The 115343-nt window shown below is 59.7% G+C and carries 95 protein-coding genes and 3 tRNA genes (1 of these 98 running past the window's edge); 47 read left to right on the forward strand and 51 right to left on the reverse strand.

Annotated elements, in window-relative coordinates:
- The 6 genes from BR41_RS05260 to xylA all read right to left on the reverse strand — a co-directional run.
- On the reverse strand, window positions 1-246 hold a 246-nt coding region (locus tag BR41_RS05260; protein WP_156970569.1), incomplete at its 3' end, for a helix-turn-helix domain-containing protein.
- A gap of 131 nt (window positions 247-377) precedes the next feature.
- Window positions 378-1586: a sugar ABC transporter permease gene (locus tag BR41_RS05265; protein ID WP_084186850.1), complete on the reverse strand. Its 1209-nt coding sequence runs from the start codon at window positions 1584-1586 to the stop codon at window positions 378-380.
- Between the two features lie 16 nt (window positions 1587-1602).
- On the reverse strand, window positions 1603-3171 hold the full coding sequence (xylG, locus tag BR41_RS05270; RefSeq protein ID WP_035053841.1) for a D-xylose ABC transporter ATP-binding protein: 1569 nt from the start codon (window positions 3169-3171) through the stop codon (window positions 1603-1605).
- A 236-nt stretch (window positions 3172-3407) separates the two neighbouring features.
- Window positions 3408-4439: a D-xylose ABC transporter substrate-binding protein gene (gene xylF, locus BR41_RS05275; RefSeq protein ID WP_051710232.1), complete on the reverse strand. Its 1032-nt coding sequence runs from the start codon at window positions 4437-4439 to the stop codon at window positions 3408-3410.
- Between the two features lie 97 nt (window positions 4440-4536).
- Window positions 4537-6012 carry a xylulokinase gene (xylB, locus tag BR41_RS05280; RefSeq protein WP_035053843.1) on the reverse strand — a complete coding sequence of 492 codons (1476 nt, stop codon included), beginning with the start codon at window positions 6010-6012 and terminating at the stop codon, window positions 4537-4539.
- 318 nt (window positions 6013-6330) lie between these two features.
- Window positions 6331-7647, reverse strand: coding sequence for a xylose isomerase (xylA, locus tag BR41_RS05285; RefSeq protein WP_035053845.1), 1317 nt, complete (start codon window positions 7645-7647; stop codon window positions 6331-6333).
- A gap of 286 nt (window positions 7648-7933) precedes the next feature.
- Between xylA and BR41_RS05290 the strand changes: the two genes are divergently transcribed.
- Window positions 7934-9157, forward strand: coding sequence for a XylR family transcriptional regulator (locus BR41_RS05290; RefSeq protein ID WP_035053849.1), 1224 nt, complete (start codon window positions 7934-7936; stop codon window positions 9155-9157).
- A 37-nt stretch (window positions 9158-9194) separates the two neighbouring features.
- On the forward strand, window positions 9195-10229 hold the full coding sequence (locus BR41_RS05295; protein ID WP_211251672.1) for an aldose epimerase family protein: 1035 nt from the start codon (window positions 9195-9197) through the stop codon (window positions 10227-10229).
- Window positions 10230-10743: 514 nt separating this feature from the next.
- Here the strand turns inward: BR41_RS05295 and dapE are convergent.
- The 4 genes from dapE to BR41_RS05315 all read right to left on the reverse strand — a co-directional run bounded on the left by dapE (window position 10744) and on the right by BR41_RS05315 (window position 15213).
- On the reverse strand, window positions 10744-11901 hold the full coding sequence (gene dapE, locus BR41_RS05300; RefSeq protein ID WP_051710235.1) for a succinyl-diaminopimelate desuccinylase: 1158 nt from the start codon (window positions 11899-11901) through the stop codon (window positions 10744-10746).
- A complete protein-coding gene (locus BR41_RS05305) occupies window positions 11901-12245 on the reverse strand; it encodes an ArsC family reductase (protein ID WP_035053855.1) in 345 nt (114 codons plus the stop codon). Before BR41_RS05305 ends, dapE begins: the two co-directional genes overlap by 1 nt.
- Before the next feature lie 104 nt (window positions 12246-12349).
- Entirely contained in the window at window positions 12350-13513 is a 1164-nt protein-coding gene (locus tag BR41_RS05310) for a PilT/PilU family type 4a pilus ATPase (RefSeq protein ID WP_035053858.1), read from the reverse strand.
- A gap of 32 nt (window positions 13514-13545) precedes the next feature.
- Window positions 13546-15213, reverse strand: coding sequence for an AMP-binding protein (locus BR41_RS05315; RefSeq protein ID WP_035053860.1), 1668 nt, complete (start codon window positions 15211-15213; stop codon window positions 13546-13548).
- 207 nt (window positions 15214-15420) lie between these two features.
- On the opposite strand from BR41_RS05315, the gene rimP reads away from it, so the two are divergent.
- The 7 genes from rimP to pnp all read left to right on the forward strand — a co-directional run bounded on the left by rimP (window position 15421) and on the right by pnp (window position 24417).
- Window positions 15421-15852: a ribosome maturation factor RimP gene (gene rimP, locus BR41_RS05320; protein WP_035053862.1), complete on the forward strand. Its 432-nt coding sequence runs from the start codon at window positions 15421-15423 to the stop codon at window positions 15850-15852.
- A 51-nt stretch (window positions 15853-15903) separates the two neighbouring features.
- Window positions 15904-17376, forward strand: coding sequence for a transcription termination factor NusA (nusA, locus tag BR41_RS05325; RefSeq protein ID WP_035053864.1), 1473 nt, complete (start codon window positions 15904-15906; stop codon window positions 17374-17376).
- A 27-nt stretch (window positions 17377-17403) separates the two neighbouring features.
- A complete protein-coding gene (gene infB, locus BR41_RS05330; protein WP_035053867.1) occupies window positions 17404-20118 on the forward strand; it encodes a translation initiation factor IF-2 in 2715 nt (904 codons plus the stop codon).
- 189 nt (window positions 20119-20307) lie between these two features.
- Window positions 20308-20703 (forward strand): 30S ribosome-binding factor RbfA, encoded by a 396-nt coding sequence (gene rbfA, locus BR41_RS05335; RefSeq protein ID WP_035053869.1) that lies wholly within the window; start codon window positions 20308-20310, stop codon window positions 20701-20703.
- The gene (truB, locus tag BR41_RS05340; protein ID WP_035053871.1) at window positions 20703-21647 is read left to right on the forward strand and encodes a tRNA pseudouridine(55) synthase TruB; all 945 of its coding nucleotides are present in this window, start codon (window positions 20703-20705) and stop codon (window positions 21645-21647) included. Before rbfA ends, truB begins: the two co-directional genes overlap by 1 nt.
- Window positions 21648-21766: 119 nt before the next feature.
- Window positions 21767-22036, forward strand: coding sequence for a 30S ribosomal protein S15 (gene rpsO / locus BR41_RS05345; protein WP_035053873.1), 270 nt, complete (start codon window positions 21767-21769; stop codon window positions 22034-22036).
- 230 nt (window positions 22037-22266) lie between these two features.
- Window positions 22267-24417, forward strand: coding sequence for a polyribonucleotide nucleotidyltransferase (gene pnp / locus BR41_RS05350; RefSeq protein ID WP_035053875.1), 2151 nt, complete (start codon window positions 22267-22269; stop codon window positions 24415-24417).
- 112 nt (window positions 24418-24529) lie between these two features.
- Here the strand turns inward: pnp and BR41_RS05355 are convergent, their stop codons facing one another.
- Window positions 24530-25099, reverse strand: coding sequence for a phasin family protein (locus tag BR41_RS05355; RefSeq protein WP_035053878.1), 570 nt, complete (start codon window positions 25097-25099; stop codon window positions 24530-24532).
- A gap of 194 nt (window positions 25100-25293) precedes the next feature.
- Between BR41_RS05355 and phaR the strand changes: the two genes are divergently transcribed.
- The 14 genes from phaR (at window position 25294) to BR41_RS05425 (ending at window position 40603) form a co-directional block, all read left to right on the forward strand.
- Window positions 25294-25959: a polyhydroxyalkanoate synthesis repressor PhaR gene (phaR, locus tag BR41_RS05360; protein ID WP_035054290.1), complete on the forward strand. Its 666-nt coding sequence runs from the start codon at window positions 25294-25296 to the stop codon at window positions 25957-25959.
- A 95-nt stretch (window positions 25960-26054) separates the two neighbouring features.
- The gene (gene rimO / locus BR41_RS05365; protein WP_035053881.1) at window positions 26055-27386 is read left to right on the forward strand and encodes a 30S ribosomal protein S12 methylthiotransferase RimO; all 1332 of its coding nucleotides are present in this window, start codon (window positions 26055-26057) and stop codon (window positions 27384-27386) included.
- On the forward strand, window positions 27386-28177 hold the full coding sequence (gene tcdA / locus BR41_RS05370; RefSeq protein WP_035053883.1) for a tRNA cyclic N6-threonylcarbamoyladenosine(37) synthase TcdA: 792 nt from the start codon (window positions 27386-27388) through the stop codon (window positions 28175-28177). Before rimO ends, tcdA begins: the two co-directional genes overlap by 1 nt.
- A 102-nt stretch (window positions 28178-28279) precedes the next feature.
- Complete coding sequence (locus BR41_RS05375) at window positions 28280-29953, forward strand: ArnT family glycosyltransferase (protein WP_156970570.1); 1674 nt, start codon at window positions 28280-28282, stop codon at window positions 29951-29953.
- A gap of 127 nt (window positions 29954-30080) precedes the next feature.
- A tRNA-Leu gene (locus BR41_RS05380) sits at window positions 30081-30165 on the forward strand.
- A gap of 465 nt (window positions 30166-30630) precedes the next feature.
- Entirely contained in the window at window positions 30631-31941 is a 1311-nt protein-coding gene (tig, locus tag BR41_RS05385) for a trigger factor (RefSeq protein WP_035053885.1), read from the forward strand.
- A gap of 139 nt (window positions 31942-32080) precedes the next feature.
- Complete coding sequence (gene clpP / locus BR41_RS05390) at window positions 32081-32701, forward strand: ATP-dependent Clp endopeptidase proteolytic subunit ClpP (RefSeq protein ID WP_035053894.1); 621 nt, start codon at window positions 32081-32083, stop codon at window positions 32699-32701.
- 61 nt (window positions 32702-32762) lie between these two features.
- Window positions 32763-34037 carry an ATP-dependent Clp protease ATP-binding subunit ClpX gene (gene clpX / locus BR41_RS05395; protein ID WP_035053896.1) on the forward strand — a complete coding sequence of 425 codons (1275 nt, stop codon included), beginning with the start codon at window positions 32763-32765 and terminating at the stop codon, window positions 34035-34037.
- 120 nt (window positions 34038-34157) lie between these two features.
- Window positions 34158-36587 (forward strand): endopeptidase La, encoded by a 2430-nt coding sequence (lon, locus tag BR41_RS05400; protein ID WP_035053898.1) that lies wholly within the window; start codon window positions 34158-34160, stop codon window positions 36585-36587.
- 83 nt (window positions 36588-36670) lie between these two features.
- Window positions 36671-36943 (forward strand): HU family DNA-binding protein, encoded by a 273-nt coding sequence (locus BR41_RS05405; protein WP_035053900.1) that lies wholly within the window; start codon window positions 36671-36673, stop codon window positions 36941-36943.
- A gap of 43 nt (window positions 36944-36986) precedes the next feature.
- Window positions 36987-37063 (forward strand) — tRNA-Val (locus BR41_RS05410).
- An 86-nt stretch (window positions 37064-37149) separates the two neighbouring features.
- Window positions 37150-37226, forward strand: a tRNA-Asp gene (locus tag BR41_RS05415).
- A gap of 280 nt (window positions 37227-37506) precedes the next feature.
- Window positions 37507-39345 (forward strand): peptidylprolyl isomerase, encoded by a 1839-nt coding sequence (locus BR41_RS05420; protein ID WP_035053902.1) that lies wholly within the window; start codon window positions 37507-37509, stop codon window positions 39343-39345.
- A gap of 226 nt (window positions 39346-39571) precedes the next feature.
- Complete coding sequence (locus BR41_RS05425; RefSeq protein ID WP_035054293.1) at window positions 39572-40603, forward strand: purine-nucleoside phosphorylase; 1032 nt, start codon at window positions 39572-39574, stop codon at window positions 40601-40603.
- Window positions 40604-40657: 54 nt separating this feature from the next.
- On the opposite strand, the gene curA is transcribed toward BR41_RS05425, so the two are convergent.
- The 3 genes from curA to BR41_RS05440 all read right to left on the reverse strand — a co-directional run bounded on the left by curA (window position 40658) and on the right by BR41_RS05440 (window position 43590).
- On the reverse strand, window positions 40658-41677 hold the full coding sequence (gene curA / locus BR41_RS05430; RefSeq protein WP_035053904.1) for an NADPH-dependent curcumin/dihydrocurcumin reductase: 1020 nt from the start codon (window positions 41675-41677) through the stop codon (window positions 40658-40660).
- Between the two features lie 64 nt (window positions 41678-41741).
- A complete protein-coding gene (locus BR41_RS05435; protein ID WP_035053907.1) occupies window positions 41742-42902 on the reverse strand; it encodes an iron-containing alcohol dehydrogenase in 1161 nt (386 codons plus the stop codon).
- A gap of 100 nt (window positions 42903-43002) precedes the next feature.
- On the reverse strand, window positions 43003-43590 hold the full coding sequence (locus BR41_RS05440) for a TetR/AcrR family transcriptional regulator (protein WP_035053917.1): 588 nt from the start codon (window positions 43588-43590) through the stop codon (window positions 43003-43005).
- Window positions 43591-43707: 117 nt separating this feature from the next.
- On the opposite strand from BR41_RS05440, the gene BR41_RS05445 reads away from it, so the two are divergent.
- The 4 genes from BR41_RS05445 to BR41_RS05460 all read left to right on the forward strand — a co-directional run bounded on the left by BR41_RS05445 (window position 43708) and on the right by BR41_RS05460 (window position 46934).
- On the forward strand, window positions 43708-44343 hold the full coding sequence (locus tag BR41_RS05445; protein ID WP_035053921.1) for a DsbA family protein: 636 nt from the start codon (window positions 43708-43710) through the stop codon (window positions 44341-44343).
- Between the two features lie 108 nt (window positions 44344-44451).
- A complete protein-coding gene (locus BR41_RS05450) occupies window positions 44452-44862 on the forward strand; it encodes a DoxX family protein (RefSeq protein ID WP_035053922.1) in 411 nt (136 codons plus the stop codon).
- A 107-nt stretch (window positions 44863-44969) separates the two neighbouring features.
- Entirely contained in the window at window positions 44970-45758 is a 789-nt protein-coding gene (locus tag BR41_RS05455) for a dioxygenase family protein (RefSeq protein WP_035053930.1), read from the forward strand.
- A 171-nt stretch (window positions 45759-45929) separates the two neighbouring features.
- The gene (locus tag BR41_RS05460) at window positions 45930-46934 is read left to right on the forward strand and encodes a metallophosphoesterase family protein (protein ID WP_035053932.1); all 1005 of its coding nucleotides are present in this window, start codon (window positions 45930-45932) and stop codon (window positions 46932-46934) included.
- 127 nt (window positions 46935-47061) lie between these two features.
- Here the strand turns inward: BR41_RS05460 and BR41_RS05465 are convergent, their stop codons facing one another.
- Window positions 47062-48654 carry an ABC transporter substrate-binding protein gene (locus tag BR41_RS05465; protein WP_084186854.1) on the reverse strand — a complete coding sequence of 531 codons (1593 nt, stop codon included), beginning with the start codon at window positions 48652-48654 and terminating at the stop codon, window positions 47062-47064.
- 348 nt (window positions 48655-49002) lie between these two features.
- Here BR41_RS05465 and BR41_RS05470 point away from each other — a divergent pair, with 348 nt between their 5' ends.
- Window positions 49003-50466, forward strand: a complete 1464-nt coding sequence (locus BR41_RS05470) for a catalase (RefSeq protein ID WP_035053934.1) — start codon at window positions 49003-49005, stop codon at window positions 50464-50466.
- 82 nt (window positions 50467-50548) lie between these two features.
- On the opposite strand, the gene BR41_RS05475 is transcribed toward BR41_RS05470, so the two are convergent.
- Window positions 50549-50857, reverse strand: a complete 309-nt coding sequence (locus BR41_RS05475) for a low molecular weight protein tyrosine phosphatase family protein (protein ID WP_245615811.1) — start codon at window positions 50855-50857, stop codon at window positions 50549-50551.
- An 8-nt stretch (window positions 50858-50865) separates the two neighbouring features.
- Complete coding sequence (pepN, locus tag BR41_RS05480) at window positions 50866-53514, reverse strand: aminopeptidase N (protein ID WP_035053938.1); 2649 nt, start codon at window positions 53512-53514, stop codon at window positions 50866-50868.
- A 281-nt stretch (window positions 53515-53795) separates the two neighbouring features.
- On the opposite strand from pepN, the gene BR41_RS24020 reads away from it, so the two are divergent.
- From BR41_RS24020 to BR41_RS05495, 4 genes are all read left to right on the forward strand, one after another.
- Complete coding sequence (locus BR41_RS24020) at window positions 53796-53966, forward strand: hypothetical protein (protein WP_156970571.1); 171 nt, start codon at window positions 53796-53798, stop codon at window positions 53964-53966.
- Window positions 53967-54103: 137 nt separating this feature from the next.
- Window positions 54104-55780 (forward strand): nitrite/sulfite reductase, encoded by a 1677-nt coding sequence (locus BR41_RS05485; protein WP_035053940.1) that lies wholly within the window; start codon window positions 54104-54106, stop codon window positions 55778-55780.
- Window positions 55780-56286, forward strand: a complete 507-nt coding sequence (locus tag BR41_RS05490; protein ID WP_035053942.1) for a DUF934 domain-containing protein — start codon at window positions 55780-55782, stop codon at window positions 56284-56286. The genes BR41_RS05485 and BR41_RS05490 overlap by 1 nt, the downstream gene beginning before the upstream one ends.
- A gap of 139 nt (window positions 56287-56425) precedes the next feature.
- Window positions 56426-56653: a bacterioferritin-associated ferredoxin gene (locus BR41_RS05495; protein WP_051710244.1), complete on the forward strand. Its 228-nt coding sequence runs from the start codon at window positions 56426-56428 to the stop codon at window positions 56651-56653.
- Window positions 56654-56750: 97 nt separating this feature from the next.
- Here the strand turns inward: BR41_RS05495 and bfr (BR41_RS05500) are convergent, their stop codons facing one another.
- Together bfr (BR41_RS05500) and bfr (BR41_RS05505) are read right to left on the reverse strand one after the other, a co-directional pair.
- Window positions 56751-57218, reverse strand: coding sequence for a bacterioferritin (gene bfr, locus BR41_RS05500; protein ID WP_035053944.1), 468 nt, complete (start codon window positions 57216-57218; stop codon window positions 56751-56753).
- 26 nt (window positions 57219-57244) lie between these two features.
- Window positions 57245-57715, reverse strand: a complete 471-nt coding sequence (gene bfr / locus BR41_RS05505; RefSeq protein ID WP_035053947.1) for a bacterioferritin — start codon at window positions 57713-57715, stop codon at window positions 57245-57247.
- A 243-nt stretch (window positions 57716-57958) separates the two neighbouring features.
- Between bfr (BR41_RS05505) and BR41_RS05510 the strand changes: the two genes are divergently transcribed.
- Together BR41_RS05510 and BR41_RS05515 are read left to right on the forward strand one after the other, a co-directional pair.
- The gene (locus BR41_RS05510; protein ID WP_035053949.1) at window positions 57959-58738 is read left to right on the forward strand and encodes an inositol monophosphatase family protein; all 780 of its coding nucleotides are present in this window, start codon (window positions 57959-57961) and stop codon (window positions 58736-58738) included.
- Window positions 58739-58771: 33 nt separating this feature from the next.
- A complete protein-coding gene (locus tag BR41_RS05515) occupies window positions 58772-58972 on the forward strand; it encodes a DUF3460 family protein (RefSeq protein WP_035054298.1) in 201 nt (66 codons plus the stop codon).
- An 84-nt stretch (window positions 58973-59056) separates the two neighbouring features.
- Here BR41_RS05515 and cydX read toward each other — a convergent pair whose 3' ends face one another.
- Genes cydX through BR41_RS05540 form a run of 5 tightly spaced genes read right to left on the reverse strand, consistent with a single transcriptional unit; the run spans window position 59057 to window position 62735 of the window.
- The gene (cydX, locus tag BR41_RS23480) at window positions 59057-59218 is read right to left on the reverse strand and encodes a cytochrome bd-I oxidase subunit CydX (protein ID WP_035053951.1); all 162 of its coding nucleotides are present in this window, start codon (window positions 59216-59218) and stop codon (window positions 59057-59059) included.
- 14 nt (window positions 59219-59232) lie between these two features.
- On the reverse strand, window positions 59233-60366 hold the full coding sequence (gene cydB, locus BR41_RS05525; RefSeq protein WP_035053953.1) for a cytochrome d ubiquinol oxidase subunit II: 1134 nt from the start codon (window positions 60364-60366) through the stop codon (window positions 59233-59235).
- Window positions 60367-60376: 10 nt separating this feature from the next.
- Window positions 60377-61954 carry a cytochrome ubiquinol oxidase subunit I gene (locus BR41_RS05530; RefSeq protein WP_035053955.1) on the reverse strand — a complete coding sequence of 526 codons (1578 nt, stop codon included), beginning with the start codon at window positions 61952-61954 and terminating at the stop codon, window positions 60377-60379.
- Complete coding sequence (gene cydP, locus BR41_RS05535) at window positions 61951-62184, reverse strand: cytochrome oxidase putative small subunit CydP (RefSeq protein WP_035053957.1); 234 nt, start codon at window positions 62182-62184, stop codon at window positions 61951-61953. The genes BR41_RS05530 and cydP overlap by 4 nt, the downstream gene beginning before the upstream one ends.
- Window positions 62181-62735, reverse strand: coding sequence for a GbsR/MarR family transcriptional regulator (locus BR41_RS05540; RefSeq protein WP_035053958.1), 555 nt, complete (start codon window positions 62733-62735; stop codon window positions 62181-62183). Before BR41_RS05540 ends, cydP begins: the two co-directional genes overlap by 4 nt.
- Before the next feature lie 225 nt (window positions 62736-62960).
- Here BR41_RS05540 and BR41_RS05545 point away from each other — a divergent pair, with 225 nt between their 5' ends.
- The 4 genes from BR41_RS05545 to BR41_RS05560 all read left to right on the forward strand — a co-directional run bounded on the left by BR41_RS05545 (window position 62961) and on the right by BR41_RS05560 (window position 66392).
- Window positions 62961-63218 carry an FmdB family zinc ribbon protein gene (locus BR41_RS05545; protein ID WP_035053961.1) on the forward strand — a complete coding sequence of 86 codons (258 nt, stop codon included), beginning with the start codon at window positions 62961-62963 and terminating at the stop codon, window positions 63216-63218.
- Between the two features lie 53 nt (window positions 63219-63271).
- Entirely contained in the window at window positions 63272-63979 is a 708-nt protein-coding gene (locus tag BR41_RS05550) for a DUF502 domain-containing protein (RefSeq protein WP_035053963.1), read from the forward strand.
- Between the two features lie 18 nt (window positions 63980-63997).
- Window positions 63998-65788: an aspartate--tRNA ligase gene (gene aspS / locus BR41_RS05555; protein ID WP_035053965.1), complete on the forward strand. Its 1791-nt coding sequence runs from the start codon at window positions 63998-64000 to the stop codon at window positions 65786-65788.
- A 121-nt stretch (window positions 65789-65909) separates the two neighbouring features.
- Window positions 65910-66392: a hypothetical protein gene (locus BR41_RS05560; RefSeq protein WP_035053967.1), complete on the forward strand. Its 483-nt coding sequence runs from the start codon at window positions 65910-65912 to the stop codon at window positions 66390-66392.
- 109 nt (window positions 66393-66501) lie between these two features.
- Here BR41_RS05560 and BR41_RS05565 read toward each other — a convergent pair whose 3' ends face one another.
- The 17 genes from BR41_RS05565 to BR41_RS05645 all read right to left on the reverse strand — a co-directional run bounded on the left by BR41_RS05565 (window position 66502) and on the right by BR41_RS05645 (window position 87051).
- Window positions 66502-67623 carry a porin gene (locus tag BR41_RS05565; protein ID WP_035053968.1) on the reverse strand — a complete coding sequence of 374 codons (1122 nt, stop codon included), beginning with the start codon at window positions 67621-67623 and terminating at the stop codon, window positions 66502-66504.
- Window positions 67624-67875: 252 nt separating this feature from the next.
- Complete coding sequence (serB, locus tag BR41_RS05570) at window positions 67876-68715, reverse strand: phosphoserine phosphatase SerB (protein WP_035053970.1); 840 nt, start codon at window positions 68713-68715, stop codon at window positions 67876-67878.
- A 276-nt stretch (window positions 68716-68991) separates the two neighbouring features.
- The gene (locus tag BR41_RS05575; protein ID WP_035053972.1) at window positions 68992-69936 is read right to left on the reverse strand and encodes an ABC transporter substrate-binding protein; all 945 of its coding nucleotides are present in this window, start codon (window positions 69934-69936) and stop codon (window positions 68992-68994) included.
- A complete protein-coding gene (locus tag BR41_RS05580) occupies window positions 69909-70778 on the reverse strand; it encodes an ABC transporter ATP-binding protein (protein WP_051710246.1) in 870 nt (289 codons plus the stop codon). The genes BR41_RS05575 and BR41_RS05580 overlap by 28 nt, the downstream gene beginning before the upstream one ends.
- Window positions 70772-71785, reverse strand: a complete 1014-nt coding sequence (locus BR41_RS05585; protein ID WP_035053973.1) for a FecCD family ABC transporter permease — start codon at window positions 71783-71785, stop codon at window positions 70772-70774. The genes BR41_RS05580 and BR41_RS05585 overlap by 7 nt, the downstream gene beginning before the upstream one ends.
- Window positions 71786-72170: 385 nt before the next feature.
- Window positions 72171-73166, reverse strand: coding sequence for a FecCD family ABC transporter permease (locus BR41_RS05590; protein WP_051710249.1), 996 nt, complete (start codon window positions 73164-73166; stop codon window positions 72171-72173).
- Window positions 73163-74605, reverse strand: coding sequence for an MATE family efflux transporter (locus tag BR41_RS05595; protein ID WP_035054303.1), 1443 nt, complete (start codon window positions 74603-74605; stop codon window positions 73163-73165). The genes BR41_RS05590 and BR41_RS05595 overlap by 4 nt, the downstream gene beginning before the upstream one ends.
- A 5-nt stretch (window positions 74606-74610) precedes the next feature.
- A complete protein-coding gene (locus BR41_RS05600) occupies window positions 74611-75681 on the reverse strand; it encodes a cysteine synthase family protein (RefSeq protein WP_051710252.1) in 1071 nt (356 codons plus the stop codon).
- Between the two features lie 190 nt (window positions 75682-75871).
- On the reverse strand, window positions 75872-77266 hold the full coding sequence (locus BR41_RS05605; RefSeq protein WP_211251674.1) for an alanine racemase: 1395 nt from the start codon (window positions 77264-77266) through the stop codon (window positions 75872-75874).
- Entirely contained in the window at window positions 77260-78243 is a 984-nt protein-coding gene (locus BR41_RS05610; protein WP_035053975.1) for an ornithine cyclodeaminase, read from the reverse strand. Before BR41_RS05610 ends, BR41_RS05605 begins: the two co-directional genes overlap by 7 nt.
- An 11-nt stretch (window positions 78244-78254) precedes the next feature.
- A complete protein-coding gene (locus BR41_RS05615; protein WP_035053978.1) occupies window positions 78255-79325 on the reverse strand; it encodes a TauD/TfdA family dioxygenase in 1071 nt (356 codons plus the stop codon).
- Window positions 79326-79598: 273 nt separating this feature from the next.
- Window positions 79599-81683 (reverse strand): TonB-dependent siderophore receptor, encoded by a 2085-nt coding sequence (locus BR41_RS05620; RefSeq protein WP_051710254.1) that lies wholly within the window; start codon window positions 81681-81683, stop codon window positions 79599-79601.
- Between the two features lie 373 nt (window positions 81684-82056).
- Window positions 82057-82857 (reverse strand): sulfite exporter TauE/SafE family protein, encoded by an 801-nt coding sequence (locus tag BR41_RS05625; RefSeq protein ID WP_035053980.1) that lies wholly within the window; start codon window positions 82855-82857, stop codon window positions 82057-82059.
- A 242-nt stretch (window positions 82858-83099) separates the two neighbouring features.
- Window positions 83100-84224 (reverse strand): sulfotransferase family protein, encoded by a 1125-nt coding sequence (locus BR41_RS05630; protein ID WP_051710257.1) that lies wholly within the window; start codon window positions 84222-84224, stop codon window positions 83100-83102.
- 61 nt (window positions 84225-84285) lie between these two features.
- Complete coding sequence (locus tag BR41_RS05635) at window positions 84286-85290, reverse strand: DHH family phosphoesterase (RefSeq protein ID WP_035053983.1); 1005 nt, start codon at window positions 85288-85290, stop codon at window positions 84286-84288.
- Window positions 85291-85311: 21 nt separating this feature from the next.
- Window positions 85312-85989, reverse strand: coding sequence for an adenylyl-sulfate kinase (gene cysC, locus BR41_RS05640; protein ID WP_084186855.1), 678 nt, complete (start codon window positions 85987-85989; stop codon window positions 85312-85314).
- Window positions 85990-86418: 429 nt separating this feature from the next.
- Window positions 86419-87051, reverse strand: a complete 633-nt coding sequence (locus BR41_RS05645) for a TetR/AcrR family transcriptional regulator (protein ID WP_035053987.1) — start codon at window positions 87049-87051, stop codon at window positions 86419-86421.
- Window positions 87052-87267: 216 nt separating this feature from the next.
- On the opposite strand from BR41_RS05645, the gene BR41_RS05650 reads away from it, so the two are divergent.
- Window positions 87268-88812, forward strand: a complete 1545-nt coding sequence (locus tag BR41_RS05650; protein WP_035053990.1) for an MFS transporter — start codon at window positions 87268-87270, stop codon at window positions 88810-88812.
- A 185-nt stretch (window positions 88813-88997) separates the two neighbouring features.
- On the opposite strand, the gene BR41_RS05655 is transcribed toward BR41_RS05650, so the two are convergent.
- Window positions 88998-89699 (reverse strand): UPF0149 family protein, encoded by a 702-nt coding sequence (locus BR41_RS05655; RefSeq protein WP_035053992.1) that lies wholly within the window; start codon window positions 89697-89699, stop codon window positions 88998-89000.
- 295 nt (window positions 89700-89994) lie between these two features.
- Here BR41_RS05655 and BR41_RS05660 point away from each other — a divergent pair, with 295 nt between their 5' ends.
- Complete coding sequence (locus tag BR41_RS05660) at window positions 89995-90345, forward strand: endonuclease domain-containing protein (RefSeq protein ID WP_035053995.1); 351 nt, start codon at window positions 89995-89997, stop codon at window positions 90343-90345.
- Between the two features lie 574 nt (window positions 90346-90919).
- On the opposite strand, the gene mfd is transcribed toward BR41_RS05660, so the two are convergent.
- Window positions 90920-94342: a transcription-repair coupling factor gene (gene mfd, locus BR41_RS05665; RefSeq protein WP_035053997.1), complete on the reverse strand. Its 3423-nt coding sequence runs from the start codon at window positions 94340-94342 to the stop codon at window positions 90920-90922.
- Window positions 94343-94826: 484 nt separating this feature from the next.
- On the opposite strand from mfd, the gene BR41_RS05670 reads away from it, so the two are divergent.
- Together BR41_RS05670 and BR41_RS05675 are read left to right on the forward strand one after the other, a co-directional pair.
- Entirely contained in the window at window positions 94827-95120 is a 294-nt protein-coding gene (locus tag BR41_RS05670; RefSeq protein ID WP_035053999.1) for a hypothetical protein, read from the forward strand.
- Window positions 95121-95248: 128 nt separating this feature from the next.
- On the forward strand, window positions 95249-95734 hold the full coding sequence (locus BR41_RS05675; RefSeq protein WP_211251675.1) for a M14 family metallopeptidase: 486 nt from the start codon (window positions 95249-95251) through the stop codon (window positions 95732-95734).
- 149 nt (window positions 95735-95883) lie between these two features.
- Here BR41_RS05675 and BR41_RS05680 read toward each other — a convergent pair whose 3' ends face one another.
- Window positions 95884-97191 carry a polysaccharide deacetylase family protein gene (locus BR41_RS05680; protein WP_035054001.1) on the reverse strand — a complete coding sequence of 436 codons (1308 nt, stop codon included), beginning with the start codon at window positions 97189-97191 and terminating at the stop codon, window positions 95884-95886.
- A 644-nt stretch (window positions 97192-97835) separates the two neighbouring features.
- Between BR41_RS05680 and BR41_RS05685 the strand changes: the two genes are divergently transcribed.
- The 3 genes from BR41_RS05685 (at window position 97836) to rlmB (ending at window position 101918) form a co-directional block, all read left to right on the forward strand.
- The gene (locus BR41_RS05685; protein ID WP_084186856.1) at window positions 97836-98705 is read left to right on the forward strand and encodes a substrate-binding periplasmic protein; all 870 of its coding nucleotides are present in this window, start codon (window positions 97836-97838) and stop codon (window positions 98703-98705) included.
- A gap of 341 nt (window positions 98706-99046) precedes the next feature.
- Window positions 99047-100861, forward strand: a complete 1815-nt coding sequence (locus tag BR41_RS22715; RefSeq protein WP_051710262.1) for a diguanylate cyclase domain-containing protein — start codon at window positions 99047-99049, stop codon at window positions 100859-100861.
- 307 nt (window positions 100862-101168) lie between these two features.
- A complete protein-coding gene (gene rlmB, locus BR41_RS05695; protein ID WP_035054003.1) occupies window positions 101169-101918 on the forward strand; it encodes a 23S rRNA (guanosine(2251)-2'-O)-methyltransferase RlmB in 750 nt (249 codons plus the stop codon).
- A 116-nt stretch (window positions 101919-102034) separates the two neighbouring features.
- Here the strand turns inward: rlmB and BR41_RS05700 are convergent, their stop codons facing one another.
- The 3 genes from BR41_RS05700 to hrcA form a co-directional block, all read right to left on the reverse strand.
- Window positions 102035-102781, reverse strand: coding sequence for a substrate-binding periplasmic protein (locus tag BR41_RS05700; protein ID WP_035054005.1), 747 nt, complete (start codon window positions 102779-102781; stop codon window positions 102035-102037).
- A 25-nt stretch (window positions 102782-102806) separates the two neighbouring features.
- Window positions 102807-103847, reverse strand: a complete 1041-nt coding sequence (mltB, locus tag BR41_RS05705) for a lytic murein transglycosylase B (RefSeq protein WP_051710265.1) — start codon at window positions 103845-103847, stop codon at window positions 102807-102809.
- A gap of 134 nt (window positions 103848-103981) precedes the next feature.
- On the reverse strand, window positions 103982-105001 hold the full coding sequence (hrcA, locus tag BR41_RS05710; protein ID WP_035054007.1) for a heat-inducible transcriptional repressor HrcA: 1020 nt from the start codon (window positions 104999-105001) through the stop codon (window positions 103982-103984).
- Between the two features lie 319 nt (window positions 105002-105320).
- Here hrcA and putA point away from each other — a divergent pair, with 319 nt between their 5' ends.
- Both putA and BR41_RS05720 read left to right on the forward strand, forming a co-directional pair.
- On the forward strand, window positions 105321-108476 hold the full coding sequence (gene putA, locus BR41_RS05715) for a bifunctional proline dehydrogenase/L-glutamate gamma-semialdehyde dehydrogenase PutA (protein ID WP_035054315.1): 3156 nt from the start codon (window positions 105321-105323) through the stop codon (window positions 108474-108476).
- A 347-nt stretch (window positions 108477-108823) separates the two neighbouring features.
- A complete protein-coding gene (locus BR41_RS05720; RefSeq protein WP_051710268.1) occupies window positions 108824-110440 on the forward strand; it encodes a methyl-accepting chemotaxis protein in 1617 nt (538 codons plus the stop codon).
- A 238-nt stretch (window positions 110441-110678) separates the two neighbouring features.
- Here BR41_RS05720 and BR41_RS05725 read toward each other — a convergent pair whose 3' ends face one another.
- From BR41_RS05725 to BR41_RS05740, 4 genes are all read right to left on the reverse strand, one after another.
- Window positions 110679-111635, reverse strand: coding sequence for a DUF1177 domain-containing protein (locus BR41_RS05725; RefSeq protein WP_035054010.1), 957 nt, complete (start codon window positions 111633-111635; stop codon window positions 110679-110681).
- A gap of 48 nt (window positions 111636-111683) precedes the next feature.
- On the reverse strand, window positions 111684-112421 hold the full coding sequence (gene pepE, locus BR41_RS05730) for a dipeptidase PepE (RefSeq protein WP_211251676.1): 738 nt from the start codon (window positions 112419-112421) through the stop codon (window positions 111684-111686).
- 259 nt (window positions 112422-112680) lie between these two features.
- Window positions 112681-113865, reverse strand: coding sequence for an aminotransferase class V-fold PLP-dependent enzyme (locus BR41_RS05735; protein ID WP_035054015.1), 1185 nt, complete (start codon window positions 113863-113865; stop codon window positions 112681-112683).
- A 191-nt stretch (window positions 113866-114056) separates the two neighbouring features.
- A protein-coding gene (locus tag BR41_RS05740; RefSeq protein ID WP_035054016.1) for an OPT/YSL family transporter crosses the window boundary here: on the reverse strand, window positions 114057-115343 show its 3' portion. It continues 285 nt past the right edge of the window; 1287 of the gene's 1572 nt are visible here — the last part of the coding sequence; its start codon lies off the right edge, out of view — the gene reads right to left on this strand; it ends in the stop codon at window positions 114057-114059.

Consider the following 115343-nt stretch of genomic DNA (forward strand, 5'->3'; position numbering starts at 1 on the left):
GTCATGCAGCGCCAACAGCAGGGCTTCCAGCGCGCTGCTGCTGCGTGCCGGAGAGTGCAGGGGTCGGCGGGAGCGATCCTGCAACCCGGCGGCGCCGTGTTCAGCGAAGCGGGCCAGCCATTTGTAGCCGGTCTTGGGGCTGATGTTGAAGGCGTGGCACAGCGCACGGACATTGGCGCCGGGGGCTTGGGCCAGCAAGACGAATTCGTGGCGTGAGGACATGGTGGAATACTCCTTCCAAGGCATCGCCTGCTCCTGTGAATGGTAAGGCGATGATCATAAAAGGTGTTACCCATGTCTCCCGACAAGTGTTACCTATGTCTCCCGGCTGAACAGCGCGCTCAACCCAACCTACAGGGCTACATGACGAAGGCCGCTCACCGCCGCCCGCTGCGCGACACCACATCCACCCAAACGGCCAGCACCAGAATGCTGCCCTTCACGATCATCTGCCAGTAGGTATCCACGTCCAGCATCGACATGCCGTTGTCGAGGCTGGCCATCACCAGCGCCCCGATCAGCGCGCCCAGCACGGTGCCGGAGCCGCCGCGCATCGAAGTGCCGCCGATGAAGCAGGCCGCGATCGCATCCAGCTCGCCCATATTGCCGGCCGACGGCGAACCGGCCGCCATCCGCGCCGTGTTCACTAAACCCGCCAGCGCACACATCAAACCCATCAGGCCGAAGATGGCGAGCTTCACGCCTTGCACGTTCACGCCAGACAAACGCGTGGCCTCCATATTACTGCCCACCGCGTAGATGCGGCGGCCGAACACGGTCTGATTGGCGATGTAGGTAAACACCCCGAGCAGCACCAGCAGGATCAGCACCGGCACCGGGATGCCGTCATAGGCGTTCAGCACTTTGACGAAGGCGACGATGCCCACGCCATAGGCAATGACCTTGGCCGCATCGCGCCAGAGCGGGGCGAGTGGCAGGCCGTATTTGGTGCGGTTCTGCCGCTGCCGCCAAGTGATGAAGACCAGCAGCGCGAACATGGCCAAGGCCAGACCGTCGCCCACCAGCGTGGAGAGATAACCCTGCCCGAACCACACCAGTCCTTCGGATACCGGCGCGATGGTCAGGCCGCCCGTCACGCCCAGCAAGATGCCGCGAAACGCCAGCATGCCGCCGAGGCCGACGATGAAGGAGGGCACGCGCAGGTAGGCGGTCCAGTAGCCGTTAAACAGACCGATCAGCACGCCCAACCCGAGCACGATGGCGATGTTGAGCGGCAGTGGCACTTTGTAGATCACGTCCAGCACCGCCGCCACGCCACCCAGCAGCCCAAGCAGCGAGCCGACCGAGAGATCGATTTCGCCGGAGATGATCACGAACACCATGCCGCAGGCGAGCATGCCGGTGATCGACATCTGCCGCAGCAGGTTGGAGAAGTTGCGTGGCGAGAGGAAACCGCCTTGTGTCTTCCAGGCAAAGAAGGCCCAGATCAGCGCAATGGCGATCAGCAGCGCCAGCATCTTGTACTGGCTGAACAGCTGCTTGAGCCGGGCTGTGTTCGGGCCGCTGGCGGGCGGATTGGTGGACTTGGGCGCGTCGAGCGCGACGGTATGGGTTGAGCTGTTCATGGTTGTATGGGCGCGGTCACGCCACGGCCTCCTCGGGAGCGGCAGGTTGATTGGACGGAATAGCGTTCACATTGATGGCCGCGGCCAGCACGGTTTCCTGCGTCAGTCCCTGATTGATGAAATCCCCGCGCAACCGGCCTTCGCCGACTACCAGCACGCGGTCGCTGATGCCGAGCACTTCCGGCAATTCGGACGACACCATGATCACGGCGACGCCTTCGGCCGCCAGATCGATGATCAGTTTGTAGATTTCGTACTTCGCGCCGACATCCACGCCACGGGTGGGCTCATCCAGGATCAGCACGCGGGGTTTGGGTTGCAGCATCTTGGCCAGCACGGCTTTTTGCTGGTTGCCGCCGGATAGCCCGGTGATGGGCAGGAAGGGGCTGGCGGTCTTGAGGCGCAGCCGGGCGATTTCGCCGTGGACGGTCTGCAGCTCTGCCTCTTGATCGACTTTGCCCCGGCGCGAGAATTGATCCAGCACCGACAGCGTGATGTTCTGGCCCACGCCCAGATCCGGCACGATGCCATGTTGCTTGCGGTCTTCCGGCACCATGCACAGGCCGGCGCGGATCGCTTTCAACGGGGTGGAAACATCGATCTGCTGGCCGTTCAGCCAGACTTCGCCGCTGTGCTTGCCCGGATACGCGCCGAACAGCGCGGAGACCAGCTCGGTGCGGCCAGCGCCGACCAGGCCGGCAATGCCGACGATCTCGCCCCGGCGCACGCTGAACGAGATGTCGTCCACCTTCTTGCGCTCCGGCCGATTCACGTCGAAACAGGTGATGTTGCGTGCCTCGAAGACGACCTCGCCGACATCATGTTCACGCGGTGGGTAGAGCGCATCGATCTCGCGGCCGACCATCAGCGACACGATGTGATCGACATCCAGCGTGGTCATCGGCTGGGTGGCGATGTGGCGGCCATCACGGATCACGCTGATGGTGTCGCAGACGGCGGCGACTTCATCGAGCTTGTGCGAGATATATACGCAGGCGACGCCTTTCTGTTTCAGGTCGCGAATGATGTCGAGCAGCACGGCGATTTCGGAGGCGCTGAGCGAGGACGAGGGTTCGTCCAGAATCAGCAGCTTGGCGCGTTTGTTGATCGCCTTGGCGATCTCGATCAGCTGCTGGTGGCCGCCGCCGTAATTCAGTACCGGCAGCGCCACGTTCATTTCCGGCATCTTCAGCTCGCGCACCAGTTCGTCGGCACGCTGATACATCGCGGCATAGTTCATCCGCCCGCCGGGCAAGGTGATCTCGTGACCGAGGAAGATGTTCTCCGCCACCGACAGCTGCGGCACCAGCATCAGCTCCTGATGAATGATGACGATGCCGGCCGCTTCGGTTTCGCGGATCGAACGCGCCTGCAGCGGCTGACCTTCCCAACGGATTTCGCCCTCCCACGTGCCATGCGGATACACGGCGGAGAGCACTTTCATCAGCGTCGATTTGCCGGCACCGTTCTCGCCGCACAGCCCGACACACTCGCCGGGCCGCACCTTGAGATCGATGCCATTCAGTGCGCGCACGCCGGAGAATTCCTTGACGATGCCGCGCATTTCCAACAGGTATTCGGACATGGGTTTGCTCGAAATTCAAAAACTAGGTCTTGAACCACAGAGGGCACAGCGATCCACAAAGAAAGGCCAGTGCGAGGTTTTTGTAGGAGCGAGCTTGCTCGCGATGGCGGCGTTGAATTCGTCACCATTGCTATCGCGAGCAAGCTCGCTCCTACAGGTGTCCCTCTCAATCGGTTTTGGTTTTCTCTGTGTGCTCTGTGGTCCTCAGTGGTTCAAGATTTTCGGTTTAGCCGGCCTTACTGCCCGCTAATCTGCGCCTGCGTATAGAACCCGTCCTTCACCAGCACATCGACATTCGCCTTGGTGAGTTCGGTCGGCTTGAGCAGGATGGTGTCGACCTTCTTGGCCCCGTTGTCGTACTGGCCGTTGAAGGTCGGCTTCTCGCTGCGGGCCAGTTGCACCGACAGCTTGGCGGCTTCGGTGGCGATCAGCTTCAGCGGCTTGTAGACCGTCATCGTCTGCGTGCCGGCCACTACGCGCTTGATGGCGGCGAGGTCGGCGTCCTGACCGGAGACGGGCACCTTGCCGGCCAGCTTCTGCGCCGCCAGCGCCTGGATCGCGCCGCCGGCAGTGCCGTCGTTGGAGGCGACGATGGCGTCGATCTTGTTGTTGTTGGCGGTCAATGCGTCTTCAACAATGCGCAGCGCTTCGGACGGATTCCATTCCTTCACCCACTGCTGGCCGACCACCTTGATGTCGCCCTTGTCGATATACGGCTTGAGCACCTTCATCTGGCCTTCGCGCAGCATCTTGGCGTTGTTGTCGGTGGGCGAGCCGCCGAGCAGGTAGTAGTTGCCCTTTGGCTTGGCCTTGAGCACGCCCTCGGCCTGCATCTCGCCGACCTTGGCGTTATCGAACGAGATGTAGGCATCCACATCCGCATTCAGGATCAGCCGGTCGTACGACACGACCTTGATGCCGGCCTTCTTGGCTTCCTTGATGGTGTTGGTGAGCACGGTGGCATTGAACGGCACGATCACGATTACATCTACACCGCGTGAAATCAGGTTTTCGATCTGCGAAATCTGCCGTTGTTCGCTGGCATCGGCCGATTGCACGAACACCTTGGCACCGAGCTTTTCTGCCGCGGCGGTGAAGAAATCGCGATCGCGCGCCCAGCGCTCAACGCGCAGATCGTCGATCGAAAAGCCGATCTTCGGGTTGGCCGCATCCGCCCAGGCGGCGGTAGGGGCGGCGAACATCGCTACGGTGGCGCTGGCGGCGACCAAGGATGACAACAGCGACGACGACAACAGTGTTTTTTTCATGATGCTCGACTCCTGGAATGGGGAATTGCTTGGGGGCTGCTCTGGCACCCGTGACACGGGTGGGCGGTGAACAGCCGGTTCCGCCGGGAAACTCGGTTCAGGTTTGCAGCAGCGGCAGCAACTGGCGATACAGCTGGCGGAATACCGGCCGGCGCACGTCGCGGAAGAAGTCATGGCGTTCGGTGTTGGGCGTGTAGACCGCCTGCAATGCCGGTGTCGGGCAGACATCGCTCAGCGTGGCGCCGGGCTCGACGGCCAACCACGCCAACCGGGCCGCACCCAAGGCTGGGCCGACTTCGCCACCGGCGCGGCGGGTGAGGGGGCGGCCGGCAATGTCGGCCAGCATCTGCGCCCAATAGCTGCTGCGCGAGCCGCCGCCGATCAGGGTGATTTCATCTGGCTGCACGCCTGTGGCTTCGAGTGCCTGGATGCCATCGAGCAACCCCAAGCCGACGCCTTCGAGCGTGGCGTTGGCAAGATCGGCCGGGGTGGTCGCGGCGGTCAGGCCAAAGAACACGCCTTTGGCGGCCGGGTTGTTGTGCGGAGTGCGCTCGCCGCTCAGATAAGGCAGGAAGGTCGGCGTGGCCGCATGCAAACCACGCGCTTCAGCTGCGGCCAACAAAGCAGGGACATCGGCAAAGCCGGCGATACTGGCGGTGAAATCAAGGCAGGCGGCGGCACTAAGCATCACCGACATCAAATGCCAGGTATTGGGCAGCGCATGACAGAAGCTGTGCACCGCGCAGTCGGGATTGGCGCGAAAGCCGTCGCTGGCGGCGAAGTACACGCCGGACGTGCCGAGCGACAACATGGCCTGACCGGGCCGGACGATGCCCGCGCCAATGGCCCCGGCGGCGTTATCGCTCGCGCCGGCCACCACCGGGATTTGACCCAGGCCGAAACGGGCGGCGATGGCGGGTTTGAGGCGGCCGGTGATCTGGTTGCCCTCATACAGCTTGGGCATGTGGCCACGGCTTAGGCCGGTGGCGGCGAGCAGTTCGTCAGACCAGTCACGCCGGGCGACATCCAGCCAGAGCGTGCCGGCTGCATCGGATAGATCGGTCGCGTAGTCACCAGTGAGTTGATAACGCAGGTAGTCTTTCGGCAGCAGCACCGTGGCGGTGCGAGCGAAGACGTCCGGTTCGTGCTTGGCGACCCACAACAATTTGGGGGCAGTGAAGCCGGGCATCATCAGGTTGCCGCCGATGGTGCGCGCGGCCGGTACGCGGTGCTCGATTTCCTCGCATTCGGCAAAGGCACGGCCGTCGTTCCACAAGATGGCCGGGCGCAAGACCGCCCCTTGCTGATCCAGCAGCGTGGCACCGTGCATCTGGCCGGTGAGGCCAATGGCTTCGATGCAGCTGGTGGCAATGCCTTGTGCCGCCGCCAAAGCAAGGAGTTGGCCCAGTGCGGTTTCACACGCGGCCCACCAATCGGCCGGGTCTTGCTCGCTCCACAAGGGCTGCGGGCGGGATACAGCGAGGGGGGCGGTGGCGCTGGCGGCAACGGTGCCATCGCGTTGCAGCAGGATGGCTTTCAGGCCGGAAGTGCCAAGGTCGATACCGATAAACATGATGGGCGAATGCTCTGGTTTGGTGCGTTCAAGAGGGGCTTGCACCGTTGCAGACAGGTTCGCTTGTAGTCAGATGTGCAGCAATTACAAAATCCGCCGAGCGAGGTCATGTTTTTTTGCAAATGGGGGATGGCGCGGCGTTCGAACTGTGCGGCATTTGTTCCCTCTCCCACGTATGGGAGAGGGCTAGGGAGAGGGAAGTGCGCTGCTTGGCACAGATCCCGCCGCATAAAAAAACGCGCCCATGGGAGCGCGTTGTGAAGGAGACACCGGTACCTTGCGTGAGACCGGTATCCCAAGGAAGAAGGTGAGCGGCACTCAGCCGTAGATGTAGCGGTTGACGACGTTCTCCAGCCGCTCCTGTTCGCCACTGACCGCATGCGGGTTCAGATTGCTGGCCGTGGCATGTTCCGCCAAGGCGGCCAGCGAATATTCACCGCCCAGAATCCCGCGCCCAAGGCCGCCATCCCAGCCGGCGTAGCGTTGCGTCTTGTACTGCGCCAGCAGATCGTTTTCGATCATCTTGGCAGCGTTTTTCAGCCCCAATGCCAGTACATCCATGCCGCCAACGTGGCCGTGGAACAGGTCGGCTGGGGCGAGGCTTTGCCGGCGGACTTTGGAGTCGAAGTTGTAGCCGCCGGTGGTAAAGCCGCCGCCCTTGAGGATTTCGTAGGTCGCCAGCGTGATTTCTTCGACGCTGTTGGGAAACTGGTCGGTATCCCAGCCGTTTTGCGGGTCGCCGCGGTTGGCGTCGATGCTGCCGAAGATGCCGAGCGATACAGCGGTGGCGATTTCGTGCTGGAAGCTGTGACCGGCCAGCGTGGCGTGGTTGGCTTCGATGTTGACCTTGATCTCCCGCTCCAGCCCGAAGTCCTTGAGGAAGCCGTACACGGTGGCGCTGTCGTAGTCGTACTGGTGCTTGGTGGGTTCCTGCGGCTTGGGTTCGATCAGGATCGCGCCGCTGAAACCGAGCTTGTACTTGTGCTCGACCACCATCTGCATGAAGCGGCCCAGTTGATCGCGTTCGCGTTTCAAGTCGGTGTTGAGCAGTGTTTCGTAGCCTTCGCGACCGCCCCACAGCACGTAGTTCGCCCCGCCCAAACGCTGGGTGGCGTCTATGGCGCTGCGCACTTGCGCGGCGGCGTAGGCGAAGACTTCCGGATTCGGATTGCTGGCCGCACCGGCGGCGTAGCGCGGGTTGGAGAAGCAGTTGGCGGTGCCCCACAGTGGCTTGATGCCGGTTTCTTCCTGCTTCTGCGCCAGCACGTCGACCATGGCGGCGAAGTTGTTGCGGTAGTCCTTGAGGCTGCTGCCCTCGGGGGCGACGTCGGTGTCGTGGAAGGTGTAGTAGGGCACGCCGAGCTTGGCGAAGAATTCGAAGGCGGCATCGGCTTTCTTGCGGGCCAGCTCCAGCGCATCGCCGCCCTGATGCCAGGCACGGTTGAAGGTGCCGACGCCGAACACGTCCGAACCCGGCCAGACAAAGGTGTGCCAGTAACAGGCGGCGATGCGCAGGTGCTCATCCATGCGCTTGCCGAGGATCAACTGGTCCGCGTTGTAGTGGCGGAAAGCGAGCGGGTTGGTGGTCTCGGTGCCCTCAAAGCGGATGGGGGCGATGGATTCGAAGTAGGACATGGGAGATGGCTCCGGCGAATTGGGGGAGGGCTCAGAGCTGTTAACAAAACCCAGCGTAGCGGTGCTGGCTAGGCGTGCGAAGCGCAGGCAGTACAAGTCGTACGACAAGCGAGCACAACAACGCCAGCAGGGTTTTGTTAACAGCTCGAAACATGGACGCATGCTGCCAGCCGTAGTCGCCGCCCAACAATTACGAAATCCGCCAGCCGGGTGAGTGATTCTGCTTAGTGTGCCCATGCACGGGGCATGCGAGCCTAGAATGCGTCGAACGCCCTGGAGTTCTTTCATGCCATCACCGACCACGCACCGCATCGCGCTCCTGTTCAACGCCAACAAGATCTATGACCGCGAAATCATTACCGGCATCGGCGCGTATCTTTCGAGCACCCGCGTGGCGTGGGATCTGTTTCTGGAAGAGGACTTCCGCTGCCGGCTTTCCGGTATCGAGCAGTGGGCGGGCGACGGCATCATTGCGGATTTCGACGACCCGGCCGTACGCGAGGTCTTGAGCCACAGCCGTTTGCCGGTGGTCGCCATTGGCAGCTCATATGAAAACGAACGTGATTACCCGGTGGGCGTGCCCTATATCGCCACCGACAATTTCAAGCTGATCCGCCTTGCCTACGACCATCTGATCGAGGCCGGCCTGACCCGCTTCGCGCTCTACAGCCTGCCCGAATCGCCGCAGAACCATTGGGCGCAGGAACGGGAAAAGGCATTCAGCAAGCTATTGGAGTCTGATGGACTAGTGGGCGATGGTGTCGAACCCAGCATCTATCGCGGCTCGGCCACCAGTGCGCAAGGATGGAATACGGCGGTGGAGGCGTTGACCGAATGGGTGCGGGCGTTGCCCAAGCCGGTCGGCATCATCGCCGTCACCGATGCGCGGGCGCGGCAGTTGCTGCAGGCTTGTTTGATGGCGGGTATTCCGGTGCCGGAAGAAGTGGCGCTGATCGGCATCGACAACGATCCACTGGCGCGCACGCTTACGCGTATTCCGCTGTCGTCGGTGGCGCAGGGCACCGAGGAAATGGGCCGTACCGCCGCGCACTTGTTGCACCAGATGCTGCACGGCGCGCGTTTATCCGCGACGCGCATTCTGGTGCCGCCGGTGGGTATTAACGTATTGGCCTCCAGCAAGCACGAGCCATTGAACAGCCCTTATGTAATGCGTGCCCGCCATTACATCCGCCAATACGCCTGCCAGGGCATCAAGACCGAACAGGTGGCCGATTATGTGGGCGTGTCGCGTTCATCGCTGGAAAGCTATTTCCGCCGCGAACTCGGCTGTACCGTGCATCAGGAAATCCTGCGGTTCAAACTCGATATCGCCAAGACCATGCTGGAACAGGACAATGCCAGCAGCGCCGACATCGCCGTGCGCTGCGGCTTTACCTCGCTGCAATACATGTACGCGGTGTTCAAGCGCGAACTCGGCTGCACGCCCAAGGAATATCTGGATCGCCAGCTTGCCCGCAAGCTGGTGGCATCCGCCGGCTCGCTCTCCTGAGCCGATGACCTTTCTCTAAACTCCCACCAAAAACAACATGCTAACCATGACTGCCTTCCCCATTACCTCCGCCCCATGGGGCGACGCTACCCTGTACACCCTGCGCAATGCCCAAGGCATGCGAGTGACCATCAGCGACCTCGGCGCGACGATGGTCAACTGGTTCGCCCCCGATCGCTCCGGGCGCATGGCTGATGTGCTGCTGGGCTGGAACGAGCAAGCGCAATATCGCGACAACAGCTGCTACTTCGGCAGCGTGGTCGGGCGCTGGGCCAACCGGATTCGCGATGGCCGCTTTACGCTGGATGGCGTGGATTATCAGGTGGATCAGAATCAGGGCCAAACGCATCTGCATGGCGGGCACACGGGCTTCCATCACCGTCGCTGGCATGCCAAGACCGAAGGCGATACCTTGCATTTGTCGCTGGTGTCGCCCGAAGGCGATGCCGGTTTCCCCGGCACCTTGCACACCGAAGTGAGCTACCGGCTCGATGACGAGGGCACGCTGCTGCTGGATTACTGCGCGGTGAGCGATGCGGCGACGCCGGTCAATCTGACGTCACACGCCTATTTCAACCTCAACGGCGGCGAAGCGGGCATTGGCGATCATCTGATCCAGATCGACGCCGACGAATATCTCAAGATCGACAGTGTTTCCATTCCGGTCGAACAGGTTGATGTGGCGGGTAGTGCATTCGATTTCCGCCAGCCCGCACCCATCGGTACGCGGCTGGATTGGCCGGATGGGCAGTTGGCGCTCGCCAGTGGCTTCGATCATTGCTATTGCCTGAATGGCGAGGCCAATCGACTGCGGCCCGTCGCGACTGTTTACGACCCGACCTCCGGCCGTGAACTGACCGTGGCGACCAGCGAGCGCGGTTTGCAGTTCTATACCGGCAACTTTCTGGACGGCGTTGCTGGCCGGCGCGATTACCGCTCGCACGATGGCTTTTGCCTGGAGGCGCAGGCGTATCCGGATCAGGTGAATGGGGCGGATGCCGAGCGGGCGATCTTGCGGCCGGGGGAGATGTATCGGCAGCAGACGAGTTATCGGCTTGGGGTGCGGCGGTAAGGGTTGAGTTAGGCGATAAAGTTATGCGCCTATGGCGCGGTTAAAGGCGTTACAGCGGGAGTTCGTCCCGCGGGCCGACTCACTTTCTTTGTCTCGCCAAAGAAAGTAAGCCAAGAAAGGCGACCCTGCAAAAGCGTCTGTCGCAAGCGCCAGATTCCCCCGCCAGCCAGCCCGTCACGGGCGGGAATCGAAAACTCGGGCTAAAGCCCTCAAACACTCGATCCCCGACCCCCCCGTGCCGGACTGTCTGGCGGGGCGCTTTTGAAAGGGGGGCAGACCATCTACTCCCCGGCCCTCTTCTTGAAGAAGAGGGTGACTTGGGTTGATGCAGCAATGGTGTTTCGTGTTGCGATGCTAGTGTTTTCCTCCCCTCGCCCGTTTACGGGAGAGGGGCTGGGGGTGAGGGTGCTTGCAAAGGGCCAAGTTCGTTACGGCGCAATGCCCTGCGGGGATTGCGCCCCAGGCTCAGGTGCTTTGCTCGATCGCAAACAGGCTCTGAGAGCCAAACGTTCGATCAGGCGATCAACCGTTCCAGCACACCCAGATAAACCTGCGACAGCTTCGGCACATCCTCGACCGCCACGCACTCGTTGAGCTTGTGGATGGTCTTGTTGATCGGGCCGAATTCGACCACTTCCGGGCAATGCTTGGCGATGAAACGACCATCCGATGTGCCACCGGTGGTGTTGAGCTGTGGCTCGAAGCCGACCACGTCTTTCACCGCGCCCTTGATCGCATGGATCAGCTGGCCGTGATCGGTGAGGAAGGGTTCGCCAGACAATGACCAAGCCAATTCATAGTCAAAATCGAACGCATCGAGAATCGCATGCACCTTGGCCTTCAGGCTGTCAGCAGTGTTCTCGGTGCTGAAGCGGAAGTTGAACAAGGCTTCGGCCGTGCCGGGAATGACGTTGGTCGCGCCGGTGCCGCTGTGCAGGTTCGAGACTTGCCAGGTGGTCGGCGGGAAGTAGGCATTGCCTTTATCCCACTCGGTCTCGGCCAATTTGGCCAAGGCCGGGGCGATCAGGTGGATCGGGTTGTTGGCGAGGTGCGGGTAGGCGATATGCCCTTGCACGCCATGCACGGTCAGGTGGCCGGAGAGCGAGCCGCGGCGGCCGTTCTTGATGGTGTCGCCGAACACTTCCGCGCTGGTCGGTTCGCCGACGATGCAGTAATCGATGGCTTCACCACGGGCCTTGAGCGCTTCGACCACTTTGACGGTGCCATCGTGCGCCGGGCCTTCTTCGTCCGAGGTGATCAGGAAGGCGATCGAGCCCTTCGGCTTGGGATTCTTGGCGAGGAAGGCTTCGGTCGCAGTCACGAAGGCGGCGAGCGAGGCTTTCATGTCGGCCGAGCCGCGCCCGAACAGGTGACCGTCGCGGATATCCGGCGAGAACGGGTCGGAGTGCCAGCGGTCGAGCGGGCCGGTGGGGACGACGTCGGTATGGCCGGCGAACATTAGCACCGGGCCGGCATCGCCCAAGCGTGCCCACAGGTTGTCGACATCGCCGAAGCGCATCGGCTCGATCTTGAAACCGAGGGCTTCCAGTCGCCTTGCCATGATCTGCTGGCAGTTGGCGTCGTCCGGCGTGACGGATGCTTGTTTCAGTAGCTGGACCGTAAGTGCCAGCGTGGGGTCCGGTTGCGCCGGAGCGTTTGATTCAACAGCCATTATTTCTGCAATGCCTCGTAGCGTTCGGGTGTGAATCCGACAAAAACCCCGCCATTGTAGTCAAGTACCGGCCGTTTGATGACAGATGGATTAGCGAGCATCACGGCAATGGCGGAATCGGCATCGACGACACTCGCCTTGGTGGCGTCGTCGAGCTTGCGCCAGGTGGTGCCGGCCTTGTTCACCAGCGGCTCCCAGCCGATCTTGCCGATCCAGCTGGTCAAGAGTTCGGGCGTGACGCCGTCTTTCTTGAAATCGTGCCAGTCGTAGGCGACTTCTTTGTTAGCCAGCCAGGTGCGGGCTTTCTTGACGGTGTCGCAATTGGGAATGCCGTAGAGCTTCATCTGTGTTCCTGTGTGTCGCGCGCCATTGCCGGGCAGAAACGGCGCGAGGCCGCAGGGTGCGGCCTCGGTGCGGGTGGCGATGTATGAGACGAGCGAATTGTGCCTCAGTGCAATTCGATATTGAAGTCGGCGTCGATCGCTTGCGGAGGCGGGGCGGAGGCCAGCGCGGATTCATTGGGCGCCGGGCGCGGCGGCGGGGTGAGGTCTTCCGGCTTGGCGTTGTTCACCATCCACGAGAGATTGGTGGCCGAATCGGCGTTGCGTAGCGCTTCGTCCAGTTCGATCTCGCCGCTGATGTAGAGCCGGAACAGCGCTTGCTCGAATGTCACCGAGCCTTCGGTCAGCGATTGCTCCATGGCTTCCTTGATCTCGGACAGCTGGCCGTTGCGGATCAATTCGGCGATGCGCGGGGTGTTGAGCATGACTTCGACCGCCGGTACGAGTTTGCCTTCCTTGTTGCGTATCAGTCGTTGCGAAACGATGGCCCGCAACGAGGTCGATAGATCGTACAGCAGCGATTCGCGCGCATCCTGCGGGAAGAAGTTCACGATGCGGCTCATCGAGTGGTAGCTGTTGTTGGCGTGCAGGGTCGACAGGCACAAGTGACCGGCCTGGGCGTACTGCATGGCATGCATCATGGTTTCGCGGTCGCGGATTTCACCGATCATCAGCACGTTTGGCGCTTCGCGCATGGCGTTTTTCAACGCATCGCCGTAGCTCTTGGTGTCGATGCCGACCTCGCGCTGGTTGAACAGCGACTTCTTGTGCGGGTGCATGAACTCGACCGGGTCTTCCAGCGTGAGGATATGGCCGGCGTGGTTGGTGTTGCGGTAGTTGAGCATCGACGCCATGGTCGACGACTTGCCCGACCCGGTCGCGCCAACCACGAGGATGATGCCGTGCTTTTGCATCACCAGGTCTTGCAGCACCTCGGGCATGCGCAGCTCGGCAATCGATGGCGGCTCGACCCGGATATACCGCGCCACCATCGCCACTGCGCCGCGCGCCCGGAACACGTTGATCCGGAAGCGCCCGACGCCCGGCACCGGCACCGCGAAGTTCATTTCCCAGTCTCTTTCGAACTCGGCGATCTGCTCCGGAGTCATCAACTGGTACACCAGCTGCTTGACGTGATCGGCGTTCAATACCTGGTTGTTGGCCGGTCTACAGTTGCCGTTGATCTTGATGACGACTGGCGAGTGCGATGCCAGAAACAGATCGGATGCCTGATGTTCGGCCATCAGCTTGAAAAACGGCAACAGGTTCATGGCAGCGGTCCTGGGTAGGTTCGCGTGGGCGATTAATTCGGCCTGAGTTCCCGGCGCAGAATCTTGCCCACGTTGGATTTTGGCAATTGGTCACGGAATTCGACCTGACGCGGCACCTTGTAGCTGGTCAGCCGCTCGCGGGCGAATTCGATCACGCTTTTTTCAGTCAAAGCCGGGTCTTTCTTGACGATGAAGACTTTCACCGCCTCGCCGGATTTGTCATCCGGCACGCCGATACAAGCAACTTCGACGATACCGGGGTGTTCGGCAATCGCATCTTCGACTTCGTTGGGATAAACGTTGAAGCCGGAGACCAGAATCATGTCCTTCTTGCGGTCGGCAATCCGGAAAAAGCCGGTCGGCGACATGATCGCCACATCGCCAGTGGCGAGATAACCGTCCTCGCCGAGTACCTTGGCGGTTTCATCCGGTCGCTGCCAGTAGCCTTTCATGACTTGCGGGCCCTTGATGAAGAGCTCGCCTGCTTCGCCGGCTGGCAACACCGCGCCCGTGTCGTTGCGGATCTGCGCATCGGTCGACGGGATCGGGAGGCCGATCATGCCATTGTATTCCTTGAGCGTCATCGGATTGATCATCGCTGCCGGCGAGGTTTCAGTCAGGCCATACGCCTCGACCAGCGGCGTTTTGGTGATTTGCTTCCATTTGTCCGCGACTGCGTGCTGCACCGCCATGCCGCCGCCGAGTGCGAGCTTCCAAGTGGAGAAATCAAGCTTGGCAAAGTCGGCGTTGTTGAGGAGCGCATTGAAGAGCGTGTTCACGCCGGTGATGCAGGTGACGCGATACTTGCCCATTTCCTTGACGAAACCGGGGATGTCGCGCGGATTGGTGATCAACAGGTTGGTCGCGCCAACCTTGGAGAACACCATGCAATTCGCTGTCAAACAGAAGATGTGATAAAGCGGCAGGGCGGTGACGATGAGTTCTTTGCCTTCGTCCACCGCATCCTTGATCCAGGCATGTGCCTGCTGCATGTTGGAGACGATATTGCCGTGGGTGAGCATCGCACCCTTGGCGACGCCGGTGGTGCCACCGGTGTATTGCAGGAAGGCGATGTCTTCATGCGTCAACGTCACCGGGGTGAGCTTGGCGTTGCGGCCACGCGCCAGCGCGGTGTTGAAATCGATGGAGCCTGGCAGCGAGAAGGCCGGCACCATTTTCTTCACATATTTGACGGCAGCGTTGATGAGCCAGCGTTTCGGGATGGGCAGGAGATCACCGATCTCGGTCACGATCACTTGCTTGAGCGAGGCTTTGTCGTGTGCTTCGGTCTTTTCGAGCGTGTGGGCGAAATTGGCGAGGATGAGGATGGCCTCGGCGCCCGAATCCTTGAGTTGATGGCCCAGCTCGCGTGGCGTGTAGAGGGGATTCACGTTCACGACGATCAGACCGGCTTTGAGAATGCCGAAAATCGCCGCCGGGTATTGCAGCAGATTGGGCATCATCACCGCCACGCGTGCGCCGCGCGGCAGTTTGAGATCGTTCTGGAGATAAGAGGCGAAGGCCGTGGCCAGGCGATCGAGCTCTGAATAGGTGATCGCGTGTCCCATGTTGATGAAGGCGTCGCGGTCAGGAAAACGGGCTACGGTGCGGTCCATCACGGCCGGAATCGAGCCGAATTCATGAATGTCTACTTCTTGGGGAATTCCTTGCGGGTAGCTCGCGAGCCAAGGCCTATCCATTCAATTATCTCCTCTGGGTAATTCGTAACTGTAGTGACGTCGGCTGCCAGGCAGCAAGCGACAAGAGCGACTAGTTTCGCCAAGTGGTTGTTTCTGTTAGAATCGGGGCTATTCCCTATTAGGCGGTATGAACAGGGGAGTCCTTTGGAAATGGGCGCAGTTTTGCAGCCCATTTTTTGTTTGTGGCGTTTGTGAACGAAGGAAAGTATGGCCAATTTGCAAGACGTGCTGGATTCGACGCTGCCGGGCCTCGGTTACGAGCTGGTCGATCTGGAACTGGCGCACAACGGCCTGGTGCGCCTTTTTATCGACAAGCCGGGCGGCATCACGGTAGACGACTGCGTGACAGTGAGCAATCACCTGTCGCGCTTGCTCATGGTTGAAAACATTCCCTATGAGCGCTTGGAGGTGTCGTCACCCGGCCTGGATCGGGCGCTGAAAAAACCGGAGGACTTCGTCCGTTACGCCGGTCAGAAAGTAAAAGTGAGATTGCGGATGCCACTGCCGGACAAGCGCAAGCGTTTTGTCGGCACGCTCGTTGGCTTTGAAGACGACGCGGTGGTGGTGGAAGTGGATGGCGAGCAGCTGAAGCTGCCGCAAGCACAAATCGACAAAGTGCGGCTTGAGCCGCAGTTTTGAGTTTGCAAGCATATTGGACGCTTGTGCGGGCTTTGGAAGGGTAAATGAACAATGAGCCGTGAAATCCTGTTGCTGGTCGATGCACTGGCACGTGAAAAGAATGTAGAGAAAGACGTAGTGTTTACCGCGCTGGAAATGGCGCTGGCATCTGCCACCAAGAAACGTTACGAAGATGAAGTGGATATTCGCGTCGAAATCGATCGCGATACGGGCGATTACCGCTCGTTCCGCGTCTGGACCGTGGTGGAAGACAACGACCACGAGGAGCCAAGCCGCCAGATCGCCATTACCGATGCACCGGATTACGACAAGGATCTGCAGTTGGGCGAAACCTGGGAAGAAGAGCTGGAGCCCATCGAGTTCGGCCGCATCGGCGCGCAAACCGCCAAGCAGGTCATTTTGCAAAAGATCCGCGATGCGGAGCGTGAGCAGAATCTGAACGATTTCCTGCAACGTCGCGAACATATCGTTTCGGGCAACATCAAGCGCATCGAGCGTGGCAACGCCATCATCGAACTCGGCAAGCTGGAAGCCATCCTGCCGCGCGATCAGATGATCCCGAAGGAAAACCTGCGTGTTGGCGACCGTGTACGCGCCTTCCTGCTGCGTATCGATCGTCTGGGCCGTGGCCCGATGCTGGTGCTGTCGCGTACCGTGCCGGATTTCATGGCCAAGCTGTTCGAGATGGAAGTGCCGGAAATCGAAAACGGCCTGATCGAACTCAAGGGCGTGGCGCGTGATGCCGGCGCCCGCGCCAAGATCGCCGTCAAGTCGAACGACCAGCGCGTTGATCCGCAAGGTACTTGTATCGGCGTGCGTGGTACTCGCGTCAACGCGGTGACCAATGAACTTGCCGGCGAGCGCGTCGACATCATCCTGTGGTCGCCAGACCCGGCCCAGTTCGTCATCGGCGCGCTGAGCCCGGCCGAAGTGAATTCGATCATCGTCGACGAAGACAACCACAGCATGGACGTGGTGGTCGACGAAGACAATCTCGCGATGGCAATCGGCCGTGGCGGTCAGAACGTGAAGCTTGCTTCCGAGCTGACCGGCTGGAAGCTCAACATCATGACCGTCGAGCAAGCCGAAGAGAAACACGAAGAAGAGTTCACCAAGGTGCGCGAACTCTTCATGCAGGCGCTCGACGTCGATGAAGACGTGGCCGACGTGCTGGTGCAAGAAGGCTTCAACACACTGGAAGAAGTCGCCTACGTACCGCTGGCCGAAATGCTGGAGATCGAAGGCTTTGACGAAGACACCGTCAACGAGCTGCGTTCCCGCGCTCGCGATGCCTTGCTCACGCAAGCCATCGTTCGCGAAGAAAAGCTCGAGCATCAGGCTGAAGATTTGAAGACCCTGGACGGCATGACGGCAGAACTCGCCGCTGCGCTGGCCGAACACGATATCCACACGCGCGACGACCTGGCCGAACTTGCCGTGGACGAGCTGACCGAAATCACCGACATCGATGAAGAAGCAGCGAAGCAACTGATTCTGAAGGCCCGCGAGCACTGGTTCGCGTAATTGCTCGTTGAGGGCTGGGAGAAATGCATGAGTGAACTGAATGTCAGTCGATTCGCGGCCGAGCTGAAAATGCCGCCGCAAGAGCTGCTGGAGCAGCTACACGCCGCTGGCGTGGCAAAACATACTGAAACCGATCTGGTCACCGCTGACGATAAGGCACGGTTGCTGGATCACTTGAAACAAAAGCACGGCGCGGCTGGCGACAAGCCAAAGATCACGCTGACCCGCAAGCAGACGACCGAAATCAAGAAGACCGATTCGACTGGCAAGGCCAAGACGATTCACGTGGAAACACGCAAGAAGCGTGTTCTGCCGTCGGAAGCGCCGGCCGTTGCTGCGCCGCGCATTGACGTAGCGCCAGTTCCGGCGCCTGCATTGAGCGAAGCCGAACGTGTTGCGCGTGAAGCGGAAGCGCAACGCCAGGCGGCATTGCGTGAGCGTCAAGCTGCTGAGATGCGTGCCAAGCAAGAACGTGGTCACAAGGAAGACGCGGCTGAAGCTGAGCAGGAAACGATCGCCGCGCCAGTGGCCGAAGCGATCGTTGTCGCTGAGCCAGTCGTTGCGCCGACGCCGGCCGTAGCGGCCCCGGCCCCGGTTGCCGCACCGGTCGCGGCTCCGGCCCCGACGCCGGTTCGCACCCCGGCTCCGACCGCGTCGCCAGTGCCCTCCGTGGCGGGTGATCGTCCGCGTATCGGTATGCGTGTTGAATTGCGCAAGCCGAAAGACACGCCGTTGCGCGCACCGGAACCTGCCAAAGCAGAGCCGGCTGCGGTTGCTGCACCTGCTGCTGCGCCGAAGGCTGGCGACAAGAAGAAAGAGCCGGAAAAACGCAGCTGGGATGATGGTCGCGGCAAGAAGGGCGGCGCGGGCATCAAGACCCGTGGTGGCGATTCGACTGGCGGCTGGAAATCCAAGAAGGGCGGCGGCAAGCACAACAAGAGCCAGGATAGCGACAACGTCCACGGCTTCCAGGCCCCGACCGAGCCAATCGTCCATACCGTGGATGTGCCGGAAACCATCAGCGTGGCCGATCTCGCCCACAAGATGGCGGTGAAGGGCGTTGAGGTCGTCAAGGCGTTGATGAAGATGGGCATGATGGTGACCATCAACCAGGTGCTGGATCAGGAAACCGCGATGATCGTCGTGGAAGAAATGGGCCACACCCCGGTTGCTGCCAAGCTCGATGATCCGGATACCTATCTGGTTGACGAAGCCAAGGGCGAGCACGAGCAAATCTCGCGTGCGCCGGTCGTGACCGTCATGGGTCACGTTGACCACGGTAAGACGTCGCTGCTGGATTACATCCGTCGCGCCAAGGTTGCAGCGGGCGAAGCTGGCGGCATTACCCAGCACATCGGTGCGTACCACGTCGAAACGGACAAGGGCATCATCACCTTCCTCGATACCCCGGGCCACGAGGCGTTTACCGCCATGCGTGCTCGCGGTGCCAGCGCGACCGATATCGTCGTACTGGTGGTGGCGGCCGACGATGGCGTGATGCCGCAAACGATCGAAGCGATCCACCACGCGAAAGCGGCTGGTGTGCCGATCGTCGTTGCGGTCAACAAGATCGATAAGCAAGGTGCAAACCCCGAGCGTATCCGCCAGGAACTGGTGGCCCAGGAAGTCGTGCCGGAAGATTGGGGTGGCGATACCCAGTTCGTCGAAGTGTCTGCCAAGCAAGGCACCAACATCGACGGCCTGCTCGACGCGATCCTGTTGCAAGCCGAAGTGCTGGAACTGACCGCAGCGGTGGATACCCCCGCCAAGGGCATCATCATCGAAGCCCGTCTGGACAAGGGCCGTGGTGCTGTCGCATCGATGCTGGTGCAGTCCGGCACGTTGCGTAAGGGCGATGTTGTACTCGCCGGCAGCGTGTACGGTCGTGTTCGCGCCATGCTGGATGAGAACGGCAAGCAGATCAACGAAGCGGGTCCGTCGATTCCGGTCGAGATTCTCGGCCTGTCAGAAGTGCCGGCCGCCGGTGCCGATGCGATGGTGCTGGGCGACGAGAAGAAGGCGCGTGAAATCGCCTTGTTCCGTCAGGGCAAGTTCCGTGACGTGAAGTTCGCCAAGCAACAAGCTGCCAAGCTCGAAAACATGTTCGCGCAGATGGCCGAAGGCGAAGTGCAAAACTTGCCGATCGTCATCAAGAGCGATGTGCAAGGTTCGCTCGAAGCCTTGTCCGGCAGTTTGCAGAAGCTGTCGACCGACGAAGTTCGCGTGCAGATCCTGCACTCGGGCGTGGGCGGCATCAGCGAATCGGATATCAACCTCGCGCTGGCTTCCAAGGCGGTCGTGGTCGGCTTCAACGTGCGTGCCGATGCGGCTGCGCGCAAGCTGGCTGAAGGCGAAGGCGTCGACATCCGTTACTACAACATCATTTATGACGTTGTAGATGACGTGAAGGCCGCCCTGACCGGCATGCTGGCCCCGGAGAAGAAAGAACAGATCATCGGTCTGGTTGAAATTCGTCAGGTGTTCGTGGTGTCCAAGGTTGGCTCGATTGCTGGGTGCTACGTGCTCGACGGTACGGTCAAGCGTGGTGCTGGCGTCCGCCTGCTGCGCAACAACGTCGTTGTGCACCAGGGCGAACTGGAAACGCTCAAGCGCTTCAAGGATGACGTCAAGGAAGTCAAGGCAGGCTACGAATGCGGCCTGCAGATCAAGAACTACAACGACATCCAGGAAGGCGACCAACTCGAGATCTTCGAGATCATCGAAGTGGCGCGTACGCTGTGATGCGGTGAGGAGAGAGGTGTGAGGGGTTAGGGATAAAACCCACACCTCTGCACCGGCGCAAGGGGTGGATACTCCTTGCGCTTTTTGCTTTTAACGGGGCTCATCTGGCTCCGCACCGATTGATTAAAAACTGGCCGTGAGCGGGTTTTATACCTTGCCCCTCACGCCTCACCCCTAACGGCGACCGCCATGGCTAAAAATTTCACTCGTTCCGACCGTATCGCGCAGCAATTGCAGCGCGACGTGGCTGAACTGATCCGCGCCGAGCTGGATCATCCCAAGGCATCGCTGATTACGATCACCGATGTCGAGGTCACACGCGATTACTCGCACGCGAAGATTTTCTACACCTTCCTTGGCACCGCCGAGGATGCCCAGGCGATTGCCGCCAAGCTCGAGAACGCCAAAGGCTTCCTGCGCAGCGAGCTGTCGCGCGGTTTCAAGCTGTTCAAGATGCCGGAACTGCACTTCGTCTACGATCATTCGATCGAGAACGGCATGCATCTGGATAGCCTGATCCAACAGGCAGTCAGCACCAAGGCCCTTGATGATGAAGAGGGTGATGTCAAAGAGGGCGACGCCTGATGGCGAAGCGCAAGATCGACGGCGTCATGCTGCTCGACAAGCCGTTCGGTATTTCCAGCAACAATGCATTGCAAAAGGCGCGCTGGCTGTTAAGCGCTGAAAAGGCTGGCCATACCGGCGTGCTCGATCCCTTTGCGACCGGTTTGCTGCCGTTGTGCTTTGGCGAGGCGACCAAGTTCTCGCAACGCATGCTCGATGCCGACAAAGGCTATCGGGCAACGATCCGCTTCGGCGAGGTATCGACGACACTCGATGGTGAAGGTGAAATCACCAAGAGCGGCGAGATCGATTTCGACGAAGCCAAGCTGCGCACCGTGCTTGCATCCTTTCTCGGCGAATACGAGCAGATGCCGCCCATGCATTCGGCGCTCAAGTTCCAGGGTAAGGCGCTGTATGAATATGCGCGCAAAGGCGTCGAGATCGAGCGCCAAGCGCGGCAGATCACCTTTTACGAGCTTGAGCTGATCAGCTTTGATGGCATCACCTTGGTGCTGGATGTGTTGTGTTCCAAGGGGACGTATATCCGCGTGCTGGCCGAAGACCTGGGCAAGGCTTTGGGCTGTGGTGCTTATCTTGCCGGCCTGATTCGCACCCGCACCGCAGGCTTCCGGCTTGAGGATGCGGTGCCGCTGGATCAGCTCAACGAGATGGCGCTTGAAGATCGCGAGGCAGCGCTGTTGCCGGTGGATAGTCTGGTGAGCGATATGCCGGAATTGGCGCTCGATGCAGGGCAGACCGATCTTATTCTGCACGGCATGCCCATTGCATCCGTTGCTCACGCTAACGCCGACGGGCTGAATGTGCCGACGGCCGGCAGCTTCCGCCTTTACGGCATGCTGGGAAATGAGGATAATGCGCGGTTCATCGGTTTGGGCGAAGTGGCATCCGATGGTGTGCTGCGGCCCAAACGACTGCTGGCTCACTTTGCCGGTTTTGCTGGATAAGCAAACAGGTAAGTGGGGCGGTGAAGGGAGCAGATGCCGGTTCAGGCTGGCATGTGCTTGACGAGCTCCTGTATGCAATACAGGTCAGGCTCATAAATCATCAATTTGGAGTATTACAAATGGCTGTTACCGTTGACCAGAAAGCTGGCATCGTCAAAACCTACCAACGCGCTGAAGGCGATACCGGTTCCCCGGAAGTGCAAGTTGCACTGCTGACCGCTCGCATCAACGATCTGACCCCGCACTTCAAGGCAAATCAGAAAGACCACCACTCCCGTCGTGGCCTGCTGAAGATGGTTTCCCGCCGTCGCCGCCTGCTGGATTACCTCAAGCGCACCAACGCTGACAGCTACCGCGATCTGATCGCCAAGCTGGGCCTGCGCAAGTAAGGCAGCAACAAAAAGTCGCAGTCACCGTACTGCGACTTTTTTGTTTTTGGCTGCCGTAACGCAGCTACCGCTCCAGAAGTGACCGATTTGCAATCCCCGGCCGATGCCCAAACAGGCTTCGGCGGCATGGCCGGGTTGTTGTGCCGAAGCCGGCGACGTGGCCGCGTCGTACTGAATAGCTCCTATCCATTCGCGTTCCTGGCACAGGACGCACGCAAAGGAAAATCCCAGTGTTCAACAAAATCTCGAAATCGTTCCAGTTCGGCAAACATACCGTCACGCTGGAAACGGGCGAAATCGCCCGTCAGGCCTCCGGTGCCGTTCTGGTGTCGATGGACGACACCGTCGTGCTCGTCACCGTCGTTGCCGCCAAGGGCGTCAAGCCGGGCCAGGATTTCTTCCCGCTCACCGTTGATTACCAAGAGCGGACCTACGCTGCCGGCAAGATCCCCGGTGGTTTCTTCAAGCGCGAAGGCCGTCCGTCCGAGAAGGAAATTCTCACCAGCCGCCTGATCGATCGTCCGATCCGCCCGCTGTTCCCGGAAGGCTTCTTCAACGAAATCCAGATCATCGCGACTGTCGTCAGCCTTGATCCGCAAATCGATTCCGATATTCCGGCCATGATCGGCGCCTCTGCCGCATTGTCGATTGCTGGCGTGCCGTTCTCCGGCCCGATCGGCGCTGCCCGCGTTGGTTACGCCAACGGCCAATACCTGCTGAACCCGACCAAGGATGAGCTGAAGACCAGCCAACTGGATCTGGTCGTTGCCGGTACCGAACAAGCCGTGCTGATGGTTGAATCCGAAGCGCAAGAACTGTCGGAAGAAGTGATGCTGGGCGCCGTGGTGTTTGGTCACGACGAAATGCAGAAGGTCATCAAGGCGATCAACGAACTTGCCGACGAAGTGAATCCGGAACTGTTCGACTGGTCCGAGCCGACCCGTGACGAAGCGCTCGAAGCGCAAATCGCTGCCGTTGCCGGTGAAGACATCGCCCAAGCATTCCGTATCGCGCAAAAGCAGGCTCGTACCGTCAAGCTCAATGACGCTTGGAGCAAGGTCAAGACCGCGCTGATTACCGAAGAAACCGATACGCTGACCGCCAACAAGATCCGCGGCATCTTCCATGACATGGAAGCCAAGATCGTCCGTAACCAGATTCTGGACGGTTTCCCGCGTATCGATGGTCGTGACACCCGCACCGTGCGTCCGATTACGGTTCGCACCGGCGTGCTGCCGCGCACCCACGGCTCGGCGCTGTTCACCCGTGGTGAAACGCAAGGTCTGGTGGTTGCCACCCTCGGCACCAAGCTCGACGAGCAAAAGATCGATGCGCTGGCCGGCGAATACACCGACCGCTTCATGCTGCACTACAACTTCCCGCCGTATTCCACCGGTGAAACCGGTCGCGTTGGTACGCCGAAGCGCCGCGAAATCGGTCACGGTCGACTGGCCAAGCGTGCACTGATTGCCGTGCTGCCGACACCGGAAGACTTCGCATATTCGATGCGTGTCGTGTCTGAAATCACTGAATCGAATGGCTCCAGCTCGATGGCTTCCGTCTGCGGCGGCTGCCTGGCGCTGATGGATGCTGGCGTGCCGCTGAAAAAGCACGTGGCTGGTATCGCCATGGGCCTGATCAAGGAAGGCAACCGTTTCGCGGTGCTGACCGACATCCTGGGCGACGAAGATCACCTCGGCGACATGGACTTCAAGGTTGCAGGCACCGACTCCGGCGTGACTGCGCTGCAGATGGATATCAAGATCAACGGCATCACCAAGGAAATCATGAAGGTGGCGCTGGATCAGGCCAAGTCTGGCCGTCTGCATATCCTTGACATCATGAAGGGCGCTGTTGGTGGCGCACGTGAAGAAGTCAGCGCCCACGCGCCGCGCCTCTACACGATGAAGATCAACCCGGAAAAGATTCGTGACGTGATCGGCAAGGGCGGTTCGGTGATTCGCGCACTGACCGAAGAAACCGGTACGCAGATCGATATCCAGGAAGATGGCACCATCACCATCGCTTCGGTGTCCTCCGAAGGTGCCGATGAAGCCAAGCGTCGTATCTCCGAGATCACTGCCGAAGTCGAAATCGGCAAGATCTACGAAGGTCCGGTTGTGAAGATTCTCGACAACAACGTTGGCGCGATCGTCTCGATCATGCCGGGCCGTGATGGCTTGGTGCACATCAGCCAGATCGCCAACGAGCGCATCAAGAACGTGAGCGACTACCTGAAAGAAGGTCAGGTCGTGCGCGTGAAGGCGTTGGAGCAAGACGAGAAGGGCCGTGTGCGATTGTCGATCAAGGCTGTGCTGAACGACGAAGCAGCGGTTGCGGCTCCGGTTGCTGAAGCTGCGCCGGTGACCGACGCACAGTAAAAGTAGTCGTGGCCGGGGTATCAGCCTCGGCCAGTTCTGGTGTTTTGTGGAATCAGAACAACAAAAAGGGAGCCAATTGGCTCCCTTTTTGTTTGCGGCAGACTACTGAAGCTTAGGCGGCAGCAGCGCTTTTCTTGGCGGCGGCTTTCACGGCATCGGTCGTTGCAGTCGTAGCAGCCTTCACCGAAGCATCGGCGAAGTCGGCAACTTGCTTGGCAGCCTTGGTCAGGCTGTCAACGGCAGCAGCGGTAGCTTGTACGGTGGACTTGACTGCAGCGACGGCAACATCAGTGCCAGCCGGAGCGGATTTCACAAAGCGGTCGAGGCCTGCAACCACGCTTTTGTTGAAGGAGGTGATGCCTTCTTCGAACAATTGCGACAGTTCGGCTTGAGCTTGCGAAGTGATTTCGTACACGTGGCGGGAGTAGATGCTGCCTTGGTCGACGGCGGCTTCAGCCAGTTTTTGGCGCAGGGCCAGTGCTTCTTGAACGTCCTTCACGCCAGCCAGGGCCTTGGTGGTCTTGGCGTTTTCTTCGAGCACGGTCTTGGCGGTTTCGAGTTGCAGTTTCACCAGGCGCTCGGTGGAATCGAGGCCGATGCGGGCGAAACGCAGAGCAGTTTCGACGTTTTCGGTGGCGAAATCGGCGAATTGTTGTTGGGCTTGTTGCTGGATTTGCGACATGACGGTTCTCCTGATCGATGGGTGGGCTCGGCGGTGGAACTACCGATGTTGCTTTGCACAATTACCAGCCCATTGTGGAAACCCCCGATCCTTTCGTCAAGCTTTTTTTGTTGCGTCGCAGCATGTGCTGTTGCGTCGCCGACGAACGGCGGTTATCGTGCACAGGTTACCAATGCACCATGAAGGTCGAGGGCATGAGCGCCGAGAAACGCGTTATCAAGAAATATCCGAATCGTCGGCTCTATGACACTGCCACGTCCTGTTACATCACGCTGGCCGATGTGAAGCAGCTGGTGCTCGATAATGTTGACCTGCAGGTGGCCGACGCCAAGACCGGCGATGACATTACCCGCAGCGTGCTCTTGCAAATCATCCTGGAAGAAGAAGCGGCCGGCATGCCGTTGTTTTCCTACGATGTGCTCACGCAGATCATCCGTTTCTACGGCAATGCGATGCAGGGGCTGATGGGCAATTATCTGGAAAAGAACCTGCAGCTGTTCGGCGAAATGCAGCACCGCCTGCAGGATCAAGCCAATTCCGCCATGAATAGCGACAACCCGATGCTGGGCAACAGCAATCTGTGGGGCGAATTCATGAAGTTTCAGGGCCCGGCGCTGCAGAGCATGATGGGCAATTACCTGGAAAGCAGCACCAACCTGTTTGTCGATATGCAGCAACAGCTGCAAGATCGTGCCAAGCACCTGTTTACCGGTTTCGGCATGCCGGGCTATGTGAAACCGACTGATCCGCAGCCAGGTGACCCGCAGCCCTCCACACCGCCAAAGAGCACGGCAGCGCCAGAGAAAGCCGCTGAACCGGCCCCGACAAAACCGACCTCGCGTCGCAAGTCTGCCGGTTAACCCTATTCAGCGCTAAGCCATTGAATTAAAATTGCAAGCAGTCCCCGCGGGCATGTCATTGAGACATGCCCGCGTCGTTTTTGGAGAACGTTTGCATGTCTGTTTCAAAAGTTGCCGCCCCAAAGGTGGGGTTCGTTTCGCTTGGTTGTCCAAAAGCTTTGGTGGATAGCGAACAAATCATCACCCAGCTGCGCGCCGAGGGGTACGACATTTCGCCGTCCTACGACGATGCCGATCTGGTCGTCGTCAACACCTGTGGCTTTATCGACTCCGCCGTGCAGGAGTCGCTGGATGCCATTGGCGAGGCATTGGCCGAGAATGGCAAGGTCATCGTCACAGGCTGTCTGGGCGCCAAGGAAGACGGCAACCTGATCCGCCAAGCGCATCCCAAGGTGCTGGCGGTGACTGGCGCGCATGCCAAGGACGAGGTGATGGTCCACGTTCATGCCGCACTGCCCAAGCCGCATGACCCCTTCATCGATCTGGTGCCGCCAGCCGGTGTCAAGCTCACCCCCAAGCACTACGCCTATCTGAAGATTTCCGAAGGCTGTAATCACCGCTGTACCTTCTGCATCATCCCGAGCATGCGTGGCGATCTGGTCAGCCGGCCGATCCACGATGTGCTGCGCGAAGCCGAGAACCTGGCGAAGTCTGGTGTGAAAGAGCTGTTGATCATTTCGCAAGACACCTCTGCCTATGGTGTTGACGTGAAATACAAGACCGGTTTCCATAATGGCCGTCCGGTCAAGACACGCATGACCGAGCTTTGCGAAGAGCTCGGCAAGCTCGGTATCTGGGCGCGACTGCATTACGTCTACCCATATCCGCACGTCGACGAAGTCATCCCGTTGATGGCCGAAGGCAAGATCGTGCCGTACCTGGATATCCCGTTCCAGCACGCCAGCCAGCGCATTCTCAAGCTGATGAAACGGCCGGCCAACAGTGCCAACGTGCTGGAGCGGATCAAGAAATGGCGTGAGATCTGTCCGGATCTGGTGATCCGCTCCACCTTCATCGTCGGGTTCCCGGGTGAGACCGAGGCCGAGTTCGAAGAGCTACTGGCCTTCCTCGATGAAGCGCAGCTGGACCGCGTCGGCTGTTTCACCTATTCGCCAGTCGATGGTGCAACGGCCAACGATTTGCCGGATCACGTGCCGGTAGACGTGGCCGAAGTGCGCAAGCAACGCTTCATGGAAAAGCAGGCTGAAATCAGCGCCCAGCGCTTGCTGGCCCGCATCGGCCGCGAATACACCGTGCTGGTCGATGAAATCGACGAAGAGGGCGCCGTGGCGCGTACCTACGCTGATGCGCCGGAAATCGACGGTCTGGTCTACTTCGATCCCAAGCCGGGCGTGCAGCCGGGTGATTTCGTGACCGTGCGCATCACCGATGCCGACGAGCACGACCTTTGGGCCGAGCAGGTTTGATGGAACAGTCGTACGAGCGCCGCTTCGGCGGCATTGCCCGGCTGTATGGTCGCGATGCGCTGGAGCGTTTTCGTACTGCGCACGTCTGCATCATTGGCGTCGGCGGTGTTGGTTCGTGGTCGGCCGAGGCGCTGGCGCGCTCCGGAGTCGGCAAGATCACGCTGATCGATCTCGACGATGTGTGTGTTTCCAACACCAACCGTCAGTTGCCGGCCATGGTCGGCAACTACGGTCGGACGAAAGTGGTGGTGCTCAGGCACCGCATTCTGGGGATCAATCCAGACTGCGAAGTACATGCGATCGAAGACTTTGTCGTGGTCGAAAACCTCGATGATTATCTCGGCCGTGGGTTCGACTACGTGATCGATGCCATCGATAGCGTCAAGACCAAGGCAGCAATCATTGCCTGGTGCAGGCGGCACAAGGTCAAGCTGATCACCACTGGCGGTGCGGGCGGCCAGACTGATCCGACACAAATCAAGGTCGACGACCTCACGCGCACGATTCAAGATCCGTTGGCTTCCAAGGTTCGCGCCTTGCTGCGGCGTGAGTACGGTTTCCCCAAGGGTGACAAGAAGTTCGGTATCGAATGTGTGTATTCGACCGAGCCGCTGGTTTATCCGCAGCCGGATGGTTCGGTTTGCGCACAAAAGCCGCCGCACATGGGGGAGGGGGGCGAAGGTGCCGTTCGGCTGGATTGCGAGGGCGGCTTTGGCGCCAGTGTTGCAGTGACCGGCAGCTTCGGTTTTGCTGCCGTGGCGCGAGTATTACGCAAGCTCGCAAGTGGCTGATCCTTGCTGATCAAAATGGCTGTAAGCCGCTGTCGTAAGAAAGTCGTTTTCTTACAACGGTTCTGATAGAGTGCGAAGGTTTTGGCTTCCAGCATCCGCACAATGCGCTTCCACCCATTCCAGGACCGACTGTCTTCACCGCCGATGTGGGCGGTGTGGCTGCTCGCGCTGGTGTGGTTGCTGCCGGGGTTGTTTGGTAGCGAACCGTGGAAGCCGGACGGTGCTTATACCTTCGGCCTGATCAGCCATATCTCCGCTACTGGTGATTGGGTCGTGCCGACACTGGCTGGCGAGCCTTTCATGGAAAAGCCGCCGCTGTTCTTCATCACGGCGGCGCTATTCAACAATCTCTTTTCCGGGTGGTTATCGCCACCCGATGCTATGCGCTTGGCCACCGGCTTCTACATCGGCCTAGCGCTGATTGCGCTCTCCTTCGCATCGCGAGAAATATTCGGCCGTGGCTACGGGCGCTGGGCTGTCATCCTGCTGCTTGGCTGCATTGGCTTCCCGGTACGCGCGCACCAACTGATCACTGATACTGCCTTGTTCGCCGGCATGAGCTGGGGTTTGTACGGCTTGGCACTTGCACCACGTAGACCGTGGCTGGCAGGCATTGCTCTCGGTGCAGGTGTAACGATCACAACGCTTGCCAAAGGATTGATCGGCCCAGGATTACTGGGCGTTGCGGCATTAAGCCTGCCCATGTTTTTCTCGCGTTATCGCCATGTCTCCTACCTGAAAACTTTGCTTGGCGCGCTTTTGGTTGGTTCGCCGTTGCCGCTGTTGTGGATGATCCACTTGTATCACCGCGATCCGGTGTTGTTCCGCATTTGGTGGTGGGATAACAACTTCGGGCGATTCTTTGGTGCCAATCACCTTGGGCCACGGGCTGAGAGGGGGTTTTACTTCAAGCTCATCCCTTGGTATGGCCTGCCGGCGTGGCCGCTGGCGATCTTTGGCGCATGGCGGGCAGCTCGCCGCGGGCATCTTGCTCGCTTGGCCGCGCCATTCACGCTGTTCGTGATGGGCTTTCTGGTGCTCAGCGTGTCGGCCGATGCGCGGGAGCTCTATGCCATGCCGTTACTGGCCCCGCTGGTCGTGCTGGCCGTAGCGGGCGTATTGCCTTGTGCCGAATTACGTCGCATGGGTCGCGGATTCTGGTTCTTGCTCGCCCTGTTGGTGCTTGGCGCATTGCTGTTGGGTGGATTTGCGCTGGCGACGGGGCTACCCAAACCGGTCTATGGCTGGATGGGGCAGAGCTTCGTCGGCTGGACGCCGCATTGGGTGGTCGGCGCATGGATCGCTGCATTGATTGCGTTGATCTGTTTAGGGCTGTTGTGGCGCGTTGCGCCGATGCAACGTTTGTCGGGCAGTTTGTGGCGGTGGAGTGTGCTGTTCACTGGCATTTGGGCCATGTTGGGGACGCTTTTCCTGCCGGCGCTCGATTTGCAAATGGGCTATCGCCATCCGTTCAGTCAGCTTCGCCCCTGGTTGCTACAAGCTCAGCAAACCGATTGTGTGGCGAGCATGCGTTTGGGTGAGCCACAACGTGCGCTCTTGGCCTACTACGCGGCAACGGTGACACGCCGCATCGAAAGCCGGCCGGATGCAGGTCAATGCCGTTGGCTGTTGATCCAGAGCGAAAATGCCTGGCGACCAGCTGGACTTGAAGGGGTAGCACCCCAGGTGGTGGTGAGTCGGCCGGGCGATTCGCGTGAACGCTATCCCTTGTATTACCTGCCGGGCACGGTTGGGCAATTGCTGCGCGGCAAATAGCCGTGGACAACCTGATTTCATGCGGGATGCCAGGCGGGTTTGTGATTCACCCCCACTTTCCCCTATAATCGCCGCCTCACCTCGGATGGCGAACGTTTCAGCGCTGCCAAATCAGGTGAAACAAAGTGCGAGCGTGGCGGAATTGGTAGACGCACTGGATTTAGGTTCCAGCGCCGTAAGGCGTGAGAGTTCGAGTCTCTCCGCTCGCACCACCCAGTATTTCAAGCAGTCAACGTAGAACCCCGCAAAGCCCCGTAGGTACTGGCTCGAGCGGGGTTTTTTGTTGGCTGTTCAAACTGCTCAAGCGGGCAGTGCTGATCATTTTCCCGACAGGCCCCTGCGCTACCAAGGAATTAAAGGCCAAGTGTGTCCGCTCGGTGCTCTGCAAGTGACAGCGCCGGCCCGCTGCGCTATCCTTTTGCCCTTTACCGTCAAGTTGGTCATCGGTTGTGGCCGATCGGGCAGTGCGGCCGACCTTTGGGTGTAATCCCGAAATTGTCCCGAACTGGCGTTCATGCTGCGAGCCACAAGGATCAAGCATCCTCTTCCGCTCAGCGTTAGCTGCTTGTTTGATGCAGCGCCCCGCCCGGACCCCGTTGTCACGCCGACCTGATTTGATTCACCCGTTTTCATCGTTTCCCGTCGCCGCGACGGCACGAATTAGTCAAGGAATGAACATGCAAGCACAACTGGAAACCCTGGGCCAGCTCGAGCGTCGCCTCAGCTTCTCCGTACCGCGCGAAGAGATCAGCAAGCAGGTGGATGCCCGCCTGAAGCGCGTTGCTAAAACCGCCAAAGTCGACGGCTTCCGTCCGGGCAAGGCACCACTCAACATCATCGCCCAACAATACGGCTTTCGCGTTCAGGAAGAAGTGCTGGGTGAAACCGTCGAGCGCTCGTTCGGCGAGGCTGTTGCCAAGGAACAAATCCAGGTTGCCGGCTACCCGCGTTTCGAACCGAAGGAAGGCAGCGAAGCGGAAGGTGACTTCCAGTTCGTTGCAACGTTCGAGGTGTACCCGGAAGTGAAGCTGGGCGAACTGGCTGGCAAGGAAGTCGAAAACCCGACGCTCACCGTCGGCGAAAGCGAAATCGACAAGACGCTGGAAATTCTGCAAAAGCAACGCACCCGTTTCGACCGCGTTGAACGTGCTGCTGCTGATGGCGACCGCGTGATCATCGACTTCAAGGGCACCATCGACGGCGTCGCCTTCGACGGCGGTAGCGCTGAAAACTACGCGTTCCTGATCGGCAAGAAGCAAATGCTGCCGGAATTCGAAGCTGGCGTGATCGGCCTGAAGGAAGGCGAGACGAAGGACGTTACCGTCAACTTCCCGGCTGATTACCACGGCAAGGACGTGGCCGGTAAGACTGCCGTGTTCGTGATTACGGTCAAGAATGTTGCAGCTGCACAACTGCCGGAAGTAAATGCTGAATTCGCCAAGAGCCTCGGTATTGAAGACGGCGATGTGGCCAAGATGCGCGAAGAAGTGAAGGGCAACCTTGAGCGTGAAGTGCGTTTCCGTCTGAAGGCGCGCGCCAAGGAAAACGTCATGACCGCGCTGATCGAGACCACGCCGGTTGATTTGCCGAAGTCGCTGGTTATCATGGAAATCAGCCGTCTGGCTGAACAAGCTCAAGCCGATCTGAAGCAACGCGGCATCGATCCGAAGCTGGTGCCGTTGTCACCGGCCATGTTCGAACAACAAGCGCAGCGCCGTGTTCATCTCGGCCTCGTGCTGGCTGAGCTGGTAAAGGCCAACGGCCTCGAAGCCAAGCCGGAACAAGTCAAGACCATCATCGAAGATCTGGCGCAGAACTACGAAGATCCGGCCGACGTGATCTCCTGGTACTACGAGAAGCGCGAGCGTCTTGCCGGCCCGGAATCGATGGCACTGGAAGACAATGTGGTTGATTTCGTGTTGTCGAAGGCCAAGGCGGTTGAAAAGGCCGTCGCATTCGACGAGCTGATGGGCCAGCAAGGCCAATAAAACGGCTGCAAAGCCGGGATGCAGCATTGAAATTGTGGCGTGGAATCCTCATGTGCATGCGTACAACGGTTCCTCGCCACTTTTTCTCCAACGCTGCGAGCTGCCGGCTTTCTTTGGCTAACAATCAATAGGAACGAACATGCAACGATCGGAATTTGATCCGCAAAACCTCGGGTATATCCCGATGGTGATCGAGCAGAGCGGCCGGGGCGAGCGCTCCTACGATATCTACTCGCGTCTTCTGAAAGAGCGGGTTGTTTTTCTGGTTGGCCCGGTCAATGACCAGACCGCCAACTTGGTCGTCGCCCAGCTCTTGTTCCTTGAAAGCGAAAATCCGGACAAGGATATTCACCTCTACATCAATTCGCCGGGCGGTTCGGTGACGGCGGGCATGTCAATTTACGACACGATGCAGTTCGTCAAACCGGATGTATCGACCTTGTGCGTCGGTATGGCGGCCAGTATGGGTGCTTTCCTGCTTTCAGGTGGCGCCAAGGGCAAGCGCTTCGCTTTGCCGAATTCGCGCATCATGATTCACCAGCCATTGATCGGCGGCTTGGCGGGTCAGGCGTCGGATATCGAAATCCACGCCAAGGAACTGCTCAAGACCAAGCGCCAATTGAACGAGCTGCTGGCCAAACATACCGGCCAGAGCATCGAAACGATCGAGCACGATACCGATCGCGACAATTTCCTGAGTTCCGATGAAGCTCAGAAGTATGGTTTGATCGACGAAGTACTGGTTTCGCGCGCAAAATAATCCGCGTATCTGCTGCAACCACCGCCAGCCTCGCTCTGGCGGTTTTTCATTGGCCGACACGATGACCGATAAAACTCACGAAAAACTGTTGTACTGCTCGTTTTGCGGCAAAAGCCAGCACGAGGTGAAGAAGCTCATTGCCGGTCCGGATGTGTTTATCTGCAATGAATGCATCGAGCTGTGCAATGACGTGCTCAAGGATGAAGCGGCTCAGTTGCTGATCGGCGAGCCGACGACGCCATCTGGCAAGAAGCTGCCGCTGCCGACTGAAATCAGCGCCGCACTTGATCAGTATGCGATTGGCCAGCGCCGTGCCAAGAAGATTCTGGCCGTGGCGGTGTACAACCACTTCAAGCGCTTATCGACCAAGACCTCGACAGCGCCTGACGGCGTTGAGCTGTCCAAATCCAACATCCTGCTGATCGGGCCGACCGGCTCTGGCAAGACGCTGTTGGCGCAAACGCTGGCACGGCTCTTGGATGTGCCGTTCGTGATCGCCGATGCGACCACGCTGACCGAAGCGGGCTATGTGGGCGAAGATGTCGAACACATCATCGCCAAGCTGTTGGCGCAATGCGATTACGACATCGAGAAGGCGCAGCGCGGCATTGTCTATATCGATGAAATCGACAAGATTGCCCGCAAGTCCGAGAACCCGTCGATCACCCGCGATGTATCGGGCGAAGGCGTGCAGCAAGCACTGCTGAAGCTGGTCGAGGGTACGGTGGCCTCGGTGCCACCGCATGGTGGCCGCAAGCACCCGAATCAAGACATGCCACAGGTCGATACGACCAATATCCTTTTCATTTGCGGTGGCGCGTTCGAGGGGCTCGACAAGATTATCCGTAACCGCTCGGTGAAGGGCGGTATCGGGTTTGGCGCGCAGGTCGTCAATAAGGATGACAACACTGGCATCGGCAAGCTGTTGCATGAAGTTGAGCCGGATGATCTGATCCGTTTTGGCTTGATCCCGGAATTTGTCGGTCGTTTGCCGGTGATCGCTACGCTGGATGAGCTTGATGAAGCTGCGCTGGTATCGATTCTGACCGAACCGAAGAATGCGCTGGTGAAGCAATATCAGCGTCTATTCGAGATGGAAGGCGTCGAGTTGGATGTAACCGAAGCCGGCCTTGCTGCGATCGCCAAGAAGGCGATGGAACGCAAGACGGGTGCGCGTGGGTTACGCTCGATTCTGGAAGGCTCGTTGCTCGATACGATGTATGAGCTCCCGGCACTGGAAGGGATCGCCAAGGTCGTTGTCGATGCGCCAGTCATTCTGGAGGCAGCCAAACCCGAGCTGGTGGCTGTAGAAAACGATCAACCTGCTGCTGCGTAAGTTGCTGTTCTAGCAATACTTTTGACGCCGCCTTGCACACACGTGCTCGGCGGCGTTGAATTTGTGGCCGTGAGGCCACATTATCAGAACCACTCCCATGTTTTCCCGCAGGCGAATCTCATGTCCGAAAATCACAAACTACTGACCGAGTCCGCCGTTTACCCGATGTTGCCGTTGCGCGACGTCGTCGTGTTCCCGCACATGGTCATCCCCTTGTTCGTAGGCCGGCCGAAGTCGATTCGCGCGCTTGAGGCGGCGATGGATGGTGGCAAGCATATCCTTCTGGCTGCGCAGAAAAACGCCCAGAAGGACGAGCCATCGCTGGGCGATATCTATCCCGTTGGTACCATTGCAACGGTGCTGCAGCTGCTGAAGCTGCCCGATGGCACGGTCAAGGTGCTCGTCGAAGGCCTGCAGCGCGCTGACGTGACCGGTCTGTTTGACGAAGACGGCTATTTCCGCGCCGAAGCGATGCCGTTCACGATCGACGAAGACGAAGGTCACGAAGTCGAAGCGATGCGCCGTACCTTGTTGGCGCAGTTCGACCAGTTCGTGAAGCTGAACAAAAAGATTCCGCCGGAGATCCTGACCTCCCTGGCCGGGATTGAATCTGCCGGCCGTCTCGCTGATACCGTCGCGGCGCATCTGCCGCTCAAGCTTGAGCAGAAACAAGCCATTCTCGAGATGCCCGATGTCAAGAAGCGCATTGAGCACCTGCTTAAGCAGCTGGAAACCGAACTCGACATCCTGCAGGTGGAAAAGCGCATCCGCGGCCGCGTGAAGCGGCAGATGGAGAAGAGCCAGCGCGAGTACTACCTGAACGAGCAGGTCAAGGCGATCCAGAAGGAACTCGGCGAACTTGACGAGAACGCTGATCTGGACGATCTGGAAAAGAAGATCAAGCTTGCTGGCATGAGCAAGGAAGGCCGCGACAAGGCCGATGCTGAGCTGAAAAAGCTGCGCATGATGAGCCCGATGAGTGCGGAAGCGACGGTGGTTCGCAACTACATCGATACGCTGATCGGCGTGCCCTGGAAGAAAAAGAGCAAGATCAGCAAGGATTTGCATGCTGCCGAAGGCGTGCTGGATACCGATCACTATGGGCTGGATAAGGTCAAGGAACGCATTGTCGAGTATCTCGCGGTGCAAAGCCGGGTCGATAAGCTGAAAGCGCCGATTCTGTGCCTGGTAGGCCCTCCGGGCGTCGGCAAGACCTCCTTGGGTGAGAGCATTGCTCGTGCCACCGGCCGCAAGTTCGTGCGCATGGCACTTGGCGGCGTGCGTGACGAAGCCGAAATTCGTGGTCACCGCCGTACCTACATCGGTTCGATGCCTGGCAAGATCGTGCAGAGCATGACCAAAGTCGGCGTGAAGAACCCGCTGTTCCTGTTAGATGAAGTGGACAAGCTCGGCCAGGATTTCCGTGGCGATCCTTCCTCGGCGCTGTTGGAGGTGCTCGATCCGGAGCAGAACCACGCGTTCAACGACCACTACCTTGAGGTGGATTACGACCTTTCGGACGTGATGTTCGTTGCAACGGCCAACTCACTGAACATCCCGCCGGCTTTGCTGGACCGGATGGAAGTGATCCGTCTGTCGGGTTACACCGAAGACGAAAAGGTCAACATCGCGCTCAAATACCTTGTACCCAAGCAGATGAAGAACAACGGCGTGAAGGATGGCGAATTGGCCATTTCCGACGCGGCCGTGCGCGATATCGTGCGCTTCTATACGCGGGAAGCTGGAGTGCGTGCACTTGATCGCGAGATCGCCAAGATTTGCCGCAAAGTCATCAAGGCGCTGTTGCTGAAGCCGTCGGATAAGAAGATCGCTGTCACGCCCAAGAATCTCGACAAGTACCTTGGTGTACATCGTTACGACTATGGCGTCGCGGAGCAGCAGAACCAGATTGGTCAAGTCACCGGCCTTGCCTGGACCGAGGTGGGTGGCGAATTGCTGACCATCGAGGCGGTCAAGCTGCCGGGTAAGGGCAAGATGATCCAGACCGGTAAGCTTGGCGATGTGATGCAAGAGTCGATCCAAGCCGCCCTATCGGTTGTAAGAAGCCGCGCCAAGGCGCTTGGCATCGATCCGGACTTCTATCAGAAGTTCGACATGCACATCCACCTGCCGGAAGGCGCTACGCCCAAGGACGGGCCGTCTGCGGGCATTGCAATCGCCTCGGCGCTGACGTCGGTGTTGACTGGCATTCCGGTGCGCTGCGATGTGGCGATGACCGGTGAAATCACCTTGCGTGGCGAGGTGTTGCCGATCGGTGGCTTGAAGGAAAAATTGCTCGCTGCGCATCGCGGCGGGATCAAGCAAGTATTGATTCCGGAGGGGAACGTCAAGGATTTGGCGGAAATTCCGGACAATGTGAAGCGTGGCCTTGCCATCCACGCGGTAAAGTGGTTCGATCAGGTCCTCGAGCATGCGCTTGAGCGCCATCCGCAACCGCTGGAAGAAGGCACGGAAAATCCTGAGGCGATTTTGCCGCAAAGCAGCGTGAATCCAAGCGTTGAAGCGGGCCAACAGCTCACCAAACACTAGTTGACACGTGATTTTGCCGCTTGCTATAAAGCTCAGGCAATCGGCCGACCGGAACCATTTAACCAGAATGAAAGGGGACGTAAGTGAATAAATCCGAATTGATTGATGCCATCGCTGAAGCTGCAGGCCTGTCCAAGGCTGCTGCCGGTAAAGCGCTTGATGCAACCGTTGATGCAGTTTCGGCTGCACTGAACAAGGGTGAGGAAGTGACGCTCGTCGGTTTTGGCACGTTCTACGTTGCTGAACGCGAAGCGCGTAACGGCCGCAATCCGCGTACTGGCGAGACCATCAAGATCAAGGCTGCCAAGCAACCGAAATTCAGAGCTGGCAAATCCCTGAAAGATGCAGTACAATGATTGTCTTTCGTCACTGCAGTAATGCGGTGACGAACTAGACGATGGGTGGTTAGCTCAGTTGGTTAGAGCACCTGCTTCACACGCAGGGGGTCGGTGGTTCGAATCCACTACTACCCACCACAGTGATTCGAGCAGTTCAGTTTCAAGCAATTCCGGTGAAAACCTCTTGCAAAGTTTCTGAGGCCTGCTACAATCGCTGTCTCTCTGGAGCGGTAGTTCAGTTGGTTAGAATACCGGCCTGTCACGCCGGGGGTCGCGGGTTCGAGTCCCGTCCGCTCCGCCAGAATGAAGAAAAAAGCCAAGCTGAAAAGCTTGGCTTTTTTCTTGCCTGTTATTTCTTGAAGCTATCCCTGTTATTGCCAATTCATATCTCTGCACTATTGAAGTGCAAGTCCAGATCACGCACGTACATACAGGGTGTTGGCACAGCCGTACAGCTACAGGAAAACGGTGCGGGCAAGGGACTGAAAGCAGGTGCTTGGGGCCAATGATTATTACGGCGAGACAGCGTCTATCGCTTCTGGCATCATACGGCGCGAAACCTCGCGGAGTTGCTTTTCACCATGTTCGAGTTCGTAGAAAAAAATAAAACAGCAGTGCAGGTCGTACTGGGATTGGTTTCCCTCGGCCTCGTGGTCGGTTTCGGCCTCACGGGCTATAGCGCCATGCAAGGTGGCGGTGACTATCTCGCCAAGGTTGCCGGCCAGCAAATCACGGATCGTGACTTGGCTGAAGCGGCTGGTGGGCAAGCAATCAGCGATGAAATGCGCCCGATGCTGCTGGAACAAGTCGTTCGTCAGCGGATGATGCTGGCGCAGGCGAAGAAGCTCAATTTCGTGCCGAGCAAGCAACAGTTGCAGGACACCATTGCGGCAGTTCCGGCGTTCCAGGAAAACGGCCAGTTCAGCCCGAAGCGCTATCAGGATTTGCTGGCTTCGCAGCAAATGACGGTTGATCAGTTTGAAAAGCGCGTGAGCGATGACCTGGCAACTCGCCAGCTGTTGTCGTCGTTCATGCTCAGCGGTATCCAGGCCAACCCGACACTCGATCGTCTGGCCAAGTTGATGGGCGAAAAGCGTGCAGTTGCCGCAGCCATCATCAAGCCGGAAGACTTCCTCGCGCAGGCCAGCGTCAGCGATGCCGAGGTCAAGCAATACTACGATCAGCATCAAGCCGAGCTGAAAGCACCAGAGATGGCCAAGCTGGAATACGTGGTGCTGTCGCAAGCTGCATTGGCTGCCGAGCAGACAATCAGCGACGACGATGTACAAAAGTACTTCGATGCCCACAAAGCCGATTTGACCAAGGAAGAGCGCAAGGCTGCACATATCCTCATTGCTGCGCCGAAGACGGCGTCGGCCGATGAGAAGAAAGCGGCGCGTGCCAAGGCTGAAGAGCTGCTCAAGCAAGTGAAGGCCAATCCGGCCAAGTTTGCAGAGCTCGCAAAAGCTAACTCCCAAGATCCTGGTTCAGCGCCGAATGGCGGTGACTTGGGTTGGTTCGGTCAGGACGTGAGCTTTGTTGCGCCATTCAAGGAAGCCGTCTTCAAGCTCGCCAAGGGCCAGGTTTCCGACGTTGTCGAAACCGATTTCGGCTATCACATCATCAAGCTCGACGATGTGAAGACCAAGACGCTCGCCGATGTGAAGCCGCAGATTCTCGAAAAGCTCAAGCAACAGAAAGCGCAAGCCGCCTTCGCCGCGCAAAAGGGCAAGTTCAACGATATGGTTTACCAGCAGGCAGATAGCCTCAAGCCGGTGGCTGATGCTTTCAAGCTGCAAGTGCAAACCAGCGGCTGGGTGACCCGCACTGGCGCGCAAGATCCGATGTTGAACAACCCGAAGCTGGCTGAAGCTGTGTTTGGTGATGATGTGCTGAAGAAAAAGCACAACACCGATGGTGTTGAAGTCGCGCCGGGCACTGTGGTTTCTGCTCGCGTCGTTGATTACAAGGCTGCGCAAATCCCGCCGTTGGCGACGGTTATGCCGGATATCCAGAACAAGCTCAAGCTGGAGAAAGCGATCAAGCTGGCAGCTGCAGACGGTGCGAAGAAGCTGGCAGCGTTGCAGAAGGGCGACAATGTTGCGCTCACCTGGAGCGAGCCGAAAGAAGTGGCCCGTGTTGGTGAGCGTGCGATTGATCCCAAGCAGTTGAGCACGATTTTCGCTGCGCCGGCGGACAAGTTGCCAGCTTATGCGGGTGGTGATGTCGGGCGCGGTTTCGTGATCTACAAGGTTGTGAAGGCTGTTCCGGCTCCTGCTTTGACGCCTGATATGCGGCAGAAGCTGGTGCAACAACTGAGCCAGATGTATGGCCAAGTGGAGATCGGCAATTATCTGGCCGGGCTCAAGGGCGGCATCAAGGTCGAATACGGTCGTGCACTGACTCCGCCGAAGGAATAAGCCGCGCAGTTAGTTCTGCAGTCGGTTCCAACAACAAAGCCACGCAATGCGTGGCTTTGTTGTTTTTGGCTTGCGTGAGTTACACGACCAAACCATATAGTGGTTATGCGACTTTCCCGGGCTGTCAGGTTGAGCGGGATTGATTATGCTGTGCCAAATGATATTGCGCGCCGCGCACACGGCGCTGCTTGCCGAGATCCTGACCACTATCCATGGAGCTATCCCGATGTTAAGGAACAAGCGAAATGCCGCTACTGCGGCATTGATGAGCCTGCTGACCATTACCGGTGTTTATGCAGATACCGCAGCACCGCGCCCGGTCAAGGTCATGATCGTTTCCATGTTTGGCCCGGAAGGCCAGACCTGGCTGAATCATATCCATGCCAACGACGCCATTGCCGTTCCCGGCCTGTCGCCCGACTACCCGGTGATTCATTGCAACGCCGACGATGTGTGCGTGCTGACCACTGGCATGGGCCATGCCAACGCGGCGGCTTCGGTGGCGGCTTTGGTCTGGTCACGCCAGTTCGATTTGACCAAGACGTATTTCCTGGTCGCCGGGATTGCCGGGATCGATCCCAAGCAGGGCACCTTGGGTACGGCGGCTTGGGCGCGCTATCTGGTGGATTTCGGCATTCAGTGGGAGCTGGATGCGCGTGAGATTCCCAAGGGCTGGGAAACGGGTTACCTCGGTATCAATACCAGGAGCCCGGACGATAAACCCCCATTGGATTACCGCACCGAAGTGTTCCAGTTGAACGAGCCGCTGTTGCAAAAGGCCCTGGCGCTCTCCAAGGACGCCAAACTCAGCGACAGCAAGGAAGCGCAGGCTTTTCGTGCCAAGTATGCCTACGCGCCAGCCAATAAGCCGCCTGTGGTCACGCAATGTGACACCCTGGCGGGCGATACCTGGTTTTCCGGCGCCAAGCTTGGTGAACGTGCCCGTGACTGGACGAAATTGTTGACCGACGGCAAGGGCGTGTATTGCACTACGCAGCAGGAAGACAATGCCACGTATGAGGTGCTCAAGCGCGGTGCGGCTGCCGGGTTGACCGACGTCAGTCGCGTAGCGGTGCTACGCACGGGGTCGGATTTTGATCGGCCCCCCAAGGGAATGTCTGCTATGGACAATCTGCTTGGTTATCAGCAGCAAGGCGGCTTTGTGCCGGCAGTGCAGAATCTGTATCTGGCCGGCTGGCCGCTGGTGGACAACATCGTGAAGCATTGGGCGCAGTGGCAGGAAGGCGTGCCGCAGTAACGTCGGCAATGGCGGACAGCAGGGCATTTCTGCCCTTACTGTCCCGCCGATGGCTTAGTCCGCCACGCGTATGACCAACTTGCCGAAGTTGCGTCCTTCCAACAGCCCGATGAATGCCTGCGGCGCATTCTCAAGACCGGCAACGATGTCTTCGCGGAACTTGATCTGGCCGGCTTTCAGCCAAGGGCCCATGGCCGCAGCAAACTCGCCATAACGATGCCAGTGATCGAGGATGATGAAGCCCTGCATGCGGATACGCTTCTTCAACAACAAGCTGGTCAGTAGTGGCAGACGATCCGGGCCGGCAGGCAGCGATTCGGCGTTGTACTGCGAAATCACGCCGCAAATGGGTACACGCGCATTGTCGTTCAGCAATGGCATGACGGCATCAAACACCTTGCCGCCGACATTTTCGTAATACACATCGATGCCATTCGGGCTGGCAGCTGCAAGCTGAGCCGCCAAGTTATCAGCGCGGTGATCAAGGCACGCATCGAAACCGAGTTCTTCGACTGCATAGCGACATTTCTCCGCACCGCCAGCAATGCCGATCACACGGCAACCTTTGAGCTTGGCGATCTGGCCCACCACCGAGCCGACAGCACCGGTGGCTGCTGCGACCACGACCGTTTCACCCGCTTGCGGGTTGCCGATATCGAGCAGGCCCAGATAGGCAGTGAAGCCCGGCATGCCAAGCACGCCCAGCGCGAGCGACGGTTGGGTGAGGGATCGATCAAGCTTGGTCAGCCCTTCACCGTTGGAAATCTCGTATTCCTGCCAGCCGGAGAAGCCCAAGACCACATCACCAACCTGATAGCCCGGATGATTGGAGGCTTCAACGCGGCTGACCGTGCCGCCGACCATCACATCATTCAATTCGAGTGGCGGTGCGTAGGAAGGCGCATCGCTCATGCGGCCGCGCATGTATGGGTCGAGCGAGAGGGACAGCGTTTTCAGTAGCACCTCGCCAGCGGCTGGGGCTGGAACGGTGGTGGTTTCGAGACGGAAATTGTCTGGCGTCGGTGCACCCTTAGGGCGCGATGCCATGACGATGCGACGATTTTGCAGTGACATGAGATGACCTGTGCGAGGGAAGGGCGGCACCACTTGGTGCCGCCAGAAGGAAGGTAGAGAGGGCTTAGAAGCAGCTTTCCAGCACTTGCCGGCTGGTAGCGAGCGTCACATTGCGGTGCTCGCCCAGCTGCGTCATGCCATGCTTTTCGAGCTGGCCGAGCACGCGATCAATGGCTTCGCGGCCGACGCTGTAGTCCGGCAGGCGCGTTTTTACGCCGACGCTCTCGAAGAACTCGCGCGTATTGGCGATGGCGGCATTGATGCGCGCCTCTTCGTCGCCTTCACGAATGCCCCAGACACGTTCCGCGTATTGCAGCAGCTTGGCGCGCTTGTCGGCGCGGCGCACTTGCAGCATCGACGGCAGCACGACAGCCAGCGTTTGCGCGTGATCCAGACCATACAGCGCAGTCAGTTCGTGGCCGAGCATGTGTGTCGCCCAATCCTGCGGCACGCCAGCGCCGATCAAGCCGTTGAGCGCCATGGTGGCGGCCCACATCAGGTTGGCGCGTACTTGGTAATCGTGCGGGGTGGCGATCACCTTGGGGCCGAGTTCGATCAGTGTCTGCAGCAGGCCTTCGGCGAAGCGGTCCTGCACCGGGGCATCCGCCGGATAGGTGAGGTATTGCTCCATCACGTGGGTGAAGGCATCGACCACCCCGTTGGCGACTTGGCGCGGGGGCAGGGTGTAGGTCTTGACCGGGTCGAGGATGGAGAACTTGGGGAAGGTCTTGTTGCTGCCGAAAAACAGTTTGTCGTGTGTCGCGTAGCGGGTAATCACGCCACCGTTGTTCATTTCCGAGCCGGTTGCGGGCAACGTGAGCACTGCACCCAAGGGCAGGGCGGCGGTGATCTTGGCGCCGAAGCTGGTCAGGATGTCCCACGGATCGTCGCCTTCATAGACCGAAGCCGCGGCGACGAACTTGGTGCCGTCGAGCACCGAGCCGCCACCCACCGCGAGCAGGAAGTCGATCTTTTCCGCCTTCACCAGTTCGACGGCACGCATCAGCGTCTCGAAACCCGGGTTGGCTTCAATGCCGCCGAATTCAAAAGTGGTGAAGCCAGCCAGCGCACTGTTCACTTCATCGAGCGTGCCGTTTTTCTTCACGCTGCCACCGCCGTACAACACCAGTACGCGACTGCCGGCCGGCACCAGCGTGGCCAGATTCTTGATCCGGCCTTCGCCGAAAACGATGTGAACAGGATTGTAGAAGTCGAAGGACTGCATGGTTTGCTCCTCGCAAGTCTGAGATAACTAGACCGGTCGTCTAGAATTTGCTGCAAAAAAACGGCCTGAAACGTTCAGACCGTCGGATTCGGATTGTTCGCTACGGTTGCTTGAGCATGGATCTGGTGGCGCTCAGTGCGGCTTCAAGAGCGCTGTTATCAAGCCGCACCTTGGTGAGCAGGCTCGCGCCCAGCCACAGTTGGTAGAGCACTTGCGCGGTGTGGGCTGGATCGAGCGCTGGTAAGGAGCCATCAGCGATGCCGCTTTCCATCACTCGCGTCAGCTGGGAGATCACGCGGTCGGTGCCGAGCTTGAGTTCCGCGCGCATCGCTTCGGAAAGGTCGGATACTTCGGCGCTCAGTTTCACGACCAGGCATTGTTCCTCGCAACGGCAAAGGCTGTAGGTGGTCAGCCAGCCGGTCCAGTACCGCATCAGCTTTTCCGCGCCGGTGCCGGGTTCGTTGAACAAGGCATTGACGTGGCCGAGATACTCCGTGAAGTAGCGCTCCAGCAGGGCGGCACCGAACGCTTCTTTCGAGGCGAAGTAGTGGTAGAACGAGCCCTTGGGCACGTCGGCGGCAGACAGCACTTCGGCGATGCCGACGGCGGAAAAGCCTTTGCCGAGGATGATCGATTCACCGGTCGCGAGCAGATGTTCGCGGGTGTCTTCGTGACGTCTTTTTACCATGATGGCCGGATACTAATTTATGATTAGACCGGTCGTCTACAAATTTTTGCTGTCGTCCCCATCTCCATCCGACGCTTCCAATCCCTCTTCAATCCAGAACCATCAGGTATCTCAATCATGGCTACACAACCTCATTCGTTTGAATTGCTGTTCGATCCCCTCTGTGGCTGGTGCTACGGCGCCCACCCGATTGTCCGTGCGGTGATCAAGCAACAGGCCAAGCCATTCAAACTCACCCCGACCGGCCTGTTCGCTCGTGATGGTGGCCGTGAGATGGATGCCGGTTTTGCCGCCTACGCGTGGCAGAACGACCAACGCATCATGAAAATGACCGGGCAGGTTTTTTCGGATGCCTACAAGCAAGATGTGCTCGACGCCGGCGGTCGCTTCGATTCGTGGCTGATGACGGTGGCGTTCCACCTGATCGAAACCCATACGCCGGCGCAGGGGCTGGAAGTGCTGGAGGCGCTGCAGCAATTGCGCTATGTGCAAGGGCAAGACGTGAGTGATCCGCAAGTGCTGGCTAGCGTGGCGGTGAAGTTTGGCCTGGAACGCGATGCCTTTATTGCCCAGCTGACCGCGCCGGACGTGGTGCAAGCCGTCAAAGCGCGTATCGAAGCCGGTCAGCAAGCCATGCGTCGCCATGGTGTGCGCGGTGTGCCGGCCTTGGTGGTGGAAACGGCCAATGGCTCAAGCGTGTTGCCATCGCTCTATGACCCGAACAGCTTGGCGTCGATCGGCGTCGATATTTGATTGTCCCGGTATTTGCGATGAGTAATTGCTGATTCGCATGTTTATCCCGAATTTGTCCGCGATTAGACTTGCTCCATCACTTGAACAGGATTGAACAGGAGCAAGACCATGAACGCTGAGTCCCGTACCGCCCCCTGGGGCATTTTTCTACTGCGTGCCGCGCTGGGCGTGATGTTTCTCGCCCACGGCTTTACCAAGCTGTTCGTGTTTACCCTGCCGGGCACGGCGCAGTTTTTCGCTTCGGTCGGCTTCCCCGGCTGGATCGCCTATCCGGCGACGTTCGCTGAAATTGGCGGTGGCCTCTTCCTGATTCTGGGTATCCTGCCGCGTTGGGTGGCTGCTGCACTGGCCATCCAGCTGTTCTTCGCGTCGACGGTGCATTTTGGCAACGGCTGGTCGTTCACCAATCCGCACGGTGGCTGGGAATATCCGATTTTCCTCACCGTGACTGCGCTGGCTGTGGCCTTGCTGGGTGACGGTGCCTTGACGCTGGTGAAGAGCCGCCTGCCCAAGCGCTAAGCGGTAAAAGACGCCAAGGAGGCCGGTGTTGTACCGGTCTCGTTAAATTGATTTGAATGGATTGATCCGACGCTTGATATGCGTCGGCTACCGATTGGAGTACTGCCATGTCCCGCCTGCCTACCGTTTTCGTATCCCACGGCTCGCCGATGCTGGCGCTGGGTGCCGGCGAAACCGGCTACGCCTGGCGCAAGCTGGCTGAGTCACTGCCCAAGCCACGCGCGGTGGTGGTGTTTTCTGCGCATTGGTCATCGCCGCTGCCGGCCGTCGGTGCTGCTGCACAACACGGCACCATCCATGATTTCTATGGTTTCCCTGCGCCGCTGTATGACGTCCGCTACGACACGCAAGGCGAACCGGCATTGGCACAACGCTTGGCCCAAGGCCTGCAGGATGCCGGTTGGCCGGCGCGAATCGATGTGGAACGCGGGCTCGACCACGGCGCGTGGGTGCCGCTGAAAGACATGTATCCGCAGGCCGATGTGCCCGTGGTGCCGGTGTCGATCAATAACCGGCAAAGCCCGGCATGGCATTACCAGCTTGGCCACGCGCTGGCGCCACTGTTGGATGACGACGTGTTGCTGCTGGCATCCGGCAGCCTCACGCACAATCTGTATGAGATCGAGCCGGGTCGCGATGGCGAAACGCCGCCACCCTATGTGACGGCGTTTCAGGACTGGTTCCATGCCAAGCTCACCGCGGGCGATCTGCCGGCCTTGCTCGACTATCGCCGCCAAGCCCCGGACGCGGAACGTGCGCATCCGACGCAGGAACACTTGTTGCCGCTCTTCGTTGCACTGGGTGCCGCCGGGGCCAATCCAGATGTAACGCGCCATTTCGACAAAGTGACCGAGCGGATACTGGCAATGGATGTCTACGGGTTTTCAGCACGCTGAAAGTGGATTGTCGTCACTACGAAATAAGGTTAGGGCATACTGCTGACACTTTATTTCGTGGAGACGACAGTGCGTGTCCGTCTATTTGCATTATTTGTAATAAGTACACTTACAGCATGTTTGAGCGCTCAACGTGTTGTCGCGACTGAGGTCGAGGAGAGCGATCCGGTCGTGTTCTCTTTTGCCACCGTCGGTGATTCCCGCGAAGAACCCAGCCCGGACCTGAATGCGCAGAACCGGATCTGGCTGCAAAACACCAAGGCCTGGTCCCGCATCCTGCGTGAAATTCAGGCCAAAAAGCCGCATGCGCTGTTCTTCAACGGCGACATGATCATGGGCTACACCACCGACAAGAACGTGCTCAACCGGCAATACGCCTTCTGGCGCGGCATGGTGGCCAATCTGATGGAAACCGGTACTTACGTACTGCCGGTGCCGGGCAATCATGAAGTGCAGGAGAAGTTCAAGGACGATGCCGGCAAGGTCCATAAGGTGGCCCGCCAAAGCAACGAAGACAGCTGGCGCGACAATATGGGCGACCTGATCGTCGATGCCGCGCGCTGGAAGGCGGTCGTTGGCAGCCATTTCTCCGCGTTCGATGCACACAATGCCCCGGCAATCGGCGGCCCGGACAAGATCAGCACGGATCAATCGCAGCTGTCTTATTCATTCGACTATGCTGGCAGTCACTTCGTCGTGATCAACACCGACCCGGTTGGCAATGACAGCCACGCGCCGGTCAATTGGTTGCTCGATGACTTGACCCGTGCCAAGCAACGCGGCGCCAATCGCATCTACGTCTTCGGCCACAAGCCGGCGTTTACCTATTACTACAAGCCCAAGCTGGACCCGGTCGGCCTCGATAACTTCCCCGACAATCAGAAAGCGTTCTGGCAGCTGATCGAGGATTTCCACGCCACGTATTTCTGCGGGCATGAGCATATTTTCCACGTGATGCAACCGACTGCGGACAAGGGCGGCCATGCGTGGCAGGTGATGGTTGGCTCGGGCGGTTCACCGTTTGAAGCAGCCAAGGAAGACGCCGTATTGGTGGAAGATCGCTTGTACGCGTGGGCGCTGGTCAAGGTGCATGCCAGCGGCAAGACCGACATTGAAGCGTATGGTTTTGACGAGGCCGATGGCCCGACTCGGCTCTTGCTCAAACACGCCTTGTAACCTGTAGCCCGGACGGTTTCACCGGCCGGGGTGACTGCAGTAGATAACGAAGCGTCCCGGCCAGCAAAGCTGTTCCGGCGACAAAAAAGCCCACGCATTGCGTGGGCTTTTTGCTGGTCAACCCATTTCAGTTCACGTTTACCCCGGCAAAATCCTGCCGGCCAAACGGGCTGACCTTATAGCCACTCACGTTCGACGTCGTGATCGCTGCATTCAAGGGATGCGCCAGCGGAATCCACAGCGCCTGATCGTGGATGATCTTCTGCGCGGTTTCATACTGCTTGCTGCGCGCGGCTTGATCAGCAGTCCGCTTGCCGGTGGCGATGGCCTTGTCGAGCGTAGCGTCGCAGAAGCGGGCGAAGTTCAGGCCGGATTCAACCGCCGCGCACGAGAATTGCGGCGTGAGGAAGTTATCCGGGTCGCCGTTGTCGCCGCTCCAGCCCATGAACAGCAGGTCGTGCTCGCCGGCTTTGGCACGTTTGATCAGCTCGCCCCATTCGATCACCTTGATCTCCGCCTTTACGCCGATCTTGGCCAAGTCAGCTTGCAGCAGCTCACCACCGGCACGTGGATTGGGGTTGAGCGTACTGCCGGCCGGGCGCACCCAGATGGTGGTGCTGAAGCCATTCGGAAAGCCGGCATCGGCCAGCAGTTGCTTGGCCTTGACCGGGTCGTAGCTGTAATCCGGCAGATTGACGTAGCTCCAGGTGTTGGGCGGGTAGGGGCCGTCCGCCTCAACGGCGGTGCCTTCGAACACCCGCTTGAGATAGGTCTTCTTGTCGAAGGCGATATTGAGCGCCTGCCGCACCTTGGCGTTGTCGAACGGTTTGTGCTGGCTGTTGAAGGCGATGAAGGCGGTGGCGAAGCCATGCGTATCCACCACCCGCATATTCTTGTCGGCGCGCGCAGCCAGCACGTCTTGCGGTTTGGGCGAGAGGGCGATCTGGCATTCGCCGGCTTTTACTTTCTGCACGCGCACGACCGGGTCGGGCGTGATGGCGAAGATCAGCCGATCCGCTTTCGGTTTTGCACCAAAGTAGCTCGGGTTCACGTCGTAACGGATCACCGCGTCCTTCTGATAGCTCTTGAGCACGAACGGGCCAGTGCCGATCGGTTTGCTGTTCAGTTCGATCGCTTTGGCGGGGGTGAGCTTGTCGGCGTATTCGGCCGAGTAGATCGAGGCGAAGCCCATCGTCAGCAGTGGCACGAAAGTGGCTTCGGGCGTCGTTAGCTCGAAGCGCACCGTGTTGTCATCGATCTTCTTCACCGCCTTGACGATCTTGCCGAGCTGAAACGAAGTGGCGTGCGGGTAGCCGTTGGCTGCCGTTTTATGCCACGGGTGATTGGCATCGAGCATGCGGTTGAAGGTGAACAGCACGTCGTCCGCATTCAGCGGGCGGCTCGGTTTGAAATAGTCAGTGCTCTGGAACGCCACGCCTTTGCGCAAGGTGAAGGTGTAGGTGAGCCCATCTGCGCTCACGTCCCATTTCTCCGCCAGACTGGGCACCACCTTGCCGCTGGTGGCGTCGTAATCGACCAGGCGATTGAACAGCACATCGGCCGAGGCATTGGTGGTGGTCAGCGAGTTGTACTGCACAACATCGAAACCATCCGGGCTGGCTTCGGTGCAGACGGTGAGCGGTTTGGCCTGCACGGCGGCGGCGAAGCCGAACGCAAGAATGGGGAGGAGGGTGGGTAGCAGCGTGTGGTTGGGGCGCATGACATGGCTCCGGAATATTGGTGGGTGAGGATGACGGGTTGACGTCAGGATACCGCCAGCGAGCATGGGGTTGAACGATTGTTTCTGCATATCGTTATGGCGTGGCTTGTGGCAGTTGGCAGGGCGAAGTGATGCGGGCACGATTGGAGGTTAATTGGTTTTTTGCATTGAATTGAAAGAAACAATTCATTTCAACAATGATTTGGACCGTCACATAATTCCGCCATGCCCTGACCCATGCATTCCCGGCCTGCCTTTGATCGGTCGAACTACGCTGCGCTAGCCAAAACCGGGCGAAACGCCTTTAATCCTGAATGGATTGTATGTTTCTAATGAAAGGAACCTGTCATGTCTGATCACCCGATCCTCACCACCAATTTTGGCCAGCCGGTGGCCGATAACCAGAACAGCGTTACCGCCGGCCCGCGTGGCCCCGTGCTGTTGCAGGACATCCACCTGGTTGAAAAACTCGCTCACTTCAACCGCGAACGTGTGCCAGAGCGCGTGGTGCACGCCAAGGGTTCCGGTGCCTATGGCACGTTCCGCGTCACGCAGGACATCACCCGTTACACCAGCGCCAAGCTGTTCGAGAAAGTGGGCAAGGAAACGCCGGTATTCCTGCGCTTCTCCACGGTTGGCGGCGAACAAGGTTCGGCTGATACCGAGCGTGATCCGCGTGGCTTCGCGGTCAAGTTCTACACCGAGGAAGGCAACTGGGACATGGTCGGCAACAACACCCCCGTGTTCTTCATCAAGGACCCGCTCAAGTTCCCGGACTTCATCCACACCCAGAAGCGCAATCCGCAAACCAACCTGAAAGACCCGAACATGGTGTGGGATTTCTGGTCGCTGTCGCCCGAGGCGTTGCACCAGATCGTCATCCTGTTCTCTGATCGCGGCACGCCGGATGGCTATCGCTTCCTACATGGTTTCTCCAGCCACACCTTCAGCCTGTACAACAAGGCCGGCGAGCGCGTGTGGGTGAAGTGGCACTTCAAGAACAAGGCCGGCATCAAGAACCTGCATCCGGCCGAGGCGCAACGTTTGGCCGGCACCGACCCGGATTACGCCCAGCGCGATCTGTTCAACGCCATCGACCAAGGCGACTTCCCGAAATGGCGTGTTTGCATTCAGGTGATGACGGATGCCCAAGCCAAGGCCTTCCGCTGGAATCCGTTCGATCTCACCAAGATCTGGCCGCATACCGAATCCCCGTTGATCGAAGTGGGCGAGCTGGAATTGAACCGCAATCCGCAAAACTACTTCGCCGAAGTCGAACAAGCCGCGCTATCACCGGCCAATATCGTGCCGGGGATGGGCTTCAGCCCGGACAAGATGCTGCAGGGTCGTTTGTTCTCGTACAACGATGCACATCGCTACCGCATTGGCACCAACTACGCCCAATTGCCGGTGAACGCACCGCAATGCCCGTTCCACAATAACCAGCGCTCCGGCAGCATGCGTTTCGATGGCAATGGTGGCTCGGTCCCGAATTACGAACCGAACTCCGTAGCTGGCTCCCCCGCCCAAGCCCCGCAATATCGCGAGCCGGCCTTGCCGCTGGGCGACGTGAGCGCCGATCAATACAGCCACGCCGAAACCGAGCACGACCACTACACCCAGCCGGGCGATCTGTTCCGCTTGATGACCACCGAGCAGCAGCAATTGTTGATCGACAATCTGGTCGGCTCGATGAAGGGCGTCACCCGCGACGGCATCGTGCTGCGCATGCTGGCGCATTTCAAGAAGGTGGATCCCAAGCTGGAAGCGGGGATTGCTGCAGGTTTGGGGATTGTGCTTGAGGGGTATTGAGCTGCGTTGAATCCTGCTTGGATTCGGTGTGCAGAGAAACAAAAAACCGCCATCTTTGGATGGCGGTTTTTTATGGTGCCACTCAAAGCAATGGCGGCACTTTTCGGCGTAACAGTTCGACGAGTTCCGGCGCCATGAACGCATAGTTATCCGGAATATCGAGGCAGATCACGCGCTTGCTGCCGAGCTGGCTGCGGTATTGCTGTTGCAGTTTGCGGCGATGGGTTTTCTCCATCACGAAGATCACATCCGCCCACTGCACCAGCTCGACGCTCAGCGGCACTTCCGCATCATGGTTGGTGCCGGCCGACGCCGTTTCGACGTCGGGCCAGTTGGCAAATACCTGTTCGGCGGTCGGGCTGCGCAGCCGGTTCTGGCTGCAGACGAACAAGACGTGCCTCAATCCGCCAATGCCTTGCTCACGATCTCAAAAGTATCGCCCGACAAGCCGGCCTCGCCGGCGATCCGCTCCAGCTCGCCCTTCATCAGCGTGCGGCGCACCGGTTCGAGCTTGGTCCAGCGATTGAACGAGCTGGCCATGCGGGCGGCGATCTGCGGGTTGAGTTTGTCGAGTTCGATGATGCGGTCGGCGGCGAATGCGTAGCCGTAGCCATCCAGTGCATGAAAGTGCACCGGATTGCGCATGCAGAAGGCATTGATCAGCGCGCGTACCTTGTTCGGGTTCTTGATCGAGAAGGCCGGGTGCTGCATCAGCGCCTGAACGCGAGAGAGCGCACCGACGCGGCTGCTGGTGGCTTGCAGGGAGAACCATTTGTCCATCACCAACGCATCGTCCTGCCAGACATTGCCGAAGTCGGCGAGGTAGGTTTCGCCGTCGTTGCGCTGCGCCAGTGCCTGCAGCGCGGCGAGGCGATCGGTCATGTTGTCCGCGCGGCGGTACTGGTTGCCGAGCAGCTCGGCGATCATCGGGTCGTCGAGTTCGGACAGGTAATCGAGGCAGACATTCTTCAGGCTGCGCTTGGCGACGGATTCGCCGTCGTAACGGTAGGTGGCACCATCGTTCAGTTGCTGGTAGACCGCGAGGAAGGTGGCACGCAGTTCGCGGGCGAGCGCTTGTTTGACGAGTTGCCGGGCGTTATGGATGCGCGTGGGATCGACGTCGTTCAGCGCTTCGAACAAGGCGGTTTCGGACGGCAGTTCCAGCATCAAGGCGACCAGCGCCGGGTCGATGTGGTCGTTGGTCAGCAGTTTGCCGAATGCCTCGACAAACTGTGGCGGCACGACCACCGCTTCGCCGTGGCCGAGTGCGTGATATGCGGATTTGAGCAGGTTGCTGGCGTAGGTGTTGGCGGCTTCCCAGCGGGCAAAGGCGTCATTGTCGTGCGCGATCAGGAATACCAGTTCGTCGTCGCTATAGCCGTAAACCAGTTTTACCGGGGCGGAGAAATCGCGCAGCAGCGAGGGTACTGGTTGGCAGGGCACGTCGACGAAGGTGAATGTTTCAACTTCCTTGCGCAGCTCGAGCACGCGGCTGGTGCTGTCGGCGACCAGTTGCGCAATCGGCTCGTGAGCTAAGCGCAGCGGCAGTTCCTGGCCGCGGCGGTCCAGCAGGCCGATGGCGAACGGAATATGCAGCGGCAGTTTCTCGGGTTGGCCCGGCGTAGCGGGGGTGTGTTGCCGCACGGTAAGCGTGTAGGTGTGAGCGGCATCGTCGTAGACGCCTTCGACCTCCAACACCGGTGTGCCGGCTTGTTGATACCAGCGGCCGAATTGATCGAGGTCGGCCTCATTGGCATCCGCCATCGCGGCGCGGAAATCATCGCAAGTGACGGCGTGGCCGTCGTGGCGCTTGAAATACAGATCCATGCCGCGCCGGAAGCCATCGCGGCCGAGCAAGGTGGCGTACATACGCACGACCTCGGCCCCTTTTTCGTAGACGGTCCAGGTGTAGAAGTTGTTGATTTCCTGGTATTCGTCCGGCCGGACCGGGTGGGCTTGCGGGCCGGCGTCTTCGGCGAATTGCGCTTCGCGCAGATTGCGCACGTTCTGGATGCGTTGCACGGCGCGGCTGCCCAGATCACTGGAGAATTCCTGATCGCGGTAGACGGTGAGGCCTTCCTTGAGCGAGAGCTGGAACCAGTCGCGGCAGGTCACGCGGTTGCCGGTCCAGTTATGGAAGTATTCGTGGGCAACCACGGAATCGATGCCGTCGAAATCCGCATCGGTGGCGGTGTCCGGCCGGGCCAGCACGTACTTGGTGTTGAAGACGTTGAGGCCCTTGTTCTCCATCGCGCCCATGTTGAAGTCGGCGGTGGCGACGATCATGTAGGCATCCAGATCGTATTCGAGGCCGAAACGGTCTTCGTCCCACTTCATCGATTTCTTGGCAGCGGCCATCGCGTGGTGGCATTTATCGATGTTGCCCGGCTCGACATAGATTTCCAGCGCCACATTGCGACCGGATGCGGTAACGAAACTATCGGTGAGCGAGACCAGTTTGCCGGCGACCAGCGCGAACAGGTAGGACGGCTTCTTGAACGGATCGACCCATTTCACCCAGTGGCGGTTCTTGTCCATGCTGCCGCTGCCGACGCGGTTGCCGTTGGAGAGCAGCACCGGGTACTTGTTCTTGTCCGCGATGATGGTGGTGGTGAACTTGGCCATCACGTCTGGCCGGTCGAGATAGAAAGTAATGCGGCGGAAGCCTTCGGCTTCGCACTGGGTAATGAAATTGCCGGCCGACACATACAGGCCAGAGAGGGCGGTATTGGCGGCCGGATTGATGCGGGTGACGATTTCCAGGATTGCGGTATCGGCAATGGCCGGCAGCGTGAGCTGGCTATCGGTCTGGGTATAGGTGCCGGGCCCGAGTGGCGCGCCGTCGACCTTCACGTACTCCAGCACCAACTCCTCGCCATGCAGCACCAGCGGCACGTTGTCCGGCGTCTGCGGGTTGCGCTTCACCACCAGCCGCGACAGCACGCGGGTGTTGGTTTCTTCCAGTTCAAAGGTGAGATCGACGCGGTCGATCAGGTAGGCAGGGGCGGAGTAGTCGAGACGGCGGATGGCGGTACGGGTAGCGGTCATGTCTTGGCGTCGGGTTGGGGTATTGTTTGCTGACGGGTATTTAGCAGACTGGGTTTTGACAGGCTGAGTAAGCCGGCATTGTGCCGGAAAGCGCTCGCCGATACATGTCGGCATTTTCCCGATCGCATATGCGTCCAGTATGGTGCGGCTGCAAGTGCCACCCATCCAGAACCTTATCTCTTTATATACATAAACCATTTGTCCGAAGGGACCGGCGAGCGGCCGAACAATGGGCAATCCTGAACGTCTGAGCTTTCAGAACTTCATGCAAGGAGCTCGCCATGGACAAGATTCGGACCAAACGGAATCTGCTGGAGCAAGCCAGCCTGCTCGCCCGGGCAAGGCGTGTGAGTTTGCGCCGGGTGCATCGGGTGGATGTCACGCTGCAAAAGCCGTTCGACCATGAAACCGGTCAGTTGTATGACCCGGACAATCACAGGAAAGCAGATTAGTGCCCGGTGGGAGGGCGGCCTCGTCAGGGCCGCTCATCTGTTCTGGTGATATAAATATGAAAAACGATTTGTTTTGCAGATAAGGCACGGCTGGTATCATTCTGCGCATTGTTGATCAGTGTGAACCGGTATCGCAGATGTACATTTACGACGACTATGACCAGAAGATCGTGGATGCGCGCGTAGCGCAGTTTCGCGATCAAACGCGCCGCTATCTTGCTGGCGAATTGACCGACGACGAATTCCGTCCGCTCCGCCTGCAAAACGGCCTCTATATCCAGCGCCATGCGCCCATGTTGCGCGTGGCGATTCCCTACGGCGAGCTGAATACCAAACAAGTGCGCGTGCTGGGCGAGATCGCCCGCAAGTACGACCGCAACTATGGTCACTTCACCACCCGTCAGAACATTCAATACAACTGGCCCAAGCTGGAAGACGTGCCGCAGATTCTGGCCGACCTCGCTGCGGTGCAAATGCACGCGGTGCAGACCTCTGGCAATTGCATCCGCAACACCACCAGCGACCAGTTTGCCGGCGTGGCGCACGACGAGTTGATCGACCCGCGCCCGTGGTGCGAGATCATTCGCCAGTGGTCCACCTTCCACCCTGAATTCGCCCATCTGCCGCGCAAATTCAAGATTGCCGTCAACGGCGCGAAGGAAGACCGCGCTGCGATTCTGGTGCACGACATCGGTATCAACGTGGTGAAGAACGAAGCCGGTGAGATTGGCTTTCAGGTTTATGTCGGCGGTGGCTTGGGTCGCACGCCGATCATTGGTGCGTTGATCAAACCGTTCCTCGAGCAAGAACATCTGCTGTCTTATCTCGATGCCGTCCTGCGTGTGTACAACCGCTACGGCCGTCGCGATAACAAATACAAAGCGCGCATCAAGATTCTCGTCAAAGCAATGACGCCGGAAGCCTTCGGTGCCAAGGTCGAAGCGGAATGGGCTTATCTGAAAGATGGCCCGCAGACGCTGACGCAAGCTGAAGTCGACCGCGTGACCGCTTTCTTCGTCGATCCGGCGTATGAAACGCTGGCTGGCGATGATGCCGGTTTCCTCGCTGCCAAGGCATCCAATCCGGCATTTGCACGTTGGGTCGAGCGCAACGTGTTCGGCCACAAGAAAGCCGGTTACGCCTGTGTGACCTTGTCGCTGAAAGCGCGCGGCATTGCACCAGGCGATGCCAGCGACAAGCAACTCGACGATGTCGCCGCGTTGTCTGATCGTTTCTCGCTTGGCGAAGTCCGTGTTTCGCACGAGCAGAACCTGATCCTGCCGTGGGTGAAGCAATCCGACCTGTTCGCCGTGTGGGAAGAAGCCAAGCGCATCGGCTTCGCCACGCCGAACATCGGCTTGTTGACCGACGTGATCTGCTGCCCGGGTGGTGATTTCTGCTCACTGGCCAACGCCAAGTCGATCCCGATCGCACTGGCGCTGCAAGAAAGCTTCGACGATCTCGATTATCTGTTCGACCTGGGCGAGATCGAGCTCAATATGTCTGGTTGCATGAATGCCTGTGGTCACCACCACGTGGGCAATATCGGCATCCTCGGCGTGGATAAGAACGGTTCCGAGTGGTATCAGGTGTCGTTGGGCGGCCGCCAGGGCAGTGCTGCCAGCTTGGGCAAGGTCATCGGCCCGAGCTTCGCGCAGGATGAAATGTCGGAAGTGATCGAGAAGATCATCAAGGTCTACGTCGACAATCGCCACCCTGATGAGCGTTTTATCGACGTGGTGGATCGTCTTGGCATCGACCCGTTCAAGACGTATGTCTATGCCGGCCGTGCCGCTCGTAAGGAGGCCGCGTAATGAGCAAGATCATTCGTGACCGCCAGATCGTCGAAGACAACGCCACCATCCTGCGTTTGAACGAGGACGGCAGCTTTGCCGCTGTGCCGGCCGAAGGCGTGGTGCTGGTGTCGCTCAAGCAGTTTATTGCACAGAAAGAAGCGCTGTTGGCGCGTGGCAATATTGGCGTGTGGTTTGCGCCGGACGATGAGCCGGAAGAGCTGGGCGATGAGGCCAAGACGCTGGCGGTGATCGCGGTCGAGTTCCCCGCGTTTACCGATGGCCGTGGTTTCTCGATTGGCCGCCTGCTACGCGAACGCTATGGTTTTACCGGCGAGCTGCGTGCGTTTGGCGATGTGTTCAAGGACACGCTCAATTATCTGTACCGTTGCGGCTTCAACGCCTTTGCCGTGCGTGCGGACAAGAATATCGAGGATGCGCTCAAGGGTATCGACGACTTCACCGAGTATTACCAGGCGAGCGTGCAACAGCCGCAGCCCTTGTTCCGGCGGCGTGAAACGGTTTGATGTCGTTGCTGTGTCCAACAAAAAACCCGCCCGGATGTGGCGGGGTTTTTGTTGCCCGCCGTTTGTCAGCTTGTTGATTCCGGTCAATCTGCACGCTTGGCAAGAGAAAAGGTTTTGGAGATAATGAGAACGCTTATCAATGTTCGAGGCTTCCATGTACGTTTGCGTGTGCAACAGCGTGACCGACAAGACCATCCGCAAGGCGGTGGCTAACGGCGTGCGTACGTTCAAGCAACTGCAACAGGAAACGGAAGTCGCCACATGCTGCGGCAAGTGCGCCAGCTGTGCCCGTGGCGTGATGGATGAAGCGCTCGAAGCGCAACAGCCGCGTCAGCCGATGTGGAATCTGGCTTTGGTGCCGGGCTAAGGCAATCAGCACGGTTTAATAAACCAAAGAACAATTGAAAAACGGGACGCAGATGCGTCCCGTTTTTTGTGGCCCCGAGTTTGATGCGTGAGCCTGATCAGACTTGGGATTGCAGATAGTTCTGCAAGCCGATCGCTTCGATCAGCCCTAGTTGCTGCTCCAGCCAATGCGCGTGGTCTTGTTCGGTATCGTCGAGCAGGGCAAGCAAGATGCTGCGCGTGACGTAATCCTGCACCGACTCCGCCAAGGCAATCGCTTTTTTCAGCGCAGTTGCAACTTCGTATTCGGTTTCCAGATCGTTCTTCAGCATCTTTGGTACGTCGGCGCCAATGCGCAGCGCGGTGCGGGCTGCTACGTTCGGGATGCCACCGAGGAACAGGATGCGTTCGATCAGGCGGGTGGCATGGCCGATTTCATCGCCGCGCTCGTGGTCGATGCGCTCAAACAATTTGCTATAGCCCCAGTTGTGATACATCTGGCTATGCACAAAATATTGGTCAATCGATGTCAGTTCGGCCGCCAATAGGCCATTCAGTGCATCGATTACTTTCTTGTTGCCGTCCATGGCAAATACTCCTTGATTAATTCCGCTTATTCGTCAATTTGCGATTGCAGGTAATTTTGCAGGCCAAGCGAAACTTGTTGTTCCGCTTGTGTTTCCAGCCAATCGAGGTATTCCTCGCCTTCTTCAAGCAGATGTTCCAGCAAATCGCGGGAGACGAAATCGTGGGCGGTTTCGCACAGATGGATGGCATCGCGCAGCACCGGCAAGTGGCTGCTGACCAGCTTGTGGTCGCAGGAGAGCATTTCCGGCACGTTTTCGCCGATCAAGAGCTTGCCGAGCTGTTGCAGGTTGGGCAGGCCTTCCAGGAAGAGGATGCGTTCGATGAGTTTGTCGGCGCGCTTCATGGCGTCGATCGATTCGTGGTACACGCGGTCGTTCAGCTGCTTGAAGCCCCAGTTCTTGTACATGCGTGCATGCAGGAAGTACTGGTTGATCGCGGTCAGCTCGTTGCCGAGCACGCCATTCAGCGCCTTGAGCACTTTCTTGTCGCCTTGCATGATTTGGCTCCGATTACTTTTTGATCCCGCTATTTTAGCCAATATCCGAATTGATTTGCCAATTTATATTTGAATTGGCTGAATTGAATTTGAATTCGATAGCTATTCTCATGTGTCGTTTTGCATATGAATTGGAGAATTGTTCTCGTTCATTAATGTAAGAAAAATGCAATTCCCCAAGGTAGAGGCAATCCGGGCGACGTGTTAGCCTCCCGCCCGTCTAGACATTCAGGAGAGTTCCTCATGGCCCCCAGCGCAGAACTGATCGCGCTTGCGCATCGCTTGGCCGATGCCAGCGCCGACGTGATTCGCGGCTATTACCGCAGCCCGCTTGCCATCGATGACAAGAGCGATGCCAGCCCGGTCACCCAGGCCGATCGCGAAGCAGAGCGTGTGATGCGCGAGCTGATCAATATGGCGCGGCCCGGCGATGGCATCATTGGCGAGGAATGGGGCGATGAGAATACGGATGCAGATTGGGTCTGGGTGCTCGATCCGGTCGATGGCACTAAATCATTCACCGTTGGCCGGCCGTTGTTTGTAACGCTGATTGGCCTCTTGTATCGCGGCGTGCCGGTGTTTGGCGTGATCAACCAGCCCATTGTCGGCGACCGCTGGATCGGCGGCGAAGGCGTGCCAGCCACGTTGAATGGTCAGCCGATCAAGTCCAGCGACATTACCAGCATCAAGCAGTCCCGCATCGGCACCACCGGGCCGGAGTATCTGGCTGCCGGCAAACCAGTGTTTGATGCGTTGGCGCAAGAATGCCGCTACCCCATCTATGGCGGCGACGGTTTCCTGTATGCACAGGTTGCCAGTGGCTGGCTGGATCTGGTGGTGGAAGAGGGGCTCAAATTGCATGACTACGCCGCGTTGGCGCCGGTGGTGCAGGCCGCAGGGGGCGTGATGAGCGATTGGCAGGGCAAACCATTGGTGCTCGGCAGCGAAGGGCGGGTGATTGCTGCAGCCAATCCGGCGATTCATGCATTGGTACTGCCGCAACTGGCGGCGCTGCCGGTATAATTGCGGGATATCACTGAATCGACGCAGGTCATCATGTTCAAAAAGAACACCCATTACGTTTCCGAGTACACCGAGTTCATGCAGCAGCTCCTCAAGGACCAGCCGGAAATGGCGCAAGGTCAGATCGAGGGCCGTGCGCTGCTGTGGGACAAAGCACCGATCAATCTGGATGAGCGCCAGCGCAACGATGCGTCGCGTATCGAACAGAAGCCGTATCCGTATCAGGCCGATTGATCTGGTTCGGGGCTGCGCTGGTCGCGGCAACAAAAAAGCCATCCTTGAACGGATGGCTTTTTTGTTGCCGACAGCTGAAGAGCGTCAGCTTTTCTCATTGCCTTGATTTCTGAACTGCTCGAACCGCTCCTGCGTCCCTTCCGCGCTGCGATGGCCGAAGGCGTAGTTCGCCTCTAGCCACATGACGTTGATGATGCCGAAGGCCAGTGCCAAGCCCAAACCGAGCACCCAAGCGAAATACCACATGTCTGTCTCCTGATTTAATAGCTGTGCGTGCTGTTATGGATGCTGTCGGCGTTGACCGTGCCGCGCATCACGCGATAGACCCAGCTGGTGTAGATCGTGATCAGTGGCACGAAAATCACCACCATCGCCAACATGATCGCGAGGGTCTTCTTGCTCGATACCGCATCCCAGGCCGTCAGGCTCGATGCCGCATCCAGGCTGGAAGGCAGCACGAAGGGGAAGAGCGCGATGGTTGCGGTGACGATGATGCCGATGACCGTGCCGCTACTCGCCAGCAGGCCGATCCAGCGCCAGCGCAAACCCGCGAACAATGCCGCCAACAGGGCAAAACCGACACCCGCAGCCGGGACCAACCAGAGCGTGCCGTGGAAGTTATTTAGCCAGCCGCCATCCACGCGAACCACGGTTTTCTGCAACGGTGTGAGGATGGCATTCAGATCGCCAATTTGCGTGAGCGAATAGCCGGACAGCGCGTGGATCAATAAGCCGCCCAGCGCAAATAACACTGCCGTGATCAGGCCAAACACGATGACCGATTTGCGTGCTCGTTCCGCTACTACGCCATCAGTACGCAGATAGAGAAAGGTGGCGCCGTGCAGCGTCGTCATGGCGACGGCCAGGATGCCGCAGAACACGCTAAAGCCGTTAAAGAGGCCAAGGAAGGTGCTGCCGCTGCCATAGCTGACCCGCATGGTGTCGTCGAACTGGAAGGGCAGGCCGACAAACAGGTTGCCAATCGCCACGCCGAACACCAGTGTTGGCAAGATGCCACCGACGAATAGCCCCCAATCCCAACTGCTACGCCAGCGCGGGTTTTCCAGCTTGCTGCGGTAGTCGAAGCCGACTGGCCGCAGGAATAGCGCAAACAAGGTGAAGATCAGTGCCACATACAGCACGGAGAACGCCGCCGCGTAGACCAAGGGCCAAGCCGCAAACAGCGCACCACCAAAGGTGATCAGCCAAGTCTGGTTGCCTTCCCAGGTCGGGCCGACCGTGTTGATGACCACCCGGCGCTCGTCGTCGGTCTTGCCGATCCACGGCAACAGCGTCGCTACACCCAAGTCCCAGCCGCCGGTGAGGGCAAAGCCGAGCATCAGGACGGCGATGATTCCCCACCACAACAGTTTCAGTGTTTCGTAATCGAGCATCGTCGTCTCCTTAAGCCGCGTGCGGGGCGGGGGCAGTGACCGCTTCGCCGTGGTAACGGCCGGTATGCAAGCTGGCTGGGCCAAGGCGGATGTATTTGAGCATCAGATACATCTCGATGATGAACAGCAGCGAATAGATGCCGATGAGGCCGATCAGGCTGAAGTGCAACTGGCTGGCGTCGAGGGAGGATGCCGATAGTCGCGTCGGCAGGATGTTGGAGATGGTCCACGGCTGGCGACCATATTCCGCCACGATCCAGCCGGCTTCGATCGCTACCCAAGGCAAGGGAATCGACACCACCGCTAGCCGAAGCAGCCAGCGTTGCGGGGCGAGGTTCTTGCGGACCAGGAACCAGAACGAGGCGACGAAGATGAACAGGAACAGAATGCCTAGCCCGACCATCACGCGGAAGCCCCAGAAGATTGGCGCGACGTTTGGAATCGTATCGTGCGCAGCCTGCTTGATTTGCGCCGGCGTGGCATCGACGACGTTCGGCGTGTATTTCTTGAGCAGCAGGCCGTAGCCAAGATCGCCCTTGTATGTGTCGAACTGCTGCATCACCGCATCGGATTTGTCGCCACCGCGCAGCTTCACCAGCGCGTCGTACGCCAGCATGCCGTTGCGAATTTGCTCCTCGTGCTGCTTTTTCAGATCCTTGATGCCGGTGACTTGGGTATCGACCGAGCGTGTCGCAATCAAGCCCATCAAATAAGGGATCTTGATGGCGTAGTCGGTGGTCTCGGTCTTGTTGTTCGGCCAGCCAAACACGGTGATCGAAGCGGGGGCAGGTTCGGTGTTCCATTCGGCTTCGATGGCGGCGAGCTTCACTTTCTGTACTTCGCCAGCGGTATAGCCCGATTCGTCGCCCAGGATGATGACCGAGCAAACCGAAGCCAAGCCAAAGCCGGCTGCGACGGCGAACGAGCGGATGGCAAAGCCGGTATCGCGGGCTTTCAGCAGATACCAAGCCGAAATCCCGAGCACGAATAGCGCTGCTGCTACATAGCCCGCGGCCAGCGTATGCACGAATTTCACCTGCGCCACCGGGTTGAAAATCACGTCGGTGATGCTGACGAGTTCCATGCGCATGGTCTGGTAATTGAATTCCGCGCCGACCGGGTTTTGCATCCAGCCATTGGCAATCAGAATCCACAAGGCAGAGAGGTTGGAGCCCAGTGCGACCAGAAACGTGACACCCAAATGCTGGATTTTGGAGAGTCGATCCCAGCCGAAGAACATCAGCCCGACAAAGGTGGATTCGAGGAAGAACGCCATCAAGCCTTCGATGGCGAGTGGCACGCCGAAAATATCGCCGACGTAATGCGAGTAGTAGGCCCAGTTGGTGCCGAACTGGAATTCCAGCGTGATGCCGGTGGTAACGCCCATGGCGAAGTTGATGCCGAACAGCTTGCCCCAGAAGCGGGCCATGTCCTTGTAGACCTGCTGGCCGGTCATCACGTAGACCGATTCGCAGATCACCAGAATCCACGACAGCCCGAGCGTGAGCGGCACAAACAGGAAGTGGAACATCGCCGTCAGCCCGAATTGCAGCCGTGAGAGTTCCACCACTTCAGCGGCGGGAATCATTGTTTATCTCCAGAGGGTTGATGGCTTGAAACGGGGGCTGATGCCGCTACGCCCAGCAATTGTTGGCTGATGGCGGATTGCGGCACTTGCATGTGGTGGGCGAGCGGGGCGGAGAACCAGAGCTTCCAGGCCCCCCACAGCAGGAACACTTTGATGACGAGGATCAGGGTGATTTCCAGCCACAGAGGCAGGCTGGTGCGCAGCGGGCCGCGGCGGGTCGCGGTGGTCATGCGTCATCCTTGTTGCCGCGTAGCTTGTCGGCAAAACCGAGGACTTTCTGCACTTTGGCGCCTAGTTTCATCAGGTTTTCCAGCGTCTCAGGCGAAAGTCGGTGTACTTCGTCAAACCAGCCACTCGCGAGTTCAACGAGGTCGTACATTTCACGCATTCGCACTTGGGCGTGGCGCTCTGCCTCATTGGCCGGCGTATCCAGTAGCGCATCGCGCAGCAGGGTGAGGGTTGGCTCGATCTCGCGGCGGCGTTTTTCTTCCGCGAGAGTGCGGAAAATTTCCCAGACGTCCTTGGGGGCTTCGAAGTAGTCCCGCCGATCGCCCGGTAGATGGACGAGCTTCACCAGCCGCCATGCCTGCAGCTCCTTCATGCCCATGCTGACGTTGGAGCGCGACATGCCGAGTTGCTCGACGATTTCATCGGCATTCAATGGCTTGGGTGAGATGAACAGCAGGGCATAGATTTGCCCGACGGTGCGGTTGACGCCCCAACGGCTGCCCATTTCCCCGAAGTGCAGGACAAATCGTTCGTTCAGTGGTGATAGGTTCATGGCTTGTTTTGTGAATTGTTGAATTTTCAGTAATTATTGAAAATTCTAAATTTCGCCGTGAGTTTGTGCAAGATCAATGTGTGGGAACGAAATTTGTGGGGATAGCCTCAGATGCAAAGCGCTTGATTTGGTCGTTGTTTGCCTAAGCCCATGTCTCGACAGGGGCGCGCAGCACGGAAGGCATCGGCTTCCGGTATAATCGTCCGCTTTTGGAGGACTGCGCCCATGCCGATCTATGCTTACCGCTGCTCGTCCTGCGGGCATGAAAACGACCACATGCAAAAGTTGGCCGATGCACCGCTGACTGAATGCCCGTCGTGTCACGCCGACACGTACCAGAAAAAAATTACCGCCGCCGGTTTCCAGCTCAAGGGCACCGGTTGGTATGCGACTGATTTCAAGGGCGGCACCAGCGGATCATCCGCAGCCAGCTCAAGCGAAAGCGCGCCGGCTTGCCCGGGTGGCAGCTGCGCATGTCACTGATGCTCGCCCGCTGATTGGGCAATGATTCAACGCACGTCTCACCAAGGACATCCGTGCTTAAAAAATACCTGTTAACCGGTTTGCTGATCTGGATTCCGCTGGGCATCACCATTTGGGTGCTGCAGCTCATCATCGGCACCATGGATCAGATCGGCAGCATCTTGCCGTCGGCCGCGCGACCGGATTACTGGTTGCTGCAGCATCTGGCCGAATACCTGCCAATTCTGAAAGACAAACAGCACATCCCGGGCTTTGGTCTCGTGTTTGCCGTGGCGGTAGTCTTCGTGACCGGCGTGATTGCCCGCAATGTGCTCGGCCGCCGGCTCTTGATCGTTGGCGAGCAACTGCTGAACCGCATTCCGATCGTGCGTTCGATCTATTCGAGCGTGAAGCAGGTCTCGGACACCTTGTTCTCCGATTCCGGTCAGGCTTTCCGCAAAGCCGTGCTGGTGCAGTTTCCGCACCAGGGTACGTGGGCCGTGGGTTTTCTTACCGGCCAGCCCGGTGGCGAAATTGCCGAACTACTTACCGACGACCTCGTTTCCGTCTTCGTGCCCACCACGCCAAACCCCACTTCCGGTTTCCTCTTCATGGCGAAGAAAACCGAAGTGCGTGAGCTCGCGATGAGTGTGGATGAAGCGCTCAAATACGTGATCTCGATGGGGGTCGTGATGCCCGGCAGTAAAGTTGCAGCTGCCCCGAAAACTGTTTCTGTATCCACCACTGAATCCGGCGAGCTTGTGCGCGCCGACCAAGCTTAAGCAAGGACTTTGAACTCAATGCGTACCGACTACTGTGGCCTGATCGACAAACGTTTCCTCGGCCAGACCGTCACCATCCAGGGCTGGGCCCATCGTCGCCGTGACCACGGTGGCGTGATCTTCATTGACCTGCGTGACCGTGAAGGCATGGTGCAGGTGGTGATCGATCCGGATACCCCGGAAGCCTTCAAGACTGCCGATAGCAGCCGTTCCGAATATGTGTTGCAAATCACCGGTGTCGTGCGTGATCGCCCGGCTGGCACCACCAACAAGAACCTGATCTCCGGCGAGATCGAAATCCTTGCCAAAGACATCACGGTGCTCAATACCGCTGTCACGCCGCCGTTCCAGATCGACGACGAAAACCTGTCGGAGACAGTGCGCCTGCAAAACCGCGTGATCGACCTGCGCCGCGCACCGATGCAAAAGAACTTGCGCCTGCGCTACAAGGTATCGCTGCTGGTGCGTAACTTCCTGGATACGCAGGGCTTTATCGATATCGAAACGCCGATGCTGACCCGCTCCACCCCGGAAGGCGCGCGCGACTATCTGGTGCCGAGCCGCGTGCATGACGGCCTGTTCTTCGCGCTGCCGCAATCGCCACAGCTCTTCAAGCAGTTGCTGATGGTGGCCGGCTTTGACCGTTACTACCAGATCACCAAGTGCTTCCGCGATGAAGACTTGCGTGCTGATCGCCAGCCTGAATTCACCCAGATCGATATCGAAACCTCGTTCCTGAACGAGGAAGAGATCATGGATATCACCGAATCGATGGCCAAGCACGTGTTCAAGGAAGCCATCGGCGTCGATCTCGGCGACTTCCCGCGCATGCAGTACGACGATGCCATGTTCCTCTACGGTTCGGACAAGCCTGATCTGCGCGTTACGCTCAAGTTCACTGAACTGACTGACGTGATGAAGGATGTGCCGTTCAAGGTGTTCAGCGGTGCTGCCAATATGGAAGGCGGCCGCGTGGTGGCCTTGCGCGTGCCGGGCGGTGCTTCGTTCAGCCGTTCCGAGATCGATGCCTACACCCAGTTCGTCAGCATCTATGGCGCACGTGGTCTGGCATACATCAAGATCAACGACGTCACCCAACTCAACGAAACCGGCCTGCAGTCGCCGATCGTCAAGAACCTCACGCCGGAATCGCTGGCAGCCATCGTCGAACGCACTGGTGCGCAAGACGGCGACATCGTGTTCTTCGGTGCGGACAAGCTGAAGATCGTCAACGAAGCCATTGGCGCGTTGCGTTTGAAGATTGGTCACGAGAAGGGCGAAGCTGGCGGTTACTTCACCAAGGGCTGGAAGCCGCTGTGGGTCATCGACTTCCCGATGTTCGAATACGACGAAGAAGACAAGCGCTGGAACGCGTGTCACCACCCGTTCACCAGCCCCAAGGTTGAGCACGTTGAGTTGCTCAAGACCGATCCGGGCAAGTGCAAGGCTCGCGCCTACGACATGGTGCTCAACGGCTGGGAAGTAGGCGGCGGTTCGGTGCGTATCCACCGTGCCGACACGCAATCGACCGTGTTCGATGCGCTGGGTATTGGCGAAGAAGAAGCCCGCAACAAGTTCGGCTTCCTGCTCGACAACCTGCAGTACGGCGCACCGCCGCACGGTGGCCTCGCCTTCGGTCTGGATCGTCTCGTGACGTTGATGACCGGCGCTGAGTCGATCCGCGATGTGATCGCCTTCCCGAAAACCCAGCGTGCGCAGTGCTTGTTGACCAATGCGCCGAACTCGGTGGACGAGAAGCAATTGCGTGAACTGCACATTCGCCTGCGGAATCCGACACCGTTGGCGTAAGAAAATACACCGTCCGTCAGGAATGTGTTGTCTATGTGGAAAGGCACCGAGAGGTGCCTTTTCTTATTTATCGTTATTCCTTAAAATAGAACCAGTTTTTTACTTTTAAGGCTTGTAAGTAATGGATCGCTTCACCGGTAGCCCCGTGCATCGTTGTGGCCACGCACTGGCCGATGTGCCGGCAGACTTTGATACCCACGAAGCATATGTGCTCCGCGCTGCTTTTCCGTGCCCGCATTGCACGGCTGAAACAGCTCGCCGGGCAGGGTTGAAAACGCGGGTCTTCGTCAATCTGCAGCAGCTCTCGCCGGGTATGGCAGCGTTCGTGGCAGAGATCAGCGAGGCGGGCTCCGAACTGGAAGATTTGCTGGCTGCGATTGGCTACGGTTGCCGGGCCAAATCGACCGATGAATTACACCCCGGCACTGAAGTGATCGAGGCGGCGCAAGGCGGTGTGTGGCGTAAGGAATTCTGGTTTGCGACCAATGCCGACCCCCGTTTGGTGGTGGCATTGATTCAGCACATCAAACTGGAAGTGAGCTGGTTGACCGGCTATCTTCCTGACGGGGAACAGGCAGTGGAGTTCTGCGCTTTCCCGAAATAAAGCGGTGGGTGTTACCCAAACGTTGACGAATAAAAACATGAAGCCCACAACTCAATTGAGCTGTGGGCTTCATTGCATTGCAACCGCTGAAACAGAATCCTGCGCGAAATCAGAAGTCGCTGTGAATGCCCATCGAGAGCTGGGCGACTGTCTGGCCCGGCGTGGCAATCATGGAGCCGTTGCCGTTGATGAATGATGCGCCACCTTGCGCCGCATCGTTGTTCAGACGAGTTGCATAGGTATAGAGATAGGTGCGCTTGCTCACGGCGTAGGTCAGGCCAACGGTGGCGTGCTGACCGTTCTGGCCGCTGACGCCAAGGTAGTTTCTGGTCCAGGCGTAGAAGCCTTGTGCTTGCAACTTCGGATTCAGGTTGTAGCGGCCAATCACCACGAAGTTGTTCCAGTTGTTTTTCTGGTTGCTGAGCGCGTCCCCGGCATTTTCTTCGATACGTTCCCAGCCAGCACCGAGCTGGGCGCTGCTATCGAATTTGTATCCGCCCGCCAGTTGGATCGCCGTGACGGATGCACCGGGTGTCGTGTCGCCACCCTTGATGGAGGTCGACTGTTTGAAGTTGCGATTGGCGGCATATTCGCCAGCCAGACCGACGACAAAACCACCGTTGGTATAGAGGCCCGTGGCTGCTGCGATTGGCGCTCCTTTGCCAAAACCGGCGTTGGCATCGGCACCGTATGTTGCGCGTGCCTGAAAGCCCGACCAGACCGGTGAATCGTAATTGATGCTGTTGTTCAGGCGTTTGCCGGCTTGCGAGAACATCCCTCTGCCACCGGCCTTGTAGTCCATATCGAACGAATCGAAGAGCGACGACAAGTTGCTCGCGCCCAGCATGCTCTTGTAGGCGCTGTCGTAATGGCCCAGTCGTAGCGTGCCCAAGCTGTTGCTCTGCAGGCCGATGAAGGTATTGCGGGTGCCGAAAGGGGTATCGGTGCCGAAGCGCCGGTTACCGCTGGCATCCGAGCCTCTGGCCAGTGCGCTTTCGACTTGCCAGATGGTGGAGATATCGCCGTCGTCCCACTTGTCGCTGCCGCGAATACCGATGCGGGAATGGCCGTCCGAAGTGGTGAATCTGTTGTTGCTGCCCGCGCCGGCGGCGTTGGCGGAATAGTGGCTGTAGTCCATCTCGTAACGGATGGAGCCGTAGAGGGATACATCGGCAAACGCTGCCGGCGCGAGCACTGCGGCGGCACCAGCGGAAGCGATCAGTTTTTTCATGCAGATTCTCCGGATGCAGAACGTATGTTCTGTTTGCTTGTGAAGGCCGGGTAGAATCTGATGCTTTTGCCGGATGCGTTAAATCAGGCAAGGTTTAAAGGTTTTTGGCGGCAGCCGTGCAGGTCAATGACCAGCCAGCCCGTTATGAGGGCTGGCCGACCAAGTCAGGCGAGCGCGACGGGGCGTATTGAGTAAGACGTTGAATGTCTTGGGATGGGTTGTGACAGGGCGGGGCATTTTGCCCACCCTGGATCACAGGAAGTAATTCAACACCCCATCCAGCCCGACCTGATTGATGCAGTACGGCGCTTCCGCTTGCACCTTGGGCTTGGCATGACAGGCGACGCCGAAGCCGGCTTCATGCAGCATCGGCAGGTCGTTCGCGCCATCGCCGATGGCAACGACTTGCTCCGGCTTCAGGCCGAGGGCTTCGCGCATGGCGATCAGCTCGACCTTCTTGCGCTCGCCATCGATGATGTCGCCATTCACGCGGCCGGTGAGTTTGCCGTTTTCGATTTCCAGCACGTTGGCGACGGTGCGGGTGAGTTGCAAGCGCGTTTGCAGCCGCTCGGTGAAGTAGGTAAAGCCGCCGGACACCAGCAGTGTCTTCGCGCCGGCCCCCTGAAAGCCTTTCAGCATTTTCTCGGCCCCTGCCATCAGCTTGAGGCGTTCTTCATAAACGGGCCCAAGTGCGGTCTCATCCAAACCAGCCAGCAACGCCACGCGGCGGGTGAGGCTTTCCTTGAAATCCAGCTCGCCGCGCATGGCTGCCGCCGTGATGTCGGCCACTTGCGGCTTGATGCCGACCATATCGGCGATCTCGTCGATGCACTCGATGGTGATCAGCGTCGAATCCATATCCATCACCACCAGGCCGATATCGCGCACGGTGAGGTCTTCCGGGATGAAGGCGAAATCGAGCTGGTTGGATTCACAGAAATCCGTCACCGCTTCTTCGTTATCGATATGCGCGCCCAACAGCTTGAATGCCTGCTGGTTGATCGCCTCGATCTGATAGGCATCGGACAACCGCGCGAGCTGTTTGAGGTCTTGCGTGGCGATATTGGGAGCTTGGATGACGAGACGGTGCATGGCGGCGCTTGGAGAGCAAAAACCGCCATTATATCGGACAGCCGCCATCACCCGCCGCCGCAGTGCCGGGTGGTTCGCGATGTTAGATGGGCCGCTGTATATGTAGGGGCGAGCTTGCTCGCGATGGCGGCGGTGAATGCATCGGTTCCGTAGCCCGGACGGCTTTGCCGGCCGGGGTCAATGCTGCGATGCACCTGGGTCAGGAGTGATTCACGCGGTGGCCCCCGGCCGGCAAGCCGTCCGGGCTACGGTAGTGGTGCGCTATCGAAGTCGCCGCTATTTGGGCAACAACCCACCCAACACTTTCGGCAAATCCGGCTTGGCAAAGCGATCTGGATAAAGATAATGCACCGCCTCGAACAGGGTCGCCTGCCGGCCGAGTGGCCCGAAGGCTTCGATCCAGTGATCCTGCACGTAGATCACCCGCCCGTTTTTCACCGCCTTCAGCGTCTTCCACAGCGGGTTCTGCTCGAATGGCCGCGCCGCGCCGTAGTCGTAGATAAAGATCACGTCCGGATTCGCAATCAGGATCGCCTCCATATTCATCTCGAACGCCGTGTTGTCCGGCACTTGCGGCGTCGGGTTGCCGCCGGCGACGTTTATGCCGCCCAGCCGGTTCAGCAGCGTGGACGTGATGTTCTCGTTGTAAAACGCCCACGGCGCTTCACCGCCGCCCCACAGGAACAGGTAACGCGGTTTGCGCTCTTGCGGCGCTTTGGCGGCGAAATCTGCCAGCGTGGTGCGGAAGCGGGCATTGAGCGCTTCCGCCTCGGTGCGGCGGCCGACCGCATCGCCAAACAGTCGTATCGAACGCTCGCTATCTGCGAAGGTTTCCAGCCGTAGCGCGAGGTAAGGGGCGACTTTCTCCAACCGCGCCGCGTTGGCCTCGGTATAGCGGCGCATGGCGACGATCAGGTCGGGCTTGGCCTGGCTCAGCCGCTCCAGATTTGGTGCCGCACGCTGGCCCAGATCGGTGGCCTGATTGAGTCGGCCGAGCAGGAACGCGGGGCTGCGGCCTTGCACCATGTGCGTGGTCGCGACCGGCGTCAGGCCCAACGCCAAAGCAGTATCCGCGCCGAAATACGATACTGCCGCGATGCGTTGCGCCGGCGCGGGCAAGTTGAGCGTCTTGCCCCGGTCATCCTTGACCGATAACGCATTGGCGGTGCCGGCGAGGCACAGCAGAAAAACGATCAGATGACAGAAGCGGGAACGGCGCATGGCGAACTCGTGGAGATGGATGGGGAAGTTACAGCGGCCGGGGCCGGTTGCAGGGAAAGCGGGCGTTCCGGATGGCATACCGGCAGGCCATCGGCCGCGCCGCTCAGCAGGCTGGCCTCGACCTGATACACCGCGGCCAGCAAGCCCGGCTCGATAATTTGGGCTGGGTTGCCTTGGGCGATCAGGCGGCCGGCTTGCATCACGACGGCGTGATCGGTGTAGCGGATCGCCTGATTCAGATCGTGCAGCGACATCACCAGCGTGATGCCGTGGCTGCGGTTCAGCTCACGCAGCAGCGTCATCACTTCCAGCTGGTGGCCAAGATCGAGATAGGTGGTTGGCTCATCCAGCAGCAGGATGTCCGCTTGCTGGGCCAGCGCCATCGCGATCCATACCCGTTGTCGTTCACCACCGGAGAGCGCATCCAGCCCGCGCTTGGCGTAATTTGTCAGCCCGGTGGCGGCCAAGGCCCAGCTGATGGCCTCGCGGTCGGCGCTCCCCAAGCCACCCCACGGCGGCCGATGCGGAAAACGGCCGTGGGCGACCAGCTCGGCCACGGTCAGCCCTTCCGGGTATTGCTGCTGTTGCGGCAAGAAGGCGAGCCGCCGCGCCAGTCTTTTTTTCGGCCAGCGGTGCAGCGGTTCGTCATCCAGGCTGACGCTGCCAGCGCTGGGCGGCAACAAGCCCGCCAGCCCGCGCAGCAGCGTGCTTTTGCCACAACCATTCGGGCCGAGCAGGGCAGTGATGCTGCCGTCGGGAATGGCCAGATCAAGGCCATCGATCACCGGGCGCTCGGCATAGCCCAAGCGCAGGCCGGTGCAGGCGAGGGAAGATTTCAGCATCGGGATTTGCTCAATAGATAGAGAAACAGCGGCGCGCCCAATAGCGGGGTCACTGCGCCAACGGGAATTTCGGTCGGGGCCAGCACCAGCCGGCCGAAGAGATCGGCCGCGATCGTCACGACCGCACCCAGCAAGAGCGTCAGCGGCAAGCGTTGCGCCAATCCACCGGGGCGCAGCAGCCGCGCCAGATGCGGCGCGATCAGACCGACAAAGCCGAGCGGCCCGCAAATGCCGACTGCCGCCGCAGCGGCAATGCCGGCATAGGCCAGCGCTGCCAGTCGCCACAGTTCGACCCGCAAGCCAAGGCTACCGGCGCGGGCATCGCCCAGTGCCATCACGCTCAGCGCCGGCAGCAACAGCGGCAACACCAACAGCAGCGCCACGCTCCACGGCCACAGCAGTGCCAGATGCGCCCAACTGCGGCCGTAGAGATTGCCGGCCAGCCACGTCAGCACCACCTCGACCCGGCTCGATCCCCAACCCGCGAGGATGCTCATCGCCAGTGCATACAAGGTCGCGCCGACGGCAATGCCCATCAGGATCAGGCGCGATGGTGCCGTGCCGCGCTGCCAGCTCAGGCCGTAGACCAGCGCCAAGCCGCCAAGCCCGCCCAATTGCGCCACTGCGGGCAGCCATTCGATACGGTAGGCGGCGAGCTGGCTGTTGTCGGTGGTGCCGGCGAAGGCATCGAACAGCAGGAACAGCATCACCGCCAAGGTCGCCCCGGACGAAATGCCGAGGATGCCGGGATCGGCCAGCAGGTTGCGCAACACGGCTTGCAGCACCAGTCCACTCAAGGCGAAATGCGCGCCGACCAACGCGGCGAGTAGCAGGCGGGGCAGGCGCAAATCCCAGAGAACGAGATGCGCGCCGGGATCGCTGCTGCTGTCGCGTAATGCTTGCCAGAGCGTGGTGGGGGAGTAGTCGGCTGCGCCGAGGAGGAGGCTGGCTAGGCCGAGTAGGAGGCCGATGGTGACAAGGGCCAATTCCAGATGATAGGAGCGCATCACCGTCCCCCCCTTCCTATGCCTGAGCGAATCAGAAGATTCGTACGGCAAAGGGGGGCTAGGGGGGATTTCGACATCGGTTCAATATCCGCCGTTGTTCTTAAGTCTCCCCTTCGTGTCTGTTCACAAGCTTGTGTGCTCGTTTGTTCTAAGCCCTTTGAGTTTTCATTTCTCCCTGTGCTTAGCCATGAGTTGAGCGAGGGGGAGGTCAACGTCTGCTGAGATTGAAACGCAGCAGAAATCCCCCCTAGCCCCCCTTTGCCGTACGAATCTTCTGATTCGCTCAGGCATAGGAAGGGGGGGATGGTCGCGTGGTGTGCAGCTGGCATCTTTCTTGGTCTCAATCCTGAAGCGTTTGCATGAATAACTTCAAATACTTCAACCCTCATCCCACCTCCCCCCGCACCCGCCGCGCCAGCGCAATAAAAAACGGCGCAGCAAACAACGCCGTCAAAAAACCCAGCGGCAACTCTCTCGGCGCGGCCAGCGTTCGCGCCAGCAAATCCGCCCCACAGACCAGCGCTGCACCAAGCAAGGCAGCGGCAGGCAGTAAACGTACATGAGCAGACCCCACCAGCAAGCGCGCCAGATGCGGCACCGCCAGCCCGACGAAACCGACCGGCCCCGCCACCGCCACCACGCCAGCCGCCAACGCGACGGCAGCAAGGCCATGCCAGAGGCGCCAGCGGCCCAGTTGCACGCCAAGCGATTCGGCGGTGTCGTCGCCCAATTGCATGATGTCCAGCACGCGACAGGTGGCGAGCGTGGCGGCGATGCCGGCCAGCGCCCACGGCCAGATCACGGAGAATTGCGGCCAGCCGCGCCCGGCCAGCCCGCCCGACAGCCAGTAGAACAGGGGGCCGGCTTGCGGGCCGGCACGCATCAACAAGGCGGTGATGACGGCGCTGGCGAGCGCGGCGACGGTCATGCCGGCGAGCGCCAGCCGCGTGGGCGAGAGCCGATCCCGCCACGCCAAGGCCAGCGACAAGGCAGCGCTGGCAAACCCGCCGGCCAGCGCACACCACGGATACCAAGTCGTCGGCAGCTCCGGGAACAGGAGCGTGGCGGTTACGACCGCCAACGCTGCGCCGGAGACGACCCCGGTTAGCGTCGGGTCGGCGAGCGGATTGCGTGTCAGCGCCTGCATGCTGCAACCCGCTACCGCCAAGGCTGCGCCGACCAGTGCGCCGACCAGAAAGCGCGGCAGACGCAATTCGCGCACGACCAAGGCCAGCGGTTCCTGGCTGCTACCGGTGAGCGCATCGGCAATCTGCGGCCAACCGGCCTGCAACATGCCGTGCTTGAGGCCCAAGCCACCGACGACGAGCAACGTTACGAGCGCAACGCTGCAAGTCAGCGCAAAACGCAGCCAGGCGCTCATGCCGCCAGCTCCAGTCGTCGCAGCTGCTGCGAGAACCCACGTAGCAACAAAGCAGCGGTACTCGCCAAGCCAATCAGCAAGCCCAGCCAGATGCCGTTCAGCCCGTAGCCCAGCAGCACGCCGAAGCCATACGCGCACGGCAGGCCGATCAGCCAGTAGCCGATCAGCGATAGGCCGAACGGCCGCTTGGTATCGCCCAGTCCGCGTAGCAGACCGACGCCGATGTTCTGGCTGCAATCGAAGAACTGCAGCAGCGCGGCAATCGCCAGCAGGCTGGTCGCCAGCCGCACCGCTTCGGCGTTGGTAGCGGCGCGGGCATCGAGGAAGGGGGCGATCACCCAGCCCGGCGCTACCAGATACAGCAAGGCCACCACCGCCATCGCCGCCAGCCCGAGTGCCAACCCGCTATGACCCAGCCGGCGTGCTTCGGCGTAATCGCCTTGCGCCGTGGCCTGGCTGATGCTGATCGACGATGCATGCGACAGCCCGACCGAGATCATGAACACGATGTAGATCACCTGATTGGCGATGGCCTGCGCTGCCAGCGCATTCGCGCCCAGCGTGCCGATGATCAGCGTCAGCACGGTGAAGAAGGCCGCTTCCGAACCATAGGTGGCGGCAATCGGCAGGCCGAGTTTCCAGGTACGGACCAAGGCAACGCTGCTGCTGCGCCATGCGGCTAATGACAGATGCTCGCGCAAGATCGGATCGCGCCGCACCACCACCAGAAAGCACAGGAAGGAGGCCAGATACACCACGCTGGACGACAGCGCGATGCCGGTCAGCCCCAGTGCCGGCAGGCCGAAATGGCCGAACATCAGCGCGTAGTTGCCAAGCAGATTCAGCCCGACCGACAGGATGGTGATCGCCAGCAGCGGACCGGGTCGCTTCAAGCCGACGGTGTAGTTGCGCAGGCTCTGGAACCACAGGCACGGCAACATGCCGGGTGCGGCGGCTTGCAGATAACCGGCCGCCAAGGTGACGACGCTTTCGTCTTGCCCGGCATAGCGCAACAAACCGCCACCGGCCGCCATCAACAGCGCGAACGCCAATCCGATCAGCGTGGCGCTGGCGAAACTGGCGCGCACGAGGTCGCGGATTTCGGTCGGGTTGCCCGATCCATTCGCCTTGGCTTGTAATGCGCCATTTGTTTGGCGTGAACCATTCGGATTCGTTTGTAACGCGCCATTGGCGCTCGCCACCAGATTCCCGGTCGCCGTCACCACTCCGACCCCCATCGTGCGCAGCTGGTTGAACAAGATGGCGGCGAGCCCGCCGGCCGCCACCTCCTTGGCGCCCAGCAAGCCCATCATCACGATGTTGGTGGTGCTCACCGCCACCTGGGCGAGCTGGGTCAGGATCAGCGGCCCGGCCAGCGCCGCAACGGCCCGCGCTGACCGCCAACTGAAGGCAAGGGGGAAGGCGGTGGGGAGAGACATCCCCTTCATGCCGCCTCCACCTGGGTTGCTGCCGTCGATTCAAAGCGCGCAAAGATCGGGGCCAGCTCGGTCGCCACCGAGTCATCGATCAGATTGCGGGCGGCCATCCAGTCGTCGTTGAACACGGTGTCGAGATACTTCTCGCCACCGTCGCACACCAGCACCACCATCGTGCCGCCCGGCGGCAGGCGGTCGATCAGCGACAGCGCGTGATAGATCACGCCACCGGCCGAGCCGCCGACCAGCAGCGCTTTCTTGCGGCCGAGATAGCGGGCGGTGTTGAAGGCGGCGGCGTCCGAGACTTTCACGCCTTCGTCCAGCAGCGAGTAATCCACCAACGCGCCAATCTCCGCGCCGGCTGGCGTGCCGGTGCCGGATTGATAGTAGTCCGCGCCTTCGCCGCCAAAGGCGATCGAGCCGACCGGTTCGACGCCGATCACCGTCATGGTGGGCAACCACGGTTTCAGTTCGCGGGCGGTGCCAAACAGCGATCCGCCCGTGCCGACCGCACCGACCAACAGATCGATGTGGCCATCGAGCGCGGCCAGCAATTCATGCGCGACGCGGGTATAGCCGCGACCGTTGGCCGGGTTGTTGTGCTGCTCGGTCCAGATCGCGTCCGGGTCGGCGTCGGCGATACGTTCCGCCAATGCTTCGCGATCTGCCGTGGCGAGCGCATCGCCATCGCTCACGTAGATCAGCTCCGCGCCGTAGGCCCGCATGGTGCGCAGCTTGTCCGCCGCCGCGTGGTGATCGACCACGGCGGTAAAGCGGTAGCCACGCTCGGCCGCCAGCAGCGCGAGGCCCATGCCGGTGTTGCCGGAAGTCGATTCGACCACCCGGCCACCGGGGCGCAAGGAGCCGTCCTGCTCGGCTTCATCCAGCATCTGCTGCGCCATGCGGATCTTGGCACTGCCGGTGGGGTTGGATTGCTCCAGCTTAAGCACGATGCGCCGGCCGTCTGCGGTGCGCAGCAGCTCGAATAGGGGGGTGTGGCCGATCAGGTCGGAGACACGGTTGACGATGGCTGGGCGTGCGGCGAGCACGGGCCGCGGGTTTTTCAGGGATGCGTTCATGGGGTGTATTCCTTTGGGCTTGTTCGGTGTTTATCCCCTCTCACTCGCGTGCAAGGCTTTAGCCTTGCTCAGCTATTAGTGGGAGAGGGTTAGGGAGAGGGTGGTGAGAAGGACGTTGCTCACGGAATGACCCTCACCCCCGGCCCCTCTCCCACAAGTGGGCGAGGGGAGAAAAGCTTGCTCATCAGCCCTAACCCGGCCGATCCACCTGCCACCTCGGCCCCGCACCCTCCGTGCGGATCACCAGCTTGGTTGGCAGCGGCAGTTCATGGAACGGCGATTCGTTGGAATCCATCTGGTAGCCGGCGGTGTTCGGATACACCAGCAAATCACCGGGAGCGGGGCGTTGCGGGAAGGCGATCTTGCGCCAGCTGAGCATGTCGCTATCCAGGCAGCTCGCGCCGCCAATGCAAGCGCGGAAGGGGGCGGCTGGGGTGGTGTGGCGCGGCAGCAGCAGGGGATCGGGCAGGAATTCGCTGTCGAACCACTGCTCGGACAAGCTCAGGCTGGTGCCATCGACAGTGACGATGCCGTAGTCATCGCGCTCCCCGGTGCGATCCTTGACGCCCAACACGCTGAATACGCTGCAACCGGCCTGATCGAGCAGCGCCCGGCCCGGTTCCAGGATCAATCCCAGCTCATGCCGGTTCAGCAGCGTTGCCAGCGATGCGGCGGCGCCGACCGGAATGGCTGCCAGCAATTGCGTCAGCATGGCCGCGCCGGGGGCGGCGCTGTGGTAGGGGTAGAAACCGCCGAAGCGTTTGCCGGCGTGGTAGTCATCCGGCCCGTGGCTGGTGATGAAATCGCGCCAGCTGCTGGCATCGGCATACGAAACGGAAAACCCGCCGCCGATATCGAGCCAGTGCACCGGCAGACCGAGCGAGCGAGCGGTGAGCGCGTGGCTGATCAGCCGGCCGGCTTCGTTGCAGCGGGCTTGCGGGTCGTAACCGGAGAGATGGAACGACAAACCCTCCAGCCGCAGCCATTCTTCCTGATTGCGGCAGTAGTCGAACAGCTGCGGCAGCGCGGTTTCTTCCACGCCAAAACGGCTCTTGGGTTGGCTATTCGGTCGCAGGCGCAGCAGGATGCGGGCGGGTTTACCGAGCGTGCGGCTCAAGTTGGCGAGGCGCTCCAGTTCGTCCGCCGCATCGATGGCGATCAGGCTGCCGTGGTGCAGCGCCAGCCGGAGCAGCGCATCGCCCTTGGCCGGGCCGGAGACGCCGATGTGCGCACCGGGAATGCCCGCTCCGACGGCCTCGCGCAATTCGCCAGCGCTGGCGACATCGATGCCGATGCCCAAGTCCGCTGCAGCAGCGGCAAAGCAACGTGCCTTGTTGGCCTTCTTGGCGAACAGGATCTGGCCATTGACGCCGGCTGCGCTCAACGCGGACTGGAAGGCGCGCACGTTGTCGGCAAACCGGGTCGGGAAGACCAGATGCAGTGGCCCGGCAAAGCCTTCGACCAGTTCGCGCAGCAGTGGCTGCTTGATGAAACCGAGCAAATCGGGGTGCCAATAAGCGGGCAGGGACAGCGTGGTTTTGTCGCGAACCGGCGCGGCGTTATCCATCACGGCGGCGCTTACCATAGCGTGACCTCCCGTCCCAAGCCTTGCGCCCGCGCCCGTTCGGCCAGCAGTCGGCCCAGTGCCAGATCGGTGATGACCATGCCGCTGTTGTAGGCGAACACGCGTTCTTCGGGATTGCGGCGGGCTGGTTTGCGGCCGAGCAGGATGTCCGGCAATTCGGCATCGACCGGCGGCAGCTGGCCGTTGGCATCGACCAGATCGACGCCGGTGGTGCGCATCTGCTCTTCATTGGTGGCAATGCGGTAATCGGCTTTGTGCAGCAAGCCGGCATCCAGCCCGTAGCCAACCAGAATGGTGGTCGAGCCCGGAGCGGTATCGCCGATCTGCACCGAATCCTTGCAGCCGGGGCCGGCCACGCCGAGGATCAGATCGGCTTCGCGGGCGGCAGCGTGCACGTCGCGAGAGAGTTCGATGCTGCGGCCGGGGCAGTGGGTTTGCAGCATTTCGCGCACGGCGGCGATGCCATCCGGGTGATGGCCGTGCACGATCAACCGTTCCAGTTTGGGCAGGGCGGCGAGCAGGAAAGGCAATGCGTAGCGACCCTGCGTGCCGGTGCCGACGATGAGGGCGGTGCGGGCATGCGGCGCGGTGGCGCGGGCCAGCAGCGCGGATACGGCCGGAGTGCGCAATGCGCCGACCAGGCTGCAATCCATCAGTGCCAGCGGCAGGCCGGTCTGGTCGTCGTACAGCGTGAGCGTGGTGTAGTAGTGCTGGTTAGCGCGGTCGTGCGCGGGGTCATATTTGTACGAAGTCTTGAAGCCGACCGTGCCGTTGCCGCCATCGCGGCCGAGCATGGCATAGGCGACGGAATGACCGTCGGCGGCCTTGCTCATCAGCTTGCCGGGGTTGTCCGAACGACCTTCGCCGAGCGCCTTGTAGGCGGATTCGATCACGCCGATCACTTCGGCCGGGCTCCAGCTCGCTTGCGCCAATGCGGCGCGGTCGAGCACCAGCAGATTCTTGGGGGTGGTGGTCATGGTGGAGGGCCTCAGAGGATTTCGCGGTGGCGTGGGCCTTGCCGGAACGGCAGGGTGTCGCGCAGGTTGGCGTGGACGTTGACGCGGCGCAGCCAGCGTTGGCGCGGGCCGTAATTGGGCTGGTAGATGGCACGGCCGTGCACGGTGCGTTTGTTGTCCACCCAGATCAGATCGCCCGGTTGCATGACGACGCTGCTGCGCTGCTGATAGAAGGCATCGATCAGCCACGCCAGCGCATCGGCGGCTTCGGTATCGCCAGCGCGGGCACGCATATAAGCCTCGTCGACCTGAATGAACGGCCGGTTGCGAGCCCCGGTCAGCACCGGCACCGGTTGCGGGTCGAGGTGCATCTGGCGGATGCGGGCGAACGCGCCGTCATCTAGCCGCCAATGCGAGCTGACGTTTTGCTCCGGCAGGTGCGAGGTATCCGGCAGGATCTGGAAGCGCGGGGCGGAGAGCACTTGCCATTGCGCATCGGGGATATCGATATCGTCGATGCAGCACAGCAGCGTCTCGGCCGCTTCCTCGTTGCGGTAACACATGATGGAGAGGAAATCGCAGCGGTACTGGTGGAAGGCTTCTTCGTTGTGCCACACCAGCGTCACCTTGCTGCTGCCACCCAGTTGTTCGCCGGCATCTTTCTTGACCGGCACGATATGGCGCAGAAAGCGGCCGTTTTCCTGCGTGCGCCAGCCGAACAGATCGCCCAGCAAGGCGGTGAGCAGGCATTGGCGAATCTCTTCCAGCAACGACGGCGGGTTGACCCAGGCGGCATCCCAATGCGCCGGGCTGGGGCCGATGTTGGTGTCGTCGACCGGGATACCGCGCAAGCGCACTACGCCGCACGGCAGTTCCAGTTGTTTGAAACGGTAAGCCAGCTCGCGCAGGCTGTACGGCAGATCGTGCGCGGCCAGGGCGCACGCTGCGGCGAATTCGGGTGTTTCCACGCTATCGAAACGGGCGCGCAACAGCGCCGCGGTGGTATCCAGCCCGTCGATCTCGTGCGCGGTCAGGTGGTGGTCGTACAGCGTGCGCTGCTTGACCAGACCTGCCGCAGCGGGGTGCTCGGCGATCAGTTCCATGACGAATCCCTCTTCAGTCAGCGGCCGGGATGGCCGCACGGCAAACAGGGGGGCGGGACGTGGCGTGGGGGCATGGGTGGGTTAGGGCTGCTTCAAATGTGACTTAAGGGTTTTAGTCCCCTCTCCCACTTGTGGGAGAGGGTTAGGGTGAGGGTGCTTATAAGGACTCTGCACTTGGCATGCACCCTCACCCCCAGCCCCTCTCCCACTAATAGCTGGGCAAGGCTGAAGCCTTGCACGCGAGGGCGAGGGGAGCGCAGTAGTGGTCGGGGCCTACAAATCCACCTGCGCCGACACCGTATAAGTCCGCGATTTGCCGATCCACACGCTGTTGTAGCTGGCGGCGGCCCAGTAGCGTTTGTCGGTCAGGTTCTCGATGTTGAAGCGCCAGGTCGTCACGGTCTTGCCGATGCCGGTCACATAGCGCGCACCCACGTCGAAGCGGGTGTAGGCGGGCAGGCTGACGGTGTTTTGCGCATCCAGCTCGCGTTCGCCGACGTAGTACACGCCACCGTTGACGCTCAGGCCGCGTACGGCCGGGATGCGGTAATCGAGGAAGGTATTGGCCTGGAAGCGCGGTACGTTGGCGGCGCGTTTGCCGGTGGTGGCGGCATTGCCGGTATCGAGTTGCTTGGCATCGATGAAGGCCACGCTGCTGACCGCATACAGGTTGTCGCTCAGCTGACCGCGTGCGTTCAGCTCCAGCCCGCGATGGCGCTGTTCACCGTCTTGCACGTAGCGCTTGGCGCTGTTGACGTATTCCAGCGATTTCTGGATCTGGAACAGCGCGGCAGACACGGACAGGCGTTGGTCCAGCTCGGCCTTCGCACCCAGCTCCCACTGCTGGCTCTTGATCGGCTTTTGCCATTCGCCTTCGTTGGTGGTGCCGAACGGCGCGACGCCGCCTTGCTCGAAGCCTTCGCTGTAGCTCACATAGGTCGAGATGTTTTGCGTCGGTTTGTAGATCAGTCCGGCCGACGGCACGGTGACGTTCTGCTCGTAGGTCTGCGTCACGCCGGTGCTGGCACGGGTGAAGTCGTTGCGATAGCGGATGTGGCGCAGACCGAGCATGGCTTCCCAATTGGCGGACAGCTGCACCATGTCACTCACGAACACGCTGGGCTGGCGGTTTTCGGTCGTGTTCTTGGCCGGGTAGGCGATGTTGGCCGGCTGGGCGGTATACACCGGGTTGAAGATGTTGCCGACCGTGATCGGCAGCACGGCAAAGCCGCCGTCGTGCGCTTCGTAATTACGCATCGACACGCCGGTGACGAGCTGGTGTTTCAACGCGCCGGTGGTGAAGTCGCCGGAGACGAAGGCATTGCCGGAGAGCGTCTTGAACGTTTGATCCGGCGAGAGGTAGATATCGCCGGAAGTGATGTTGCCGTTGGCCGTCACGGTGTAGATATCCGGGAAGGCGGCGGTGCGGGTGTTGGATGAATAACCGAGCTGCGCGGTGAAGCGCCAGTTCGGGTTGATGCGGTATTCGAAGCGGCTGCCGATGTTGTAGGTATCGGTTTCGTAGCGCAGCCACGGCTGGCCCAGCAAGGTGCGCGGGTCGACCACCGGCGGTAGGCTGCCGTCGCTTTGCGTGCCCAGCAGCGGTTGGGCGGCGAGGTTCTTGTGCTGGTAATCGGCATCGAAGCGCAGCAGGGCATCTTCGGTCAGTTGCCAGTCGATCGCGCCGGAGACGAACTTGCGGGTGAAGTCGCCGTTGTTGTTGAAGTCGCCGAGCTTCTGGCCGGCCACGTTGAGGCGATAGCCCACGCGACCATCCCCGATCGGGCCGCCAAGATCGGCGCTGGCGTAGTAACCGTCATGATCGGACAGCTCGATCTTGCCGCTGGCAAAGCGCTCGGCCGTCGGGCGCTTGAGGATGTAATTGATGGTGCCGCCCGGCGCATTCACGCCATACAGGAAGCCGGACGGGCCTTTCAAAACGTCGATGCGTTCGATGTTTTCCAGCGGCACATCCATATACGGGCTGAGCGACAGGCCATCGCGGCGCAGCGTATTGGCCCAATCCACTCCGAAGCCACGAATGTTGACGTTATCGAATGCACCACCGACCGAGGCGTTCTGCACCGAGGCATCGTTCTTGGTCACGTCCGTCAGCGTGTGCGCGGCCTGGTTGGCGATGAGCTCAGCCGGGTAGGACTGGATCGACAGCGGTACATCCAGCGGGTCTTTCGCGCCCAGTGCGCCGACGTTCACATCAGGCACTTTGTAGAGTGTCGGGCGGCTGGTCTGGATGGTGACGGTTTCAAGTTCGGTGTCCGCTGCGTGGGCGAATTGGGTCGCCAAAGCAGTGGCGATCAGCAGGGCGAGCGGGCGCAAAGGGGGTAAGGCGCGGGACATACATTCGATCCGATTTTTAGTTAATAGGAATTGTTCTCATTATTAATATGGGGCAATTCTTACCGGTTGTAAATATGTCGGGAACAATTTTCTGACTACAGTTGGGGGATTGGTGCAATGAAACAGGTTTGAAACCGCGGGGGCGAGCAGCGTGCATTCAGGTAGCCCGGACGGCTTGCCGGCCGGGGCTGACGGTGAAAAAGATCCCGGCTGGTCAAGCCGTCCGGGCTACGGTTTTATGTGGCTTTGCGGGTGGGAGGTCGATGAACCTGTAGGAGCGAGCTTGCTCGCGATGGCAGCGACGGATGACCCACTGCGATCGCGGGCAAGCTCGCTCCTACAAATTGCGCAAGATGCGTTACGCCAACGGCACCTAACCAGCGTTACTCCGATACGCAACATACCCCGCAACCAGCACCAGCAAGGCCGCGAACAGTGCATTGAGCACGCCTTTCTTGCGCGCCAACGCTTTTGCCGCCTGCCGGCCCAGTGTCCCGCCAATGATGCCGCCGCCGACCAATGCCAGCGACAAGGGCACGCTGATCTTGCCGACGATGGCGTAATTGACGGCGGTGGTGGCACCGAACGCGGCGACAGACAACAGTGACGACGCGATGGCTTCCAGCGTCGATAGTCGCGTGATGAAATGCAGCGCCGGCACGATCAGAAAGCCGCCGCCAATGCCGAAGAAGCCCGATACGCCGCCGATGGCCAGCCCCGCGCCGGCAGTGGCGAATTGAGTGGAGGAACTTGCGTTCGCGGATGGCTGATGCTGCGCGTGGCTGGGGCGCAACTCGCCAAGCATCAATGCCGCCACGCACAACATCAACACGGCCAGAAACAACATCAGCGCTTGTCCATCGATCAGCAGGGCGAGTGTCGAACCGGCAAATGCACCGGCCACGCCAGCAACCGCGAATGCCGATGCGATACGCCAGCGCACCAGTCCAGCCCGCGCATATCCGGCAAGGTTGATCAGCGCGGTCGACGCGACGGCCAGCGCAGCCGTGCCGATGGCCAAGTGCGGGTCGTTGACCTTGACCACATACAGCAACAGCGGCACGGCCAGAATGCCCCCACCCCCGCCGACCAGACCGAGCAGGAAACCGATCGACAGACCGGACATGCCGGCGAGGGGCAGCTGGGTGCCTAGCCATGAGAGGTGCGTGAGCATGTTGGTTTGTCCTTGCGGGGAAGCACCCGCCGACTGAATTTGGTGCGCCTGTCCTTGCAAATCTCAGCGAATGTTTTCGTTCCCCCCTTTTTGAAGGGGGGCTAGGGGGGATTTCTGCGGTATCTCAATTTGCAACGATGTCGAAATCCCCCTCAATCCCCCTTCAAGAAGGGGGAAGTGGAAACCTGCTGCGCTTCCGCAAATAGTTCGCGAGCCTTTGAACCGTTTTTTAGACAAAGCGCCTAGTCGGAAACTTCAAACACCGCATTCTTCAACTCATCCAGCTTGTAGACCGCCCCTTTGGCTATCGGCATTGGCGCTGCCAGTTCCAGCCGTTGCTTCACCGTCGCGAGGTAATCCGCCCGGAATTTGCGCAACGCGTAGTCGCGGAAATTTGTTTGCTCCAGTTCGCGCCACGCCGCTTGCTTGCGGATTTCCGAGCGTTCGCGCGCCGCCGTCAGAGCGGCCTCATCGATCAACGCATTGGCATCGGTCATGGTCTCGTAGCCGTAAAGCTGCATGTATTCCTGCGCCGTCGTTTCGATGGTTTCGATCTCGTCCAGCGTCAACTGCTGCTTGAACTTGTCGATGTTCGCCGCGATGGGCGAGAAACAGTTGGAGGCCCACAACGCAGACAGCTGGGAGATTTGCTGCGCCTCGGCCGAGCGTGAGATGTCGAGCATTTGCGGCAGATAGTCGATTTCGAAAAAGGCGCAGATCTGGCGCAGCGTCTGTTCCTGGTTGGCGAGGAAATCCTCATAGCGGATCGTCAGCACCCGCTCCGGATGCTGCGCAATCAGCGAACGCGCGGCGCGGTGGGCGGCGGCCAGCGTGCGTGCATTCAGGGTGGTGTCGAAGTCGTGGATGATGGCTTTGTTCATCGAGGCGACTTGTGCTCGCGGATCACGCACCACGTTCAGGAATAGCATCTCGGGGAACAGCGTCATCAGCTCGTCGGCGTAATGCACACTGTCGAGTGATTTATCCATGACGACGCGAGCGCCATGTTGCTCGCCCGCCCGCAGCAGCAATTCCCACACGATGCGATGCACACTGCGCGGCTCATCGCGGATTGCCTCGAAGATGTCGACCGGATCGAACACCGCGCCAGACCACTTGACCATACTGGCCGCCTGCAAGCCGACCACATCGACCACCATGCGGAAATAGGCGCGATCATCGGCGAGGTCGCCATACAGCGGCACCAGCGGCATGAAGTCGACGATATGCAGCGGATAGGGTGAGTGAAACTGATCGCTGAAGTTGAGCCGCAAGCGCAAGGCATGACTGCCACAACGTCGCAGGGGAATCATCAGGATCGGGCGTGGCCGGGTGGTGGCGCTATTTCGTTCTACGTTGGCATTCATGACCTGGCTCCTGTGAAGGGAATTTCGGATGAGCGCGCTTGAGTGGTGTTGATCTGGGTCGTCAGGCCAGGGTGCGATGTCCGCTCATGGCGAAGTAATCCGCGAACGTGTCAATGAAGTGGGGCACGTCGGCGGCGGGCAAATGGTTGATGCCCGCCGCCGCCTTTCTGCCGCCGCCGCTGGTGAATCGCTCACACAAGCCATTCGCGGCATGGGTGGTCGGCTGGCCCGAACGGACACTGGCAACGAATGAGCCATCGGTGTTTTCGGTCAGTACGGCAAATGAATGCGCGGGGTGTTGTCCGGCCAGCTGGTTGGCGAACTGGCCCGATATCCGCCGTGCCCAGCTGGCGCTCGGCAGCAGATAGATCGCGCCGCCGGCCCATTGCATGTGCGGGGCAAGTTGCTCGATGCGAGCGGCATCGTCGCGGTAACCGTCGACGAGCAGGCGATACAGTGGCGAGCTGCCGATGAAATCGAACGGATCGGCAAACTGGTGTACCGCCCGGTACAGCACGTCCGGCGCGACATGCAACACGTCCACACAATCGCCATAGGCGTTGTAATTGAGCATCCGCCCCAATTCGTCCAGCGCATGCGTGTCTTTTTCATCAAGACCGATTTCGCTCGCAAGGGCGCGTGCGGGCGCGGCGAGGTTGTCGCCGAAAGCCGCGACGATCGCCCAAGGTCGGAAGCGACCTTGCAGATGGCGATCGACCAGCAGGCTGGTGCACACGTCCGGCGCGTCATTCCAGACCCATTGCAACTGCGGGTGGGCAAACGCCTGCTGCGCCGAATGGTGATCGAAGTAGCGGACACGTGCGCCGGCATCCAGCAAGCGCTGGAGTGGCAAGACGTTGACGTCGAGCGAGATATCGAGCGCAACCACATCGATATCCGCCGCTGGCGGCACGCGTTGCAGCAACTCGATATCGCGTTTGACGCCGGTGATCAGCTGCGCGTCGCACGGATCGGCGAGCCGCAGCTGGTGCAGCGCGCAAATGCCATCGGCATCGCCGTTGAAGACGTCGTACGCGAGGTGATTTGGGGCGTCACGCAACGCCATTACCCGGTCCATCGCCGTGGCCTAGTCGAAGTGTTGCGCGAGGTGGTCGTAGAGGACGGTGGTCGCCGCAGTGAGCGGCAATGCGTCCAGATCGAGCGTCAGCGCCGGGTTATGTGGCGCTTCATAAGGCGCGGAGATGCCGGTGAACGCCTTGATCTGCCCGCTACGCGCCTTGGCGTAGAGACCCTTTGGATCACGCGCTTCACACACCTGCACCGGGGTGCTGACGTGGACTTCGATGAAGCGTTGCTCGCCAATGATGTCGCGCGCCATGGCTCGATCATCGCGGTGGGGGGAGATGAATGCCGTGATGACGATCAGGCCGGCATCGTTCATTAGTCGGGCAACTTCCGCGGCGCTCCGAATGTTCTCGGTGCGATCCGCTTCGGAAAAGCCCAGATCCCGGTTCAGACAGTGCCGGATATTGTCGCCATCGAGCACGTAGCAAGGATGCCCGTCGCTGATCAGCGCTTCTTCCAGCTGGTAGGCAATCGTCGATTTGCCCGCGCCGCTCAAGCCGGTGAGCCAGACCGTGGTTGGGCTGTGAGCAAACTGGCGGGCCCGGGCTGCCGCGGTGATTCGCCCTAAATGCCAATGGATATTGGCGGTGGTGTTGTCGCCGCCAGTCAAAGGCTGCGCTAACGCCTGGGGTCGCTCACGGCTGGTTTCTACCGCGCGAACAAGTGCATTTCCTGTCATGAATATTCTCCAATTGACAACACTTATTGCGGGTTTGTAAGTACATAACTGATTGTTTTTGTCATACTAATAAAAAATAATCATCTTATTATATAATTAATTGTTATTTTGATCGTATTCATAATTTCATTAATAGTTAATGTGCGAACAAAATTTGAATTGAAACATTGAGCCAGACTGCCTTGTGGCCTTTCTGACAAATGAGGCTGGGCGCGGTGTCAGCTGATGAGCGGTTGTGAAAATGCGCCGTTCATCGCCAGAAAAAGGGCAAGTCGTAGAAAAGCGGAATCGAGTCCGGCAAGCGTGAGGTGGCTTGTTATTACTCGGTGGGCGCTCAGTGCGGGGGCAGATGACGGTAATGAGGTTTGCTGACAGCATCGCGAGTGTGTGTAAGGTCGCTGAGGCGATCAGTGATCGCTCGCCTGGGTATCAAGTGCCTTGGCTGACGGACTGCACGGGTGCAGGCACCAGGGCATTCCATGCCGTCATGGCCGCCGCCGCCATGCTGGCCAATACCTCGCGGCTGGCGCCGTCGAGCGCTTGCATTGCCATGCCTTGGCGGATGCCGATGTAGAACGCAGTCAGCATCTGCAAATCCACCGATGCCGGGATATCGCCATCCGCCACGCCGCGCTCCAACCGTGCACGCAGCAGGCCCACAGCGCGTTCGCGACGTTCATGCAGGTGCTGCCAGACGCAGGCGTTTTCCGGTGTGCAGTTCAAGGCGGAGATCAGCACCATGCAGCCGGCAGGCTGATCGGGGTTGGAAACGCACTGCGCAGTGGCGCTCAACATGGCGGCAATGGCGTCACGCGCACGGGGTTCGCCGTTCAGCACGGCGTTGATGACCGCACCTGCTTCGCTGTCGTACAGATCGAGCGCTTCCTTGTAAAGCGCCTCCTTGGAGCCAAACGTGGCATAGAGGCTGGGCGAGTTGATCTGCATCGCCTCGGTCAGACAGGCCAGTGACGACCCTTCATAGCCGTGCTTCCAGAACACTTCCATGGCCCGGCGCAGTGCTTGATCGCGGTCGAAGCAGCGCGGGCGGCCTCGTTCAGCCATTGCGTTGATCTCTCTGAAAATCTTTTAAAAGCAGTTGGTTACGTCAAACGTAATTGCAGCTGAATGTGCGTAAGCACAATTCTGTAATGATCATAACAGAAATGTATTGACAGACAGATTTGAATGCCTCGATCATATTTGTGTCGATCAATACAAATATAAGGCGCGGCCATCCAGCTGCGTTTTTTAATGCATTCAAATTCACCGGAGATCCCGATGACTTCTGCTCATTCCCATCCCAACGGCAAGTGGCTGGTTCTGGCTGCCGTCTGCCTCGCCGGCATGATGATGCCACTCAGCTTTACCGCGCCCGGCATTGCGCTGCCGGCCATCAGCAAGGACTTGGGCGGTAGTACCGTCGCGCTCGCCTGGGTCGTCAACGGTTTCATTCTTAGCTTCGGGAGTGCCGTGATGGCGGCCGGCGCGCTGGCGGATCGCTTCGGCCGCAAGCTGGTGTTCCGCAACGGCATCATCGTATTCGGCGTGTTGTCCTTGTTGCAGGGTTTGGCGCCGAATCTGCCATCACTCATTGTCCTGCGCGCACTGCAGGGCATGGCGGCGGCAACGGCGATGGCGGGTGGTGCTTCGTCGCTGGCACATGAATTCGATGGCAAACAGCGCACGCACGCCTATAGCTTGCTCGGCACCAGCTTCGGGATCGGGCTGGCGCTTGGCCCGGTGTGGGCGGGTTTTTTGATCGAGCACTTTGGCTGGCGCAGCATCTTCCTGACCAATGTGGTGATCAGCGTAATGGTGCTGGTGTTCGGCGTGCCACGCATGCACGAATCGCGCGATCCCGGTGCCAAGGGCGTCGATGTATGGGGAACGATCACGTTCTCCGCTACTTTGCTGCTGTTCACGCTCGGCATCATGCAAGGCCCGCAGTTGGGCTGGGGCAGCGCCTTGGTGATTGGCTTGTTGGTGAGTTCCGCCGTGTTTCTGGCGGCATTCATTCAGGTGGAACGCTTGCATCCGCGTTCGATGCTCGACTTGAATCTGTTCCGCAACCGGCGCTTTCTTGGCGCGCAGGCATTGCCGCTGGGAACCGCGTTCAGCTACGTGGTGCCGCTGATCATCCTGCCGGTGCGCTTCATTGGCATCGAAGGGTATGACCCGGTGCGTGCCGGCATGATGATGATCCCGCTGTCCGCTCCAATGCTGTTCGTGCCGTTCATTGGCGCGCTGCTCACCCGCTGGCTGGCGGCGAGTACCTTGTGCGTGGTCGGTTTTGGTATCTCGACGGTATCGCTGTTGTGGCTGGCAACGATTGCGCCCGGAGCACCGGCCGTTGATTTCGTCGCACCGCTGTTCCTGATCGGCGTCGGCGCTGGCTTGCCGTGGGGATTGATGGATGATCTGGCGATCAGCGTGGTGGCCAAAGAACGCGCCGGTATGGCGACCGGTTTCTTTGCGACAACGCGGGTGGCGGGCGAATCACTGGCGCTGGCCGTTGCAGGGATCATTCTGGTGGAGTTGCTGCAAGCGGGCCTTGGTCAGCAGTTCGGCGCTGGCGTACCGGCCGTGTCTATTGCGAACGCACTGGCTGCCGGGGATGTGTCGCAAGCGCATCGCATCCTGCCTGAGGTTGGCACGGCGGACTGGCTGCAAATCTATGGCAAGGCGTTCCACCATATGACACTCGCGCTGGCTGCATTGACCGCGACGGCTGGGCTGATTTCCTTTATCACGCTACGGCGGGCTCATGCTGCTCATGCGACTGCGCATCTGGAGCTGGCGGCGCAGGCGAATGGTGGGGAGTGAGTTGGAGCGCATCGGTGACAAGTTCCCTCTCCCGCTTGCGGGAGAGGGCTAGGGAGAGGGTGCCTGCGCAGGAAGCTGCTCGTGGTCCGACCCTCTCCCCCAGCCCCTCTCCCATAAAATGGGCGAGGGGAGAAAAAACAAAAACGGCCCGAAATGGGCCGCTTTGTTTTCAGGCGATGCAGTGATCACGCCCCGTGGCACTTCTTGTATTTCTTGCCCGAGCCACACGGGCAGGGGTCGTTACGGCCAACCTTGGGCTCATCGCGCTTCACCGTTTCGACCTTGCCGAAGCGGCGCTCCAGCCAGAAGAACATCACGTCCTCCACCAGCCACGGCAGTTCGGACAAGCGCTCTTCGCGGCCGGCAATATCGAGCAGTTGGGTTTCGTCTTCCGGGTGATGGCCGGCTTCCAGCGTGAGGATATCGGCGATCACTTCGAAGAAATCGTCATCCTCATCCAGCGCCGCTTGCCACAGGTCTTCGCGCGCCAGAATGCCGATGCGGAAACCGGACGCCCAATAGGCACCCAGCGTCTCGCGCCACTTTTCGTCCATGCCTTCGTCTTCGAGAATCACCGGGTAATACAGCGGCTCCTCGCCAACATTTTCGCGATGCTTGGGGGCAAATGCAGTGGTGACGGTGGCGGCGTGGCGACGGATCAGGTCGAGGACTTCATCGGCTTCTTTCTGATCGGAGAATTCGGGTGTCTGGCCGGCGAACACCTGCGGCAGCCATTCTTCCTCACCGATTTCTTCCGGGCCGATGGCGAGCGCGACGAGGAAACCGTCGAGCATTTCCAGGTCCATCGTCTCGTCCGGCGTACGCGGGGACATCAGGAAAGTGTCGAGGAATTCGAGTTCGTCGTCGGTCAGCGGGGTGTGGCTCATGTGGGGTCCAGTCGGGGAAGGCTTGCGGTTGATCGATATCGGGCGGATTTTACCGGGGATTTCGCTGGTGCATGGGATTGAACCGTCAGCCGGATTCATGCGGCTGAACTGTCCGCCATGCGAAGCCTCTTTTCTCTGAATGAGCGAAACGGGGAACTGTGCGAGTGCTGTTGCCGTCCCTTCTTGGCCGCTTGTCGCTGCTGAACTCTCCATCGTGTGCCAAAGATATTTGCCTTGCTGGGCGACAGTGGGAGAGGGGCTGGAGGTAAGGGCTTTATGCAAGGAGATACCCGCAATGTTTACCCCGCAGCGCCAGCGTAACTTCGCCGGATCCCTCCGGCAAAACCAGACCGATGCTGAATCCATCTTCTGGTATCACTTGCGTTCGCGTCGTTTCTTTGGGCTTAAGTTCAAGCGCCAGCACGCCCTCGGCCCTTATATCGTCGACTTCGTTTGCCTGGAAAAACAACTGATCGTTGAATTGGATGGTGGACAGCATGCCGCTCAGGTTCGTTATGACCAACGGCGTGACCAATGGCTGAAGGGACAGGGGTTTCTAGTGATCCGCTATTGGAACAACCAGGTTATTGAGTCGCTCCCCGCTGTGTTGGAAGATTTGGCGGGGCGTTGTCTGGGAGAGTCGTAGCGGATGGAAAATCACGGAACGATTGATAATGGCGGTCAGTGTGTGGATGAACATGGCAAGCCCTCACCCCCAGCCCTTCTCCCACAAGTGGGCGAGGGGAGCTAGAGCCCGCTGTTTCCGTAGCATTTGCGCCAATTGATCGGAGTAGTTTGCATCGAATCTAGGAAGTTGGTTTCACTTGGCGATTGATAATGGCAGTCAGTGTAAGGACGAGCATGGCAAGCCCTCACCCCCAGCCCCTCTCCCACAAGTGGGCAAGGGGAGCTAGAGCCCGCTGTTTCCATAGCATTTGCGCCAATTGGCCGGAGTAGCCTGCGTCGAATCTAGGAAGTTGGTTTCACTTGGCGATTGATAATGGCAGTCAGTGTAGGGACGAGCATGGCGAGCCCTCACCCCCAGCCCCTCTCCCACGGGTGGGCGAGGGGAGCTAGAGCCCGCTGTTTCCATAGCATTTGCGCCAATTGATCGGAGTAGTCTGCATCGAATCAAGGGAGTCGGTTCCCCTCGCCCGTTTACGGGAGAGGGGCTAGGGGTGAGGGCGCCGTTCGGCGGAGCGTGAACCCCCAAGCAAAACCTACCCCAACTCCCCCAGCAACTCCTTCACCCGCACCGCCCGCAGCACCGCCTCCGGCCAGTTGCCATCGATGCGCAGCCGATCCGGCGGCACCATCTTGTAGTTCTTCTTCGACTGCACCAGCTGAATGATCTTGAACGGCTCGACCACGGTGTTCTTGGCAAAGGTGATCACGATGGCGGAATCGGCGGCGTCGATCTTGGCGATGCCGGCCGGTTTGGCGAGCATCCGCAGCTTGTGGCAATCGAGCAGCACGCGGGCGGCGTCGGGCAAGAGGCCGAAGCGGTCGATCAGCTCTTGCTGCATGTCGTCCAGCTCTTCCGGCGTATCGCAGTTGGCGAGGCGCTTGTACAGGCTCAGCCGCTCGTGCACATCCGGGCAATAACTTTCCGGCAGCAGCGCCGGGGAGTGCAGATTGATTTCAGTGGTGACGCCCAGCGGCTGGCTCAGATCCGGCTCCTTGCCTTTCTTGAGCGCCTTGACCGCTTCGCTGAGCATTTGCGAGTACAGCGAGAAGCCGATTTCCTGCATCTCGCCCGATTGCGAATCGCCCAGCACTTCGCCCGCGCCGCGGATTTCCAGATCGTGCATGGCGAGGTAGAAACCCGCGCCGAGTTCTTCCATCTGCTGGATCGCTTCCAGCCGCTTTTTCGCGTCCGCCGTCATGCCTTGCACATCCGGCACCAGCAGATACGCATACGCCTGATGGTGCGAGCGGCCGACGCGGCCACGCATCTGGTGCAGCTGCGCCAGACCGAACTTGTCGGCCCGGTTCATCAGGATGGTGTTGGCGTTGGGGATGTCGATACCGGTTTCGATGATGGTGGTGCACAACAGCACGTTGAAGCGCTGCTGGTTGAAATCCCGCATCACGTGTTCGAGCTCGCGCTCGCGCATCTGGCCGTGGGCGACGCCGATGCGGGCTTCGGGCAGCAGCGCGGTGAGTTTCTCGCGCATGTTCTCGATGGTGTCGACTTCGTTGTGCAGGAAGAACACCTGCCCGCCGCGCTTGAGTTCGCGCAGCGCCGCTTCGCGAATGATGCCGTCCGAGAATTTGGCGACGAAGGTCTTGACCGCCAGCCGCTTGGATGGCGCGGTGGCGATCACCGAGAAATCGCGCAGGCCTTCGAGCGACATCGCCAGCGTGCGCGGGATCGGTGTGGCGGTGAGCGTCAGCACATCCACATCGGCGCGCAGTGCTTTCAGCTGTTCTTTCTGGCGCACGCCAAAGCGGTGTTCCTCATCGATGATGACGAGGCCGAGCTTGCTGAACTGCACATCCGGTTGCACCAGCTTGTGCGTGCCGATGACGATATCGACCGTGCCATCCGCCAAGCCCTTCATTGCGGCGGCGACTTCCTTGGGCGAGCGGAAGCGCGACAGCTCGACGATCTTGATCGGCCAATCCGAGAAGCGGTCGGTGAAGGTCTGGAAGTGTTGTTCGGCCAGCAAGGTGGTCGGCACCAGCACAGCGACCTGTTTGCCACCGACCACGGCGGCGAAGGCGGCGCGCAAGGCGACTTCGGTTTTGCCAAAGCCTACGTCGCCACAGACCAGCCGATCCATCGGCCGGTCGATGCGCATGTCGACCAGCACCGCTTCGATGGCAGCGGCTTGATCGGCGGTTTCATCAAAGCCAAAGCCGGCGGCAAAGGCTTCGTAATCGTGATGGCTCCATTCGAAGGCGTGGCCTTTGCGGGCGGCGCGGCGGGCGTAGAGGTTGAGCAGTTCGGCGGCAGTATCCCGCACTTGTTCGGCGGCTTTGCGCTTGGCTTTATCCCAGGAGCCGGAGCCGGAGCCGAGCTTGTGCATGGGCGCGGCATCGGCCGCACCGCCGGAGTAACGCGAAATCACATGCAGTTGCGACACCGGCACGTAGAGCTTGTCGTCCCCGGCGTATTCGATCAGCAGCAGCTCGGTAGGGCCTTCGCCCAAATCCATCGAGACGAGGCCCTGATAGCGGCCGATGCCGTGTGCTTCGTGCACCACCGCGTCGCCGATTTTCAGTTCGGAAAGATCGCGCAGCATCGCATCCGTATTGCTGCGCTTTTGCTGCTTCTTGCCGCGCGACTGCGCCACCGTGGCGTAGAGGCTGGCCTCGGTGATGATGGCGGTCTGGTTGGCCGTTTCGATGAAGCCGTTGTATAGCGGTGCAGCGGCCAGCATCACCGGCGCTTTGCTGGCAACGAAATCAGCCCAGTTTTCGACGACTTCCGGTTTCAAGCCATATTCGGCAAAGAACTGCGCCATCGTCTCGCGCCGGCCGAGGCTTTCGGCACAGATCAGGGCGCGATGGCCGGCTTTGTTGTGGCGGGCGAGGAAATCGGTGAGTTTCTGGATCGGGTGTTCGGCACGGCGATCGACATCCAGTTGCGGGAGCGGGGCGGTCGAGAGCGATTCGGAAGCCTGGCCGATTTCACCAGCGGCAATTTCCAAACGCCGGAACGCCTTGAGCGCCGCGAACAACTCATCCGGCGGCAGGTAGATTTCCTTTGGCTGCAGGATCGGCCGGTCTTTCTCGCCGGCGAGGTTGCGGTAACGGTCTTGCGTATCGGCCCAGAAGCGTTGCGCGGCCAGATGGGCGTCGCCATGCAGCACGACCAGCGCATCCTTGGGCAGATAGTCGAGCAGCGTTGCGGTGCTATCGAAGAACAACGGCAGGTAGTACTCGACGCCAGCGGGCGTCACCCCGGCGCTCAGGTCTTTATATAAGCGGCTCTTGCTTGGGTCGCCCTCGAACACTTCGCGGAAACGCTGGCGGAACTTGGTGCGCCCGCCATCATCCAGCGGAAACTCGCGCGCCGGCAGCAGGCGGATTTCTGGCACCGGGTAGAGGCTGCGCTGGGTATCGACATCGAAGGTGCGGATGGTTTCGATTTCATCGTCGAACAGGTCGAGTCGGTACGGCAGCGTGCTGCCCATCGGGTAGAGATCGACCAGACCGCCGCGAATCGAGAACTCGCCGGGGCTATACACCTGTGTGACATGGCTGTAGCCGGCAAAGGCCAAGTCGGCACGCAGTTTTTCCGGGTCGAATTTCTCGCCTTTTTTCAGGAAGAAGGTATAGGCCGCCAGAAACTCGACCGGCGCCAGCCGGCTCATGGCCGTCTGCAGCGGCACCAGGATCACGTCGGCCTTTTGCTCGCGCACTTGCCACAGCGTTGCCAGGCGCTCCGAGATCAAATCCTGATGCGGGCTGAAATGATCGTAGGGCAGCGTTTCCCAGTCCGGCAGCTGCAGCACGGTTTTGCCGGGGGCGAAGAAGGCGATCTCATCCTTGAGCCGCGCCGCATCTTGCGCGCTGGCGGTGAGGATCAGCAGCGGGCGGACGGCATCGCTGTAATCGGCGAGCAGACGGGCATCGTAAGAGCCGTGCGGTTGGGCAAGTTGCAGGCGTTCGCCGGAGCGGGGCAGGGCTGGCATGAGGCAGGGAGCTGGCAGGAGGCGAAGACGCGATTATACGGCTTGCGGGTGACGGGTGATCCGCCCACATGTTGTCCCCTCTCCCGCTTGCGGGAGAGGGTTAGGGAGAGGGGGGTGAAAAGGAAGCTGCCAGCGATGCAGCCCTCACCCCCGGCCCCTCTCCCACGCGTGGGAGAGGGGAGTGTTTAGTCGATTGCTACGGTTGCGTGGCTTGACCGGCCCCAAGCCGGTACGGAATACTTTGTGCGTTGTGTTTGACGACGCAACACACGGGTTTGACGACCCGAACATAGAGGCGGACGACCGCTGCTCAGCGGTTTTTTATTGTCCGCAATACCCTTGGTACGTCCTCTTTGGCGGGCCTTGGCAGGGGCACCCTCGGGTGCGCCGGTTCCTCTATGCCGGTTCGTCAACCTTGCCTTGTGCCCGCCACCTTCGTTTGACGACGAAGTGGCGGTGTGAAACCGCAATAGAGGAGGCTCCCATGCCCAACGCACCTCAAGGTACGCCCGCACCACCAATCCCGCGTTACATTCCCGATTCCGGTCCGATTGGCCGCACGGCGGAAGACTTCGCCAGCTACGGCATGGACTGCGTGGACGAACTCGGCCGGCTGTTCCAAATCCTCGCCCGCATCGTGCCGCCTGGCTCCGCCGCGTATCAACTCACCCAAACGGGGATTTTTCTGGCGAACGAGCGGCGCTGTGCCATTAATATGGCGCGGGGATCGGCGAAGGAATTCAGGGAATTCAAGGTAAAGGAAAAAGACCGGAAGTAGTCGGTTTTTGGCAGGAATGGGCCAGCGCTTGAAAAGGCGCTGGCTTTTTAGTTTCCGGAGCCGGCTTGCATTTATCGGCAATATTGGATTGATATCCGAAGCTGCGATGTAAATTCAATATCAATGCCATGCGCTTTGCCGCCGAGATCGGCGTGCCCGAACACGTGATCGTCGATGCTGGCCATCCCAATGGCAAACGGATGCGCGACTACGGTGGTTTTGGCGATCCGGCCAGCCCCAAGAATGCCTTGCTGATCGAGACCGGGCAGCATTTCTCGAAGCGCAGCAGGGATGTGGCGCTGGATGCCGCGGGCCGCTTCCTGATCAAGACGGGCGTGCTGGATGTGGCCGACCTGGCGGGCTTTCTGCTACCCGCTGAACCGGTAGCGCAACGCTTCTTCCGGGTTACGGAACCGGTCGTGGCAGGCACGATGGATTTCCAGTTCAGTGAAGACTGCCGGGGCATGGCATTGATCGAGCGTGCAGGCACCGTGATTGCTCGCGATCGCGCGCTGAAGATTGTTACCCCTTACGAAAATTGCACCATTGTCATGCCGTCGTTACGCCATCTTGGTCCGGGTGTGACCGTGATGCGGTTGGCGTATACGCTGTAAAGCCAGGCTTCATGCAAGACATGGGGTCGCTTCTAATTCATCGAAGTGAATTCAACCGTCGCAAATAGAATTCTTCTGAGCTTTTATGTGTAGCCAGTAGAGCGGCGCTATCCATTATCAGATATGGATAGCGCCATCCGCTTGTTTGGTTATTTTGCTGATTTTTTGGCGGATTTCATTGTGACGTGAGCTGGGCGGGTATGTAGCTTCCAATACCTTGTTTCGTAAAAAATCTTATCCCACTCTGCCATCGTAGTTGGCTTTGTTGCCAATTTGGCATAATCGATAATTTCTCCTCCGGTCACAAAGTAAGCATCAGGGTACTTGCTCTGTACTTCTTTGACAAAATCGATCATCCCTTGCAACTGAAATTCACTATCTTTGTTGTCACCATGCAAGGATCTTAGATGAATATGGACACCAAATGGCGTTCTGTCATTGTTATAGTGATTCAGAAAATGAAACATCCAGAAATCCTGCACTTGCTTCGCGTTATTGCAATCATTGAAACAATATGTCCAGGCTTGATCCATGGATGCAGCAACAGGCGTCGTGTGTTCAGGGGGAGTCCATGCTTTATTCATCAAGATATGCCATGATTTTTCTGGATCATCCGCCGTAGCATATTTGGGATAGCCGTAAGTTGGCCAGTCAAAGTCACTCTTGTTATGTATATCGCACCACTTCAGGTTATAGCTCTCTTTCGTTTCGCCACACACCCGTAACCCTTGCCTTGGTGAAGGGTCTGCCGGATTACTGGGTGCTCCTCGCATTTCCGAAAATGAGCTTTCATAGATAATGCCGTGGAGGTTGAAGAATTTCTGCAGTGCCGTCAATGCTTCATCCCTCGATGGAATAGAGTCTCTTCCCTGTACCTGATCTTCCGTATATGGCGCCCTGAACCCCCTGATGGCGGAGGCAGGTACCTTGCTGTTTGTTAAGTTTTGGAGGTTTAAGGTTAATTCCTCGGTAATTTCTTCAGGAAATATGACATCCTTATACTCCTTATCCTTTTGCACTAAATGATAGTGCGTATACGTATGCAATGCGATTTCATTTCCTTCATTATATTTTTTTAGTATCAGGTCTGGCTCAGCGATGCATGGGTTGCCTGCCGTCGCATTTTTCTTGCCAGTGCTGTCTACACATTGCCATGCCCGCAACTTATTGCGTTCCTCAGGCGTGCTCGCGTTACTGCCATCAATGAAGCTGACAAAAAAAGTCCAGGGCACGGGCAATTTCGCTGTGTATTCGGCCATTTCTGCCGTCACCCCATCATCAATGGAGAACATGATGAGTTGCGGCTTGGTGGTTTCCGCAGCCGGGCTCGCTCCCGCGCCAACCAGCATGACAAGCCCCAGCCCCAAGCCAAGCCGGGCCAGGTACAAGGGTAATTCGCGTGCCAGCCCATTGGGGCGGACATGATCGCAATGTGGATCTGCAGCCATTTTTTTCATGATCTTCTCCAAGCGGTATGTTCGATATCCCGGCGTAATCCGAATGTCGATATTGTCTGATTGAAATCGATATTTGATCGCGGTGAAGTCTTCCTTTAATTGGATTGAGATCCAAATTTAGGCAGGAGAATTCCTTAATCAACTCCACGTGGATGAATGGACGTAATTGGAGTTTTCTTGCGTGGTTTGAAAGATGTGTTTAATGCAAAGGCCGATGGTCGGTTTCTGCTCATTGAAAATAGACGAGTGAAGATATCCAATCTATGGCTAGGTTTTTATATGCTCACTTATTATTTTGGCGATATCCATGACATATAAAAATGAATCAACGGAATGACAAGGTTTGCCGGATAAGGCGTGTTCGTTGCTATTGCTGACAAAGATTTGCCGTCGATCGCAATGCGGGTGTCGCAATAGTCAGTAAATATGTAAGAAGGCGGCTCGTGTTGCAGTTGATCGGCCAAGCGTTGACGGAGCGCCTTGCATGCTTATATTTCATAGTACGTTCCGGCAACCAATAAGATGCGTGCACTTATTTGAATGGAAGATCAATCCATTTAATGGTGTTTGATGATTTGGAATGCAGGTATTGCAGGTCGAGCGACCGGCGCTGATAGCGGTATTTCCGAAGTAAAGGAGGGCATATGCTAATCGGACAACGTTCTGCACAAGTCGTGCTCTCCGTGGCGTGCGTATTTCTGATCGCGACGGGCTGTCATGCCGCGAGGATGATTGTTTTCTATCCTCGGTCAGAGATGGGAGACGATCAGAGAAATACGTATCCAATCATGATATTGGATTTGGCATTAAAGAAATCAGGAATGGATTATGAATTGAAGCCTTGCAAACTCTTGATGCAACAGCAAAGAGCATTGACTCAGCTTGCGCATGGTATGGATGTCGATGTTTTCTGGTCGATGACATCGAAGCAACGGGAGGCGGACTTGATGCCGATCCGCATTCCGATCGATAAAGGTTTGTTGGGCTGGCGGCTCTTTTTGATCCGGAAAGGCAGTCAGGAAAAATTTGATCGTGTCACCGATCCGAATCAGCTCAAAGCGATGGTCGCGGCGCAAGGGCACGACTGGCCGGACATGAAGATCCTGCAAGGCAATGGTTTTACCGTTCAGGGGGTGTCGAGTTATGAAAGCCTCTTCAAGATGCTGCAGTCCGGCCGCATTGACTATATACCGCGCTCGGTAGGGGAAATCTGGGGCGAAGCTGATAAATATGCAACTGATGATCTGGTGGTCGAGAATAACTGGGTCATTCAATATCCGACCGCTGAGTATTTCTTCGTCAACAAGGAAAATACGGTATTGGCCAGTGCGCTTGAACGAGGTCTGAAAATCGCGATTCGGGATGGCTCGTTTGAAAAGATATTTCTCCAATACTATGGGGCGTTGCTCAACCGGGCCAATTTGAAGGCGCGCCATCTGCTCAAGTTGGCAAACCCGCTGCTTGAAATTCCTATCTCGCTGGACAACACCGACTATTGGTTCAAGCCTTCCTGACCCTGCCTGATCGGGATGTGCTTGCTTGTCCGGCCCCGCCAGCCGTCGGATCACGACGCGGTCGGTCTCTCCGCTGCTACATCCCGGCGATGGCTGCTGAGGCGGATGCCTGTTGCGTGACAACGGATCGGCACAGCAAACCCAAACTGGCCGCTACAAACAATCTGCGCGCAAGCTGCCGCGTTTCAAACAGCCGGCCTGATAAAACTCCGCTCGTCTTCCGTCTGCGAGGCGCTGATCGGCAGTTGATTTTTCCCCTCAAGCACAGAATCATGAGCGCTTGTTTTTCTTCCATTTCTTTTGCAGTAGCCGCTCATATTCTTTCTGGAATATTTACTGACGTGAAACGCCAATCCTGGCCCGAACTGGTCGCTCTGGCTGTCTTGTATGCGCTGGCCCAATGGGGGACGCGCTACATCGCGCCACCAGACCACTACAGCTCGCTCATTGCCCCAGCGGCAGGCGTGGCGCTGGCCGGCATGCTGCTGATCGGGCCGCGCTGCTGGCCGGTCATCGCGGCGACGGCATGGTTGCTGCCAGCCATGCAAGGCTTGCCGCCGCTGGCCGTGCTGCAATTGACGGTGATCGCCACGGTGCAGCCCTTGTTGGTGGCGAGCCTGTTGCCCGGCTTTGCGCCGGATGGCGAATTGCGGGTGCGCGACGGCATGCGGCTGGTGGCCACCGGCCCGTTGCTGGGGGCCGGGCTGGCGGCGATTTGCGGCTGTATTGTGCTCCGGCTGTTCAAGCCGGAGCTGATCGGCGCGGGTTTCGACCAATGGCTGCTGTGGTGGCTGGGCGATGCGCTCGGCATGCTCGCCATCGTGCCGATGAGCTTGGCGTTGCGCGCCGAGCGGCAAAGCATCCGCGCCAACTGGGTGATCGAGCTGACGCTGGTGGTGGCGGTGGCCGCCGCCAGTTCGATACTGATCTACCGTCGCATCGACCTTGGCTTTGCCGATCTGCAGTTCCTGCTGTTTCCGCTCATCATCTGGTCCGCCTTGCGCCTGGGGCACATCGGCAATGGCTGGGTGGTGCTGACGACCGGTGCGGTGGCGGCGGTGACGGTGAATGCCCGTGGCTACGTGAGCATCGTCGAGCTTTCCATCCTCTTGCTGCTGGTGAGCGTGGCCGTTACCGGCCTGTTGCTGGCGGCATCCAGCCGTGAAGAGGCGAAGGCCAGCAAGGCGGCGAAGCTGGCGGCGCAAGTGTTCGACAACGCCAGCGAAGGCATCGTGATCACCGATGCCAGCGCCAATATCGTGGCGGTCAATCCGGCGTTCAGCCGCATCACCGGTTTCCCGGCGGCCAAGGCCATCGGCCGGGTGTCGCGTATTTTCGATACCCACGGCAAGGTGCGTGAATTCAATCAGGACGTGCTGACCCAGCTGGATATCCACGGCATGTGGCAGGGCGAAACGCTGGATCGGCGCAAGAACGGTGATATCTATTCGGCTTGGCTGTCGATCAGCGCGGTGCGCGATGACTACGGCGACATCAGCAACTATGTTGGCGTGTTTTCCGACTACACCAGCCGCAAGGAAGCCGAGCAGCGTTTGCTGTTCATGGCCAGCCATGACCCGCTGACGGGGCTGCACAACCGGGCGGCGATGAACGATGCGCTGGTGCGTGCCGTGCAGCGGGCCGAGCAGGAAAACCGCCAGCTGGCGCTGTTCTTCATCGATCTGGATGGCTTCAAGCCGATCAACGATACGCTGGGCCATGATGTGGGCGACGAGCTGCTCAAGGTGATCGCATTGCGGCTCAACAACGGTTTGAAAGAGGGTGATGTGATCGCCCGTTTGGGCGGCGATGAGTTCACGGTGCTGGTCGAAAATGTCCGTTACGACGACGAACTCGCCAGCATCGCGCAGCGCATGCTGACTGATCTGGCGCAGCCGGTGGTGCTGCGTGATCAGCCGCTGTCGGTCAGCGCCTCGATCGGCATCGGGCGCTATCCGCAGACAGCGCATGATCCGGTCGAGCTGCTCAAGCACGCAGATCTGGCGATGTATCAGGCCAAGCAGGGTGGCAAGAACAACTTCTGTTTTTATCAACCGCCGCGCTCGGTGCCACCTCTGGCGCAGCAATCAAGCGACGTCGCGATGAAGCGGATGGCAGCGGCGCCGGCGCAACAGTCGCTGGATTCGCCGGGCTAAGGCCTGTTCACGATCTTGCGGAGTAAGTCTGTTTCAAATGCCACTGGTTTTTGCCTCCCCCTTTTTGTGCCGTGTGAATCTTTGATTCATCCAGGCATAGGGGAGTGAGGGGGATTTAGACGTTGCTGCAAATTGAGATGCCGCAGAAATCCCCCCTAACCCCCCTTCAAAAAAGGGGGGAACAACAGCGTCTTCCATGACTTTGAAGTATGGCAAGCAACATCTGTCCATAAGTTAGTCCGGGTGTTGCTGGACGCCCGTGCGCCGCTCGGGTAACGTCCCGCGCCTGACTCGTCCGAGATTTTCCATGCAAAACAACAAGCTCATCCACGGTTTCCATGCCGTCTCCACCCGCCTCAAGCGCTTTCCGGACAGCATTACCGAGCTGTATCTGAACGCCAGCCGGCTCGACAACCGCATGCGCGAGTTGATGAAACTGGCCGAGGCGCAGGGTGCCAAGGTGTTGCTGGTGGATGAAAAACGTCTGGATGGGCTGACTGCTGGCGGCAAGCATCAGGGCGTGGCGGCGTTGATCGATGCCGGCAAATCCTACATCGCCATCGAGGACGTGCTGGATGACCTGACCGAGCCGCCTTTCCTGTTGGTGCTCGACGGCATTACCGATCCGCACAATCTCGGCGCTTGCTTGCGGGTTGCCGATGCGATGGGTGTGCATGCAGTGATCGCGCCAAAGGACAAATCGGTGGGCGTCAACGCCACCGTTTCCAAGGTGGCCTGCGGTGCGGCCGAGGTGATGCCATATGTGATGGTCACCAATCTGGCTCGTACGTTGCGTGACCTGAAAGAGCGGGAAATCTGGATTGCCGGCACAGCGGCCGATGCCCACGTCGATCTGCATCACTTCGACGGCGGTGCTGGCCCGATTGCCTGGGTGCTGGGCAGCGAAGGCGAGGGCATGCGCCGCCTGACGCGTGAGCACTGCGATGTGCTGGTGTCGATCCCGATGTTCGGTTCGGTGGAAAGCCTGAATGTGTCGGTGGCGACGGGGATCGTGCTGGCGGAATCGCGCCGGCAGCGGACGTTGGCGAAGGGGTGAGTCGTACTTCACGATTTTCTGTAGGAGCGAGCTTGCTCGCGATAGCAATGGTGGATTGATTTCACCGGAGTCATCGCGAGCAAGCTCGCTCCTACAATGTTTCAAACCGTGGTTTGCTACTCACTCAACGGCGGCACGGCATCCAGGTAATGCGCCAGGATGCGTGCATAGCTGCCGTCCTGGCGCATTTGCGTAATGGCTTTGTCGAAGGCGTCGCGCACTTTCGGGTCGCGGAAGGCTACCCGGTAGGGCTTGGGCGGGAAGATATGGTGGACGCGAACCGGGTGGGCAGCGGATTCCGGCAGCTGCGCCATGATGACGCGGAAAATCCGCTCGTCGCCGACCGTGACATCCACCACGCCGTTGTACAGCAGCCGGTTCAAGTCGACGTCGTTGTTTTCTTCGCGGTAATCCGGGCTGGCGTTGGCTGCTGCGGCAAAGCGCGGGCCGAGGAAGTTGGTGGCGCGGCGGAAAGTGACGATCCGGTAATTGCGTAGGTCGTCGATGTTCCGCAGCTCCAGTTTGCGTGATTGCAGGCTGAAGGCCGCGTGCTGGAATTCGATATACGGCACCGAGAACGCCGCTTTCAAGCCGGATGATTCGTCCATCGTGCCGGCCGCATCGATCTGGCCATTCTGATAGCCCCAGATCACCCGTTCCAGCGGCGTATAGACCATTTTGGCTTCGTAGCCGCTCCGGCGTAGCGCCTCCCGGATCAGGTCGACCTCGATACCGCGATCTTCCTTGGCATACACATAGGGTGGAATTGACGCGATCAGGCCGACCCGGATTGGCTCGCCGCCGTGTGCCAAGGCGCTAAAAAGGGTAAGGGCGGCCAGCCCCGCCCCAATCCAGGTTCTCATTGCGGTTCCCTGCTTAACGACCTGCTCACCAGTGCGATTTACGCTTTGCGGCCACTTTGGGCTGCGGCGTCGTCAAATCCTTGGTCTCGGTATACGCCTTGCGGATCTGATCCGCCAAGCCGGCGACGGCGCTCGCGTACAAGGTGCTCTTGTTGTAGCGGGTGAGCGCGTAGAAATTGGTGAAGCCGAGGTAATGGCGCGTGAAGCCCGGTTCGGTTTCCAGCGTGAACAGCACCGCTTGCTGCGCCGGGTCGGTTTCGGTCAGCGGTGTTACGCCTTTCTGCATCAGCGCTTCCACCGTGTAATGCAGATTGAATTTGTCCGCCAGCAAGGGCTCGATCTGGTCGCCGGCCACGTTCACCGGTTGCATGATCGCGCCGCCTTTTTGCCAGCCATAGGCGACGAGGAAGTTGGCAACGCTGGCCATGGCATCGACCGGTGTCCCCCAGATATCGCGATGGTGGTCGCCATTCCAGTCGACGGCGTATTTGCGAAAGCTCGACGGCATGAACTGAGGCCAACCCATCGCGCCGGCGTAGGAGCCCATGAAGGACAGCGGATCGGCGTTTTCTTCGCGCGCCAGGATCAGGAATTCGGTCAGCTCGTTCATGAAGAAATCAGCGCGGCGCGGGTAATCGAAGGCAATGGTGGTCAGCACATCCAGCACGCGGAAGCTGCCGGTGTTGCGGCCGTACAGGGTTTCGCAGCCGATGACAGCGGTGACGATCTCCGGCGGCACACCATAGCGTTCTTCGATGGCGTCGAGCTCGGTCTTGTAGCGGCGCATGAAACGCGCACCGCCAACGATGCGGGTCGGGTTGATGAAATTATCGCGGAACTGATACCACGGCCGGCTGGTGGAGGGCCGGTCGAGGATGTCCAGCACGTTTGGCTTCGTATTGACGCGCTTGAAGAGGGCGTTCAGCTCGGCACGATCGAAGCCTTGCTCGGATGAGACCTGGTTCAGGTATTCCTGCACTTCCGGGCGCGCCAGCAGGGCCTCGTCGGCGTGAGCAACAGAAAAGGGCAACAGCGCGAACAGCGCCGTGATGAGGGTTTTACGCATGGGGATTCCGGGATAAGGCGCGCTGGATAACCGTTACCCAGCAAAGCGGTGCTGGCAAGGCACGCGAAACGCAGGCAGTACATAAGGTACGGCAAGTGAGCGTAACGCAGCCAGCAGGGTTTTGTTAACGGCGCTCATTGGGACAGCGCGCTCGATAGCAGCTTAGCCGTGATATTTACAATGGGGATGACGCGCTCGTAGGCCATCCGGCTCGGGCCGATGACGCCGAGCGTGCCGACAATTTCGCCGTTGGCGTGATAGGGCGCGGCGATCACCGAACAATCGTCTAGCGGTGCCAGGCCTGATTCACCGCCAATAAAGATCTGCACCCCTTCCGCTTGGTTCCCGAGTTCCAGCAATTGCAGCAACGCCGTCTTGCGATCGAACAGATCGAACAACTGGCGCAAGCGTTGCACGTTGGCCGCCAGATCATCGCTATCGAGCAGATTGCGTTCGCCGGAAATCAGCAGGTGCTCGCCGCCGGTAGCCGGGCTGACGGCGGCATTGAGCAACGCCACCATTTCGCCCTTGAGCGCAAAGACGTCTGCCTCAACGAAGGCCCGCAGATGGCTCAGGGTGTGGCCAGCGCAATGCTGGTTCAGGAAATTGGCCGCCTCGATCAGTTGCGCTGCCGAATAGACCGTTTGCGTATGCAGGATGCGATTTTGCACATCGCCGTCGTTGGTCACCAGGATCAGCAGGATGCGGTTGTCCGAGAGGCGCAGGAACTCTACATGTTGCAGAACAGCCTCTTGCCGCTTGCCCATCACCACCACGCCGGCAAAGTGCGTGAGTTGGGATAAAAGCTGCGATGCGGCGGCGATGCTGCGCTGCGGACTATCGCTGGGAATGCTGGCCGACGACATCTGCGCCGCCATGACGCGGGCTGGATCAAACAACTCGCGCTGCTGCGCAATCATCAGCGAATCGACAAAGAAACGATAACCGCGCGAGGTGGGAATGCGCCCGGCCGAGGTATGCGGGCTGGCGATGAAACCGAGGTCTTCCAGCTCCGCCATCACGTTGCGGATCGTCGCCGGGCTGACGTCGAGGCCCGCCGCCTGGGCCAGCGTTTTCGAGCCCACGGGTTGGCCGTCGGCGATGTATCGCTCGACCAGCGTACGCAACAGGATTTGGGCGCGTTCATTCAGCATGACCGGATTCTAAGCGATTGTGCCGTGACTCTGGGGCGGGGGATTGGTGCTGTGGGTTGCTTGCGACATGAGAAAAAGATGTGGGTGGGATGGCGTGATTGCAATGGCTGACTGCCAGTCGCACAAATGTCAGGGTGATTTGACCGCAGTTTTGCAGTTTTTCAATGGTTTAGTTCTGGAAAGTACCTACATATAAAGAACAATGTGCTGTTGTATTGTGATTGTGCAGATGAAGTATGACGTCGTAGGTGTGTTTGCCAGTTCAAACGACCAAGCGAGCGCCAACGATCAACCGGCCTATTTCTTGAGTGCCCACGCAATGAACAAGTCGCACCCCATCATGGATACCGCCGCCCTGCGTGCCCGCATCCACGACCGTTTCCGTATCGACGAAACCGATTGCATGGTCAATCTGATCGCCAAGGCGCGTTTTTCCGCAGCGGAAAGCAGCGAAATCGCCCGCCGCGCCAAACCACTGGTGGAAAGCGTGCGTGAGCATCGCCTCTCCAGTGGTGGCATCGATGCCTTCATGAATACCTACGATCTGTCGTCCCGCGAGGGCATCGTGCTGATGTGTCTGGCCGAGGCGCTGCTGCGTATTCCAGATGCCGACACCATCGATTTGCTGATTCGCGACAAGATCGGCTCGGCGGATTGGGAAAAGCGTCTGGGCGCCTCGCAAAGCACCTTCGTCAATGCCTCGACCTGGGGCTTGATGCTGACTGGTCGCATCGTTGGCGTGGATGGTGACGGCGCAGGCATCTTCCGCCGCGCGCTGGCTCGTCTGGGTGAACCGGTAATCCGCCAGGCTGTTGCCGCCGCCATGCGCATTCTCGGCAAGCAGTTCGTCATGGGCCGCACCATCGTCGAAGCGCTGGATCGTGCCAAGGCAGCCGAGAAGGTCGGCTATCGCCATTCCTACGACATGCTGGGCGAAGGCGCCCGCACCATGGCGGATGCGCAGAAGTATTTCGTCTCCTACACCAACGCCATCGCCGAAATTGGCAAAGCCGCTGCTGGCTTGCCGCCGCTCGAAGCCCCGTCGATCTCGATCAAGCTCTCCGCGCTGCACCCGCGTTACGAGGTGTGGCAAACCGAACGCGTGATGCAAGAGCTGCTGCCCAGTGTCAAAAAGCTGGCGCTGCAAGCCAAGGGTCTTGGCATCGGCTTCACCATCGATGCCGAAGAAGCCGACCGGCTGGAAATCTCGCTCGATCTGATCGAAGCGCTGGCGCTCGATCGCGATCTGGCGGGCTGGGATGGCTTGGGTCTGGCGGTACAGGCGTATCAGAAACGCGCTTTGCCGGTGCTCGACTGGCTGGCCGATCTGGCCCACCGCGCCGGCCGCCGCATCATGGTGCGGCTGGTGAAGGGGGCGTATTGGGATGCCGAGATCAAGATGGCGCAAGAGCGTGGTCTGGACGGCTATCCGGTATTCACCCGCAAGCTCAATACCGATGTGTCCTACATCGCCTGCGCCCGCCGCCTGCTGGCCGATCCGGTCGCGTTCTACCCGGCCTTCGCCACGCACAACGCCCACACCTTGGCCGCGATTGCCGCTATCGCTGGCGACCAGAGCGAGTGGGAATACCAGCGGCTGCACGGCATGGGCGAAGAGCTGTACCGCGAAGTGGTCGGCGCGGACAAATGGAACCGCCCGTGTCGCGTCTACGCCCCGGTCGGCAGTCACGAAGATTTGCTGGCCTATCTGGTGCGCCGCCTGCTGGAAAACGGCGCCAATACCTCCTTCGTCAGCCGCATTGCCGATGCCGATATGCCGATCGAGCAACTGATCGCCGATCCGGTCGAGAAAGCCGCCACCCTGGCCGAACAACGCGCCAGCGCCCACCCCCGTATTTTCCTGCCGCGTGACCTGTTCGGACCCTCGCGCGCCAACAGCCAAGGACTGGACATGTTCGATACGCAAACCCTCAAGCAACAAGCCGATGCCATCGCCCGCAGCAAGCAGGTGGTTTACACCGCCCAGCCGGTCATCAATGGCAAAAGTGTCGATGGTCAATTCCAGCCGGTGATGGCACCGGGCAACCGCCGCGAAGTGGTCGGCCGCTGTGCTGATGCCACGTCGGCGCAAGTCGACCAAGCGATGCAAAGTGCCGCTGCTGCTTTCCCGCGTTGGGAGCGTACGCCGGCAGTCGAGCGTGCCGCGGCATTGAACCGCGCTGCTGCGCTGATGGAGGCCCGCCTGCCGGAGCTGGTGGCGCTGGTGGTGCGCGAAGGCGGTCGCACGCAAGCCGACGCGTTGTCTGAAGTGCGTGAGGCGGTCGATTTCCTGCGCTATTACGCCGCCCAGTCGGTCGAGAAGTTCGCCGAGCCGATCACGCTGCCGGGGCCGACCGGCGAGTTGAATACCTTGTCGCTGCATGGTCGCGGCGTGTTCGTCTGCATCAGCCCGTGGAATTTCCCGCTGGCGATTTTTGCCGGGCAGATCGCGGCGGCTTTGGCGGCGGGCAACGCTGTTGTCGCCAAGCCGGCCGAACAGACACCGCTGTGTGGTGCATTGGCGGTGGCCTTGCTGCACGAAGCGGGCGTACCGGGCGACGTGTTGCACTTCCTGCCAGGCGACGGTCGCGTTGGTGCCGCGCTGACGTCGCATCCGCTCTGTGGCGGCGTGGCGTTTACCGGTTCGACCGAAGTCGCCCGCCTGATTGCCATGGCGCTTGTCTCCAAGCCCGGCCCGATCGTGCCGTTGATCGCCGAAACTGGTGGCCAGAACGCGCTGATCGCCGATTCATCCGCCTTGCCGGAACAGGTGGTGCGCGACGTGCTCGCCTCCGCGTTCAACTCGGCCGGTCAGCGGTGCTCGGCGCTACGTGTGTTGTTCATTCAGGACGACGTGGCCGACAAGGTGACCGGCATGCTGCGCGGCGCAATGCAGGAACTGCGCATCGGCAACCCGGAAGATATCCGCACCGACGTCGGCCCGGTGATCGATGAAGAGGCTCGCACCACGCTGGTCGAGCACGCCAAGGCGATGGATGTTGCCGGCAAGTTGATCCACGTTTGCGAGATCAATGGCCTGGATGCAGCGGCGGCTGCCAATGGCACCTACTTCGCGCCGCGTGCCTATGAAATCGCCGAGTTGTCATTGCTCAAGCGCGAAGTATTCGGCCCGATCCTGCACGTGATCCGCTGGAAATCCGATCAACTGGACGCTGTGTGCGATGCCATTGCCGCTACCGGTTACGGCCTCACGCTTGGCATCCATAGCCGCATCGATTCCACCGTGCAGCGCATCACTCGGCGCTTGCATGTCGGCAATACCTATGTGAACCGCAACATCATCGGCGCGGTGGTGGGGGTGCAGCCGTTCGGCGGTGAAGGCTTGTCCGGCACCGGCCCGAAGGCGGGCGGCCCACATTATCTGTACCGTTTCGCTTGTGAGCGCACTCTGTCGGTGGATACGACGGCGGCTGGGGGCAATGCCAGCTTGATGTCGATGGAGGAGGGGGCATAAACGCTGCTGAGCTGATCGCTTGAAGCAAAAAAACGCCGCTCTCCTTCGAGGAAAGCGGCGTTTTTTGTTGCCCATGTAGGAGCGAGCTTGCTCGCGATGGCACTGTTTCATTCGCCATTGCCATCGCGAGCAAGCTCGCACCTACAAAAACCAGATTCGGGCCGGCATATATGCCGGCCCGAACTGTATATGCGGGGGCATATAACCGTGGAAATCACTTATCCGAAACTACCAATAGGAAGCGATTGAAACGGCGGGGGAGAATCGGCCGCAATATTTTCATGTCATACGAATAGCATCGGCTGTTCACCCCCCTTAACTTGCTGCCCACAAGGCCCGGAGTGACCGTGAAGCTGTCCCACCGCCTGAGCGCCGTCATTGGCGCTGTTTGTCTGTTGTTCGTGGCGACCGCGCTGATCTCTCTCTGGGGTCTCCATAACAGCCGTGCCCGTATTGACCGCTTCGTCGAGCGCGATCAGGCCGAGTTGCTGGCGGTGAATCGGCTGTACGGCTTGGCGCAGGCCAGCAGCTTGTCCTTGCGCAGTTTCTATATCGATCCGACTGATGACAAAGCGCTTGCCAGCCTCAATGCCGCATCGGCTGCCATTGATTCGGCTGCAGCGACGCTAGGTACATTGGTCAGCAATGACGAAGGCGACAAAAAGCGGCTCACCAAATTTCTCGCCCTGCGCAAGTTGCAGCAGCAATACCAAACCGAAGCACGCGACCTGATCACCGCGGGTTCGCTCGACGATGCGCGCGATCATATTTCCCAGTTCGAGAATTTCCTGGCCTGGGCACCGATGCAGGTGCTGTTGAACGGCTGGATCAAGGACACCGAAGCGCAGGTGGCGCGCGCGCATGATGAATCCACGGCGGCGACGCAGCGCATCGAGGCGGTGGTGATTGCCGTTTCTGTCGTGGCCGTGGTGTTGGCGGCGTTGCTGGGTAGCTGGCTGGTGCGTTCGGTGATGCGCCAGATCGGCGGTGAGCCCGACGCTGCCCGCGCCATCATGCGCGATCTCGCGGCCGGTGATCTTAGTCACGCCGTAGTACTGAAACACGGGGACCGTGACAGCGTGCTGGCCAGTGTGGAAGCGGTGCGCCTGAGTCTGGCCGGCAATGTGAAGACCTTGCGTGCGCTGGCCGAGCAGCTTAACGGCGAGGCGGTCGGGGCCAGCGCGGGTGCGGGGCGGATTTCCGATAGTGCACGCGGCCAGAGTGATGCGGCAGCGGCGATGGCTGCGGCGATCGAACAGCTTAGTGTTGGCGTCAATCATCTGGCCGACAATGCTGGCACTGCGTACGGTCTATCCGAGCGGGCCGGCAAGGCTGCGGAAACCGGCGGCGAGAACATCCGCCGCGTGGGGGATGATATCGATCGCGTGGCCGGCAGCATCCGGCAGGCCGCAGTCACCATCAACACCTTGAGCGAGGAAACCGGCCGTATTTCCGGCATCGTGGCGGTGATTCGCGAGATTGCCGATCAGACCAATCTGCTGGCGCTGAATGCGGCCATCGAGGCGGCGCGAGCCGGGGAGCAGGGGCGGGGGTTTGCGGTGGTGGCCGATGAAGTTCGCAAGCTGGCCGAGCGCACCAGTCAGGCCACGGCCGAGATCGGCAAGCTGATCAGCGACACGCAGTCGTCGACCGTCATCGCGGTGCGGGACATGGAAGCGACCGTCGACCAGGTCGAGGACAGCGTGAGCGGCGCGCGCGTGGCCGAGGCTTCAATGGGGGACATCCGGACCGGCAACCGGGAGCTGGTGTCCGTCGTCAACGATATCTCGCTGGCCTTGCGCGAGCAGTCCTCCGCCAGCCAGGACATCGCCCGCAACGTCGAGCGTATCGTCCACATGGTTGGCGCTACCTCGACTGCTGCTGAAGAAGGAACGGCGGCGGCTCGCCGACTGGAAGGTGTGGCGCAGGAGTTGCGTACCAGCGTGGCTCATTTCAGGCTTTGATCGGAGCCACCCACAAAACCCTGCGGACTGCGTTGCGCTCACTTGCCGTACTCAATGTACTGTCTGCGTTTCGCGCGTCTTGTCAGCAGGGTTTTGTGGGCGGCTCTCAATGATCCTTGAATAGTAATAATCGGCAGACTTAGGTAGTCGGGACGGAGGATTCAGGAAAAGGGGGCGATTCGCCCCCTGTCTCATCTGGCAGCCCCAGGTACCCGTGGGCCTTGATGTTACTGCGATATTACTGGTTGCCGTAGGTCTGGAACACCGAAAGATCCGGATAACGGCTACGAATCTTGGCCCATTCCGCCTGGCTGTAGAACTGGCAGGTGCCACTGGTGAATTGCTTGGCGACTTCCACGCAGAAGCGCACCGCTTCGGCCAGATCGATTTCGTGGTTGGCACTGGAGTCGCTACCGCCCACCACCGATTGTGCCGTGATCGCCACACCAACAACCGGCGCCTTGGTCGCGATATGCGGCTGCATGATGCTGTTGAAGTGATACAGCCCGTTGTCGTACGGCGTGATGTCTTGCTGCGAGATCGGGAAGGTGACAGCAGGCTGGCCGGTGGTCGATTCCATGATGGCGACCAGGTCGGCTGCCACACGCAGGATGTAGCCATCTCTGGCGGTTGGCGACAAGGCGAAGCCACGATGCTTGACGATGCGGTTGCCCTTGGAGGCATCGAGCGACAGGATCGCATCCATCTCCGGCGAGACTTCATACACGTTCATCGTTTCCGACGACACTGGCATACCCATGAAGGCCACGCCGTCGTTCACGCTCATCGAGACATCAGTAGAGATATGCGTGGTCACGATCACGTCGCCCGGCAAGTGATCGCCTTTCGCTTTCATTTGCGCCAGTTTCAGCGCCACGGCAATCGCGCCGATGGGGCCGTCGGCATCCGACACCATGCCGACCTTGTGCGGGCGCGCGCCAATCGCGCCGTTGCGGCCGATCACGCCCAGCGTGGGCATATGCTTGCCGGCGGTTTTGCCAGCGGTGCCGGGAATCAGGATCGACACGAAGTCGGTGGTCTTGGACGTATCTTCGGGCGGCTCGTCGTGGACGGTGGTGACGGTGACTGTCACGCCAAGTGCTGCATAGGGTTCAAGCAGTTTTTCGATGGATGCGCCATTGACGGTGGCGCTGTCGAGCAACTCGTACACAACCAGGGTTTGTTGCAAAGCCATGGGATTACTCCAGTCGATGAGGAAAGGGAGGTACGGTGGGCAGGCGGATCAGATCGTGAAGTCTGGCCAATCGCTGAAGCCTGCCGGCCCTTTGACTGACGAAAATTGAAATGTTTCGTTTTCACCGATGGCGACAGTCGATCCATCAGTGGCAAAACGCAGCGCGCCGCGCTCGCCCAGCACTTTGGCCGCATCGTCGCCACATAGCAGCGCAGAGCCTTCCGACAGAGCGATCAGCGTTTCCGGCGCGTTGATATGCAGGAACTCGGCCAGCCGCTCTTCGCGGCTTTCGCCGTTGTGGCCAGCCGGTTTGCCGCTGATGAAATGCGGGTTGATCTGGAATGGCACCAGCCCGAGCGAACGCAGGGTTGGCGGTTGCACGATGGGCATGTCGTTGGTGGTGCAGATGGTGGGGCAGGCCACGTTGCTGCCGGCGCTCCAGCCGATATAGGGCGTGCCAGCCCTTACCTTGCGGCGGATCAGATCGACGATGTTCGCATCGTACATGCGCTTGAGCAGGGCGAAGGTGTTGCCGCCACCGACAGCGATGGCATCGGCTTCCTCGATGGCTTGGCACGGGTCGATATTGCGGTGATGGATCGAGCTGAGCGAATAACCGAGCTGCTCGAACACCGGTTTCACGCGGCCTTCGTATTCATCAAAGCTGAAGGTCACGCCGGCATAGGGCACGAAGGCGATCCTGGCCGGTTTCTTTTCCAGCAGGGCGTGGATTTGCTCGGTGGCATGCTCCAGGTAACCAAGGTTGTCCTTGCGGGAGCTGCTCATCAGAAGAACACGTTGCGTCATTTGGGGGCCTCCTTGGGCGGTGTCGGTAGTGAGTTGGGTTAGGGAATGGCTTGGAGCCTGTTTCAGGTATTTGCGAAGCAGTTTGCTTCAAATGCCCGCGGTGTTTACCTCCCCCTTTTTGAAGGGGGATTGAGGGGGATTTCGACGTCATTGCAAGTTGATATGCCGCAGAAATCCCCCCTAGCCCCCCTTCAAAAAGGGGGGAACAAAGGCTGTCACCTCTCCCAAAAGGGGTCTTTCAGGAAATCGCTTTGCGGATGAGTTCGGCCACGCGGTCGATCTCGGCATGGGTATTGAAGTAATGCAGCGACACCCGCGCCATGCTGCTCACGCCATAGCGGGCGAGGATCGCGCCGGCCATGAAGTGACCGGCTTCGATGATGCAATCGGCCGCTTCGAGTGCGGTGACCAGTTGCTGCGGATCAGCGCCACGGATATTGAATGGCACGATGCTGATGCGGTACTGCGTGGCGGCCGGGCCATATAGCTCGAAACCCGGCAGCAGGGAGAGCTGCCGCACTGCATAGGTAGTCAGATTGCGTACGCGGGCTTCGATGGCGTCGATGCCGATGGCTTGGGCGTATTCGATCGCTGCGCCCAAACCCAGCAATGCCGGCACGTTGGGGCAACCGGCCTCGAAACGGCGGGCGTTGGCGACGAGGGCGAGTTGGCCGCTCTCGCGGTCGTAGGCCCCGTTCCACCAGCCGGTGAGGCAGGGTTCCAGCTGGGTAATCAGCGGCTCGCGCACATACAGCACGCCAGCGCCTTCGATACCGCGCAGCGCCTTGCGGCTGCAACTGGTGAGGAAGTCGCATCCCAAGGTCTGCACGTCGGTCTGCAGCATGCCCAGGCTCTGCGCACTGTTCACCAGCGATAACACACCATGAGCACGCGCCACGGCGCAGATGGCCTCGGCCGGTTGTACCGCACCGGTGGAGTTGGGCAGGTGCGAGAAGGTGATCAGGCGGGTGCGCGGCGTGATGGCTTGCTCGAATGCTTCGGCCGAGAGCAATCCTTCGCCATTGGCCGCCACGCTTTTGACCACGATGCCGCGTGTTTCGGCCAACCGTTGCCACGGCAACAGATTGCTGAGCATTTCGGTATCGGCGACCAGTACTTCGTCGCCGGTTTGCCAGGCTATGCCTTGCGCGATGAGCGAGATGGCGACAGTGCCGTTCTGGGTGAAGGCGATTTCCGCTGGCTTGGCGTTGAGCAGGCTGGCCACTTGGCTGCGTACTGCTTCGACGCGTTGATAGGTCTCTTTGCGAAAGCGCGGCAGGTAGATGCCGATGTGGCCGGTGTCGAGCACGTAATCACGCACGGTATCGAGCACGCAATCGGGCGGGATCGATGCGGCGGCGGTGTCGAGGTAGATGGTCTTGGCGGTGAGCGGGGTATCCGCCCGGATCTGGTCGACGTTCATGGTTGTTCTCCGGTGCATCTGAAATTGAAACAGCTGCTTTCAAAATATTTGCGCTGCGGTTCCCCCCTTTTGAAAGGGGGGCTAGGGGGCTGCGGCATCTCAAATTTCGCCGACGCCGAAATCCTCTGGCTGAGCGAATCAAAGATGCGCACGCGCACGATCCCCCTTCAAAAAGGGGGACGTGAAAGCTGTTATTTGCGCAGTTTCACGATCGAGTTGATGAAGTTGTAAATGGCATCGCCCGCAATCACGCCACCCGCAAACGCGCTCATTTGCGCGCTATAGCGATCGCCATATTTGCGATTCACCACGTAGCGCAGCAGCAAGCCGGCCAATACCGCCCAGCCAGCGAGCGCCGAGCTGATCAACATGCCGGTGGAGAGCAGCACGCCAAGCTGGCGCTTGGAGCCGCCCAGCCATTGCAGTAATGCGCCGGGGATGGCCCACAGGATCAGCGTGCGGGCGATCTCGGCCGATGAGCCGGCATTGATCGATGCGGCGTACACCTTGTCGATCGGCGGCAGCAGACCGCGTGCGAAGAACATCTGGTGAAAGCCGATGACCACGATGGCAGCCACGGCAAAGCCGGTCATCGCGGCGAGGTATTGCTGGCGGCGGCCGGCGCGTTCCAGCGCCATATCCGAGCCAGACCCACGCAGCAGGTAGCCGGTTTTCAGGTCGTAACCCATGTCGGCAAAAGCCGGGCCGGTGGCGGCGGAGAAGCCGGCCAGCATCGCCAGCGCGGGGGCGGGGAAGCCGATGACGATGCCAACGGTCAGTGTAATCAACGCGACGGCAAACGCCGGGAACCAGCCGGAATGCATGGCGGCGATGCCGACGATCAATTCATGTACATAAGCGGCCAGCGCGGCATAGAGCATGAAGGCCAGGAACATGCCGAGCGACATGTCGGTGATCAACCCGGCCATGACCGAGATCAGCATCGCGATGGCGAGGTAAACCAGAAAGCCACCGGACAAGATACAGCCGGCCTTCTTCGGGGAGACTTCCTGCGCGCCAGCCTCCAGATCGGTCGTCTTGCGCGAGCGGGCGATTTCGGCCGCCACCTGAAACAGCGCCACGATGCCCGCGCCAACCATCAGCCCGTGCGGGATATAGAGCTTGACGATGTTTACGCCGAACAGATTGGGCGCATAGCCGGAGGTGACGAGGCCGATGCCGAACATGGTCAGCGCAGCGAGGTTGCCGAGGAAAGCCGTACCGAATGCCGACATGGGGATGCCAAACCATGCGCCTGCTACACCCGCCGCGACGCCCACACCAAGGAAACCGGCCTTGCGCCCGCCTTGATCGCCGGCCCAGATCGCTTCGGCCGTGGCAACGCCCGCGGGCCAGGTGCCGGTGGTGGGGAAGGTGCGGCTACCGAACAGCAAGTAGAGCATGGTGCCGTCCACGAACATGGCGACCACCGCGCCGATCATCATCGGCAGCGCCAGCTCCGGCATGCCCATGGCGTA

Origin of the sequence: Andreprevotia chitinilytica DSM 18519 (genome assembly GCF_000711875.1) — a bacterium.
In the GTDB taxonomy this organism is placed as follows: Bacteria; Pseudomonadota; Gammaproteobacteria; order Burkholderiales; family Chitinibacteraceae; genus Andreprevotia; species Andreprevotia chitinilytica.

Excerpts from the sequence above, each read along its gene's own strand:
- BR41_RS05265 (WP_084186850.1), bottom strand. The coding sequence starts at position 1,586 with ATGAACAGCTCAACCCATACCGTCGCGCTCGACGCGCCCAAGTCCACC.
- xylG (WP_035053841.1), bottom strand. The coding sequence starts at position 3,171 with ATGTCCGAATACCTGTTGGAAATGCGCGGCATCGTCAAGGAATTCTCC.
- xylF (WP_051710232.1), bottom strand. The coding sequence starts at position 4,439 with ATGAAAAAAACACTGTTGTCGTCGTCGCTGTTGTCATCCTTGGTCGCC.
- xylB (WP_035053843.1), bottom strand. The coding sequence starts at position 6,012 with ATGTTTATCGGTATCGACCTTGGCACTTCCGGCCTGAAAGCCATCCTG.
- xylA (WP_035053845.1), bottom strand. The coding sequence starts at position 7,647 with ATGTCCTACTTCGAATCCATCGCCCCCATCCGCTTTGAGGGCACCGAG.
- BR41_RS05290 (WP_035053849.1), top strand. The coding sequence starts at position 7,934 with ATGCCATCACCGACCACGCACCGCATCGCGCTCCTGTTCAACGCCAAC.
- BR41_RS05295 (WP_211251672.1), top strand. The coding sequence starts at position 9,195 with ATGCTAACCATGACTGCCTTCCCCATTACCTCCGCCCCATGGGGCGAC.
- dapE (WP_051710235.1), bottom strand. The coding sequence starts at position 11,901 with ATGGCTGTTGAATCAAACGCTCCGGCGCAACCGGACCCCACGCTGGCA.
- BR41_RS05305 (WP_035053855.1), bottom strand. The coding sequence starts at position 12,245 with ATGAAGCTCTACGGCATTCCCAATTGCGACACCGTCAAGAAAGCCCGC.
- BR41_RS05310 (WP_035053858.1), bottom strand. The coding sequence starts at position 13,513 with ATGAACCTGTTGCCGTTTTTCAAGCTGATGGCCGAACATCAGGCATCC.
- BR41_RS05315 (WP_035053860.1), bottom strand. The coding sequence starts at position 15,213 with ATGGATAGGCCTTGGCTCGCGAGCTACCCGCAAGGAATTCCCCAAGAA.
- rimP (WP_035053862.1), top strand. The coding sequence starts at position 15,421 with ATGGCCAATTTGCAAGACGTGCTGGATTCGACGCTGCCGGGCCTCGGT.
- nusA (WP_035053864.1), top strand. The coding sequence starts at position 15,904 with ATGAGCCGTGAAATCCTGTTGCTGGTCGATGCACTGGCACGTGAAAAG.
- infB (WP_035053867.1), top strand. The coding sequence starts at position 17,404 with ATGAGTGAACTGAATGTCAGTCGATTCGCGGCCGAGCTGAAAATGCCG.
- rbfA (WP_035053869.1), top strand. The coding sequence starts at position 20,308 with ATGGCTAAAAATTTCACTCGTTCCGACCGTATCGCGCAGCAATTGCAG.
- truB (WP_035053871.1), top strand. The coding sequence starts at position 20,703 with ATGGCGAAGCGCAAGATCGACGGCGTCATGCTGCTCGACAAGCCGTTC.
- rpsO (WP_035053873.1), top strand. The coding sequence starts at position 21,767 with ATGGCTGTTACCGTTGACCAGAAAGCTGGCATCGTCAAAACCTACCAA.
- BR41_RS05355 (WP_035053878.1), bottom strand. The coding sequence starts at position 25,099 with ATGTCGCAAATCCAGCAACAAGCCCAACAACAATTCGCCGATTTCGCC.
- phaR (WP_035054290.1), top strand. The coding sequence starts at position 25,294 with ATGAGCGCCGAGAAACGCGTTATCAAGAAATATCCGAATCGTCGGCTC.
- rimO (WP_035053881.1), top strand. The coding sequence starts at position 26,055 with ATGTCTGTTTCAAAAGTTGCCGCCCCAAAGGTGGGGTTCGTTTCGCTT.
- tcdA (WP_035053883.1), top strand. The coding sequence starts at position 27,386 with ATGGAACAGTCGTACGAGCGCCGCTTCGGCGGCATTGCCCGGCTGTAT.
- BR41_RS05375 (WP_156970570.1), top strand. The coding sequence starts at position 28,280 with ATGCGCTTCCACCCATTCCAGGACCGACTGTCTTCACCGCCGATGTGG.
- tig (WP_035053885.1), top strand. The coding sequence starts at position 30,631 with ATGCAAGCACAACTGGAAACCCTGGGCCAGCTCGAGCGTCGCCTCAGC.
- clpP (WP_035053894.1), top strand. The coding sequence starts at position 32,081 with ATGCAACGATCGGAATTTGATCCGCAAAACCTCGGGTATATCCCGATG.
- clpX (WP_035053896.1), top strand. The coding sequence starts at position 32,763 with ATGACCGATAAAACTCACGAAAAACTGTTGTACTGCTCGTTTTGCGGC.
- lon (WP_035053898.1), top strand. The coding sequence starts at position 34,158 with ATGTCCGAAAATCACAAACTACTGACCGAGTCCGCCGTTTACCCGATG.
- BR41_RS05420 (WP_035053902.1), top strand. The coding sequence starts at position 37,507 with ATGTTCGAGTTCGTAGAAAAAAATAAAACAGCAGTGCAGGTCGTACTG.
- BR41_RS05425 (WP_035054293.1), top strand. The coding sequence starts at position 39,572 with ATGTTAAGGAACAAGCGAAATGCCGCTACTGCGGCATTGATGAGCCTG.
- curA (WP_035053904.1), bottom strand. The coding sequence starts at position 41,677 with ATGTCACTGCAAAATCGTCGCATCGTCATGGCATCGCGCCCTAAGGGT.
- BR41_RS05435 (WP_035053907.1), bottom strand. The coding sequence starts at position 42,902 with ATGCAGTCCTTCGACTTCTACAATCCTGTTCACATCGTTTTCGGCGAA.
- BR41_RS05440 (WP_035053917.1), bottom strand. The coding sequence starts at position 43,590 with ATGGTAAAAAGACGTCACGAAGACACCCGCGAACATCTGCTCGCGACC.
- BR41_RS05445 (WP_035053921.1), top strand. The coding sequence starts at position 43,708 with ATGGCTACACAACCTCATTCGTTTGAATTGCTGTTCGATCCCCTCTGT.
- BR41_RS05450 (WP_035053922.1), top strand. The coding sequence starts at position 44,452 with ATGAACGCTGAGTCCCGTACCGCCCCCTGGGGCATTTTTCTACTGCGT.
- BR41_RS05455 (WP_035053930.1), top strand. The coding sequence starts at position 44,970 with ATGTCCCGCCTGCCTACCGTTTTCGTATCCCACGGCTCGCCGATGCTG.
- BR41_RS05465 (WP_084186854.1), bottom strand. The coding sequence starts at position 48,654 with ATGCGCCCCAACCACACGCTGCTACCCACCCTCCTCCCCATTCTTGCG.
- BR41_RS05470 (WP_035053934.1), top strand. The coding sequence starts at position 49,003 with ATGTCTGATCACCCGATCCTCACCACCAATTTTGGCCAGCCGGTGGCC.
- pepN (WP_035053938.1), bottom strand. The coding sequence starts at position 53,514 with ATGACCGCTACCCGTACCGCCATCCGCCGTCTCGACTACTCCGCCCCT.
- BR41_RS24020 (WP_156970571.1), top strand. The coding sequence starts at position 53,796 with ATGGACAAGATTCGGACCAAACGGAATCTGCTGGAGCAAGCCAGCCTG.
- BR41_RS05485 (WP_035053940.1), top strand. The coding sequence starts at position 54,104 with ATGTACATTTACGACGACTATGACCAGAAGATCGTGGATGCGCGCGTA.
- BR41_RS05490 (WP_035053942.1), top strand. The coding sequence starts at position 55,780 with ATGAGCAAGATCATTCGTGACCGCCAGATCGTCGAAGACAACGCCACC.
- BR41_RS05495 (WP_051710244.1), top strand. The coding sequence starts at position 56,426 with ATGTTCGAGGCTTCCATGTACGTTTGCGTGTGCAACAGCGTGACCGAC.
- bfr (WP_035053944.1), bottom strand. The coding sequence starts at position 57,218 with ATGGACGGCAACAAGAAAGTAATCGATGCACTGAATGGCCTATTGGCG.
- bfr (WP_035053947.1), bottom strand. The coding sequence starts at position 57,715 with ATGCAAGGCGACAAGAAAGTGCTCAAGGCGCTGAATGGCGTGCTCGGC.
- BR41_RS05510 (WP_035053949.1), top strand. The coding sequence starts at position 57,959 with ATGGCCCCCAGCGCAGAACTGATCGCGCTTGCGCATCGCTTGGCCGAT.
- BR41_RS05515 (WP_035054298.1), top strand. The coding sequence starts at position 58,772 with ATGTTCAAAAAGAACACCCATTACGTTTCCGAGTACACCGAGTTCATG.
- cydX (WP_035053951.1), bottom strand. The coding sequence starts at position 59,218 with ATGTGGTATTTCGCTTGGGTGCTCGGTTTGGGCTTGGCACTGGCCTTC.
- cydB (WP_035053953.1), bottom strand. The coding sequence starts at position 60,366 with ATGCTCGATTACGAAACACTGAAACTGTTGTGGTGGGGAATCATCGCC.
- BR41_RS05530 (WP_035053955.1), bottom strand. The coding sequence starts at position 61,954 with ATGATTCCCGCCGCTGAAGTGGTGGAACTCTCACGGCTGCAATTCGGG.
- cydP (WP_035053957.1), bottom strand. The coding sequence starts at position 62,184 with ATGACCACCGCGACCCGCCGCGGCCCGCTGCGCACCAGCCTGCCTCTG.
- BR41_RS05540 (WP_035053958.1), bottom strand. The coding sequence starts at position 62,735 with ATGAACCTATCACCACTGAACGAACGATTTGTCCTGCACTTCGGGGAA.
- BR41_RS05545 (WP_035053961.1), top strand. The coding sequence starts at position 62,961 with ATGCCGATCTATGCTTACCGCTGCTCGTCCTGCGGGCATGAAAACGAC.
- aspS (WP_035053965.1), top strand. The coding sequence starts at position 63,998 with ATGCGTACCGACTACTGTGGCCTGATCGACAAACGTTTCCTCGGCCAG.
- BR41_RS05560 (WP_035053967.1), top strand. The coding sequence starts at position 65,910 with ATGGATCGCTTCACCGGTAGCCCCGTGCATCGTTGTGGCCACGCACTG.
- BR41_RS05565 (WP_035053968.1), bottom strand. The coding sequence starts at position 67,623 with ATGAAAAAACTGATCGCTTCCGCTGGTGCCGCCGCAGTGCTCGCGCCG.
- serB (WP_035053970.1), bottom strand. The coding sequence starts at position 68,715 with ATGCACCGTCTCGTCATCCAAGCTCCCAATATCGCCACGCAAGACCTC.
- BR41_RS05575 (WP_035053972.1), bottom strand. The coding sequence starts at position 69,936 with ATGCGCCGTTCCCGCTTCTGTCATCTGATCGTTTTTCTGCTGTGCCTC.
- BR41_RS05580 (WP_051710246.1), bottom strand. The coding sequence starts at position 70,778 with ATGCTGAAATCTTCCCTCGCCTGCACCGGCCTGCGCTTGGGCTATGCC.
- BR41_RS05585 (WP_035053973.1), bottom strand. The coding sequence starts at position 71,785 with ATGCGCTCCTATCATCTGGAATTGGCCCTTGTCACCATCGGCCTCCTA.
- BR41_RS05590 (WP_051710249.1), bottom strand. The coding sequence starts at position 73,166 with ATGAGCGCCTGGCTGCGTTTTGCGCTGACTTGCAGCGTTGCGCTCGTA.
- BR41_RS05595 (WP_035054303.1), bottom strand. The coding sequence starts at position 74,605 with ATGTCTCTCCCCACCGCCTTCCCCCTTGCCTTCAGTTGGCGGTCAGCG.
- BR41_RS05600 (WP_051710252.1), bottom strand. The coding sequence starts at position 75,681 with ATGAACGCATCCCTGAAAAACCCGCGGCCCGTGCTCGCCGCACGCCCA.
- BR41_RS05605 (WP_211251674.1), bottom strand. The coding sequence starts at position 77,266 with ATGGTAAGCGCCGCCGTGATGGATAACGCCGCGCCGGTTCGCGACAAA.
- BR41_RS05610 (WP_035053975.1), bottom strand. The coding sequence starts at position 78,243 with ATGACCACCACCCCCAAGAATCTGCTGGTGCTCGACCGCGCCGCATTG.
- BR41_RS05615 (WP_035053978.1), bottom strand. The coding sequence starts at position 79,325 with ATGGAACTGATCGCCGAGCACCCCGCTGCGGCAGGTCTGGTCAAGCAG.
- BR41_RS05620 (WP_051710254.1), bottom strand. The coding sequence starts at position 81,683 with ATGTCCCGCGCCTTACCCCCTTTGCGCCCGCTCGCCCTGCTGATCGCC.
- BR41_RS05625 (WP_035053980.1), bottom strand. The coding sequence starts at position 82,857 with ATGCTCACGCACCTCTCATGGCTAGGCACCCAGCTGCCCCTCGCCGGC.
- BR41_RS05630 (WP_051710257.1), bottom strand. The coding sequence starts at position 84,224 with ATGAATGCCAACGTAGAACGAAATAGCGCCACCACCCGGCCACGCCCG.
- BR41_RS05635 (WP_035053983.1), bottom strand. The coding sequence starts at position 85,290 with ATGGCGTTGCGTGACGCCCCAAATCACCTCGCGTACGACGTCTTCAAC.
- cysC (WP_084186855.1), bottom strand. The coding sequence starts at position 85,989 with ATGACAGGAAATGCACTTGTTCGCGCGGTAGAAACCAGCCGTGAGCGA.
- BR41_RS05645 (WP_035053987.1), bottom strand. The coding sequence starts at position 87,051 with ATGGCTGAACGAGGCCGCCCGCGCTGCTTCGACCGCGATCAAGCACTG.
- BR41_RS05650 (WP_035053990.1), top strand. The coding sequence starts at position 87,268 with ATGACTTCTGCTCATTCCCATCCCAACGGCAAGTGGCTGGTTCTGGCT.
- BR41_RS05655 (WP_035053992.1), bottom strand. The coding sequence starts at position 89,699 with ATGAGCCACACCCCGCTGACCGACGACGAACTCGAATTCCTCGACACT.
- BR41_RS05660 (WP_035053995.1), top strand. The coding sequence starts at position 89,995 with ATGTTTACCCCGCAGCGCCAGCGTAACTTCGCCGGATCCCTCCGGCAA.
- mfd (WP_035053997.1), bottom strand. The coding sequence starts at position 94,342 with ATGCCAGCCCTGCCCCGCTCCGGCGAACGCCTGCAACTTGCCCAACCG.
- BR41_RS05670 (WP_035053999.1), top strand. The coding sequence starts at position 94,827 with ATGCCCAACGCACCTCAAGGTACGCCCGCACCACCAATCCCGCGTTAC.
- BR41_RS05675 (WP_211251675.1), top strand. The coding sequence starts at position 95,249 with ATGCGCTTTGCCGCCGAGATCGGCGTGCCCGAACACGTGATCGTCGAT.
- BR41_RS05680 (WP_035054001.1), bottom strand. The coding sequence starts at position 97,191 with ATGAAAAAAATGGCTGCAGATCCACATTGCGATCATGTCCGCCCCAAT.
- BR41_RS05685 (WP_084186856.1), top strand. The coding sequence starts at position 97,836 with ATGCTAATCGGACAACGTTCTGCACAAGTCGTGCTCTCCGTGGCGTGC.
- rlmB (WP_035054003.1), top strand. The coding sequence starts at position 101,169 with ATGCAAAACAACAAGCTCATCCACGGTTTCCATGCCGTCTCCACCCGC.
- BR41_RS05700 (WP_035054005.1), bottom strand. The coding sequence starts at position 102,781 with ATGAGAACCTGGATTGGGGCGGGGCTGGCCGCCCTTACCCTTTTTAGC.
- mltB (WP_051710265.1), bottom strand. The coding sequence starts at position 103,847 with ATGCGTAAAACCCTCATCACGGCGCTGTTCGCGCTGTTGCCCTTTTCT.
- hrcA (WP_035054007.1), bottom strand. The coding sequence starts at position 105,001 with ATGCTGAATGAACGCGCCCAAATCCTGTTGCGTACGCTGGTCGAGCGA.
- putA (WP_035054315.1), top strand. The coding sequence starts at position 105,321 with ATGAACAAGTCGCACCCCATCATGGATACCGCCGCCCTGCGTGCCCGC.
- BR41_RS05725 (WP_035054010.1), bottom strand. The coding sequence starts at position 111,635 with ATGGCTTTGCAACAAACCCTGGTTGTGTACGAGTTGCTCGACAGCGCC.
- pepE (WP_211251676.1), bottom strand. The coding sequence starts at position 112,421 with ATGAGCAGCTCCCGCAAGGACAACCTTGGTTACCTGGAGCATGCCACC.
- BR41_RS05735 (WP_035054015.1), bottom strand. The coding sequence starts at position 113,865 with ATGAACGTCGACCAGATCCGGGCGGATACCCCGCTCACCGCCAAGACC.